This window comes from Curvibacter sp. Hmag1.1 (genome assembly GCF_059769165.1).
In genome coordinates this window covers 3,888,261-3,984,709 of the sequence record NZ_JBMBGX010000002.1, presented here as the reverse complement: position 1 = coordinate 3,984,709, position 96,449 = coordinate 3,888,261, and the positions used below count along the sequence as shown (strand labels likewise).

The 96,449-nt window shown below is 60.1% G+C and carries 88 protein-coding genes, 1 tRNA gene, 2 pseudogenes and 1 riboswitch (1 of these 92 only partly in view); of the genes and pseudogenes, 49 read left to right on the top strand and 42 right to left on the bottom strand.

From position 1 onward, the window contains the following. Positions 1 to 133: 133 nt before the first annotated feature. Both ACOAP0_RS19215 and ACOAP0_RS19210 read left to right on the top strand, forming a co-directional pair. Positions 134 to 562: pseudogene (locus tag ACOAP0_RS19215) on the top strand (PQQ-dependent sugar dehydrogenase); the annotation flags it as partial. 361 nt (positions 563 to 923) lie between these two features. Continuing rightward, a complete protein-coding gene (locus ACOAP0_RS19210; protein WP_498377735.1) occupies positions 924 to 1,211 on the top strand; it encodes a hypothetical protein in 288 nt (95 codons plus the stop codon). A 26-nt stretch (positions 1,212 to 1,237) separates the two neighbouring features. On the opposite strand, the gene hrpA is transcribed toward ACOAP0_RS19210, so the two are convergent. After that, positions 1,238 to 5,389, bottom strand: a complete 4,152-nt coding sequence (gene hrpA, locus ACOAP0_RS19205; protein WP_498377734.1) for an ATP-dependent RNA helicase HrpA — start codon at positions 5,387 to 5,389, stop codon at positions 1,238 to 1,240. Between the two features lie 72 nt (positions 5,390 to 5,461). Between hrpA and argA the strand changes: the two genes are divergently transcribed. After that, on the top strand, positions 5,462 to 6,811 hold the full coding sequence (gene argA / locus ACOAP0_RS19200) for an amino-acid N-acetyltransferase (RefSeq protein ID WP_313866490.1): 1,350 nt from the start codon (positions 5,462 to 5,464) through the stop codon (positions 6,809 to 6,811). Between the two features lie 47 nt (positions 6,812 to 6,858). On the opposite strand, the gene ACOAP0_RS19195 is transcribed toward argA, so the two are convergent. Next, a complete protein-coding gene (locus ACOAP0_RS19195) occupies positions 6,859 to 7,365 on the bottom strand; it encodes a disulfide bond formation protein B (protein ID WP_498377812.1) in 507 nt (168 codons plus the stop codon). Between the two features lie 163 nt (positions 7,366 to 7,528). Between ACOAP0_RS19195 and ACOAP0_RS19190 the strand changes: the two genes are divergently transcribed. Further along, entirely contained in the window at positions 7,529 to 7,801 is a 273-nt protein-coding gene (locus ACOAP0_RS19190) for an oxidative damage protection protein (protein ID WP_087493783.1), read from the top strand. 13 nt (positions 7,802 to 7,814) lie between these two features. Then, positions 7,815 to 9,572, top strand: a complete 1,758-nt coding sequence (locus tag ACOAP0_RS19185; protein WP_498377733.1) for an FAD-dependent oxidoreductase — start codon at positions 7,815 to 7,817, stop codon at positions 9,570 to 9,572. 16 nt (positions 9,573 to 9,588) lie between these two features. On the opposite strand, the gene ACOAP0_RS19180 is transcribed toward ACOAP0_RS19185, so the two are convergent. The 7 genes from ACOAP0_RS19180 to ACOAP0_RS19150 form a co-directional block, all read right to left on the bottom strand. Beyond that, positions 9,589 to 10,329 carry a hypothetical protein gene (locus ACOAP0_RS19180; RefSeq protein ID WP_498377732.1) on the bottom strand — a complete coding sequence of 247 codons (741 nt, stop codon included), beginning with the start codon at positions 10,327 to 10,329 and terminating at the stop codon, positions 9,589 to 9,591. Positions 10,330 to 10,353: 24 nt separating this feature from the next. Continuing rightward, complete coding sequence (locus tag ACOAP0_RS19175) at positions 10,354 to 11,322, bottom strand: ABC transporter permease (protein WP_498391506.1); 969 nt, start codon at positions 11,320 to 11,322, stop codon at positions 10,354 to 10,356. Further along, a complete protein-coding gene (locus ACOAP0_RS19170; protein WP_313866487.1) occupies positions 11,315 to 12,442 on the bottom strand; it encodes an ABC transporter permease in 1,128 nt (375 codons plus the stop codon). Before ACOAP0_RS19170 ends, ACOAP0_RS19175 begins: the two co-directional genes overlap by 8 nt. Continuing rightward, positions 12,439 to 13,941, bottom strand: coding sequence for an ABC transporter ATP-binding protein (locus ACOAP0_RS19165; protein WP_498377730.1), 1,503 nt, complete (start codon positions 13,939 to 13,941; stop codon positions 12,439 to 12,441). The genes ACOAP0_RS19170 and ACOAP0_RS19165 overlap by 4 nt, the downstream gene beginning before the upstream one ends. A gap of 180 nt (positions 13,942 to 14,121) precedes the next feature. Continuing rightward, a complete protein-coding gene (locus tag ACOAP0_RS19160) occupies positions 14,122 to 15,105 on the bottom strand; it encodes a BMP family lipoprotein (RefSeq protein ID WP_498377729.1) in 984 nt (327 codons plus the stop codon). A gap of 210 nt (positions 15,106 to 15,315) precedes the next feature. After that, complete coding sequence (locus tag ACOAP0_RS19155; RefSeq protein WP_498377728.1) at positions 15,316 to 16,251, bottom strand: pseudouridine-5'-phosphate glycosidase; 936 nt, start codon at positions 16,249 to 16,251, stop codon at positions 15,316 to 15,318. Further along, entirely contained in the window at positions 16,248 to 17,189 is a 942-nt protein-coding gene (locus ACOAP0_RS19150; RefSeq protein ID WP_498377727.1) for a carbohydrate kinase family protein, read from the bottom strand. The genes ACOAP0_RS19155 and ACOAP0_RS19150 overlap by 4 nt, the downstream gene beginning before the upstream one ends. 82 nt (positions 17,190 to 17,271) lie before the next feature. On the opposite strand from ACOAP0_RS19150, the gene ACOAP0_RS19145 reads away from it, so the two are divergent. The 17 genes from ACOAP0_RS19145 to ACOAP0_RS19065 all read left to right on the top strand — a co-directional run bounded on the left by ACOAP0_RS19145 (position 17,272) and on the right by ACOAP0_RS19065 (position 33,423). Next, positions 17,272 to 18,204: a ribokinase gene (locus tag ACOAP0_RS19145; protein ID WP_498377810.1), complete on the top strand. Its 933-nt coding sequence runs from the start codon at positions 17,272 to 17,274 to the stop codon at positions 18,202 to 18,204. A 37-nt stretch (positions 18,205 to 18,241) separates the two neighbouring features. Continuing rightward, positions 18,242 to 19,240: a nucleoside hydrolase gene (locus tag ACOAP0_RS19140; protein WP_498377726.1), complete on the top strand. Its 999-nt coding sequence runs from the start codon at positions 18,242 to 18,244 to the stop codon at positions 19,238 to 19,240. A 38-nt stretch (positions 19,241 to 19,278) separates the two neighbouring features. Continuing rightward, entirely contained in the window at positions 19,279 to 20,124 is an 846-nt protein-coding gene (locus ACOAP0_RS19135) for a 2OG-Fe(II) oxygenase family protein (protein WP_498377725.1), read from the top strand. 102 nt (positions 20,125 to 20,226) lie between these two features. Then, positions 20,227 to 21,018: a sulfite exporter TauE/SafE family protein gene (locus tag ACOAP0_RS19130; protein WP_498377724.1), complete on the top strand. Its 792-nt coding sequence runs from the start codon at positions 20,227 to 20,229 to the stop codon at positions 21,016 to 21,018. Between the two features lie 19 nt (positions 21,019 to 21,037). Then, complete coding sequence (locus ACOAP0_RS19125; RefSeq protein ID WP_498377723.1) at positions 21,038 to 22,855, top strand: nitrite/sulfite reductase; 1,818 nt, start codon at positions 21,038 to 21,040, stop codon at positions 22,853 to 22,855. 30 nt (positions 22,856 to 22,885) lie between these two features. Continuing rightward, positions 22,886 to 23,275 (top strand): DUF934 domain-containing protein, encoded by a 390-nt coding sequence (locus tag ACOAP0_RS19120; RefSeq protein WP_498377722.1) that lies wholly within the window; start codon positions 22,886 to 22,888, stop codon positions 23,273 to 23,275. Continuing rightward, entirely contained in the window at positions 23,272 to 24,072 is an 801-nt protein-coding gene (locus ACOAP0_RS19115; RefSeq protein WP_498377721.1) for a phosphoadenylyl-sulfate reductase, read from the top strand. The genes ACOAP0_RS19120 and ACOAP0_RS19115 overlap by 4 nt, the downstream gene beginning before the upstream one ends. Continuing rightward, positions 24,069 to 25,001: a sulfate adenylyltransferase subunit CysD gene (gene cysD, locus ACOAP0_RS19110; RefSeq protein WP_322562303.1), complete on the top strand. Its 933-nt coding sequence runs from the start codon at positions 24,069 to 24,071 to the stop codon at positions 24,999 to 25,001. Before ACOAP0_RS19115 ends, cysD begins: the two co-directional genes overlap by 4 nt. Further along, complete coding sequence (locus ACOAP0_RS19105) at positions 25,001 to 26,374, top strand: sulfate adenylyltransferase subunit 1 (protein ID WP_498391505.1); 1,374 nt, start codon at positions 25,001 to 25,003, stop codon at positions 26,372 to 26,374. The genes cysD and ACOAP0_RS19105 overlap by 1 nt, the downstream gene beginning before the upstream one ends. A 108-nt stretch (positions 26,375 to 26,482) precedes the next feature. After that, positions 26,483 to 26,812, top strand: a complete 330-nt coding sequence (gene fdxA, locus ACOAP0_RS19100) for a ferredoxin FdxA (protein WP_087493766.1) — start codon at positions 26,483 to 26,485, stop codon at positions 26,810 to 26,812. Between the two features lie 13 nt (positions 26,813 to 26,825). Continuing rightward, complete coding sequence (locus tag ACOAP0_RS19095; RefSeq protein ID WP_498377719.1) at positions 26,826 to 27,899, top strand: NAD(P)/FAD-dependent oxidoreductase; 1,074 nt, start codon at positions 26,826 to 26,828, stop codon at positions 27,897 to 27,899. Between the two features lie 68 nt (positions 27,900 to 27,967). Next, positions 27,968 to 28,043: transfer RNA gene (locus ACOAP0_RS19090), tRNA-Asn, on the top strand. 77 nt (positions 28,044 to 28,120) lie between these two features. Further along, positions 28,121 to 28,396 carry a DnaJ domain-containing protein gene (locus tag ACOAP0_RS19085; protein ID WP_498377718.1) on the top strand — a complete coding sequence of 92 codons (276 nt, stop codon included), beginning with the start codon at positions 28,121 to 28,123 and terminating at the stop codon, positions 28,394 to 28,396. A 13-nt stretch (positions 28,397 to 28,409) separates the two neighbouring features. Further along, complete coding sequence (locus ACOAP0_RS19080; RefSeq protein WP_498377716.1) at positions 28,410 to 28,964, top strand: hypothetical protein; 555 nt, start codon at positions 28,410 to 28,412, stop codon at positions 28,962 to 28,964. A gap of 31 nt (positions 28,965 to 28,995) precedes the next feature. After that, positions 28,996 to 29,745, top strand: a complete 750-nt coding sequence (locus ACOAP0_RS19075) for a hypothetical protein (protein WP_498391504.1) — start codon at positions 28,996 to 28,998, stop codon at positions 29,743 to 29,745. 16 nt (positions 29,746 to 29,761) lie between these two features. Then, positions 29,762 to 30,979 carry a hypothetical protein gene (locus tag ACOAP0_RS19070; protein WP_498377714.1) on the top strand — a complete coding sequence of 406 codons (1,218 nt, stop codon included), beginning with the start codon at positions 29,762 to 29,764 and terminating at the stop codon, positions 30,977 to 30,979. Positions 30,980 to 31,075: 96 nt separating this feature from the next. Continuing rightward, positions 31,076 to 31,160: riboswitch (cyclic di-GMP riboswitch) on the top strand. A gap of 67 nt (positions 31,161 to 31,227) precedes the next feature. Then, positions 31,228 to 33,423, top strand: coding sequence for a S53 family peptidase (locus ACOAP0_RS19065; protein ID WP_498377713.1), 2,196 nt, complete (start codon positions 31,228 to 31,230; stop codon positions 33,421 to 33,423). Between the two features lie 36 nt (positions 33,424 to 33,459). On the opposite strand, the gene ACOAP0_RS19060 is transcribed toward ACOAP0_RS19065, so the two are convergent. The 9 genes from ACOAP0_RS19060 to ACOAP0_RS19020 all read right to left on the bottom strand — a co-directional run bounded on the left by ACOAP0_RS19060 (position 33,460) and on the right by ACOAP0_RS19020 (position 42,145). Then, positions 33,460 to 33,807: an L-rhamnose mutarotase gene (locus ACOAP0_RS19060; RefSeq protein ID WP_498377712.1), complete on the bottom strand. Its 348-nt coding sequence runs from the start codon at positions 33,805 to 33,807 to the stop codon at positions 33,460 to 33,462. Further along, complete coding sequence (locus ACOAP0_RS19055) at positions 33,804 to 34,580, bottom strand: L-fucose dehydrogenase (protein ID WP_498377711.1); 777 nt, start codon at positions 34,578 to 34,580, stop codon at positions 33,804 to 33,806. Before ACOAP0_RS19055 ends, ACOAP0_RS19060 begins: the two co-directional genes overlap by 4 nt. Positions 34,581 to 34,605: 25 nt before the next feature. Beyond that, on the bottom strand, positions 34,606 to 35,490 hold the full coding sequence (locus ACOAP0_RS19050; RefSeq protein ID WP_498377710.1) for an L-fucono-1,5-lactonase: 885 nt from the start codon (positions 35,488 to 35,490) through the stop codon (positions 34,606 to 34,608). Next, positions 35,487 to 36,779 (bottom strand): L-fuconate dehydratase, encoded by a 1,293-nt coding sequence (locus ACOAP0_RS19045; RefSeq protein ID WP_498377709.1) that lies wholly within the window; start codon positions 36,777 to 36,779, stop codon positions 35,487 to 35,489. Before ACOAP0_RS19045 ends, ACOAP0_RS19050 begins: the two co-directional genes overlap by 4 nt. A gap of 1 nt (position 36,780) precedes the next feature. After that, a complete protein-coding gene (locus ACOAP0_RS19040) occupies positions 36,781 to 37,635 on the bottom strand; it encodes a fumarylacetoacetate hydrolase family protein (protein ID WP_498377708.1) in 855 nt (284 codons plus the stop codon). 127 nt (positions 37,636 to 37,762) lie between these two features. Beyond that, entirely contained in the window at positions 37,763 to 38,707 is a 945-nt protein-coding gene (locus ACOAP0_RS19035; protein ID WP_498377707.1) for an ABC transporter substrate-binding protein, read from the bottom strand. Between the two features lie 90 nt (positions 38,708 to 38,797). Further along, complete coding sequence (locus ACOAP0_RS19030; RefSeq protein ID WP_498377706.1) at positions 38,798 to 39,796, bottom strand: ABC transporter permease; 999 nt, start codon at positions 39,794 to 39,796, stop codon at positions 38,798 to 38,800. A 47-nt stretch (positions 39,797 to 39,843) separates the two neighbouring features. Beyond that, a complete protein-coding gene (locus ACOAP0_RS19025) occupies positions 39,844 to 41,355 on the bottom strand; it encodes a sugar ABC transporter ATP-binding protein (RefSeq protein ID WP_498377705.1) in 1,512 nt (503 codons plus the stop codon). Between the two features lie 28 nt (positions 41,356 to 41,383). Further along, the gene (locus ACOAP0_RS19020; RefSeq protein WP_498377704.1) at positions 41,384 to 42,145 is read right to left on the bottom strand and encodes an SDR family oxidoreductase; all 762 of its coding nucleotides are present in this window, start codon (positions 42,143 to 42,145) and stop codon (positions 41,384 to 41,386) included. 205 nt (positions 42,146 to 42,350) lie between these two features. On the opposite strand from ACOAP0_RS19020, the gene ACOAP0_RS19015 reads away from it, so the two are divergent. Next, a complete protein-coding gene (locus tag ACOAP0_RS19015; protein WP_087493752.1) occupies positions 42,351 to 43,199 on the top strand; it encodes an IclR family transcriptional regulator in 849 nt (282 codons plus the stop codon). A gap of 38 nt (positions 43,200 to 43,237) precedes the next feature. Beyond that, the gene (locus tag ACOAP0_RS19010; protein ID WP_087493751.1) at positions 43,238 to 44,194 is read left to right on the top strand and encodes a chemotaxis protein; all 957 of its coding nucleotides are present in this window, start codon (positions 43,238 to 43,240) and stop codon (positions 44,192 to 44,194) included. Between the two features lie 12 nt (positions 44,195 to 44,206). On the opposite strand, the gene ACOAP0_RS19005 is transcribed toward ACOAP0_RS19010, so the two are convergent. Then, positions 44,207 to 44,788, bottom strand: coding sequence for an MOSC domain-containing protein (locus ACOAP0_RS19005; RefSeq protein WP_498377703.1), 582 nt, complete (start codon positions 44,786 to 44,788; stop codon positions 44,207 to 44,209). A gap of 11 nt (positions 44,789 to 44,799) precedes the next feature. Further along, positions 44,800 to 45,873 carry a 3'-5' exonuclease gene (locus tag ACOAP0_RS19000; RefSeq protein ID WP_498377702.1) on the bottom strand — a complete coding sequence of 358 codons (1,074 nt, stop codon included), beginning with the start codon at positions 45,871 to 45,873 and terminating at the stop codon, positions 44,800 to 44,802. Between the two features lie 97 nt (positions 45,874 to 45,970). On the opposite strand from ACOAP0_RS19000, the gene ACOAP0_RS18995 reads away from it, so the two are divergent. The 3 genes from ACOAP0_RS18995 (at position 45,971) to ACOAP0_RS18985 (ending at position 48,526) form a co-directional block, all read left to right on the top strand. After that, positions 45,971 to 46,429 carry a flavodoxin domain-containing protein gene (locus ACOAP0_RS18995; RefSeq protein WP_157673003.1) on the top strand — a complete coding sequence of 153 codons (459 nt, stop codon included), beginning with the start codon at positions 45,971 to 45,973 and terminating at the stop codon, positions 46,427 to 46,429. A 61-nt stretch (positions 46,430 to 46,490) separates the two neighbouring features. After that, positions 46,491 to 47,408, top strand: coding sequence for a CoA transferase (locus tag ACOAP0_RS18990; protein WP_498377701.1), 918 nt, complete (start codon positions 46,491 to 46,493; stop codon positions 47,406 to 47,408). A 32-nt stretch (positions 47,409 to 47,440) separates the two neighbouring features. After that, positions 47,441 to 48,526: an acyltransferase family protein gene (locus ACOAP0_RS18985; protein WP_498377700.1), complete on the top strand. Its 1,086-nt coding sequence runs from the start codon at positions 47,441 to 47,443 to the stop codon at positions 48,524 to 48,526. A gap of 9 nt (positions 48,527 to 48,535) precedes the next feature. Here ACOAP0_RS18985 and ACOAP0_RS18980 read toward each other — a convergent pair whose 3' ends face one another. The 3 genes from ACOAP0_RS18980 to ACOAP0_RS18970 form a co-directional block, all read right to left on the bottom strand. Next, positions 48,536 to 50,413 (bottom strand): potassium transporter Kup, encoded by a 1,878-nt coding sequence (locus ACOAP0_RS18980; protein ID WP_498377699.1) that lies wholly within the window; start codon positions 50,411 to 50,413, stop codon positions 48,536 to 48,538. Positions 50,414 to 50,489: 76 nt separating this feature from the next. Next, on the bottom strand, positions 50,490 to 51,176 hold the full coding sequence (locus ACOAP0_RS18975; protein ID WP_498377698.1) for a response regulator: 687 nt from the start codon (positions 51,174 to 51,176) through the stop codon (positions 50,490 to 50,492). Continuing rightward, positions 51,173 to 52,687: an ATP-binding protein gene (locus ACOAP0_RS18970; RefSeq protein WP_498377697.1), complete on the bottom strand. Its 1,515-nt coding sequence runs from the start codon at positions 52,685 to 52,687 to the stop codon at positions 51,173 to 51,175. Before ACOAP0_RS18970 ends, ACOAP0_RS18975 begins: the two co-directional genes overlap by 4 nt. An 85-nt stretch (positions 52,688 to 52,772) precedes the next feature. Here ACOAP0_RS18970 and ACOAP0_RS18965 point away from each other — a divergent pair, with 85 nt between their 5' ends. Together ACOAP0_RS18965 and ACOAP0_RS18960 are read left to right on the top strand one after the other, a co-directional pair. After that, positions 52,773 to 53,486, top strand: coding sequence for a YebC/PmpR family DNA-binding transcriptional regulator (locus ACOAP0_RS18965; RefSeq protein WP_313866446.1), 714 nt, complete (start codon positions 52,773 to 52,775; stop codon positions 53,484 to 53,486). Further along, entirely contained in the window at positions 53,483 to 53,851 is a 369-nt protein-coding gene (locus tag ACOAP0_RS18960; RefSeq protein WP_498377696.1) for a DUF1294 domain-containing protein, read from the top strand. Before ACOAP0_RS18965 ends, ACOAP0_RS18960 begins: the two co-directional genes overlap by 4 nt. Positions 53,852 to 53,915: 64 nt before the next feature. Here the strand turns inward: ACOAP0_RS18960 and ACOAP0_RS18955 are convergent, their stop codons facing one another. The 8 genes from ACOAP0_RS18955 to ACOAP0_RS18920 form a co-directional block, all read right to left on the bottom strand. Next, positions 53,916 to 56,396 (bottom strand): glycogen/starch/alpha-glucan phosphorylase, encoded by a 2,481-nt coding sequence (locus tag ACOAP0_RS18955; RefSeq protein ID WP_498377695.1) that lies wholly within the window; start codon positions 56,394 to 56,396, stop codon positions 53,916 to 53,918. Next, a complete protein-coding gene (glgA, locus tag ACOAP0_RS18950; protein ID WP_498377694.1) occupies positions 56,393 to 57,862 on the bottom strand; it encodes a glycogen synthase GlgA in 1,470 nt (489 codons plus the stop codon). The genes ACOAP0_RS18955 and glgA overlap by 4 nt, the downstream gene beginning before the upstream one ends. 23 nt (positions 57,863 to 57,885) lie before the next feature. Beyond that, positions 57,886 to 59,190, bottom strand: coding sequence for a glucose-1-phosphate adenylyltransferase (gene glgC, locus ACOAP0_RS18945; protein ID WP_087493740.1), 1,305 nt, complete (start codon positions 59,188 to 59,190; stop codon positions 57,886 to 57,888). A 60-nt stretch (positions 59,191 to 59,250) separates the two neighbouring features. Further along, positions 59,251 to 60,882, bottom strand: coding sequence for an alpha-D-glucose phosphate-specific phosphoglucomutase (locus ACOAP0_RS18940; protein ID WP_498377693.1), 1,632 nt, complete (start codon positions 60,880 to 60,882; stop codon positions 59,251 to 59,253). Between the two features lie 28 nt (positions 60,883 to 60,910). After that, positions 60,911 to 63,001 (bottom strand): glycogen debranching protein GlgX, encoded by a 2,091-nt coding sequence (gene glgX / locus ACOAP0_RS18935; protein ID WP_498377692.1) that lies wholly within the window; start codon positions 62,999 to 63,001, stop codon positions 60,911 to 60,913. 8 nt (positions 63,002 to 63,009) lie between these two features. Continuing rightward, a complete protein-coding gene (glgB, locus tag ACOAP0_RS18930) occupies positions 63,010 to 65,196 on the bottom strand; it encodes a 1,4-alpha-glucan branching protein GlgB (protein ID WP_498377691.1) in 2,187 nt (728 codons plus the stop codon). A gap of 190 nt (positions 65,197 to 65,386) precedes the next feature. Next, entirely contained in the window at positions 65,387 to 66,349 is a 963-nt protein-coding gene (locus ACOAP0_RS18925) for a TraB/GumN family protein (RefSeq protein WP_498377690.1), read from the bottom strand. Further along, positions 66,339 to 66,974 carry a hypothetical protein gene (locus ACOAP0_RS18920; RefSeq protein ID WP_498377689.1) on the bottom strand — a complete coding sequence of 212 codons (636 nt, stop codon included), beginning with the start codon at positions 66,972 to 66,974 and terminating at the stop codon, positions 66,339 to 66,341. The genes ACOAP0_RS18925 and ACOAP0_RS18920 overlap by 11 nt, the downstream gene beginning before the upstream one ends. Before the next feature lie 139 nt (positions 66,975 to 67,113). On the opposite strand from ACOAP0_RS18920, the gene yiaA reads away from it, so the two are divergent. Then, positions 67,114 to 67,548 carry an inner membrane protein YiaA gene (yiaA, locus tag ACOAP0_RS18915; RefSeq protein WP_498377688.1) on the top strand — a complete coding sequence of 145 codons (435 nt, stop codon included), beginning with the start codon at positions 67,114 to 67,116 and terminating at the stop codon, positions 67,546 to 67,548. 9 nt (positions 67,549 to 67,557) lie between these two features. Here the strand turns inward: yiaA and ACOAP0_RS18910 are convergent, their stop codons facing one another. Beyond that, entirely contained in the window at positions 67,558 to 70,017 is a 2,460-nt protein-coding gene (locus ACOAP0_RS18910; protein ID WP_498377687.1) for a YgiQ family radical SAM protein, read from the bottom strand. A 297-nt stretch (positions 70,018 to 70,314) separates the two neighbouring features. On the opposite strand from ACOAP0_RS18910, the gene ACOAP0_RS18905 reads away from it, so the two are divergent. From ACOAP0_RS18905 to yihG, 7 genes are all read left to right on the top strand, one after another. Continuing rightward, complete coding sequence (locus ACOAP0_RS18905) at positions 70,315 to 71,160, top strand: ABC transporter substrate-binding protein (protein ID WP_087497127.1); 846 nt, start codon at positions 70,315 to 70,317, stop codon at positions 71,158 to 71,160. Positions 71,161 to 71,229: 69 nt separating this feature from the next. Continuing rightward, positions 71,230 to 71,916 carry an ABC transporter permease gene (locus ACOAP0_RS18900; RefSeq protein ID WP_481874018.1) on the top strand — a complete coding sequence of 229 codons (687 nt, stop codon included), beginning with the start codon at positions 71,230 to 71,232 and terminating at the stop codon, positions 71,914 to 71,916. Next, entirely contained in the window at positions 71,913 to 72,626 is a 714-nt protein-coding gene (locus ACOAP0_RS18895; RefSeq protein ID WP_498377685.1) for an ABC transporter permease, read from the top strand. Before ACOAP0_RS18900 ends, ACOAP0_RS18895 begins: the two co-directional genes overlap by 4 nt. A 5-nt stretch (positions 72,627 to 72,631) precedes the next feature. Beyond that, the gene (locus ACOAP0_RS18890; RefSeq protein ID WP_498377684.1) at positions 72,632 to 73,762 is read left to right on the top strand and encodes a M14 family metallopeptidase; all 1,131 of its coding nucleotides are present in this window, start codon (positions 72,632 to 72,634) and stop codon (positions 73,760 to 73,762) included. Between the two features lie 43 nt (positions 73,763 to 73,805). Next, a complete protein-coding gene (locus ACOAP0_RS18885; protein ID WP_481874020.1) occupies positions 73,806 to 74,585 on the top strand; it encodes an ABC transporter ATP-binding protein in 780 nt (259 codons plus the stop codon). Between the two features lie 16 nt (positions 74,586 to 74,601). Then, entirely contained in the window at positions 74,602 to 76,686 is a 2,085-nt protein-coding gene (locus ACOAP0_RS18880; protein ID WP_498377683.1) for a diguanylate cyclase domain-containing protein, read from the top strand. A gap of 52 nt (positions 76,687 to 76,738) precedes the next feature. Then, positions 76,739 to 77,647, top strand: coding sequence for a 1-acylglycerol-3-phosphate O-acyltransferase, YihG family (gene yihG, locus ACOAP0_RS18875; protein ID WP_498377682.1), 909 nt, complete (start codon positions 76,739 to 76,741; stop codon positions 77,645 to 77,647). A 17-nt stretch (positions 77,648 to 77,664) separates the two neighbouring features. On the opposite strand, the gene ACOAP0_RS18870 is transcribed toward yihG, so the two are convergent. The 4 genes from ACOAP0_RS18870 to ACOAP0_RS18855 form a co-directional block, all read right to left on the bottom strand. Continuing rightward, positions 77,665 to 78,168, bottom strand: coding sequence for a DUF4405 domain-containing protein (locus ACOAP0_RS18870; protein WP_498377681.1), 504 nt, complete (start codon positions 78,166 to 78,168; stop codon positions 77,665 to 77,667). Positions 78,169 to 78,252: 84 nt separating this feature from the next. Beyond that, positions 78,253 to 78,654: a tol-pal system-associated acyl-CoA thioesterase gene (gene ybgC / locus ACOAP0_RS18865; protein ID WP_498377680.1), complete on the bottom strand. Its 402-nt coding sequence runs from the start codon at positions 78,652 to 78,654 to the stop codon at positions 78,253 to 78,255. Continuing rightward, entirely contained in the window at positions 78,651 to 79,115 is a 465-nt protein-coding gene (locus ACOAP0_RS18860) for an SRPBCC family protein (RefSeq protein ID WP_498377679.1), read from the bottom strand. Before ACOAP0_RS18860 ends, ybgC begins: the two co-directional genes overlap by 4 nt. A 107-nt stretch (positions 79,116 to 79,222) precedes the next feature. Continuing rightward, positions 79,223 to 79,408 (bottom strand): hypothetical protein, encoded by a 186-nt coding sequence (locus ACOAP0_RS18855; protein ID WP_498377678.1) that lies wholly within the window; start codon positions 79,406 to 79,408, stop codon positions 79,223 to 79,225. Between the two features lie 125 nt (positions 79,409 to 79,533). On the opposite strand from ACOAP0_RS18855, the gene ACOAP0_RS18850 reads away from it, so the two are divergent. Further along, on the top strand, positions 79,534 to 80,664 hold the full coding sequence (locus ACOAP0_RS18850; protein WP_498377677.1) for a tetratricopeptide repeat protein: 1,131 nt from the start codon (positions 79,534 to 79,536) through the stop codon (positions 80,662 to 80,664). Continuing rightward, a complete protein-coding gene (locus ACOAP0_RS18845) occupies positions 80,661 to 81,785 on the top strand; it encodes a HupE/UreJ family protein (protein WP_498377676.1) in 1,125 nt (374 codons plus the stop codon). The genes ACOAP0_RS18850 and ACOAP0_RS18845 overlap by 4 nt, the downstream gene beginning before the upstream one ends. Before the next feature lies 1 nt (position 81,786). On the opposite strand, the gene ACOAP0_RS18840 is transcribed toward ACOAP0_RS18845, so the two are convergent. After that, the gene (locus ACOAP0_RS18840; RefSeq protein ID WP_498377675.1) at positions 81,787 to 82,536 is read right to left on the bottom strand and encodes a sulfite exporter TauE/SafE family protein; all 750 of its coding nucleotides are present in this window, start codon (positions 82,534 to 82,536) and stop codon (positions 81,787 to 81,789) included. Positions 82,537 to 82,650: 114 nt separating this feature from the next. Continuing rightward, positions 82,651 to 83,649: a Bug family tripartite tricarboxylate transporter substrate binding protein gene (locus ACOAP0_RS18835; protein WP_498377674.1), complete on the bottom strand. Its 999-nt coding sequence runs from the start codon at positions 83,647 to 83,649 to the stop codon at positions 82,651 to 82,653. A gap of 113 nt (positions 83,650 to 83,762) precedes the next feature. Here ACOAP0_RS18835 and ACOAP0_RS18830 point away from each other — a divergent pair, with 113 nt between their 5' ends. From ACOAP0_RS18830 to ACOAP0_RS18820, 3 genes and pseudogenes are all read left to right on the top strand, one after another. Then, complete coding sequence (locus ACOAP0_RS18830; protein WP_498377673.1) at positions 83,763 to 84,443, top strand: response regulator; 681 nt, start codon at positions 83,763 to 83,765, stop codon at positions 84,441 to 84,443. Then, a pseudogene (locus tag ACOAP0_RS18825) lies at positions 84,409 to 85,698 on the top strand (sensor histidine kinase); the annotation flags it as partial. The gene ACOAP0_RS18830 and the pseudogene ACOAP0_RS18825, both read left to right, overlap by 35 nt. Positions 85,699 to 85,794: 96 nt before the next feature. Further along, entirely contained in the window at positions 85,795 to 86,787 is a 993-nt protein-coding gene (locus ACOAP0_RS18820; RefSeq protein ID WP_498377671.1) for a tripartite tricarboxylate transporter substrate binding protein, read from the top strand. Between the two features lie 12 nt (positions 86,788 to 86,799). On the opposite strand, the gene ACOAP0_RS18815 is transcribed toward ACOAP0_RS18820, so the two are convergent. Continuing rightward, on the bottom strand, positions 86,800 to 87,963 hold the full coding sequence (locus tag ACOAP0_RS18815; protein ID WP_498377670.1) for an acyl-CoA dehydrogenase family protein: 1,164 nt from the start codon (positions 87,961 to 87,963) through the stop codon (positions 86,800 to 86,802). A 128-nt stretch (positions 87,964 to 88,091) separates the two neighbouring features. On the opposite strand from ACOAP0_RS18815, the gene ACOAP0_RS18810 reads away from it, so the two are divergent. The 7 genes from ACOAP0_RS18810 (at position 88,092) to ACOAP0_RS18780 (ending at position 94,967) form a co-directional block, all read left to right on the top strand. Further along, a complete protein-coding gene (locus tag ACOAP0_RS18810; RefSeq protein ID WP_498377669.1) occupies positions 88,092 to 89,297 on the top strand; it encodes an acetyl-CoA C-acetyltransferase in 1,206 nt (401 codons plus the stop codon). Positions 89,298 to 89,370: 73 nt separating this feature from the next. Then, positions 89,371 to 91,530 (top strand): 3-hydroxyacyl-CoA dehydrogenase NAD-binding domain-containing protein, encoded by a 2,160-nt coding sequence (locus ACOAP0_RS18805; protein WP_498377668.1) that lies wholly within the window; start codon positions 89,371 to 89,373, stop codon positions 91,528 to 91,530. Between the two features lie 3 nt (positions 91,531 to 91,533). Continuing rightward, positions 91,534 to 92,421 (top strand): esterase/lipase family protein, encoded by an 888-nt coding sequence (locus ACOAP0_RS18800; protein ID WP_498377667.1) that lies wholly within the window; start codon positions 91,534 to 91,536, stop codon positions 92,419 to 92,421. A gap of 19 nt (positions 92,422 to 92,440) precedes the next feature. Then, positions 92,441 to 93,277: a metal-dependent hydrolase gene (locus tag ACOAP0_RS18795; RefSeq protein WP_498377666.1), complete on the top strand. Its 837-nt coding sequence runs from the start codon at positions 92,441 to 92,443 to the stop codon at positions 93,275 to 93,277. Between the two features lie 43 nt (positions 93,278 to 93,320). Then, positions 93,321 to 93,926, top strand: coding sequence for a chromate transporter (locus tag ACOAP0_RS18790; protein ID WP_481874038.1), 606 nt, complete (start codon positions 93,321 to 93,323; stop codon positions 93,924 to 93,926). Then, a complete protein-coding gene (locus tag ACOAP0_RS18785) occupies positions 93,923 to 94,528 on the top strand; it encodes a chromate transporter (RefSeq protein ID WP_498377665.1) in 606 nt (201 codons plus the stop codon). The genes ACOAP0_RS18790 and ACOAP0_RS18785 overlap by 4 nt, the downstream gene beginning before the upstream one ends. A 100-nt stretch (positions 94,529 to 94,628) precedes the next feature. Further along, the gene (locus tag ACOAP0_RS18780; protein WP_498377664.1) at positions 94,629 to 94,967 is read left to right on the top strand and encodes a BON domain-containing protein; all 339 of its coding nucleotides are present in this window, start codon (positions 94,629 to 94,631) and stop codon (positions 94,965 to 94,967) included. Here the strand turns inward: ACOAP0_RS18780 and ACOAP0_RS18775 are convergent. The 3 genes in view from ACOAP0_RS18775 to rlmB are tightly spaced (at most 21 nt apart) and all read right to left on the bottom strand, a layout consistent with a single transcriptional unit that may run on beyond the window. Further along, positions 94,957 to 95,472 carry a hypothetical protein gene (locus tag ACOAP0_RS18775; RefSeq protein ID WP_498377663.1) on the bottom strand — a complete coding sequence of 172 codons (516 nt, stop codon included), beginning with the start codon at positions 95,470 to 95,472 and terminating at the stop codon, positions 94,957 to 94,959. The genes ACOAP0_RS18780 and ACOAP0_RS18775 overlap by 11 nt on opposite strands. Positions 95,473 to 95,481: 9 nt before the next feature. After that, positions 95,482 to 95,841: a hypothetical protein gene (locus ACOAP0_RS18770; RefSeq protein ID WP_157673001.1), complete on the bottom strand. Its 360-nt coding sequence runs from the start codon at positions 95,839 to 95,841 to the stop codon at positions 95,482 to 95,484. A gap of 21 nt (positions 95,842 to 95,862) precedes the next feature. Beyond that, on the bottom strand, positions 95,863 to 96,449 hold the 3' portion of the coding sequence (rlmB, locus tag ACOAP0_RS18765) for a 23S rRNA (guanosine(2251)-2'-O)-methyltransferase RlmB (protein ID WP_498377662.1). The gene runs 193 nt beyond the window's last position; the window shows 587 of its 780 coding nt (coding positions 194-780); the start codon falls outside the window, past its right edge; its stop codon occupies positions 95,863 to 95,865.

Here is a 96,449-nt window from a genome sequence, read left to right as displayed (position 1 = left end):
AGCGGGTCTTCGCATTCGCCAATGGGTTGAAGCCCGGCCCATAGGCGGTGGCTTAGAGCGATCTGCAGAATCAGGGTTTACCCTTGACTTAAACCGCTACAAATAGCACCTAAACCGAGATCACCCCGAGATAGAGCACGGCCCCCAAGGCGGTGACGAAATCAACCTGATAGCACCCGGTCGCAATTACGGTTGGCCGGTGATTACCTATGGCGAAAACTACGGTGGTGGAAAAATCGGCGCCGGCATTACCACCCAAGCGGGCATGGAACAGCCCTTGCACTACTGGACGCCATCTATCGCCCCGTCCGGCATGGCCTTCGTATCCAGCCAGCGCTATGGGAAAGACTGGGTTGGCAACCTGGTCGTGGGCTCCCTCAAGTTCGGGTATCTCGCCCGCCTGGAGCTCAGCGCACCTTTCGCCGGCACTGTGGTCCGGGAAACCCAACACCTGCAGTCGCTGGGCGAACGGGTGCGCGACGTCCGCCAGGGACCGGACAGTTGGCTCTATCTGCTGACTGACCACCCGCAGGGCCGCTTGTTGCGTGTACTCCCCCGCTAAATCAGGTCGCTGCAAAGGCAAGCTTCACCGCCTTGTCATTGAAGTTGGCTGTAATGCGCCCTTCGTTGGAGAAGAACCATGCAACTACTGAAAACCGACAAAGCGCGGACGGAATTGCAAATCGGCAACCGCACCCTGGGTCAGCGCGAACGTGCCCTACTCATTCTTGCGGACGGCCGAAATACCGTGGAGACGGTGAACCACCTCTTTGGTGGCGAGGCCCTGCGGCTGGCCACGCACCTGATGCACAGCGGCTATCTGGTTCCACCGCAGGAACCTGCTGTCCGGACAGCATCCGCCAAACCTGCCAGCAAACCAGCACCCATTCCAGAAACCACGCCTGCTGCGCCCCCCTGCCCCCTTGCTGACCGAAGTTGTCACCCCCGCCGTGTCGGCCGACAACTTCGAGGGCAAGCGCTCGCTGGCAACGACTCGGATGTTTCTGTTCGACATCTGCGAGCGCATGTTTGTGCGGCGTGACCCGCAGCGCGCCGAAGCGTTCCGCGAAGCGCTGCGCAACGCCAAAGACCGCGAATCCATGTTGGCCGCCGCGCGCGACATGATCAGCGCCGTGGAAGACATCGCCGGTCATGAACGCGCGGATTCCATCAGCGAGCGCATTGCCATGTTGCTGCCGCCCGAGGGCTAAACCCAAGGGATCGGGATTGAGCCAAGTCAGCTCTGGATCTGCGCCCAGGCCTTGTCCAGTCGCTTCACGCTCACCGGTTGGGGTGTGCGCAGCTCCTGGGCGAAGAAGCTGACGCGCAGCTCTTCCAACAACCAGCGAAACTCCTGCATGCGCTCATCCACCGCGCCTTTGCGTTCCGCCACCAGCCGCCAGTAGCGTTGCTCCTGCGGGCGCAGTTCGGTCAGGCGGGCTGCGTCACGGGCCGGGTCGGCACGGTACTTGTCCAGCCTCAGCGTGATGGCCTTGAGGTAGCGGGCCAGGTGCTGCAGGCGGTCCCAGGGCGTCACCTGCAAAAACTTCTTGGGGATCAGGCGGTTGATCTGCTGCTGGGCGTCACTGGTGGCATCCGGCGCGTTTTTGGTGTCCTTGATCTTGCGGGCAGCGGTGGCGTACTCCAGCAGGATCACGCTCGCCATACGGGCCACTTCGTTGGCGATCAGGGTAAGGCGGCCGCGCCCTTCGTCGATACGTCGCTTGAAGGCGAATTCGTCGGTGGGCAGCGGGTCCAGCAGGAAGGCTCGGTCCAGCGCCACGGCGATGATCTGCTCGCGCAGCTCTTCCACCGTTCCCCCACCGCTGCCGTTATCGGCCTTCCCCACGTTCATATAGCTCACGGCCATTTTTTGCAGGTCCGGGATGTTTTTTTCCAGGTACTTGAGCGCGTCCTTGATCTGGATGGCAAACAGGCGGCGCAGTCCGGCGCGGTGCTTGGCGGCGGCTACTTCGGGTTCGTCAAACACTTCCACGGTCACCGCATCACTGGCGTCTATGAGTGCGGGGAAGCCGATCAGCGTTTGGCCGCCTTTGCGGATTTCCAGCAGCTCGGGGAGTTCGCCGAAGGTCCAGGCGGTAAAGCGGCCATCCAGGATGCTTTGGGCGCTGTTTTTGTGCGTGTTGGCATTTGCTACGTTTTTTGTAGCTGCTTGCGCATTGTTGGCGGGCGCTGAGGCGCGAAATGACTGAGCGTTCTGCTCCCTCATGTCAATTTGCCCCGCCCGCTTTGCGGGCTCCTCCTTGACCTGCGCAGGACGCCCGGTCAAACCAGCTCCTGGCGTTGCACTGGCTTCTGTGCTCGCGGACTGGTTTTGGGCCAGCTTCAAGCTGGCCAGTGCTTGGAATGCGCCCCGTGCTTGGCTGCCCAGTTCGGCCTTCAACGCGCCCAGGTTGCGGCCATGGCCGAGTTGGCGGCCGTGTTCGTCCACCACGCGGAAGTTCATGAAGAAGTGCGGGCTGAGCATGTCGACCTTGATGTCAGCTTTCACAATGTCCAGCGAGGTTGCTTCCCGCACCAGCTTAAGCGCGGCTTCCACCAAGCCGCCAGTACCAAACTTTTCGGGCGCATTCAGGGCTTCGGCGAACTTGGCGGCGGTGTCGGGCAGCGGCACCAGGCGGCTGCGGGGGCGCTGGTGCAGGGTCTTGAGAAGCGCCTGCACCTTGTCCTTGAGCATGCCGGGCACCAACCATTCGCAGCGCTCTTCGTTCACCTGGTTCAGCACAAACAAGGGCACGGTCACAGTCAAGCCGTCACGGGCATCGCCGGGTTCATGCAGGTAAGTTGCAGCACAGTCCACGCCACCCAAACGGATGGTTTTGGGGAAGGACGCGGTAGTAATGCCTGCCGCCTCGTGACGCATCAGCTCTTCGCGGGTGAGCTTGAGCAGGTTGGGTTGCTTTTTGACTTCCTCGCGGTACCAGCGCTCCAGGCTGTAGCCGCTGCATACATCAGCGGGCAGCTGCTGATCGTAAAAGGCGTAGATCAGCTCGTCATCTACCAGCACGTCCTGGCGGCGGGCTTTGTGCTCGAGTTCTTCGACTTGTTTGATGAGCTTGTGGTTGGCGGCCAAGAAAGGCAGCGTGGTTTCCCATTCTTTGCCCACCAGCGCTTCGCGGATAAAGATTTCCCGCGCACCGGCCATGTCCACACGGCTGTAGTTCACGCGCCGGCCGCTGTAGACCACGATGCCGTAGAGCGTGGCCCGCTCCAGCGCCACGACCTCGGCGGCTTTCTTTTCCCAGTGCGGGTCCAGCAGCTGTTTCTTGAGCAGATGGCCGCCTACTTGCTCCAGCCATTGGGGCTCTATGGCAGCGATGCCCCGGCCGAACAGGCGCGTGGTTTCCACCAGCTCGCTTGCGACGATCCATTTGCCTGGCTTCTTGGTCAGGTGGGCGCCGGGGTGGGCAAAGAACTTGATGCTGCGCGCGCCCAGGTATTCGCCGTTCTGGCCTTCTTCGAGCTTGCAGCCCACATTGCCCAGCAGGCCGGACAGCATGGAGAGGTGCAGCTGCTCATAGCTGGCGGGCTTGGTGTTAAGGCGCCATTTGTGCTCGGCCACCACGGTGTGGAGCTGGGTGTAGATGTCTTTCCACTCGCGCACACGGCGGATGTTGACGAAGTTTTGGCGCAGGAGTTGTTCGTATTGGCGATTGGTGAGTTTGTGGGTTGCTGCCTGCGCAGATCCTTGGGCGCGCGCTGGGAGCTGAGGCGCCCGGACCTTCTGCTCCGTGTCCCCCGCCCGCTTTGCGGGCTCCTCCTTGACCTGCGCAGAATGCCCAGCCGCCTCAACTCCCGGGTGGACTGGCGAACCGCCTCTGGCATCGTGAATCCATTTCCATAGCTTCAGGTAGCCGGTGAACTCGCTTTTTTCATCGTCAAATTTCTGGTGTGCCTGGTCAGCCTGTTGCTGCGCCTCCATGGGCCGATCGCGCACGTCTTGCACGCTCAAGGCGCTGGCAATGACCAGTGCTTCGTCCAAGGATTCGCGGCCACGGGCTTCCAGCAGCATGCGGCCTACGCGCGGGTCCAGCGGCAATCTGCTGAGCTCCTGGCCCAAAGGCGTCAGTTCATTCGCATCATCCACCGCCCCCAACTCATTGAGCAGCTGGTAACCATCGGCAATGGCACGTCCACTGGGACGTTCCAAAAAGGGGAAATCTTCCACGATGCCCAGATGCAGCGACTTCATGCGCAGGATCACTCCTGCCAATGACGATCGCAAAATTTCCGGATCAGTGAACCGTGGCCGGCCGTCAAAGTCTTTCTGGTCGTACAGGCGTATGCAAATGCCGTTGGCCACGCGCCCGCAACGGCCGGCGCGCTGGTTGGCTGCTGCCTGGCTGATGGGCTCTACCAGCAGCTGCTCCACTTTGCTACGGAAACTGTAGCGCTTCACGCGTGCTGTGCCTGCGTCAATGACGTATCGGGTGCCTGGCACCGTGAGCGAAGTTTCAGCTACGTTGGTGGCCAGCACGATGCGACGGCCGGTGTGGCCGTCAAAAATGCGGTCCTGCTCGGCCGGGCTCAGGCGGGCAAACAAGGGCAGCACTTCTGCATTGCGCATGACCGGCTGGTGGCTCAGGTGTTTACGCAGGTGATCCGCCGCCTCGCGGATTTCGCGCTCGCCGGGCAAGAAGACCAGGATGTCGCCTTGGTTGTGCGGGTCGCGCCAAAGCTCATCGACGCCATCGGCAATCGCGTCATTCAGGTCGTACTCGCGGCTTTCTTCAAACGGGCGGTAGCGCTGCTCCACCGGGAACATGCGGCCGGACACAAAAATCACCGGCGCAGGGCCTTTGGATGACTTGAAGTGATCCGCAAAGCGCTGCGCATCGATCGTGGCCGAGGTGACGATGATCTTCAGGTCCGGGCGGCGCGGCAGGATCTGGCGCAAATAGCCCAGCAGGAAGTCGATGTTGAGCGAGCGCTCGTGCGCCTCGTCGATGATGATGGTGTCGTAAGCGTTGAGCAGCGGGTCTGTCTGCGTCTCGGCCAGCAAAATACCGTCCGTCATCAACTTGACCGAGGCGTCCTTGCCCAGCCGGTCGTTGAAACGCACTTTGTAGCCCACCACATCGCCCAGTGGCGTTTTCAACTCTTCGGCGATGCGCTTGGCCACGCTGCTGGCCGCAATGCGGCGGGGCTGGGTGTGGCCGATGAGCTTGCCGCGCTGACCCTCGGGGTAGTTCAGCCTACCGCGCCCCATGGCGAGCGCGATTTTGGGCAGCTGGGTGGTTTTGCCGGAGCCGGTCTCCCCGCAGACGATAACCACTTGGTGCGCCGCAATGGCGTCCATGATTTCGTCGCGTTTGCCCGACACCGGGAGCGACTCTGGGAATTCGATTTGCAAGGGGCTGGCAGTCAAGGCGTGGTCTTCGTAGAGAATTGCGGATTATCCCAGTCCTGACAAACCCTTACCGGCCTCCCCCGCCCCTCAATGACCTCTGTCTTCAACTTCACCTTTGTGCCCTGGTTCCGTTCGGTTGCGCCTTACATCCACAAGTTCCGCAACCAGACCTTTGTGGTGGGCATTGCCGGTGAAGCGATTGCGGCGGGCAAGCTGCCCCACTTGGCCCAGGACCTGGCCATGATCCAGAGCATGGGCGTGAAGATTGTGTTGGTGCACGGCTTCCGGCCGCAGGTCAATGAGCAGCTTTTGGCCAAGGGCCACACCCCCAAATACAGCCACGGTATCCGTATTACTGACGAAGTGGCGCTGGACTGCGCGCAGGAGGCTGCCGGCCAGCTGCGTTACGAAATTGAGGCTGCTTTCAGTCAAGGATTGCCCAATACACCCATGGCGGACTCCACGGTGCGGGTTATTTCTGGCAACTTCATCACCGCGCGCCCGGTGGGCATTGTGGATGGTGTGGACTTCCAGCACAGCGGTCTGGTGCGCAAGGTGGACATTGCCGGCATCACCAAAACGCTGGACATGGGCGCCATGGTGCTGCTGTCCCCTTTTGGTTTTTCCCCCACCGGCGAGGCCTTTAACCTGACCATGGAAGAAGTGGCGACCAGTGTGGCCACCGCCTTGCAGGCGGACAAGCTCATCTTTTTGACCGAGGTGCCCGGCATCCGCATGGACCCGACGCTTCCCGCCAGCGAAGACAACCCGATTGACACCGAGCTGCCGCTGGCCGCCGCAGAAAAGTTGCTCAAAGAGCTGCCTACCGCCAACTTGCCCACGGACACCACCTTCTATTTGCAGCATTGCGTGAAGGCCTGCAAAAACGGCGTGGAGCGCAGCCACATCATCCCGTTCGCGGTGGATGGTGCGATCCTGCTGGAGGTGTATGTACACGACGGTATCGGCACCATGGTGGTCGATGAAAAGCTCGAAGAACTTCGCGAGGCCACCGAGGAAGACGTGGGCGGCATCCTGCAACTGATCGAGCCTTTCGAGAAGGATGGTACGCTGGTCAAGCGCAGCCGCACCGAGATCGAGCGGGACGCCGGCAACTACACCATCATCGAGCACGATGGCGTGATCTTCGCCTGCGCGGCGCTCTACCCCTACCCGGAAGCCAAAACGGCCGAGATGGCGGCGCTCACCGTGTCCCCCGATGTGCAGGGTCAGGGCGATGGGGAGCGCGTGTTGAAGCGCGTGGAGCAGCGCGCCAAGGCAGCCGGGCTGGACAGCATTTTTGTGCTGACCACCCGCACCATGCACTGGTTCATCAAGCGCGGTTTTGTGCAGGTGGACCCGGACTGGCTGCCCGAGGCGCGCAAACGCAAATACAACTGGGACCGCAAGAGCCAAGTGCTGGTCAAGAAGCTGAGCTGAGAGCGTCTGGACTCATTGCCGGCCGCCAGCGCGGCCGGATTCCCGAATCAGCGCTTGCGGGCGCTGCGCCAGACCATCAGACTCCCGAACACGGCAAAGACGCTGAAGCACACGAAGGACCAGTTGGCGATCGTGCCACCCAGGAAGGTCCAATCCACCTTGCTGCAGTCGCCCCCACCCCGGAATATCATGGGCAATGCGCGCTTGAGAGGGAAGGTCTCGATCATGCCGTAGAGGTCGCGCCCGCAGGACACCACCTCGGGTGGGTACCACTGCAGCCAGCTCTGACGAGCCGCCACATAGGCACCAGCCACTGCGAGTACAACCATGAGTGCCCCACCTGTGACATGCAAGCCTTTTCGGTTGCTAGCGCTCGTCAGCGCTGCGCAAACAGCTACCAAAATGAGAGCATATCGCTGCACGATGCACATGGGACAAGGCTCCAGGCCGACCACATGTTGCAGATACAGACCAAACACCAGCATGGCCACACAGGCCAGTACCACCATTCCGAACGCGCGGCGGGGCGCGTTGTCCATCCAGCTGTAAACCAAATTCAAAATTGTGTCCTTGTGGGTTGAGCCCAGCCCGCGGTGGGCGCTGGCTTTATGCATTTTGGTGCCATCTTAGGCGCTGAAGTTCCCGCAATCGCCGTGGGTGAGTTCAAAGCGAATAAGATTCGGCCTTTCGTTTTCACACCATCGATGAGGTTTCCCCATGGCACGCACCGTTAACTGTATCAAGCTGGGCAAAGAGGCTGAAGGCTTGGATTTTGCGCCCTACCCCGGTGAGCTGGGCAAACGCATCTGGGAAAGTGTGAGCAAGGAAGCCTGGGCAGCCTGGCTGAAGCACCAAACCATGCTGGTCAATGAAAACCGTCTGAACCTGGCCGATGCACGCGCACGCCAGTACCTCGCCCGCCAGATGGAAAACCACTTCTTCGGCGACGGTGCAGACGCTGCACAAGGCTACGTTCCCCCCAGCGCCTGACAGGCAGCCCGCGATGCAGATGCACGCCCCAGCGTCTGCGCTGCTTCAGACCAGTGGCCTGCCCGCCGCTTGGGCGGAGCGAAGGGCCTGGTCGGTTCTGGACACCTCTTTTGGAGCCGGACATCGCTTCATGGCCACCTGGCTGGCTTGGCAGGCGGATCCGCAGCGGCCGACCATGCTGCACTACGTGGGTCACATCAGCCTTGAGGACTACGAGCAGTATTTTTCGAAGCCCTCTCTCAGTACATCCGATGACTATCAGGCGCTTCACAAAGCGGCATCAGACCGGGCGCGGGGCATTCACCGGCTGCTCCTTGAAAAAGGTCAGATCTCACTGACTCTGTGCATCGGCGATAGCAAAGCCTTCTTTGCAGACCACCACCTGTTTGCCGACACCCTTTGGGTGGATGCCCTCCATCTGGGGTGGGACAAATGGACCGCCAAGGCACTGGCGCGTCTCTGTAGCCGTGGCGCAACATTGATCGCCGACCTACCCGAGGGGCCGAATACTGCCTGGCTGCAAGAAGCGGGCTTTGTGCAGATCGCGGCAACACCCACATCGAACGCTCTTCGGGCGACTTTTGACCCGCCTTGGAAACTGGGCGCCAAAGAGCCGCCAGTGGCGAAGTTGCGTTCTTCGTCCAGCTCGCACTGTTGCGTGGTCGGTGCCGGCATTTCCGGCTCCAGTGTGGCGTACGCCTTGGCGCGCCGGGGTTGGCGAGTGACGGTACTGGACAAAGCGGCACATCCGGCAGCCGGTGCATCGGGCCTACCCGCAGGTTTGGTTGTGCCTCACATCTCGGCGGATGACAGTCCACGCTCGCGTTTGTCTCGGGTTGGTGCCCGCCTGATGCTTCAACACGCAGAAGAGCTGCTAAGCCACGGTGCAGACTGGGCCATGAGTGGAGTCTTGGAGCACCGGTTCAGTGAAGGGCCTGACCGGTCGCATACCCATGCAGGCTGGATCAAGCCCCGTGCTTTGGTAGATGCGTGGCTCGCCCATCCATGCATCACGGTGCGATATGGCGCCGACGTTCATCATTTGAAACATCAAGACACCAATTGGTCGCTATTGGATGCAGCAGGCGACAAGCTTTTGGATGCGGACATGGTGGTGTTTGCCAATGCCTATGGTGCACGAGCCATGCTCATCGCCTCTGAGATGGCACCCCACAGAGCAGCGACCCTACCCCTCACACTGGGCGATCTGCAAGCCGTGCATGGCACCGCCAGCTTGGGAACGGTGCCGACAGAAGTAGCCCGTGCGTGGGGCACCCTGCCGCACAACGGCAATGGATGCTTTATCTCGATTCAGCAAAGGGGGGATTCATCCTTCTGGCTGGCCGGCTCCAGCTTCGAGCCCGACGCAGAACCCACTGCCGCAACCATGGGCTTGCATCGAATCGCACCATTGTCGGAGCAACATACCAACAACCTGGCCCGGCTGCATGTGCTGTTACCAGACGTAGCCGATGCCTTGGCCCCTCAGTTCCACGGCGGGGGACCCGACAGCTGGTCGGGCACACGCTGTGTCACGCACGATCGCTTGCCGCTGGCCGGTCCCGTGGATGCGCAGGGGCGCAATGGTTTGTGGATGCAGGTGGGCATGGGGGCCCGTGGACTCACCTTCTCCGCATTGGGGGCGGAGCTGATCGCGGCCCGAATCTGCGGCGAGCCTTGGCCTGTCGAATCAAGTTTGGCCCGCTCCATGGACTCTCAGCGTCTACGAAAACGCCGCGCTGTACGCGAAGTGGAGAGTGATAGCACCTAGGGCTGAGCCCGAGACCTCAGACCTTCTGAAACGCAGTGAGAACCTGCTGGGGATTGAAGGGCACTTCCAACAAGGCCGAACACCCCATGCTCTCTGATAACCGCACCGACTTCCAATCAGGGCTAGGCATCACCCCGATGACATTGGGCAACGGCTCAGGGAGATCCTGAAAATATTTTGCATATCGCCAAGGATCTTGGGTGACCGGATCCACGTACACGATGGCGAGGTCATAGCGACGCTTGGACAGGCGGTCCGCGCAGTCCTCAAGGGATTTCACCTCGTCCACGACCAACAGGCCGGCCAAGGCCAAGCGTGTGCGAAGGTAATACGCCCCAACGAGCGGAATGCCTACAAACAAGGCACAACGGATACCCGGCGGTGTAAGGGCTTGCGGGGGTGGCGCCTCCGCAAAAATGTCTATATCGACTTCCTGGGAGCTAGCGAATAATTCGTCCAGCATCTGCACCAGCGCCGCCCAGTCGACAGGTCGTTGCAACGCACGCCACGCACCGAGGGGAGCTGAATCGCCGACGGCAATCATTTTCAGGTGCGGGTTAAATCCCGGAGACACCAAGTCCAGACCGGCTTCATAGCTGTCCACATCAATCACCGCCACATTGGGTGATGCGGCGTCTTCCGGCTTCCAAAGCACGTAATTCGGCCCGTCGGCACGCGACACCCGGAAGATGGTGTTCAGCGAATGCCGCTCGGCATCGCTGAAACCCACCACTTTGACCCAGACTGTGATTGCCATGTCGAATCGGAACCCGCGAAGGCCTCAACGCTCCTTGGAGTAAGGACGGCCCAAGGCTTGAGGTGCCACTGCCTTGCCAATGAAACCTGCCAACAGAATCACTGTCAACAAATAGGGCAAGGCTTGAATCAGCTGCACAGGAACCTCTCCCAAGCCGCTGATCTGAACACCTTGCAGACGGATCGCGGCCGCATCAAGGAATCCAAACAACAAACATGCCCAGAACGCCCCGACCGGATGCCAGCGACCGAAAATCAGCGCCGCCAATGCCATGAATCCACGCCCTGCCGTCATATTGGCTGAGAAGTTGGCGCTTTGAGCCAACACGAGATAACTACCCGCAAGTCCGCAGAGCACACCGTTGATGGTTAATGCCGCATAACGAAGCCCGGTGACCGAGACTCCGGCGGCGTCCACCATTTGCGGGTTCTCGCCGACCGCACGCAGGCGCAAACCGAAGCGAGTGCGGAACAACACCCACCATGACACGGGCACCAGCGCCAGCGCTAGGTACACCAGTGCGTTATGGCTCAGCAAGCCCTCCCCCACTACGCGACCTATAAACGGAACTTGGGCAAGCGCCTCTTGCAAGCCCGGAAACATAGCCTTGATGCGCACCTCGGTACTCACAGGCGGTGTCTGTCCACCTTGTGCAAACCAGGCAATTCCCAATACGACGGTCATCCCGGCCACGATGATGTTGATCGCCACGCCCGAGACCACCTGATCACCCTTGTGGCTGACGCAGGCCAACCCGTGCATCCAGGACAAAACGACAGCCACCATGACGCCCAGCAATAAAGCCAAGGTGGTGGACTGGTACGCTGCACCGGCTGCACCGGCTGCAAATGCTGCGAACAGCATCTTGCCTTCCAGTCCAATGTCCACCACACCGGAGCGCTCAGAGAACATGCCAGCCAAAGCGCACAAGATCAGCGGCGTGGACACCCGCAGGGTAGAGGCCAACATGGCCGCAAACAATGCCTCATCCATGTTGCACCCCCGACTTCACGCCTTTCACCGAGATCTTGCCCAAAACCCAAGCCAGAACCGGTGCGATGACGTACACCATGGCGCCCGAGAACAACACAATAAAGCCCTGCAACATGACCACCATCTCCCGGCTGAAGCCCGGTACTTCGAACGCCACTTCCGCGCCGCCCTGGAACAAGGCCCCGAACAGCACGCTGGCAAAAATTATCCCTACCGGATGGTTACGCCCCATCAAGGCCACTGCGATGCCGGTAAAGCCTGCGCCGCTGACGAACTCCAACAGCAGCTTGCCGTTGACACCCGCAATCTCGTTCATACCCACCATGCCTGCCAGCGCCCCGGAAATCGCCATGGCAATGACGATCTGGTGCCGTACGTTGATGCCGGCATACTCGGCAGCGCTTTGGCTGGAACCGACGGCCCGCAAGCGGTAACCAGCGCGCGTACGCCAGAGGAACAGATAGACCGCCAGTGAGGCCAGCAGAGCCAGAATCAGGCTGGTGTTGAGAGGGGAAGCGTCCCACTCAATACCCATAGCAGCGAGAGCATCCTGCATGCTGGGCAATTTGGCGGAAGCAGCAAAAGCCGCTGTCTCCACCGCCATGGAACCGGCGGGCCGCAACACATTCACCAACAAATAAACCAGCAAGCTGCTGGCGATAAAGTTGAACATGATGGTCGTGATCACCACGTGACTGCCGCGATAGGCTTGCAGATAAGCGGGTACCGCAGCCCACGCCGCACCGAATAACGCACCGCTCACCAGCATCAAAGGCAACATGGCCCAAGCCGGAAGGCTATTTGATAGCCACAGGGCAACCAAACCGGTGCCCAGGCCTCCCAGAATGGCCTGCCCCTCCCCACCAATGTTGAACAAGCCACCGTGGAAAGCCACTGCGACCGCGAGGCCGGTGAAAATGAATGTCGTGGCGTAGTACAAGGTATAGCTGATACCCCGCTGGCTGCCGAAAGCGCCGTTGACCAGCACCGAGAGTACTTCCGCAGGATCCTGTCCCACCAAAGCGACCACGCCTGCCGCAGCCAACAAAGCCACGGCAAGACACACCGCAGGCAAAAGCACCAGATCCGCCCAACGCGGCAAGGTGTAATTGGCGTTCATTGCGGGCCTCCCGTCATCAAGAGGCCGATACCTGCCTCGGTGCAATCTTCAATGGCCAACTCACCCGTCACCCGACCTTGGTTCATCACAATCACTCTGTCTGATAGCGCCAGGATTTCGTCCAGTTCGCTCGAAACCACCAGCACTGCGCAGCCGGCATCGCGCATGGCCCGCAGCTGGGAATATATGAATTCAATCGCACCGATGTCCACCCCACGCGTGGGTTGACCGACCAACAAGACTTTCGGCGCCTGCCCCAGTTCGCGCGCAAGCACCAGCTTCTGCTGATTGCCACCGGAGAATTTGCTGCTCTTGAGCTCAGGGTCGCGTGGACGCACATCAAAGCGCTCCATCAACGCCGCAGTGGCTTTGCGCATGCCGGCATGCGACATCCAGCCGCCGCTGGAGTACTCCGGCAGGCCATCGTAGCCCAGCACTGCAGATTCCCAGGCCACGAAGTCCATCACCATGGCACGCGCGTGGCGGTCTTCCGGCACATGGGCCAGGCCCAGCTCACGTGCCTTTTGGGGATCCAGCCATCGGGGCGCCTCAAACTGGGCCGCACCCAGCGCCAAACTGCCGGAATCTGGCGTCAGCAACCCTGAAAGCACATCCAGTAACTCGCTCTGCCCATTGCCGGACACCCCAGCAACACCCACAATTTCGCCGGCACGCAAGTCCAGGTTCAGACCATGAAGGCGCACGACCTGCAGAGCGTCTTTCACCACCACATTGCGCACGGACAGCAACGTATCGCCAGCCTTGCGGGCTTCGCCCTCCATCCGCCCCATGTGTACCTTACGGCCCACCATGGCTTCAGCCAAACTTTCAACCGAGGCATGCGCAATCGGCAATTCCTGAACTACCCGTCCACCGCGCATGACGGTCACGTTGTCACACAAACCCATCACTTCCTTAAGCTTGTGGGTGATCAGCAAAATGGTGGTTCCCTGGCTGCGGAGCACCCGCAACACCTTGAACAAATGCTCGGTTTCCTGCGGAGTCAGCACCGCAGTGGGCTCATCCAGAATCAGAATTTTGGCGCCGCGGTACAAGGCCTTGAGAATCTCCAGTCGCTGCCGGTCACCCACTGGCAGGTCAGCAACCAGACTATCCAGCTGCACTTGCAAACCCGTGGCCTGCATCAAGGTATCCAGCTTGCTGCGCACTGAGGCATCCGCCTTTTGGAGCAGCCAATGAGGCTCGGCACCGAGCATGACGTTTTCCAAGGCCGTCAAAGTGTCTACGAGCATGAAGTGCTGGTGGACCATGCCGATTCCCTGCGCAATGGCGTCATCCGCATTGCGAATGATCACGCGCTGTCCTTGCACCTCAATTATGCCGCTATCGGCCTGATAAAAGCCGTACAAAATGGACATCAGGGTGCTCTTGCCCGCGCCGTTCTCGCCCACGATCCCGTGCACCGTACCGGCGGCCACACGCAAATCCACATCTGCATTGGCAGCAACTGCGCCGAAACGCTTGTTGATTCCCTGCATATGTATCGCCGGTGGCGTCGATGCCGTTGGCGTTGTGCTCTCTACACTCAAATCCTGCTCCTCAAGAGGCGCTTGCATTGAAGCGAAAAGCCCACGGCACGTGCAAGCACCGCGGGCTTTGAAATCGAACCCGGACTGGCACCTGCGAGCATGACAGCTGCAGGCCCACAGTCCGTCAGATCACAGTTTGCAGGCGTTGTCTGCCATGAAGTCTGCAACCTTGATCTTGCCGCTGATGATGTCAGCCTTGGCAGCTTCCACCTTCTTTTTGATTTCGGGTGTGATCAACTTGGCGTTGTTGGCATCCACAGCGTATCCGACGCCATCTTCTTTCAGACCAAGCACCGTTACACCGGGCTTATGACCCTTTGCAACGTTGTACACGGCAGTGTCTACACGCTTGAGCATGGATGTCAGCATGGTGCCGGGCTGGATGTGGTTCTGGTTGCTGTCCACGCCGATCGCCAGCTTGCCGCTGTCTTTGGCCGCTTGATACACACCAATACCGGTACCGCCGGCAGCCGCAAACACCACGTCCACGCCTTGTGAGAACTGGGCTTTGGCCAATTCACCGCCGCGTGCCGGGTCGTTCCATGCTGCACCTGTGGTGCCAGTCATGTTGCCAATCATCTCAGCTTTCGGGTTGGCCCAAAGAGCACCTTGTTTGTAGCCGCACTCAAACTTGCGGATCAAGGGAATGTCCATGCCGCCAACGAAACCGACCTTGCCGGTCTTGCTGGCCATGGCAGCAATAGCTCCGACCAAGAAGCTTCCTTCTTGTTCTTTGAACACCACCGACTGCACGTTGGGTTGATCCACCTTGTCGTCAATGATGGCGAATTGCAGCTTGGGGAATTCCTTGGCCACTTTTTCAATGCTGGAAGCCTGGCCGAAACCAATGCCGATGATGGGGCTGGCGCCACGCTCTGCCATGCGGCGGATGGCCTGCTCGCGCTGGGACTCGTTGGTGATTTCGAAAGACAGGTACTTCTTGCCTGTTTCCTTTTTCCACTTTTCGATACCGTTGTAAGCCGCTTCGTTGAAAGACTTGTCGAACTTGCCGCCCATGTCGAACACAACGGCAGGGTCTGCCGCGATAGCCTGGAAACTGGCGGCCAAGGTAGCGGCCAACAGTGTCATGCGTACAGGAGATTTAACGTTCATAGCTTCTCTCAGTTCTCAATCAAGTTAAAAAATCAGTTTTACCAACCATTCAACGGCAGGAATGCCGTCTTTTCCACCCATTTGTCGCTTACCGCAGACAACGCCACACTGTAGTTCAAGAATCACAGCGGACTCCAGTGTCTGCATCAGGGCTTCTCCGTATATAACTCAATTGTTATACACCTCTTAACCGGTTTCCATGCAGGCGGTTTACAAAGTTTTGCGCTCCGCCTCCAACAACGATGTCCCGATCGCGCTCGCCAATCGGGCATTGTTCAGCACCAACTGGATGTTGGACGCCAGACTGTCCCCGCCGGTCAACTCGCAGACCCGTGCCAACAAAAACGGAGTGGACTCTTTGCCACCCACGCCTTGTGCCTTGGCTTCCGCAAGCGCCTGCTCAATAGCTGCGTCAATCGCATCCCGCGGCATGGCAAATTCAGGAGGGATGGGGTTCGCAATTACCATGCCACCGTCCAGACCCATACTCCACTTGGCGTGCAGTACATGGGCAATTGCGGAGGGAGTATCCAAGCGGTAATCCACTTGGAACGCGCTATCGCGTGTGAAGAAGGCTGGCAGCGACGAGGTTTGGTAGCCCACGACGGGCACACCATGGGTCTCCAGATATTCCAGAGTCAAGCGCAAATCCAGGATGGACTTGGCACCGGCACATACCACGGCGACCGGCGTGCGAGCCAGTTCCTGCAAGTCTGCAGACACGTCAAAACTTTCTTGAGCGCCACGGTGTACACCGCCGATGCCACCTGTGGCGAACACGCGAATGCCGGCCATCGCCGCGATGATCATGGTGGATGCCACAGTGGTCGCTCCCGTGGCGCCGGCAGCCACAATAAACGGCACATCACGGCGGCTTACCTTCACCACCTCGCGCCCGCTACGGCCCAGTTGCTCGATATCTGCTTCAGACAGGCCTGCTTTAAGCCGGCCATTCACGATAGCAATAGTGGCCGGGATCGCGCCATGCGAACGAACCTCGGCCTCCACCATCAATGCGGTCTTTACGTTTTGCGGGTACGGCATGCCGTGAGAAATGATGGTCGACTCCAACGCCACCACGGGAGTCCCGTTGTCAAGGGCGTGGCGCACTTCGGGTGCGATGTCTAAATAGGGATTCAAAGTCATGCTGGTAGGCCCATTTGCTGCCGCACGGCGGCATGTGTCAATTCCGGAGAGTTGGCGAATGTACTTGATAGTGTGAGCTCTGCGCAGGCCACACCGTAATCCACCGCATCTTTCATCGGTGACCCACGCACCAGGGAAGCCACTAACCCGGATAACAATGCGTCCCCTGCTCCCGTACTGCTTACCACTGGAACGCGGCGTGATGGCCGGAATACTGGCCCCTCCCCACGCTGCCCCCAAGCCGAGCCGGATGCACCAAAACTGACAAGCACCCGCTCAACGCCCGAATCGAGGAAATGTTGAACCGCCGCGATGCATTGCTCAGGGGTACCCACAGGGAGACCGCTCAGGGCTGCTGCTTCCATGTGATTGAGTTTGAGCAAGTGAATGGATGGCAGCGCCTGGGCAATGCGCCTGCACTTGGCGACAGATACCCCATCCACTGCCACCTTGCGGCCAAGGCGCAGAAGGTGAGCGATCGTCGCCTCCGGCAAATTGCAATCGAGGAGCAGCCAAGCCCCGGTGTTTTCCAGCGCCGGCGCAAGGGCGCACGCTGACGGTGTCAGGCTTTCCAGAATGCCCATGTCATTCACGGCCATGGCCACCTCGCCGTCTGGCTGGTGCATGGCCAGGTAGGTTGCAGTGCGTTGGCCTGGCACCGTTACCACGGATGAAACCCCTACTCCCGCCGCGACGGTGCTGGCGAGCAGTTGTTTGCCGAAGGCGTCATGACCGACTACTGACACCAGGTCGACGGAAATACCCAAGCGCGCAAGATTCTCGGCCATATTGCGGCCAACGCCCCCAGGTGAGTAATGAATGGCGCCAGGCGTAGAGTCACCCGCGCTCATGACGCTGCCCGCTTTGGCACTGATATCCATGTTGGCGCCCCCGACGACGGTGACAGGGCAAAGAACATCAGGCGCAGCAGAAGTCATTAGGGTCTATATCAAAGAACTTATCCGGGGCTTGCAAATTCAGCGTCAAAATAGACGGTTTCGCAATCAGAGAGTGCTGTTGATGATACTTGTGGCTGGCTCTGCCAATCTGGACTTTGTGGTCCGCGCCCATCACATTCCCGCCCCGGGCGAAACCGTACTCGGAAGAGATTTCCAAACCTTCCCCGGAGGCAAAGGCGCCAACCAAGCAGTGGCCAGCGCTCGGGCGGGCGGGGCCATCACCCACATGCTGCTCGGCTTGGGGCAAGACGCGTTTGCGACCCCGCTTGAAAACTCCCTCCAGTCTGCTGGCGTACAGATGCACATCGTGCGCACCCCCGATCACCCTACCGGGACCGCCTTTATCTGCGTCTCGGACGATGCGGAAAACGCCATTACGGTGGCTCCCGGCGCGAACGTGGAGTTACGCCCGGACCATTTGCCATCTTTGGCGGGCTTCACTCACCTTTTGCTGCAGCTCGAAACCCCTTTAGACACGGTCACGGCATTCGCCCGTGCCGCGCGCGCCCAAGGGGTGCAGGTCGTTTTGAACGCAGCACCCGCCCGCGCTTTGCCCCCAGAGCTGTTGGCCCATGTAGATGTACTGGTAGTCAACGAAGGTGAACTGGCCGTGGTGTCGGGTCATGAAGGCAGTATTGCCGACTGCCTGGCCCGTGTGGCGGTGCCTAACGTAGTGGTCACTTTGGGGCACCGCGGCAGTTGCGCGCGCCACAACGGTGCATTCGCAGTCCAAAGCGCATTCCCCATTTCACCGGTGGACACTACGGGTGCCGGAGACACCTTCTGTGGCAGCCTGGTCGCCGCGCTCAGCCAAGGTCAGCCACTGGCCGACGCCCTGCGCTTTGCCAGCGCCGCCAGCGCCATTGCGTGCACCCGCTGGGGCGCCCAATCCAGCATTCCTGAAACCACGGAGGTCGAAGCCCTCTTGGCATCCACGCCCCCGACCAGCGCAGAAGAGGCACAGGCATTGCGCACCTTCTGCGGACTGAACTGAATCTCTAACATTTTTGCTTTTTGTAAAGAGTCACCCCATGAGCACCAACTCCTCCGCATTCGCAGCCCGCAAAGTCATCTATGACACCGACCCCGGTGTCGATGACGCCATGGCGCTTTACTACGCACTGGCTCACCCCGGCATCGATGTCGTGGGTATCACTACCACCTTCGGCAACGTCACCGTGGAGCAAGCAGCCACCAACGGGCTGTACCTGACAGAGATTGCCGGCAGAAAAATCCCCGTCACCCTCGGCGTCAAGACCCCTTGGCTCAAGGCGCCCGGCACACCTCCTGACTTCATCCATGGTGGCGATGGCTTGGGCAACCTGCCCTCCCGCGTGGCAACTACCAGTGTGCTGGACCCCCGCCCGTCCGCGCAATTCATTGTGGACATGGCCCGCGCCCACCCCGGTGAAATCACCCTGGTCGCTGTTGGCCCCTTGGGCAATCTGGCCACCGCGCTGAAGCTGGAGCCCAAGCTGCCCCAGTTGCTGCAAGAAGTCATCATCATGGGCGGCACCATCGTGGAGCCGGGCAACGTGTCCCCAGTGGCGGAAGCCAATATCTGGAACGACCCGCACTCCGCCGACTTTGTTTTCACCGCCGGATGGAAGCTCACCATGGTGGGTTTGGATGTGACCCACCAGCTGATCGTGCCCTTGGCCCTGTTCAAAAAAGTGGCAGACCACCACAAGCACGTCGCGACCGACACCCTGCACCATGCTGTGAGCTTCTACGCGGACTTCTACAGCGGCATTTACCCGCATGTGGCCAAAATCCACGGCTGTTTCGGTCATGACGTGCTGGCCTTTGTGGCGCTCACCAACCCCGAACTGTTTGAAATCCAGACCGGCCGCATCCGCGTGGCGCTTGACGGCCCCGCCAACGGCCAGACCATGATGCGCCGCAAGGACATCTTCTACCCCCAACCCGGTTGGGGCGATGAGGTGCCCGACACCCACGCCTGCTTGCAGCTCAGGGCTGACGAAGCCCTGCAACTCATCGAATCCACCCTGATGTCCAACTGGCTGTAAACGCCTGCTCAACCGATCTGATTGCGCGAGAAACTGTCATGCACTTACCCGTCGTTGACTTCACCAGCCCCACCGCTCCTCAGGAGTTTTGCAAAAGCCTGCACGAGACCGGCTTCGGCGTCCTGAAGAACCACCCCCTGAGCCAGGAACTGGTGGAAAGCATCTATGCCGAATGGCTGGGCTTTTTCAAAACCGAGGCCAAGGCGAAGTACCCCAACGACCCGGTCAAGCATGACGGTTATTTCTCGCCCAGCGTGTCAGAAACGGCCAAGAACTTCACCAAAAAGGATTTGAAAGAGTTCTTTCACATCTACCCCTGGGGCCGTTACCCCGCTGAAGTGAGTGATGCTGCCCAACGCTACTACGCTGAAGGCGCCAGCCTGGCCGCCACCCTACTCAACTGGGTGGAAGAAAACTCCCCCGCAGATGTGAAGGCGCGCTATTCGATGCCCCTGCCGGCCATGATTGAGGGCAGCGACCACACCCTGCTCCGCGTGCTGCATTACCCGCCCCTGCGTGGCGACGAAGAGCCCGGTGCAGTGCGCGCTGCAGCCCATGGTGACATTAACCTGTTGACCATCCTGCCGGCGGCTACCGAGCCCGGCCTGCAGGTCTTGGGCAAGGACCAGGCTTGGCACGATGTGCCCTGTGACTTTGGTCTGCTGATCGTCAACATCGGCGACATGCTGGCCGAAGCCTCCGGCGGCTACTACCCCAGCACCGTGCACCGGGTGCTCAACCCCACCGGCGAAGGTGCAACCAAATCCCGCATTTCTCTGCCGCTGTTTTTGCACCCCCGCCGCGAAGTGGTGCTCTCCGAGCGCTACACCGTAGAAAAGTACTTCAACGAACGCATGGAAGAGTTGCGCGGCAAAAAATACTGAGGCAAGGTGCAGCGGCGTTCGCAGCTCTATATTCCCAGATCGCATACCCCTATAGCCAAAAAGTAGTTTTCAATCTAAGCCGGCCCGCCTACATTCGCCTCCATGCAAGATTTGGCGTATGTACTGGCGGGCTTTTTTGTGGGCTCCATCGTGGGACTCACCGGTGTGGGGGGCGGCTCGTTGATGACGCCCATCCTGATCTTCTTTTTCGGGGTCAAGCCCTACATGGCGGTCGGCACCGATCTGCTGTTTGCGGCCTTCACAAAAATGGGAGGTACCGTCAAGCTGGCGCGCTCCCGCCACATCGACTGGCCGGTGGTCTTGAATCTGTCCGCCGGCAGCATTCCCGCCGCGCTCATCACCTTGTATGTGTTGCACGAGCTGGGAGCCACCAGCACTGCGGTCCAACACATCATGACCACCACCCTGGGCTTTGCGCTCCTGCTGACAGCGGCAGCCACCCTCTACAAGGCCATTCGTGGCAAAACCGGCCCCAAAACTATTGCCGCAGGCCATGAAGCCGCAGCGGCACGCCCCCGCCATTGGAGCCTTCCGCTGTTGTTCGGCGCCCTCATCGGCACGCTGGTTACACTCACGTCCGTTGGCGCGGGGGCCATCGGCGTCACGGTGTTGATGCTGCTTTACCCCTTGCTGCCCTTGCCGCGCATTGTGGCGGCGGACATAGCGTATGCGGTGCCCCTCACCTTGGTGGCTGGCATGGGCCACGCGTCCCTCGGTTCGGTGGACTGGCCCATGTTGGCCAAGCTGCTGGCAGGCTCGCTCCCAGGTATCTGGGTGGGCTCGCACCTGATGTTCAAAACCCCGGAGCGGGTGATCCGCTCCCTGTTGTCCCTGCTGCTGGCTTATGCCGGTTTGAAACTCATCGCTCTCTGATCTTTGCTGCACCACGTCTATGTACCAATACACCGAATTTGACCGCCAGTTCATCCGCGCCCGCGCGGCCCAGCACCGCGACCAACTGGAGCGCAACCAGGCCGGCACCTTGAGCGACGACGAATTCCGCCCCCTGCGCTTGCAAAACGGTTGGTACATCCAGCGCTACGCCCCCATGCTGCGCGTGGCCGTGCCTTACGGCGAGCTGTCCAGCGCCCAGCTCCGCGTGTTGGCCCGCATTGCCCGAGAGTACGACCACCCGAGCAAAGAGGTGTTTGACAAGGCCATCGGCACCCAAGCCACTTGGGGCACCACCCACCTGCCCGTGGGCTACGGCCACTTCACCACCCGCCAAAACGTGCAGTTCAACTGGATTCCCTTAGCCAAGAGCGCTGATGTGATGGACCTGCTGGCCACCGTAAACATGCACGGCATCCAGACCAGCGGCAACTGCATCCGCAACATCACCAGCGACGAGCTGGCCGGTGTGGCGGTGGATGAGATTGCCGACCCCCGCCCGTTTGCCGAAATCATGCGTCAGTGGAGCACGCTGCACCCTGAGTTCGCCTTTCTGCCCCGCAAATTCAAGATCGCCATTACCGGCGCCACCAACGACCGCGCTGCGGTGCGTTGGCACGACGTGGGCCTGCACCTGATCAAGAACGACGCGGGCGAGCTGGGCTTCCGCGTGTTTGTGGGCGGCGGCATGGGCCGCACTCCGGTCATCAGCACCGAGATCCGCGCCTTCCTGCCCTGGAACCAGATCATGAATTACTTGGAAGCGGTGGTGCGCGTGTACAACCGTTGGGGCCGCCGGGACAACCTGTACAAGGCACGCATCAAGATTCTGGTGAAGGCCGAAGGCCAGCGCTACATCGACGAGGTGGAGGCCGAGTACGAGCAAATCATCACCCGTGACGGCGCGCCGCACACCATCAGCCAGGCTGAGCTGGACCGCGTTACAGCATGTTTTGTGCCTCCAGCCCTCACAGAACGTGCGCCAGCAGCTACTAAAACTGTAGCAATTCCCGCGGAGCGCCAGAAAGACTACGACCGCTGGCTGCAGCAAAACGTGGCCCCGCACAAGAACCCCGCGCTGCGCGCCGTCACCTTGTCGTACAAGCGCCTGGGTCAAGCCCCCGGCGATGCGGATGCCGACCAGCTCGACACCGCGGCCGCTTTGGCCGACGAGTTCTCTGCCGGTGAAACCCGCGTCACCCACGACCAGAACCTGCTGCTGCCTTGGGTGCGTGCCGAAGACCTGCCCGCCCTGTGGGTGGCTGCCAGCCACGCCGGTTTGGCCCGCAGCAATGTGCGCCTGCTGACCGACATGATTGCCTGCCCCGGCGGCGACTTTTGTGCGCTAGCCAATGCCCGCTCCATCCCGATTGCTGCCCAAATCACCGAGCGCTACCAGGACATGGACGAGCTGCACGACCTGGGCGAGATCGACCTGCACATCAGCGGCTGCATCAACTCCTGCGGCCACCACCACAGCGGCCACATCGGCATTCTGGGCGTGGATAAAGACGGCAAGGAGTGGTATCAGGTGTCCCTGGGCGGCTCCGACGGCTCGGCACTGAGCGGCGAAGCCGTCCCCGGCAAGGTCGTGGGCCCATCGTTTGGCGCCCTCGAAGTGCCCGGCGTGATTGAGGCCGTGCTGGATACCTTCCGTCAGCTGCGCGTGGGCAGCGAGACCTTTATCGACTGCTTCAAGCGCGTGGGCATGGACCCCTTCAAGGCGGCTGCCAACAGTGCCCGCCTGGCCGACAAGCACGAAGACCTCCACGCCCTGCCCAAAAAAGATGGCTACGCCAAAGACGCTCAAGAAGCCTGAAGCTCCGGACGCCGAAAGAAAGACAACACTATGAAATTAATAGCTGCTTCCGCACACTTCACGGGCGCTACAGACGGAAAAGTCATTGAACTGGCGAACACCGAAGACCCCCGCGCGCTGGACCTTACAGGCGTCGCCCGCATCGACCTGAACTTCCCCAAGTTCACCGACGGCCGCGCCTACAGCCAAGCCTTCCTGCTTCGCCGCCGCTTGGGCTTCACCGGTGAACTGCGCGCTACCGGTGACGTGCTGATCGACCAACTGGTGCAAATGGAACGCACAGGTTTTGACGTGGCCGTGCTGCGCGCCGACCAGAACATCGACTTCGCACAGCGCCAGTTCGACCGTTATCGCGGCTTCTACCAAGGCGACGCGGTGACCGTGAAGCCCCACTTTGCCCGTGAAGGCGAAGCGGTATGAGCGCGGAAACTTCCTCCTTAGGCAACCGTTTTGCGGTGCAAGTGCAGCCTGCAGGCAGCGCCATGGCCCGCAATGCCGAAGCCAGCGGCGAATACATCATCAAGCTGGCCGAAGCCCAAGGTGTGCTCTCCCAAGCCGCAGCCCAATACGCTGGCGTCGATGGTGACGCAGCTACCGTCACCCAAGCCTCCAGCCTTGGCGCTGAAGACGTGGTCATCAGCCACCTGATCAACAGCTTGAAGCTGGACATCGGCATCTTCGTGCTGGAAACCGGTGCCTTGCACAAGGAAACCCTGGACCTGCTGGAGCGCTTCAAGGCGTCCAGCCGTGCTGCGGTCACGGTGTACCAGCCAGTGAATGAATCGGTGGTGCAGTTTGTGGACCGCGAAGGCAAGGACGCGATGTACAAGAGCATCGCCCTGCGCAAAGCCTGCTGCGGCATCCGCAAGATGGAGCCGCTGGAGCGCGCGCTCAAGGGCAAAGACGCCTGGATCACCGGCCTGCGCCGCGAACAGTCCGGCGCCCGCGCCGATGTGCCTTTGGTGGACAGCTCTGAGCCCCGAATCAAGATCAACCCCCTGGCCAACTGGACCTGGGGCGATGTGTGGCACTACATCCAGACCAACAAGCTGGACTACAACCCCCTGCACGACCAGTTCTACCCCAGCATTGGCTGCGAGCCCTGCACCCGCGCCATCAGCCTGGGTGAAGACTTCCGCTCCGGCCGCTGGTGGTGGGAAGACGAAGCCGCCAAAGAATGCGGCCTGCACGTGAAACATGAAGAAGCCAAAGCATGAACGCCATGACTGAACCCACCCATTTCGACCGCCTCTCCAACCAGCACCTGGATGCGCTGGAAGAAGAAACCATCTTCATCCTGCGCGAGGTGGCGGCTGCGTTTGAGCGGCCCGCCCTGCTGTTCTCGGGCGGCAAGGATTCGCTGGTGATGCTCAAGTGCGCAGAGAAGGCATTCGGCGTCGGCCGCATTCCCTACCCCCTGCTGATGATCGACACCGGCCACAACTTCCATGAAGTGACCGACTTCCGCGATTTCCGCGCCAAGGAACTGGGCGCCGAGTTGATCGTTCGCAGCGTGGAAGACTCCATGGCCCGCGGCACTGTGCGCCTGGCCCACCCCGGCGAGAGCCGCAATGTGCACCAGTCGGTCACGCTGCTGGAAGCCATCGACGAGTTCCGCTTTGACGCACTGATCGGCGGCGCCCGCCGCGACGAAGAAAAGGCCCGCGCCAAGGAACGCATCTTTTCTCACCGCGACAGCTTCGGCCAATGGCAGCCCAAGGCCCAGCGCCCAGAGTTGTGGACGCTGTTCAATACCCGCTTGCAGCCCGGCGAACACTTCCGCGTGTTCCCCATCAGCAACTGGACCGAGCTGGACGTGTGGCAATACATCGAGCGTGAAAAGATTGCCTTGCCAAGCCTCTACTACACGCACAAACGCGATGTGGTCGAGCGCAAGGGCCTGCTGGTACCGGTGACCGATCTGACACCGGCCAAGGAAGGCGAAACCATCGAGAGCCGCGACGTGCGTTTCCGCACTGTGGGCGACATCACCTGCACCTGCCCGGTGGAGAGCCTGGCCGCCACCGCCGCCGACATCGTGATCGAAACGCTGGCGGCAGACGTGAGCGAGCGCGGCGCCACCCGCATGGACGACAAGACTTCTGAGGCTTCCATGGAGAAGCGCAAAAAGGACGGATATTTCTGATGACCGCTATGAATACGATAGCTGCTCCCGCAAATTCCACGGGCGCTAGCAGCCAAAACGACACTTCATCCGCCTTGCGCTTCATCACCTGCGGCAGCGTGGACGATGGCAAAAGCACGCTGATCGGCCGCCTCTTGGTGGACAGCAAAGCGGTACTGCAAGACCAGTTGGCCAACGTCTCCAAGAGCGGCGAAGCTGACTTGGCGTTGTTCACCGATGGCCTCTCCGCTGAGCGCGAGCAAGGCATCACCATTGATGTGGCGTACCGCTACTTCGCCACGCCCACCCGCAAGTTCATCATTGGTGATGCGCCCGGCCACGAGCAGTACACCCGCAACATGGTCACTGCCGCCAGCAGCGCCCACGCCGCCGTGGTGCTGGTGGACGCCACCAAGCTCAAGTGGAATGTGGACGGCTTGGTGGACCTGCTGCCCCAGACCCGTCGCCATAGCCTGCTGGTCAACCTGTTGCGCGTGCCCGGCATCATCTTTGCCGTCAACAAGCTCGACGCGCTGGGCGATGACGCTACCGCGGCGTTTGCCAAGATCAGCCAGGCGCTGCAGGCGTTTGCAAAGCAAGCCGGCATTGCCGTGACGGCGACCATCCCCATGTCTGCGCTCAAGGGCCACAACGTGGTGGAAGCCACGCCGGGCTGGTGCGGCTACCAAGGCCCCAGCCTGTTGGCCTTGCTGGAGACGCTGCCTGTTACCGCCGCCGAGACCGATGTGCCCTTCGCCTTCCCGGTGCAGTGGGTAGAAAAGTTCCACAACTCTGCCGACACCTCGCAGGGACGCCGCGTGTTCTGGGGCCGTGTGGCCACTGGCACCGTGCAGGTGGGCGACACCATCAGCATCCATCCCAGCGGCCAAACTGCCGTGGTGGCCCAAGTGGTGAACCACGCCCGTGTGCCCGGCAGCATTGCCGCTGGCCATGGCGCCGGCATCACGCTGGACCGCGAAGTGGATGTGTCCCGTGGCGACTGGCTGTTGGCACAAGTCACACCCGCAGCAGACCCGGACGACGAATTTGCCGACACACCCAAGCCCTGCGCTTTTGCCGAAGCCACCCGCGAAATCAAGGCCACTGTGGCCTGGATGGACGATGAGCCTCTGGTTGCCGGCCGCGTATACCTGGCTCTGCATGGCCACCGCTGGATCAAGGCCAAGGTCAAGCGCATCGTGCACAGCCTGGATATCAACACCTTGCAAGAGCACGATGCGACCGAAATTGCGCCCAACGCCATCGGCCATATCGAGCTCGCGCTGCAAGAGGCAATTACCGCCGTTCCGTACGCGCAAAGTCGCGTGCTGGGATCACTGATTTTGGTGGACACCGCCACGCATAAGACCTCCGGCGCCCTGCTGCTGAGTTGATGCAACGCAAAGGAGATGCCCCTGTGACAAGGGGCGTCTGCAAAACCCAATAAAATCAAGGGCTTGGCATTTATGTGCCCGCCCTCTTATTTACTGCTCTCAAACAACATGACACACATCGTCACCGAAGCCTGTATCAAGTGCAAATACACCGACTGCGTGGACGTGTGCCCCGTGGATTGCTTCCGCGAAGGCCCCAATTTCCTGACGATCGACCCCGATGAATGCATCGACTGCGCCGTCTGCATTCCCGAGTGCCCTGCCAACGCGATCTACGCCGAAGAAGACGCACCCAAAGACCAGCAGCACATGATTGCCCTGAACGCAGAACTCGCCCGCCTGCCCGGCTGGAAGAGCATCACCAAGCGCAAGGCACCTCTGCCGGATGCCGATGACTGGAAAGACAAAACCGGCAAGCTGTCGCAGCTGATCCGCTGATCACTGAGTCGGCATGGCTGCCCCTGTGATTGAAGCCGATGCCGTCGTCATCGGAGCGGGCCCGGTAGGCCTGTTCCAAGTGTTCCAACTGGGCCTGCACGAAGTGCAGGCCCATGTCATTGATGCTTTGCCCTACGCAGGCGGCCAATGCATGGAGCTCTATGCCGACAAGCCGATCTATGACATCCCCGGCACACCGGTCACCACCGGTCGCGGCCTCACGCACAGTCTGCTGCAGCAGATCGCGCCATTTCAGGCGCAGATGCATTTCTCCCAGTTGGTGGAGGCTGTCACCCGTTTGGACGATGGTCGCTTGCAACTCGTCACGGATGCCGGTAATACCTTCATCACGAAGACGCTTTTTGTAGCCGCCGGCGTTGGCGCATTTGTTGCCCGCAAACCTACCGTACCCGCGCTGGAAGCCTTTGAGCGTCGGCAGGTGCACTACCCTCATGACGCAGCACTGCCGGATGGCACCATGGCAGATGCCCATGTCGTCGTACTGGGAGGCGATGAGTCCGCCGTCGTGGCGGCACTGCGTGCAGCACAGCCTTCAGGAAACGCGCGTGGCCCCGCTAGCGTGACCCTGATTCACCGGCGCGATGTATTTGCCGGAGAACCCGACACTTTGAAATTGCTGGAATCCGCCCGCGCTGCCGGGAAGATTCAGGTGCTCGCTGCACAAGTCACCGGCTGTGAGGCGGATGTCGCACGACTCAAAACTTTGCAGGTACTGACTGCTGACGGAACGGAAACCTCTGTCCCGGTGGACCATGTGCTCGTGCGCTTGGGCGTGTCACCGAAGATGGGCCCCATTGCAGACTGGGGATGGACCCTGGAACGCAAGCAGGTTCCGGTCAACACCGAGAACTTTCAAAGTGAGCTCCCAAGAATTTTTGCAGTGGGTGATATAAATTTTTATCCCGGAAAGCGAAAATTGATTTTGAGCGGCTTTCATGAGGCTACACTAGCGGCCTTCGGCGCGATGGCCTTTATTTCTCCCGAGAAAAAAGTGCACTTGCAGTACACCACCACAAGCCCGCGTTTGCATCAGCTCCTAGGTGTTGGACCTCAAGAAAAAAGTTAGCGTCAGATTCAAAAAATTAGCGTGTTTCCAAAATCACCGAAAAAACACGCTATAATTTGAGGCTTCATTCCTCAATAGCTCAGTCGGTAGAGCGCCGGACTGTTAATCCGTAGGTCCCTGGTTCGAGCCCAGGTTGAGGAGCCAAAACAACCCGCAAGGGTATTTAAAACCCCGCTGCGAATGCAGTGGGGTTTTTTCTTTTACGGCAGGATACTTGCTGCATGAAAGACCATTACGCCAGTCTCGGATTGAACAGCGCGGCCACCCTGGCTGATGTCAAAAAAGCCTTCCGTCAAAAGGCTGCGCAGTTTCACCCCGACCGCAATCCCGACCCGAACGCTGCGCTGTACTTCCGTGAAGTGCAGGAAGCCTACGATGTGCTGTCGGACACCGACAAGCGCCAGGCCTATGACGACAATCGCAGGCGTGGCCTGCTCGATAGTCCGATCGATACCGCCCGCGACATCTGGTCCACTTATTTCTCCCGCATTCTTTGAATGGGCAACCCCGATGAGCCTCTCTCCTTTCTTTCACCATCTGCGTAGCGCCTACCAAGCCGAGCTGGACGATCTGGCCTCAGATTCCGAGGGCACCAACGTTCTTGCCAAGAAACTGGCGGAACGTCGCAAAGAGCTCAGCTTCCTGATGAGCATGCTGGAGCTCAGCCCGGAAATGGTGGCCGTGGTGTTCCACCAGGGCTTCCGCTTCAAGCGCACCACCGTGATGGAAGACTTGGTGCGCCAGGAGTCTGAGGACCTGCCTGAATGGGACACCTTGACCGATTCGGTGGACTTGCTGCCCTGGGCCCAAAACCTCGCGCAACATGTCTTGCAACAGCCTGCAGGCCCTTGGTTCATGAGCGTAGCCGCAGCCTTGGAGTATTTGCTGACCAAGCCGGACGCCCGATTCGCCCAGGCTGATGATGCGGACGACGACGAAGAGAGCGACCGTGACGACATCGAACGCGACCCCGAGGGCATGGACGAAGACGAGCGCCAGAGCCGCGTGAGCGAGGAAGAAGGCGCCGCCTGGATGGTTGAGCAAGGCTTCGACCACAAAGACTGATCACACACCTGTCACCCGGAGAGAACACCCCATGAGCCAACTAGCCCTGATTGAAAAAACCCAGGCACTGATTGCTGCAGGCGATATCGTCGGTGCGGAATCGGTGTTGACCGAACTGGCCGACGCCGAGGGGGATGGTGCCTTGATGGTGGTCTTGGAGCAATTGCCGCCCAAAGACATTTTGGCTGTAATCCGCGAATACGACGACTCCAAGGAATCCATCGTCAATCTGTTGATCACTCCACAGCAGTTCGCCCATGCGGTAGTAATTGAAAAGCAATACAAAGACCTGACCCGGACTCACCTGCGCGGCATGATGAATTCGGTGATCTTCCGGGAAGACGCAGACCCCATTGAGTTCCTGACCGCCATTGGCGATCTGGAAGGCGGCAGCGAGGCACTGGCCGACTACTTCACTGAAAAGTGGAGCCGGGTAGAAGCCTTTGCCCGTAGCGGCACCTTCGAAACAGTAGAAGACGACGGCGAAATCTTGTCGGAGCAAGCCCTGTACCAATCTGCCTATGTACGCCCCAGGGTGGATCTGGACGAAGTGGCCGACCAGGACTGGATGCAAATGGCGTGGTTGCTGCGCCATGAACTACCCGACTTGTTCATCGAGATGCTGATCGTGCTGCGCGCCAAAGCCCGGGCATTTGATCTCGGCCTGGACGAGGAGGAAATGCCCGAAGAGGAAGACGACGGCAAAGTCGAAACTGGCGATACCGACCGCGGCAAGGCCGCACCTGCCGCCCGGGAAGACGACGAAGAATCTGCCATCTAACCTAAAGTTTCCCGCCATGTCTGCCGTACAGCAAGCCGTTTCGCTTTTTGACGATCGCCCATTTTTCGAAAAGGCACTGGCCCACGGTGTGCGCCACGGGCTGATCGGTCAAGACAAACTCGATGCCATTTGTGCCGATGCGCCCAAAGGCATGGTGCAGATCGCCCGATATTTCGGCACCGAGTTTTTGCGGCCTGAGCTGGAACTGGCCAAAGACCGCATTGTCAATCTGGTGAGCCTGCACCTCGCACACACCTCACAGGGCGACCTTCAAAAAGCGGCGGAGCTCCTGCGCGACAACAGCTTCCTGTCCCGCTCCAAAGCGGGCTCGGACATGTTAAAAGCGCTCATCACCATGCCGCAGACCACCCACTTCGGTATGAATGAACGCAGTGGCTTTCGCGACGAACACATTCCCCTGTTGGCCAAATGGAGCCTGCGCCCGCTGGCCGACTACCAGGCAGAGCTGGCCAGCCGCAGCCACGCGACGGCTGTGGTCGAAGCCGCCATCTGGATTGCAGGCCGATTGGGAATGGATGCAGACGAACTGGAGGAAGCCGGTAAAGACGCTGAGGCCGTGATCCGGACCGCATTGCTTGCTATAGCCTGCAAACGCAGCACATTGCCGGACTGGGTTACCTTTGAAAAGATGATTCTTGCGCTGCGCAAGCGCTACCTGACCAAACCCGGCAAGCTGCCCTTGACGCTGCCTGCAGACCTGCCCTCCGAATGGCTTCCAGTGGTGGAGTCCGTGCGTGATTCCGTCTGGGAAGACTCCGCAAAATGGTTGGAGTCGGCCGTCCCTGCCCGCAAACTGTTTGACCAGACTCCAGCCTTTATGGGCCGCTATTTCTGGGTGGAAGATGCTATCAGCGAAGTGGAGCAATTCGATAGATCAGTCTCCAAAGCCTGGGCCAAAGCCACCGGTGGGAATGACGACGAGAGCTCGCTACTCACCCTTTTCCTGTGCATGGCCGCCGGCAGTGCAGCGAAAACCGTACTGACCGAAAAAGCGGCCTCCAACTTGGTGAAGAAGATTCGCAAATCAGGTCTGCAAACCGCCCTTCCCCTGCAATTCATCCAGGACCATGCACCTGCAGAACATCTGGAAGACTATGCGAGCCTGTGGACCAACTTCATCGAAGAAGCCTCCGGCACTTTGACCAGCGACCACGATTACACCTTCAATGACGCGGTAGCCTTGTTGCGCCGTGAATGCAACATCCAAAGCTGATCGCGTCAAGGCGGAGTTGAGGGATAAACACCCGCCAATATTTGCCAACTCCGCAAAAAAAGGTAAAATCACCAGATCGAGTGCTGCCTGCCCGGCAGTGCTTATGGGTAAACCCGTTGAAAGACGGGGACACAAAGCCACCGACCTACAGCATCAATGCCATGGTAGCGGGGCCGCCAATGAGAACATGTCTACGCACGCATTCCATTGAACGTTGTGGCCCTCCCTTGTTTACCGGAGCAGTTGCCATGACGAGATTCGAAACCCAACGCAATTATCAAAACCAAGGCGTCCACATCAAGTGGTCATTGGCTGCAGTTTGCCTTTCTGCAATTGCAATGCTCAGCGCCTGTGGGGGCGGCTCCAATGCGGCCGATCAGGTGGCTTCAGGCACCGTCACCATGCAAATGGACGTGCCAACGCTGCCCAGCGCAGTTGCGGAGCAGGTAGCAACGCCTTTTTCTCAATCGGTGTCCAGCCAGGACTCAGAGCCCGTTTTCACGCCTATGGCGGCCGGAACGACTACCGCGACCTACACACCAGCGCAGATACGCGCTGCCTACAGCCTTCCTGATCTCCCTGCCAGTGGCACACCCGTGACCGCTGCAAAGGCCGCACAAATGGGTGCCGGACAGACCATCTACATCGTTAATGCGTACCACAACCCCAATGCGATTGCGGAGTTAGCTGCGTTCAACCAGAAATTCGCGCTACCCACATGCGCTACCAAAGTCATAGCACCCACCGCAGCATTACCGCTGGCTACAGCATCAACTACTGCCTGTGAATTCTCTGTGGTGTACAACACCGCCGCCGGTGGCATGACTGCGACAGCGCCCGCTTACAACTCCGGCTGGGCCACTGAAATTGCACTTGATGTGCAATGGGCTCATGCCACCGCCCCGCTCGCGCGCATTGTCTTGATCGAAGCGCCGGACGCCTCCCTCAACAGCTTACTAGGCGCCATCAAACTGGCCAACTCCATGGGGCCCGGGATTGTTTCCATGAGTTTCGGCGCAGCGGAAGGCAATTGGACTGCGTCTGTGGACTCGGTATTCACCGCGCCCAAAATGACCTACCTCGCCGCGACGGGTGACTCCGGCATGGCTGTCTCCTGGCCTTCCGTGTCCCCAAACGTATTGGCCGTAGGCGGGACCACATTGAGCTACAGCGGCACAGGCACACGGTCAGAAGTGAGCTGGTCCGGCACCGGGGGCGGCATCAGCGCATATTCCGCCACGCCGAGCTATCAATCGAATGCAGTTCCGGGCATGGGCTTTACCAGCCGCCGCGTGGTAGCGGACGTGGCCTTCAACGCCGACCCAGCCACTGGCCAATACACCGCCGTGATGACGCCTGGTAGCTCCACGGTGAACTGGATGAGCGTGGGGGGCACCAGCCTGTCCACGCCCCAGTGGGCCGGACTGATTGCCATTGCTAACGCAAGCCGCGCGCAAGCATCCAAAGCGGCACTGGGGCTACCCCACACTGCCCTCTACAGCCAACTGGCCACCGTACCCGGCACTTACGCGAGCACTTTCGCCGACATTACCCGGGGCAGCCATGGGACCTGCAGCACATGTACATCCAAAGTGGGATATGACCAGCTTACCGGCCTTGGGACACCGAATGCCACCAGCTTGGTGAACAGCCTCACTGGGACCAACGCCAGCGCTGCGCCTGTCGTACCTTCGGCAGCCGTTAGCGGAACGGTAGGTACTGCGCTTTCGTTCACCGTATCGGTGAATGCATCCAACCCCGTAAGCTGGACCCTGAGTGGCGGACCAGCGGGCATGACCATCAGCAACGCGGGTGTTGTCACCTGGCCTACGCCATTGGCAGGCACATACAGCCCGGTCATCACAGCGAAGGACACTGCGACTGGTTTGACCGGCCAAGGGACCTACAGCGTAACGATTGCAAGCGCCAAACCGCCTGCCCTGACAGCAACGAGCGTGATCGGGCGCCCAGGCGTTGCCCTCTCCTTTGCAGCAACTGCCGTGTCCAGCAACCCGGTGACCTACGCCATTAGCGGCAACCCTGCGGGTATGACCATCAACACCGCAGGCGTGGTGACCTGGGCGTCGCCCGCGCTGGGGACTTACTCCGTCACGGTATCAGCCAAAGACACCAAAACCGGCCTGACCGGCACAGCCGTCTACTCCGTCAAGATTGCCAATGCAGGGCCGGTAATCACCGCATCGGCCATCAATGGCACGGTGGGTAAGGCCCTTAGCAGCAGCATCAACATCAGCGACTCAAGTGCTACATCCTTCCGGATCTCCATTTCGGGTGTTCCACTGGGTATGACATTCTCATTGAGTGGCATGAACGTCATCGCGAGCTGGGCCAAGCCTGTTGCGGGAACCTACAGCCTCAAAGTAGTGGTCACCAACAACAACGGTCTGAGCAGCCAAGCGACGATTCCGGTCACGATCAAATAAGGAATGCCGCTCTGTGACTACCCAGTCGCGGAGTCGTTATCGAAGCTGAAAGATCCGGCGCATGGGTACCCACTTCTGGCCCGCGGGGGTCCAAGGGGTGGGCGCCTGGAATGTCCACATCAGCGTTTCCCACCGGACAATGGCTTCATCGTTCAGCGAGGCCTGAGCCATTCCAGCCTCTGAATACACATTGGGGTCGACTTCCATGATCATGAACATGCGTGTTCCGAGCCGGTAGATTTCCATAGCCAGAACGCCTTGCGCCAACAAGTGCTCGCGTACTTCGGGCCAAATGGATTCATGGGCTTTTTCGTACGCCGCAATCTTGGCTTCATCGTCCACCAAATCCAAAGCCAAGGCGTAGCGCTGGGTGTTCACGTTCATGACAATGCCCGATCCAGGTGGGTATAGCCGCCATCCACAAACACCCATTGCCCGGTCGTGTGTGAGGATGCATCCGACAACAGGAACACGCACATGCGCGCCATTTCCTCGGATGTGGTCATGCGTTGACCCAAAGGAATTTTTGCCGTGATGCCGGCAAGCTTCTCCCCAGGATTCTCAAAACTGTTGATCCAACGTTCGTAGAGGGGGGTCATCACCTCCGCGGGGATCAATGCATTGACGCGCACCCCATCGTTCAACAAAGCTGCCGCCCACTCTCGCGTCAAGGACAGTTGCCCACCTTTGGAAGCACAGTAACCGCTGGTATTTCCCTGCCCTGTCAAGGCTGTTTTGGATGACACATTCACGATGGCGCCCTTGCTTGCCTTCAGGTGCGGTACGCAGTAATGCGCCATCACGTAGTAGTGAATCAGATTCCGTTCGAGCGACGCAACGAATTCGTCACGGCCGGCTTCCAGCCCAACACTGTCGTTGATGCCCGCATTGTTGACCAAGCCATCCAGTCGTCCAAAGCGCTGCATGACCTGCTCCACGCTCCGGCCACAGGCCGCCTCGTCGGATAGCTCCAGCTGAACAAACATATAGCTGCTAGCACTCGCTTTCAGTTGTGCCTCGAACTCCAGAGAGAGTGCACTTTTGCCGAAGACGACCGGAATCGCGCCTTCTTGCGCCAGTGTCAGGGATATGGCTGCACCGATGCCACTGCCTCCACCGGTCACGATGAATACTTTGTCTTTCAGATGCAGGTCCATGTTCTTCCTTCAAATTCGAAGCGGTTCACGCTTCCGAATGCACATTCAATCCGTAGCAGCGAATCGCATTGCCCGACCAGAATGCTTCCTGCTCGGCCATAGTGAGCCGGGTTTTGGCCCACTTCTGCACCAAACCGTGCACGACGTCATAAGGTGCAGCGAGTTGACACACCGGCCAGTCAGAACCGAACATCAAACGATGGGGCCCGAAAGCCTCCAGCGCTTGATCAAAACAGTTCCACATGATCTTGCTGTCGGTCGGGCTGATGCCCTTACCGGACTTCCAATCAGTTTCCGTGACGAGCCCTGATAACTTGCAGACCACATGCGGCAGGGTAGCGAGACTGCGCATGCTGCTCAACCATCGTGAAGGGACTTCGGGGTTGGCTATCCAGTCCCTGATAGCCGGCTTTCCAAGGTGATCCAACACCAGCCAATGACCATCGTGTTTCGCACAAAAGGATGCAACACCGGGCATCTGATGATCGAAAACCAGCACGTCATAGACCAGGCCTGCATGTTGCACAGCCCGCAGACCCTTCGAATTTGCCGGATTGTTGAGCCAGGCATTGACGTCGGCCTCGTCCTGCAAGATGTGGCGGATGCCACGCATCGCGGGATGCGCGGTCCAGCGTTCCAAATGTGCCTCAAGATCCGGCGCCGCCAGATCTGCCCAACCCACCACACCCAAAACTTCAGGGTGGTTATCAGCGACCTTAAGCAAAAAGTCGGTCTCATCCACCAGGGTGCGTGCTTGGACGGCCACCACACCGTCGACACCTGCGACGCGCATTGCATCCTCGCAATCAACAGGCATGCAGTCCTTCTGCAAATCCGGCATGGCGTCGTTGATCCAAGGGAACTCCGCAGGCCGGTAACGCCAATAGTGCTGATGCGTGTCGATCTTCATGCTGCCGCCAGGCGGGGCTTGAAGGTGTAATGAAGGAGTGACTCCGCCTTCATCTCGATGGAGAAACCAGGCGCCTTGGGTGGCATGTAGGCCGCGTTCTCGATCACACAGGGTTCGAGGAAATGCTCATGCAAATGGTCCACAAACTCGATCACCCGCCCTTCCCGTGTACCGGCAATGCACAGGTAATCAATCATGGACAGGTGCTGCACATACTCACACAACCCGACTCCGCCGGCGTGCGGGCAGACGGGCAAGTTGTACTTGGCAGCCATCAACATGACCGCCAGAATTTCATTCACGCCACCCAATCGGCAGGAATCAATCTGCACCACATCGATGGCACCTCGCATGATCAGCTGCTTGAAGATGATGCGGTTCTGACACATCTCGCCGGTTGCCACTTTCACGGGGTGTACACCCTCACGAATGACGCGGTGACCCTCAATGTCGTCCGGGCTGGTGGGCTCCTCAATGAACCATGGCTTGGCAAAGGCCAGCTCACGTACCCATTCCACCGCCTGATTCACCTCCCACACCTGGTTGGCGTCAATCATTAGATGCCGCTCCGGCCCCAGCACCTCGCGAGCGATGCGCAAGCGACGGATATCGTCCGCCTTGTCGCGACCGACTTTGAGCTTGATATGGTTGAAGCCCGCATCGGTAGCCTCTTTGCACAAGCGGCGCAGCTTGTCGTCGTCGTAACCCAGCCAGCCTGCCGAGGTGGTGTAACAGGGATAGCCCTCACGTCGCAATGTATCCATGCGCTCTGCTTTCCCCACAGCACGCTCTCTCAACAAGGCCAGCGCCTCCTTTGGCGTAACGCAGTCAGTGATGTAGCGGAAGTCAATCAGCTTGACAAGTTCTTCAGGGCTCATGCGCGCCACCAGTTCCCACACCGGCACACCTTCGAGCTTGGCCCACAAGTCCCACACCGCATTCACGACTGCACCAGTCGCCAGGTGAATGGCCCCCTTGTCCGGGCCAATCCAGCGCAGCTGGCTGTCAGAGGTGATGTAGCGCCAGAAGCGCCCCATGTCGGCAGCTACCCAATCCATGTCCAGTCCAACCACCAGATGCCGCATGGCCTCGATCGCAGCACAGCAGATCTCATTGCCGCGCCCGATGGTGAACGTCAAGCCGTGACCCTCCACGCCCGGACGGTCGGTTTCAAGGATCACGTAGGCTGCGGAATAGTCCGGATCCGGGTTCATCGCATCCGAGCCATCCAAATGTTGGGACGTAGGAAAGCGCACGTCCACGACGCGCATGCCGGTGACTTGGGTCATATCAGGCCTGTTTGGTTATCTGTGTTTGGCTTCCCAGGCCCTCGATGCCTAGGTGAATGGTTTGACCTGCACGCAGGTAAACCGGAGGTTTCTGCCCCATGCCGACGCCGGGTGGGGTACCTGTAGAAATCACGTCGCCGGGTTGCAAGCTCATGAATCGACTGAGGTACGAGATGAGGAACTTCACGCCGTACACCATCGTGGACGTGCTTCCGTTTTGGTAACGCTTGCCATCCACGTCCAGCCACATGGACAAAGCCTGTGGATCGGGTACTTCATCTGCGGTAACCAGCCAGGGGCCCGTGGGACCGAAGGTATCGCAACCCTTGCCCTTGTCCCAGGTACCACTGCGGTCGAGCTGGTACTCGCGCTCAGACACATCGTTCACTACGCAATAGCCAGCAACATGGGACATTGCATCGGATTCGTCAATGTACCGGCCGCCTTTGCCGATGACCACGCCGAGCTCCACTTCCCAGTCGGTCTTCACGGATCCACGGGGAATCTCCACCGCATCATCCGGCCCGACGATGGCGCTCGTCCATTTGTTGAACACTACAGGCTCCGGTGGAACCTGCATGCCACTCTCCGCCGCGTGATCGGAATAGTTCAACCCGATGCAAATGAACTTGCCTACGTTACCCACACAGGCACCGAGGCGCAAATCTTTCTGGGGGATTCCATCTACCAAAGGCAGACTTTCAACGACTACGCCACGCAGACGGGCAAGGCTTTCAGGCAGCAAGGCAGCACCGCCGACATCGGTAATGTGTGCGGACAGATCGCGCACCCGGCCTTGGGCATCCAACACACCGGGCTTTTCTTGGCCTGGCAATCCGTAGCGTACTAATTTCACAGTTCTTCCTTTTCAGTCAACAAAATTCAGGGCACCCGCGGAAGTGGCTCTGCCAGACCGCCGGGTACGCCCCCTTCCCGCTGCTTGCGAGAGAGGGGGGAGCGGCAAAGCCGCTCAGGGGGTGATTTCAGTCGTAAAGAACGGCCGCGATCTTGGCGTCCTTCATGTTGGTTTTGTCGTAGTAGTAGAAACCGGTGTCGATGATCTTGGGCAACTTCTCACCCTTGAGCGCCTTCACAGCTGCTTCTACCGTCTTGTAGCCGATACCCACGGGGTTCTGGGTGATCGCGCCGGCAATGGTGCCGTCGTTGATCATGTCCTTCTGGGCTTTGCCGGAATCAAAACCAATAATGACTAAACCAGTTTTCTTGGCTTCTTTCAGGCCCTTGCCGGCACCGATCGCGGAGCCTTCATTGGTGCCAAAAATGCCCTTGAGCTTGGGATAGGCTTGGGTCAGCGTCTTGGCAATTTCAGCCGATTTCAAGTGGTCACCACCGCCATACTGGATATCCACCACCTTGATCCTGGGGTACTTGGCCTTGATCTGGTCCACAAAACCGTCGCGGCGACCGGTACCGGTGGTGCTGGTCTGGTCGTGCCCGATTACTGCCACTTCACCTTCGCCACCGATTTTTTCAGCCATCTTGTCAGCCGCCAAAGCCGCTGCAGCCTTGCTGTCAGTTTGCGCAGTCGTCACCACAATGTCGCTGTCCACACCGGAGTCAAAAGCAATGACCGGAATCTTGGCAGCCTGGGCCTTTTTCAGCAGGGGAATGGCGGCCTTGCTATCCAGTGCAGCAAAGCCGATAGCCTTGGGATTTTTGGCCAATGCAGCAGAGAGCATGTCGATCTGCTTGTCCACTTGCTGCTCGGTTTCTGGGCCCTCAAAAGTGACCTTGACTTTGTAGTCTTTGGCAGCTTGGTCAGCACCTTGCTTCACGGCTTGCCAGAACTGGTGCTGGAAGCCTTTGGAGATCAAGGGAATATAGATTTCCTGTGCGGTAGCGAAGCTGGAAAAGCCAGCCAGTGCGAGGCCGGCGGTCAGTGCCAGCAATTGACGTTTTGCATTCATGGTTTGTCTCCTGATGGATAGGTTTATTGCTTTCAACGGAATCACGAAAAACTCAAACAGGGTGGTGGCGTAATCGGCGGCCTGGTCTCCTTATTTCTTGTTGCGGCGCAGGTTGTCGGTGTAGACCGCGAGAATGATGATGAGACCTGTCAACACCATCTGCCACTCCTGGGCGACCGACATGATGCGCAGACCATTGATAAGAACACTCATGATGAAGGCGCCGATGATGGTGCCCAGAATCGTGCCCACCCCGCCGCTCAGCGACGTGCCGCCGATCACCACCGCGGCAATCGCGTCCAGCTCATAACCCTGGCCCAAAGCGGGCTGCGCAGAGTTCAGGCGCGAGGCAATCAACAAACCGGAAATGCCGCAGATGCCGCCTGCAAAGGTGTAGATGATGACCTTCCAGCGGTCCACATTCACCCCGGACAAGCGCACAGCCTCTTCGTTGCTGCCCAGTGCAAAGGTGTAGCGCCCCAAGGCAGTTTTGTTCAGAACAATGGCGCACACCACCGCCACGATGAACATGATCAACACACCGTTGGGAATGGGCAGTGAGGGAATCAGCTCGCCGATCAGTGAGCCCAGGGCGATCTGGTCAAAGCCTTCCACATCACTGAAATAGATCGGACGGGTATTCGTGATGATCAGTGAAACGCCTTTGAGCAACATCATCATGCCCAGGGTCGCAATAAAGGGAGGTACTTTCAGTTTGGTAATGGCAAGTCCCGACACGGCGCCGCAAACACACCCCATACCAATTGCCAGCGCAATGCCCAGCGGCATCGGCAAGCCCAGGTTCACCATAAATACCCCCGCCATCACAGCGCAGAAGGTCATCAGCACGCCGACTGACAGGTCGATCCCTGAGGTGATGATGATGAAGGTACTTGCGATCGCCAGAACTCCGATCACGGTGGTCGATTGCAAAATACCGATGATGTTGTCCTGCGTCATGAAGGCGTCGGGCTTGAGCACGGTGAATACCAGAATCAGTGCAATCAGGCTGGCGAAGGCCAGCAGTTTCTGCTTGGCCTGCCCTCCTCCCGCGCGAACCGGTTCTGTAGAGTCTTTTTTGGCATTCATATCGCTGTTCTGTCCCATTCGAAATAAGTCTGATCCATGGTTGACGCTCAAGCCGCCATGGTTTCCCTGCGCGTGGCGAGTTCCATCAGGTTTTCCTGAGTAGCTTCATCGCCGCGCACTTCACCGGTAATCCGACCCTCGCACATCACCAGGATGCGGTGGCTCAGTAGCAGCACCTCCGGCAACTCGCTGGAAATCACCACAATCGCCCGCCCTTGTGCGGCCAAATCATTCAGTAATTTGTAGATTTCACTTTTGGCCCCCACATCGATACCGCGTGTGGGCTCATCAAAAATCAGCACTTCACAGTCCTGCACCAGCCACTTCGCGATCACCACTTTCTGCTGGTTACCACCGGATAGCAACTTGGACATCTGGTGAATGGAGGGAGTCTTGATGCGCAGCTTGTCCACCATCGTGCGGGAAACATCAGCGATGGCACTCTTGTTCAAGAAAACGCCCCAACGCAACCACCGTGACAGACTGGGCAGAGTAATGTTGGCCGCTACGTCCATGCCGGTAGCCAAACCGAAATGCTTGCGGTCCTCCGACAAGTAACCAATCCCTGCTTTCACAGCATCTTGCGGAGAACGCAATGGCACCGGCTTGCCGGCGACACGCACTTCCCCCGAATCCACGGGGTCCGCACCGAATACGGCACGTGCCACTTCGGTACGACCCGCACCCATCAAACCGGCAAAGCCCAGAATCTCGCCACGGCGTACGCGAAAACTCACATCCCGGATGGCGCGACCGCGGTTGAGCCCCAGCACCTCCAACAGAACCTCATTGGCAGAGGTATCGGGTATGTACTTGTCTGATTGCTCCAGCTGGCGCCCCACCATCATCGCAATCACTTGCGACATGGGTGTGTGTGCAGGTACGGTGTCGATGTAACTTCCGTCCCGCATCACGGTGATGCGGTCTGCAATGCGTTGAATCTCGTCCATCTTGTGCGAGATGTAGACGATGCCAACACCTTCACTCTTGAGCTGCCGGATGATGCGAAACAGCTCTTCAATCTCTGCATTGTTCAAGGCTGCGGTCGGCTCATCCATGATGAGCACACGCGATTTGAAGGAGAGTGCTTTCGCAATTTCCACCAACTGCTGTTTGGCCACCGTGAGGTCTGCAATCCGGTTCGATGGCTCCATGCGCAGATTCAGGCGCGTAAACAATGCATGCGTATCCTCGTTGAGTTTGGCCTCGTCCAGCAACCAACCTCCCGCCTTGCGCGGCTCACGCCCGAGAAAGATGTTTTGTGCCGCTGTCAAATGCGGCATCAGATGCAGCTCCTGGTGAATGATGCCGATGGCCAGCGACTGCGCGTGGGCCGGACTGTGAATATCCACCGCTTTTCCATCCACCAGCACTTCGCCATCATCTTTCTGGTAAACGCCCGCCAGAATCTTCATCAGGGTCGATTTACCCGCACCGTTCTCGCCCATCAGGGCATGCACCTCACCGCCAAGCAAATCAAAGCGCACACGGTCTAGTGCCTTCACTCCAGGGAATGACTTGCTGAGTTGACGAACCTCGATCAGTGGACCCGTCGACATGGTGGAGTTGCTCATCATGTGCCCGGCGTCAGATCGTGACACCACCATCGACCAGCATCGTCTGCCCCGTCACGAAACGCGATTCGTCACTTGCAAGGTAGACCACCATGGGCGCGATATCTTCCACCAGCGCCAGACGCCCCATGGGTTGGCGGGCGATGAAATCTTTTTCCGCCTGCACAGGGTCTGCTGCAGAGGCGATGCGTCCCCGCAAAGAAGGTGTGTCTACCGTGCCGGGGCACAAGGCATTGGCGCGCAAGCCGGCCTTCACGTAGTCTGCCGCCAAAGATTTGGTCAAACCGATCACTGCGGCCTTGGTGGCTCCATAAGCACAACGATTGGCAAAGCCTTTGATGCTGGACGCCATGGATGCCATGTTGATGATGGACACACTGCCCTGCTCTGCAGCGGCCTTGCCCAGCATGCCCGGCAAGAATGCCCGGGTCATCCGGAACATGCTTTTCACATTCAAGTCAAAGCTCAAGTCCCAGTCCGCCTCAGTGCAGTCCAACACCGATCCGTTGGCCACCATTCCGGCGCAATTGAACAAGGCATCCAATGCAGGCATGCTTGCTGCCAGTGCAGAAACGGCTTCGTTACTCCGCACATCCAACACCGAAGTACGAATGGATGGATGCTCAGCAGCCAGCGTCTCCAGAAAAGCTGCATTGATATCGGTAGCGATGACATGGGCACCTTCCCGCGCACAGGCCAGCGCACTGGCACGACCTATGCCTTGTGCCGCCGCCGTGATCAACACCGTTTTACCTTCCAACCTGCCTGCACCCATGGATGACACCCCGTTTGCTTAAATTCAAATATGAATAAATAATTCACCGATGAAGAAACTGTAATTCGAAAGTAAAAACCTGCGCTCAGTACTTTCCCTAGATTTATGAAGACAGTTGACACGTGCACCCTGCATTGAAAATACAGCGGCGAGTTGACATGCAATTGGTGCGATAACGACAAGACCACGAAAACAGAGACAAGCGATGACCGACAAAGAATTAAAGCCCCGTGGCAGACGCCCCAAAACCGAAGAGATTGATGAGTCCGGCCTCCCCCCAGAGGACCGTTACCGGGCCCCTGCCCTGGACAAAGGCTTGGACATACTGGAGCTGCTGGCGAGTCAAGCCCACGGCCTGACCCGCGCGGAAATCGTGAAAGAGATGGACCGGAGCGCCAGCGAGATCTACCGCATGCTGGAGCGCCTGGTGGCGCGACAGTATGTGATGCGCAACCCGTCCGGTGACCGCTATGCCCTCAGCCTCAAACTGTTTGCATTGGCGAACATGCACCCCCCCCTCAGCCGCCTGATTAACCAGGCATTGCCGGTCATGGACGAGTTCACCCGCAAGGCCGAACAAAGCTGCCATATGGGTGTGTATGACCGCGGCAATGTGCTCATCAGCGCCCAAATCAGCAGCCCCAGCGGATGGAGCTTTTCGGTACAACGCGGTGCACGCGTGGGTTTGCTCGACACGGCGTCCGGCCATTTGCTGCTGGCGTATGCCAACCCCGACAGTTATCAGCGCATGCTGGCCGAGCACACCCCTCTGGATGGCGAGGTACCGATATCGCACGAAAAACTTGCTGCCACCCTGCAGTCCATCCGCGATCAAGGTTACCTGGAGCGGGACAGTGCGCAGACTTTCGGCGTGACGGATGTTTCGTTCCCCATCCTGGGACCGGACAACACAGCGCTGGCGACCTTGACCTGCCCCTACATCCGGCGGATAGACCGTCACGTGGGGCCCGATATCGCCCAAGTGCGCCAGTTCCTGAGAGAAGCTGCAAAAACCCTGTCTTTTAGCCAAAGCGCTGTCCACGGAAAGGGTTAAAGTGAAGGTGCCCATCCCCAGTTACCAAAGGCACGACCATGAGCACGCCACTCAACACCAAAACAGCGCCTAGCAGCAGCCACACCGCCGACAGCAAGTTCCAGCTGCTGCTTTTCCGACTCGGTGACTCTGCCGGCAGCGGGCGCAGCGAGCTCTTCGGCATCAATGTGTTCAAGGTGCGTGAAATTGTGGTCGCCCCCGAAATCACCAGCATCGTCAATGCTCCGGCCCATGCCATGGGCTTGGCCAATGTGCGGGGGCAATTGATTCCAGTCATTGACCTGCCCGCCTTGTCCGGTTGCGTGCCCAAAACCAACTCCAAGATCGTGCTGGTTACAGAGTTCGCACGCACAACCCAAGCCTTCCTGGTGGATGAAGTGGTAGAGATCATCCAGCTAGACTGGAAACACCTTCTGGCCGCAGACAACAACAGCTCAGGTCTGCTCTCCGGCGTGGCCCGGATTGATGGCGATGTCGCTGATTCGCGTCTCGCACAGGTGCTCGATGTAGAGCAGATCATCCGCAACGTATTCCCCAATTCACAAACGGACTCTGCCAACAGCAACATCCAGAAAATCAAGCTGCCCGAGGGCACCAGCATCCTGTTTGCGGACGACTCTGCCATTGCCCGTATGCTGGTCGAAGAAAGCCTCAAGACCATGGGTGTGGCTTATTCAGCGGTGAAGAATGGCAAAGAAGCCTGGGAGCGCTTGGGTCAAATCCACAGCGATGCCGTCAACCATGGCAAGCGCGCCAAAGACAAGGTGGCCCTGGTGCTGACCGACCTGGAAATGCCGGAGATGGATGGCTTCACCCTCACCCGCAGCATCAAGAATGACAGCCGCTTTGCGGGCATTCCGGTCATCGTGTATTCGTCGCTCACCGGGAGCGCCAGTGAAGGCCACGCCAGTGGTGTGGGGGCTGACGCTTATGTTGCCAAGTTCGAACCCAACGAACTGGCCAACGCGATCAGCACCACCCTGACCCGGGGTTGAGCATCCTGCGCACTAGCGCAGGTGCTTGAACAACTTGGCCTTGAACAGCTCGGGGATGCCCATCTGCCGGGGCCCGGGCTGCAAGGTAAAAGACTCGCCCGCTTCCAAAGTGCCGGGCACATCCACCGCAAGATAGAAGCCGCAGCGCCCGCTCAGGGCCATGGCTTTCACCGCCGAGCTGAAGCCCATTGCCGCATTGAACTTGAAGCACGGCTCCCGCGGCTGCACCACCCGCAAGGCACAGTGTTGAAACCGCAGCACATCGCCCACCCACACATCCTGCTCCAGCAGACCGGACAACGTGAGGTTCTCCCCCATGGCACCGAAGGGCAGTTGATCATCGATGTCGGCCACGCCCGCCTCCCGACGCGCCTGGCGCCAGAACTCGTAGTGTTCTGAGGGATAGGCGTAGACCGCCTTGTCCAAGCCCCCGTGAACCGACGGGTCGGCCTGCTCGTCGCCCAACAGCCCCAGAGGCATCACCGGCACCGGGCCGGTCACCGCGGTTTTGCGGATCGCCGTCAGAATGCTGCGCCCCTGGATCTGCACCTTGCGGGCAGTGCCGGTTTGCACACTGAGCAGTTGGCAGTTCATGCGCTGACGCCTTACAGCTGTTGATGGGTCGTCTGACCGCTGCGGCTGGAGTACTTCGTCAATGCATCCATCTTCTCGACCTGCACCGCAGCGTGCCGGCCGTGATAGACCTGCTGACGCAGCCAATCAAACTCTGCATGTAACGCAGCGTCGTCACTCAAACGGGCGGCCCACACACGCTGATCCGCATTCCAACGGTAGCCCCGTGCTTTGAGCAGGTCCTTGGCTTCAAACGGTGCGTTCGTCGCGCTTAAGCGATAGCTCGGGTTGCGCGCGGACTGCAGCAAATGGGCCAAGCCTGTACGGTTTGCGCCCGGGGACGTTGACTGGGTTTGCGGCAAAGGGGCGGCCAATACAGCCAGCAGTGCGTGGCAATCCATCTCAGCGCGGTGTGCGTCGTAAAACAAGCCCAGCTCTTGCGCCAGGCTCTCCAGTTTGGCGGAGCTGCGGCCCAGGGACTTCCAATCGAGGTCAGCAAACGAACAGGCCCAGGGCAGCGCCGCAAAGGCCGGCAGGCGGCTCTCCACAAACGGACGGTCAAACCCTGCGTTGTGGGCGATGACCACGTCCACCCCTTGCATGAGCTCAGCTACGCGCGCCTCATCCAGTGCTTGGCCCTGCACATCTGCGTCCTGAATCCCGGTGATGGCCACCACCTCGGGGGGAATGGCTTTGCCCGGGTCCTCCAAGCCGTCATACACCTGCACTGGGCCTACGGGCAAGCCCGTGGCGGTGTCGATATCCACCCTCAATAGTGCGAGTTCGATGATTTTTTCTTTGGCCTGATCCAAGCCTGTGGTTTCCGTGTCCAGCACCAGAATGGTTTTCACCTCGCCCGGCGCTGCACCGGGCCAATTCAGGCAGGGCTTCAACCTGCGCTGCAGCTTGTAGTCCGGGTGCGCCTCGAGCGTTCGGGCCATGGCTTCCACATCCATGGGCGTCGTCACAGTGGCTGCAGGTGTCACGGGTTTGGCGACTTTGGCTGCCTTGGAATTGCGAGTGGCACGCTTGGGCGGCTCCAGATCGAGCGTGGGCAATTCAGCCAAAAAAGAGAAGCCGAGTTGGGGATGGGGGGCTTGGGTCACGGGGCACCTGCAAATGACGGGAATCCCGTTGCCGGGAGAGGCCGCCATTATTGCCCCTATCATCCCTGCCAACTGCCCTTCACCCCCAACTACTGCCATGCAAATCACGATTCTTGTCGGCACCGTCAATGGCAATGCCAGCAGCGTCGCCCAAGCCCTGCAATTCTGTGCGGACGACATAGACGCCACCATCGACATCCTGCCCATGGACGGGCTCACCATCAGTGCGTTCGATGCCCCTGGCGTCTTTATCGTTTGCACGTCCACCACCGGGGTGGGCGATGTGCCTCCCAACGCCGCCGGACTGCTCAACAGCCTGGACACTGAGGCCAAGTTCCTGGGCCATGTCCGCTACGGTCTGGTCGCCTTGGGTGACAGCAGCTATGGCGACAGCTTTCTTGGCGGCGGCAAACAGTTTGACGCCAAGCTGCAAGACTTGGGTGCCCGCCGAGTGGGCGACATCTGCGAGATTGACGCGATGGAGACGATGCAGCCCGAGGAAGACGCAGTGGAGTGGCTCAAGACCTGGGCCGTCCAGTTGGCGACACTTACATAACAAATAAGCCACCAGCGCAGGCAGAATATGCGCGAGCAGCTTCTTTTTTGATAGCAAAACCATGCCCGAACCTATTGCCGCCACACCCGCCAAAATCATCCGCCCGCTCAAGGGCACCCGCATACTGAGCCTGGCACTCAACCTGCCGGGGCCTGCTGCGCTGATGCGCTGCCGCGATATGGGAGCGACCTGCGTCAAGCTGGAGCCCCCCGCCCCCGCAGGCGCACCGGCAGGATCCTCCGGCGACCCCATGGGCCTGTACAACCGCAAAGCCTATGACCAGATGCACCGCGGCATGCGGGTGCTGGCCGCCGACCTCAAAACCGACAAAGGCCAGCAGGCACTGCACAAAGAACTGGCCAAGGCCGACGTTCTGCTCACCTCCTTCCGGCCCAGTGCGCTCAAAAAACTCGGGCTGGAATGGAAAGCCCTGCGTAAGCGGTACCCCCGGCTCTCCATGGTCGCCATCGTGGGAGCTCCGGGCGAACGTGCTGAAGAACCCGGCCACGACCTGACCTACCTGGCTGAAAACGGCCTGGTAACCGGCCTCGACTTACCCCCCACCCTATACGCCGACATGGGCGGCTCGCTCATGACCAGCGAAGCCGTGCTGCAAACCCGGTTGCACCAGCACCAAAAAGGTAAGGGAGTGTATCTGGAAGTCGCCCTCTCCGAGGCGGCCGCTTACCTCGCCCTGCCCCGCAGCTGGGGCCTGACATTGCCGGGTTCTGCAGTGGGCGGAAGCCATGCAGGCTACCGCGTCTACCCTTGCAAGGACGGGCGCGTGGCACTTGCAGCGCTGGAGCCGCATTTTTCCAAGGCGCTGGCTGAGGCCGCGGGTCTGCGACAATCGCACCCCTTGACCATGTTCTCCCCGGAGACCCATGCCGCCGTTGCCGCTTTTGTGGCCGGCAAAACCTGCAAGCAGCTTGATGCGCTTGCCACATCCAAAGACATACCCTTGTTCACGCTGGCTTGAAGAGGCCGGCGGGGCCCTTTTTGCTTGCATTGATGACCGCCGTTCGCCTGCCCGCCCGCCACCAGTTCCGCCTGATCGATATCCTCAAAGTCGTTGCAGCCCAGTGCATCGTGCTGCATCACTTTTCCGCCTACGGGCCTTTGTCTGAAGCCGCGTCGGACTCCCTGCCCGATATCATGACCTGGCTGTATGAAAATGCCCGTATGGCCGTACAAGTCTTTCTGGTGGTCGCCGGTTACCTTGCCGCACGCAGCTTCGCCCTGACCAAACGACCCGCCACCGCCATGCTGATGGGCCTGTGGCAGCGTTACGTGCGGCTGGCGTTCCCCTTTGTGGCTGCATTGCTGCTCACCGTGCTGTGCTCGGCGCTGGCACGTCCATTTCTGGACACGGCAGTGGTACCCGCCGCGCCCACTTTCACCCAGTTTTTGGCCCACGCCAGCTTGCTGCACAGCGTGCTGGATGTGGAGTCGCTCTCGGCGGGCGTGTGGTACGTGGCCATTGACTTCCAGCTGTACGCGGCTCTGGCATTGCTGCTCTGGGTGAGCCGGGGAAAACGCTGGCTCAGCATGGGCCTGGTGGCGCTGCTGTGTATCGCTTCGGTAACCTGGTTCAACACCGATGCCAGCTGGGATGCGTGGGCCTTGTACTTCTTCGGTGCTTATGGCCTGGGTGCCTTGGCCTGGTGGGCCGGGCTGCGGGCTCGCCACGGGCTCTATGCCATCGTGCTCTATGCCACGGCCTTGAGCGCGGGCTTGGCCTCGCTCACCGTGAACTTCCGCGAGCGCATGGCCCTGGCCATCAGCGTGTCAGCCGTGCTGGCCAGCTTCGGCAGTTGGCAGCTGCGGCTGCCCCGGTGGCTGGACTACATAGTGGGTCAACTCAGCCGCACTTCGTATGCACTCTTTCTGGTGCACTACTCGGTGCTGCTGTTGGCCAATGCCGCTTGGGCCGAGTTGGGCTGGGAAGACGGCGATGCCGCCCTGTTCTTCATCGCCGGCAGCTGGTTTGTGGCGCTGGGCGTGAGCTACCTGTTTCACACCCAGGTGGAGCAGCGTATCGAGCAGTGGCGTAGCGCGCCCAAGCCCGTGCTGCAAGGCCCCACGGCCCGCCCCTAGCCCCCGCCCTTAAATCTGCACCCGGGTTCCGAGCTCCACCACACAGTTGTCGGGCAGGCGGAAGAAGTCCGCTGCATTGCCGGCATTGCGTGACATGAGGGCAAACATGCGCTCGCGCCACAATGCCATGCCGTGCCCCTTGGTAGGCACCACAATTTCCCGGCTCAAGAAGTACGAAGTTTCAAACAGGTTGATGGCAATGCCATGCGTCTTGCACAGCTCAAGCGCCTGCGGGATGTCCGGGTTGTTTTTGAAACCGTAGTGCACCTCGACCCGCCAGAAGCCACTGACCAGCGGCTGCACCTTGACGCGCTCTTCAAATGGAATCCAGGGCACGTCATGGAAGACTACCGTCAGGATGATGTTGCGCTCATGCAGCACCTGGTTGTGCTTGAGGTTATGCATCAAGGCTTGGGGTACCGTGTCCGGGTTGGCTACGGCGTACACGGCGGTGCGGGGCACCAGATGCATGCTGTCCTGGCTCAGCGACTGCACAAAAGGCAAGAGTTCAGGATCGTCCTGGCGCAAGGAACTCAACAAGAGTTCGCGTCCGCGACGCCATGTGGCCATCACCATGAAGATAGCCGCGCCCATGACCAAGGGGAACCAACCACCCTGAAAGAACTTGAGCGAACAAGCCACCACCAGCATGCCGTCCACGATGATGAAAAAGGCAGTCGACGCGATCGCCAGCGGCAAGGGTAGACGCCAGCCCTGGCGCACCACAAAGAAGGTCAGCACCGTCGTAATCAACATGGTGACAGTGACTGCGATGCCATAGGCAGCGGCCATGGCCGACGAGCTGCCGAACCCGAACACTGACAGCAATACGGCCACCAGCAGCAACCAGTTCACCCCGGGCATGTAGATTTGGCCAGCCTCTTTGGCAGAAGTGTTGATGACCTGCATGCGTGGCAAAAGCCCCAGCTGCATGGCCTGGCGGGTCATGGAATAGCAACCGGAAATGACGGCTTGCGAAGCAATCACCGTTGCGAGCGTCGCCAGAACCACGGCAGGAATCAGCCAGGCTTCAGGAAACATGCGGAAAAACGGACTTTCCAGGGCCGAAGGGTCACGCATCAGCAAAGCGCCCTGACCCATGTAATGGATGGCCAGCGCCGGCAGCACTAAGCCGGTCCACGCCCATTGGATAGGACGCTTGCCGAAATGCCCCATATCGGCGTACAGCGCCTCGGCGCCGGTGAAGGCAAGAACAATGGCGCCCAAAGCCACAAAGAGGTGCCAACCCTGTGACGCGAGAAACGAGAATGCGTTTAGAGGATTCAGCGCCGCAAGTATGGCTGGCTCCTGCGCAATCTGGGCCACCCCCGTCGCTGCCAACACGCCGAACCACACCACGATCACCGGTCCGAAAAATTTGCCTACTGCCGAGGTGCCGAATCGCTGGAATGCGAACAGCGCGATCAACACACCGGTGCAGATAGGCAGCACATAAGGCTTGAACGCAGGGGTAATCACCTCCAAGCCCTCCACCGCACTCAACACCGACACGGCGGGCGTCAGCACACTGTCACCATAGAAAAGGGCTGCCCCCATGACTCCGATGAGCAGCAGCGTGATGCGCCGGCGCGGCGTGGTACCGGCCGCTTTGGCCGCCAGGGCGGTGAGCGCCATGATGCCGCCCTCCCCGTTGTTGTCCGCACGCAGTATGAGTAGCACGTACTTGAGAGTGACCACCAGCATGAGGCCCCAGAACACCACCGACACCGCGCCTATGAGGTGCTGTGCATCCAGCGGGATGCCCGTGGCGGGTCCGAAGATTTCCTTGACGGTGTAGAGCGGGCTGGTGCCTATGTCGCCGTACACCACACCCAGTGCGCCCAGTGTCAGCGCGGCAGTGCCGCCATGATGTTCTGCATTCCGCATACATTTTTTGAGAGTTGTGAGGACACTCACTGTGCGCCTGAACGCATCAGGATCGCATAAGGAATAGGTGCGAGGGCTACACCGTGGCCAGCCGGTAGCCCACGCCCACTTCCGTCAGCAGGTGGCGGGGCTCCGCGGGGGTGCGCTCCAGCTTGGCGCGCAACTGACCCATATACAGCCGCAGGTAGTGGGTGTGGTCCACAAATTCAGCGCCCCACACGTCCAGCAGCAGTTGCCGGTGGGTCACCACTTTGCCCGCACTGCGCACCAGACGGGCCAGAAGATTGAATTCGGTGGGAGTGAGGTGCAGTTCCGCACCGGCCAAGTGCACCGAACGGGCTTCAAGGTCGATCTCCAGCCCATCCAAAGTGTGGCGCGTGACCGCCGCAGCCACGGTGGTGCCCCGATGTCGCAGCGCCACGCGGATACGGGCTAACAGCTCTGCCACGCTGAAGGGTTTAACCAGATAGTCGTCTGCCCCGGCATCCAGCAGCTGCACTTTTTGCGCCTCCTGGTGCCGGGCTGATACCACTAACACCGGGAAGTTGTGCGTCAGCCGGACGCGCTGCAACAGCGCCGCGCCATCGCCATCCGGCAGGCCCAAGTCCAGCAACATCAGGTCAGGCGTGGCGTGTTCCACCATGGAGCCGGCTTCGCTCAGCGACACCGCCGTGCGCACCGTGAAACCCTCCAGGCTCAGGGCCTGGCGCATCATCTCGCGGATGCTGCGATCGTCTTCCACCACCAGCACTTGCAAGCTCATGCGGCATCTCCCGTGGGTGCCATGGGTGGCTCAATAGCCAAGGGTAAGCACACCCGGAAGCTGTTGCCGCCTGCTTGGCGGGCCCGCAGGCTTATGCGGCCGCCGTGGGCTAGCACGATAGCGCGGCACAGCGCCAAACCCAAACCCGCGCCCTGTTTTCCTGACCGATCGCCGCGGGAATAAGGTTCAAAGATTTGCGTCTGCAATTCTTTGGGAATTACAGGGCCACGGTCCTGCACCAGGATCTTCATGTGGCCGTTACACACGCGCACTTTGAGGTCCACCGCGTCTTCGCTGTATTTCAAGGCGTTATCCAACAGGTTGTCCAGAAGCTGCGCTATCAACACGGCATTCACCCGCACCAGCGGGAGACCCGCAGCCAAATGCAAGCGCAAGCGTGTTCCTCCACCCGCCTGCCGCTGACGTGCCACACAAGCACCGGCAATCTCTTCCAACGATTCCCAATCCAGCGCCAGACTCTGGTCGCTGTTGGCCAGTTGCACGAGCTGCAAGGTGTTTTCGGTGAGGCGCGACAAATGGGTGGCCGAGAGCACGATACCGTCCAGCAAGGTGGCTTGCTCATCCGTCGTCATCTTGTCGCGCTGGGTGAGCAGTGAACTGGCATTGCCTACCATGGCTGCGAGCGGTGTACGCAAGTCGTGCGATACGGCCGCCAGGAAGGTGTTTTGCAGCTGCTGACGGGTGCTTCGCTCGTCGGCCATGGCCATCTCACGACCCAAGCGCAAACGCTCCAAGGCTTGGGCGATCAAAGCACAGAGGGCTTGGGCATGTTCCCGTCCTGCATCATCCGACGCCTCGATGTTTTGCACACAAACCGCTCCATGCATCTGCTGCCCGCTTCCCAAGGGCAGATACCAGGCATTCAAGCCGGGCCAACGACCGGTGCCGGGTCCCAACACTGCCGCTTCGCGCATGGATGCGCGAAGACCGTCTTGCATCGAGGGCGTGATCTCTGTAGCGGCATCGACTCCCGACAGTTGCCCGTCAGATTGCAGAGCCAGCACGGTAGGTCCGTCAAAGGCCTGCGCCACATGCCGTGCGCCTGCGCGGGCTGCGGCAGCGGCGTCAGTGCAAAGCGAAAGCTGCGAGGCCAGGGTTTGCAACTGCTCGGCACGCCTGGCATGCAAACGGGCTAGTGTCGTGTTGCGGCGCAGGCGCTGGCTGAGCTGGCTGATGACCAGTGCCACCACCATCATGACGACCAGCGCCACCAAGTGTTCCTGGCTGTCCACAGCAAATGTCCATCGCGGTGGCACGAAAAAGAAATTCAAGCCCACCACCGCCAGCACCGCGCAGGCCATGGAGGCAGCGGCTGGCAATACGTAGGCGCCGACCACCACGGCCAGAACATACAACATGGACTGCGTCATGACCGTGATGTGCGTGTCCAGCAACAGCCCCACGCCCGTGGGCGCAGCCAGCAGCGCAAGGAGCCACGCTGCGTGTCGGCCGGTGCGGTTGTCGGGAGTAATCGTGGGGCTGTTTGTCATGGTGAGGCAGCGTATCACCGCGGGTATCAGGATGGCATAAGTGCCCAAGTAAAATCGCGCCTTACAACTCAAGGAAAGACTCGCTATGGGCGCGCAATGGAAAGCAAAGGGCAAAGCCCTGGTGGCCGATGCCAAGGGCCGGCTGTTTACCAAGCTGGTGAAAGAAATTACAGTGGCCGCCCGTGGCGGCGCGGACCCCGCTGCCAACGCCAAGCTGCGCTTGGTGGTCGAGCAGGCCCGCAAGGTCTCCATGCCCAAAGAAACGCTGGAGCGTGCCATCAAAAAAGGTGCCGGACTGACAGGCGAAGTCATCAATTACGAGCACGTTATCTACGAAGGCTTTGCGCCTCACCAAGTGGCAGTGATGGTGGAGTGCCTGACCGACAACGTGAAGCGCACTGCCCCTGAAATGCGCGTGCTGTTCCGCAAAGGCCAGCTGGGCACCAGCGGCTCGGTGGCGTGGGATTTCAACCACCTGGGCATGATCGAAGCGGCCCCCACCGCCGCCGACTCCGACGCTGAAGTGGCCGCGATTGAAGCCGGTGCGCAAGACTTTGAAGCCGGTGATGAAGAAGGCAACACCGTGTTCTACACCGACCCCGCCGACCTGGACCTGGTCGCCCGCGCCCTGCCCAACTTCGGCTTCAACGTGCTGTCGATGAAGCTAGGCTACAAGGCCAAAAACCCTGTCGACCCCACCAGCCTGAGCGCCGAAGCGCTGGAAGAAGTGGAAGCCTTCCTGGCCGCCATCGACGAAAACGACGACGTGCAAAACGTGTACGTGGCGCTGGCGGGTTGAAGCAGTTTCTCGCCGCCACCCTGGCGGCACTCTGGGCGGCAGTGTTGGGTTGGGGCATCTACCAACACCGGCTGCCGCCCTTGGTTTTGGGGCTTGGAGTTGCGCTAAACCTAGCCACCTTTTTTGCTTACTGGCTGGACAAGCGCGCTGCCCGCGCCCGCCAATGGCGCATACAAGAAAAAACTCTGCACCTGTTCGGCTTGTCCGGTGGCTGGCCCGCTGCGAGACTGGCGCAGCAAGTGTTGCGACACAAAACCGTCAAGCCCGGTTTTCAGGCGATGTATTGGCTGACGGTGTGGTCGCACCTCGCTGCACTGGGCGCCTACGTTTTCTGGGACCGGATCAAACCGCTCCTGAATTCATAGCTGCCCGCGCATATTGCACGGGCGCCAGAGGCAGATTTGGCTCAAATCCGCCTCTGCACACCTATCAGGAAGCCAGTTCCAGCGGTTTGCTCTTCCAGATCTTGTCAGCGTATTCGCCGATCGTGCGGTCCGCAGAGAACGGCCCCATGGCGGCCACGTTACGCAGGGCCATGACAGACCAAGCCTCTTTGCTCTGGTAGGCCACGTCCACCTGCTCTTGTGCAACGATGTAGGCAGCATAGTCTGCCAACAGCAGGTAGTGGTCACCCCAGTTCACCAGCAGGTCGTAGATGCTCTGGAAGCGGCCGGGCTCGTCCGGGCTGAAGGCGCCATCGCGAATGGCTTCCAGCACCGCAGACAACTCGGCGTTGCCCTCGGCGATGGCGCGTGGCTGGTAGCCGGCGGCGCGGGTGGCGGCCACTTGTGGCGTGGTCAGGCCGAAGATGAAGATGTTGTCGGCACCCACGTTCTCCAGGATTTCAACGTTGGCGCCATCCAGCGTGCCAATGGTGAGCGCACCGTTCAGGGCGAACTTCATGTTGCCCGTGCCGGACGCCTCGGTGCCGGCGGTGGAGATTTGCTCCGACAAATCGGCCGCAGGGATGATGCGCTCGGCCAGGCTCACGCTGTAGTTGGGGATGAACACCACTTTGAGCAGATTGCCCACGCGAGGGTCGTTGTTGACGACCTTGGCCACGCTGTTGATCAGGTGAATGATTTGCTTGGCCATATGGTAGGCCGATGCCGCCTTGCCGGCAAACACCACGACACGGGGCACCGTCACCGAGCCGGGGTTGTTGATGATGCGCAGATAGCGGGTGATGACGTGCAGCACATTGAGTAGCTGGCGCTTGTATTCGTGAATGCGCTTGACCTGCACGTCGTAGAGCGCATCGGTCGGGATGGTCAGGCCCATGTTGGCCTGCACCCAGGAAGCCAGGCGCTGCTTGTTGGCCAGCTTGGCGCCCTGGAAGGCCTCGATCACCTTGGGACTGGTCAGCACCGCATTCAGGCCGCTCAGCTGGGTCAGGTCTCGGCGCCAACCGGTGCCGACCTGCTTGTCCAGCACGGCCGACAAAGCCGGGTTGGCCTGCGCCAGCCAGCGGCGCGGGGTAATGCCGTTGGTTTTGTTGTTGAAGCGCTCGGGCCAGAGGTTGGCAAAGTCGAAGAAGATGCTTTCCTTCATCAGCTCGGAGTGCAAGGCCGACACGCCGTTGACCGAGTGACTGGTCACCACCGCGAGGTAGGCCATGCGCACACGGCGCTCGCCGGCTTCATCCACCAAACTGACCTTGCGCAACAGCTCGGGGCTGCCGCCGCGCAGCGATATCTGGTGCAAGAACTGGGCGTTGATGTCGTAAATGATTTGCAGGTGGCGCGGCAGAATGCGGCCCATCATCTCGACCGGCCAGGTCTCCAGTGCCTCGTGCATGAGGGTGTGGTTGGTGTAGCTGAACACGCCCTGGCAAAGGCGCCAAGCGTCTGCCCAGGGCAGGTGGTGCTCATCGAGCAGCAGGCGCATCAGCTCGGGGATGGCCAGCACCGGGTGGGTATCGTTCAGGTGGATGCTGACCTTGTCGGGCAAGCTCTCAAAGTTGTCGTGGGTGCGCAAGTAGCGGCGCAGCAGGTCTTGCACGCTGGCGCTGCAGAAGAAGTATTCCTGGTGCAAGCGCAGCTCGCGGCCGGAGGGCGTGGAGTCGTCCGGGTAGAGCACGCGGGACACGTTCTCGGAGTGGTTCTTCGTCTCCACAGCGGCCATGTAGTTGCCGCGGTTGAAGGCGCCCAAATCAATCTCTTGGGTAGCCTTGGCGGACCACAGACGCAAGGTATTGGTGGCCTTGGTGGCATAGCCGGGAATGATGGTGTCGTAAGCCATGGCCTGCACGTCGTGGCTGTCCACCCATTGGTAGGCGTCGCCCACTTTCACCACATGGCCACCGAACTGCACGCGGTAGTTCACCTCGGGGCGCGGAAACTCCCAAGGGTTGCCGTGGGTGAGCCAGTAGTCCGGCACTTCCACCTGGCGGCCATCCACGATCGTTTGCTTGAACATGCCGTAGTCATAGCGGATGCCGTAGCCAAAGCCGGGAATATTCAACGTGGCCATGGAGTCCAGGAAGCATGCGGCCAAGCGGCCCAAGCCACCATTGCCCAAAGCAGCGTCGGGCTCCAGCTCGGTCACAGCGTCGATATCCACACCAAAATCCGCCAGGGCTTGCTTGACCCGCTCGCGCAGGCCCACGGCGAGCATGGCGTTGCTGAAGGTGCGGCCGATCAAGAACTCCATGCTGAGGTAGTACACGCGCTTGGCGTCCTGGGCGTACTGGGCGCGGGTGGTGGTCATCCAGCGCTCGACCAGCTGGTCGCGCACGGCGTAGGCTGCGGCGTGCAGCCAGTCTTCAGGGCGCGCGGCTTCAGGGTCTTTGCCCACCACAAACATGAGTTTGTTGGCTATGGAGCGTTTCAGGGATTCGAGGTCGCGCCCGGGCGCATCAAATTCAAAAGTCACAGGGGCACTCGCAGTAGGGGAAGAGGTGTTGGTCATTCTTGAATCAACCTTTGGTAAAGGTGGGTGTAGTGCCCGGCGGCGGTAGCCCAGTCGAAGGCAAGCTTCATGCCGGTTTGGCGTACGCGGTTCCATTCCGCCTTGCGGTGGTAAAGGGCAAAAGCGCGGCGCACCGCTTTGCGGTAGGCGGTTTCGTCAAACGCATCAAATACAAAGCCGGTGGCGGTGCGGTCTTCCAGGGTTTCGAGATCGCTGTCCACCACCGTGTCTGCCAAGCCGCCTACACGACGCACCAAAGGCAGGCTGCCGTATTTGAGGCCATACATCTGGGTCAGGCCACAGGGCTCAAAGCGCGAGGGCACCAGGGTCACGTCACTTCCGGCGAATACCCGGTGGGCAAAGGATTCGTCGTAGCCCAGTTTCACGGCCACGCGGCCTGCGTGGGTTTTGGCGCGCTCGGTAAAGGCCTGTTCCAGCCAGGTGTCGCCACTGCCCAGCACCAGCAATTGGCCACCACGGGACACAATTTCATCCAGCCCGGCCAGCACCAGCGGAAGGCCTTTTTGTTCAGTGAGGCGGCTCACCACAGCGAAGAGCGGCGCATCCGGCTCAATGGCAAGGCCCATGGCGCCTTGCAGCATGGCCTTGTTGATCGCTTTGCCTGCCATGTGGCGGGCGTCAAAATTTTGTTCCAGCAAGGCGTCGCTGGTCGGATTCCAGACTGTGTCATCCACTGCATTCAGGATGCCGCTCAAGGCATCACGCCTTGCCATCAGCAAGCCGTCCAGCCCGCAGCCCTGCTCCGGCGTCTGGATTTCGCGGGCATAGGTGGGGCTCACGGTAGTGATGTGGCTGGCATAAAACAAGCCGGCTTTCATGAAGGAGAGCTGGCCATGGAACTCCATGCCCTGCACGTGAAAAGCTTCGCCCGGCAGGCCCAGATCGCCAAAGTATTGAGGGCCAAATACGCCTTGGTAGGCCAGGTTGTGCACGGTAAATACCGAAGGTACCCGCGTGGCGCCGCGGTCGGCCCAGAGCTTGAGGTAGGCGCTGGCCAAACCTGCGTGCCAGTCGTGGCTGTGCACCAGTTGGGCGCGCCACAGGCTGTCCATGCCATGTGCGAGATGGGCCGCCGCTTGGCCTAGCGCCGCGAAACGGCGGTGGTTGTCGCCATAAGGCTGCTTGTTGGCATCTTCATACGGATTGCCCGGACGCTCATACAGGCCCGGCGCTATCAGCACATAAGCGCCCTGCTGCATGTCGCCGCGGGCGAGCGCCGGCAAGTCGCCATAGACAACTTCCAACATTTCGCCCCACGGCATCACAAAAGCGCCCACCGGGCTGGGGTTGCGCAAACCCGCCACGATGGCCGGAAAACCCGGCAGCAGCACCCGCACATCGCAGCCGGCTTCATGTAAAGCCGCCGGGAGCGCACCGGCAATGTCCGCCAACCCTCCGGTTTTGAGCAGAGGAAAAATTTCGGCACTGACTTGCAGGATGCGCATGGGCAGTCTTTCGTTGAACTAATTTATTGGGCTTCCAGCCGCTTGAGCATGTCTTTGGTCACCAGGACCACGCCGTTGTCGGTGCGCTCAAAGCGTGCCGCATCCGCCACCGGGTCTTCACCGATGACCAAGCCATCCGGCACTTCCACACCCCGGTCAATGACCACACGGCTCAAGCGGCAGCCACGGCCGATGGTGACTTCGGGCAGCAGCACTGCCTGGTCAATCACGCAGAACGAATGGATGCGAACGCTGCTGAACAACACCGAGTTGCTGACGATGGAGCCCGACACAATGCAGCCGCCCGACACCATGGTATTGATAGCTTGGCCGTGCTTGCCATCGGCGTCCTGCACAAACTTGGCAGGTGGCAACTGGCGCTGGCTGGTCCAGATGGGCCAGTTGGTGTCGTAAATATCCAGCTCAGGGGTGACTGAGGCGAGGTCGAGGTTGGCTTCCCAAAAGGCGTCGATGGTGCCCACATCGCGCCAGTAGGGCACGGCGTCCGGGGTGGACGACACACAGGACATGGAGAAGGGATGGGCCACCGCCCTGCCCTCGCGCACCACGCGAGGAATCACGTCTTTGCCGAAATCGTGGCTGGACTCAGGGTTGGCCAAATCGTCTTCCAGCAGGTCGTACAGATACTTGGAGTCGAAGATGTAAATACCCATGCTGGCCAGAGACACAGCATCATTGCCCGGCATGGCGGGTGGATTTGCGGGTTTCTCGACAAACTCGGTGATCTTTCGGGTGCCATCAACGGCCATCACACCAAAGGCAGTGGCCTCTTCGCGTGGCACCTCAATGCAGCCCACGGTGCAGCCAGCGCCACTCTCCACGTGGTCTTTGAGCATCAGCGAGTAATCCATCTTGTAGATGTGGTCGCCGGCCAGCACCACCACGTACTCAGGCTTGCTGCTTTGGATGATGTCCAGGTTCTGGTAAATCGCATCAGCCGTGCCGCGGTACCAGTGCTCCTCGTCCACCCGCTGCTGGGCCGGCAACAGGTCGACCATCTCATTCAGCTCAGCACGCAAGAAGCTCCAGCCACGCTGCAAGTGGCGCAACAGTGAGTGCGACTTGTACTGGGTGATAACGCCGATGCGGCGGATACCGGAGTTCACGCAGTTGGAGAGCGCAAAGTCAACGATACGGAACTTGCCACCAAAGTACACCGCAGGCTTGGCGCGCCGGTCGGTCAGCTGCTTGAGGCGGGAACCGCGGCCACCGGCCAGCACCAGCGCGATGGTGCGGCGCACCAGCATATGGGGCTGCATGTGGCGCTCCTGGAGCGCGAGGTTGCGGGCGTTGTCTGTAGTACTCATGGTTTTGTCTCCTGTCGCTTGGTTTTGATGAGATGAAAGTGAGGCCTGCGCTTCTGCGGCTCAGGTCGTCACAGTGGGTCGATTCATGCCGGTGAAATGGCGGATACGGGCTACCGCCTCCGCGAGCGCGATCAACGGCTGCAAGGCTTCTTGGGCTGGGATGTCCTGACGGGTGGCATCGGGCTCATGGCGCTCCAGATAAACGCGCAAAGTCGCGCCTTCGGTGCCTGTGCCGGAAAGGCGGAACACCACGCGCGAACCATCGGTCAGCACGATGCGCACACCCTGCTTCTGGCTCACGCTGCCATCCACCGGGTCGGTATAGGCAAAGTCGTCCGCAAAGGCTACCGGCAATCCGGCGATGGAGGTGCCACCCAAGGTGGGTAAAGACGCACGTAAGTCGCGCATAAGCGCATCGGCCTGCTCGGTAGGAATGCCTTCGTAGTCGTGGCGGGAATACACACAACGGCCGTATTGCGCCCAGAGCTCGCGCACCAGCACCTCCACCGATTTGCCGCTGGCGGCAATCAGGTTGAGCCAGAACAGCACGGCCCACAAGCCGTCTTTCTCGCGGACATGGCTGGAGCCGGTTCCGTAGCTTTCTTCGCCACACAAGGTGACTTTGCCGGCATCCATCAAATTGCCGAAAAACTTCCAACCGGTGGGGGTCTCGAAACACGGAATTCCCAGCGCCTTGGCAACGCGGTCCACAGCAGTGGAAGTCGGCATAGAACGGGCCACACCCGCAATGCCAGACTGGTAGCCCGGCACCAAGGTCGCATGGGCTGCGATCACGGCCAGGCTGTCGCTGGGCGACACCACAAACTTGCGGCCCACAATCATGTTGCGGTCAGCGTCACCATCGCTCGCAGCACCCATGTCAGGCGCATCGGCGGCGAACAAATGGGCGATCAGGTCTTCGGCATTCACCGGATTCGGGTCCGGGTGCAAACCACCGAAATCTTCGAGTGGTGTGCCATTGACCACTGTTCCTGCTGGAGCACCCAGCTCGCCCTCCAGCAAGGCTTTGGCATAGGGGCCGCCCACAGCGCACATGGCGTCATAGCGCAGGGTGAAGCCGCCCGCAAACAACTTGCGGATGGCGTCAAAGTCAAACAAGCCGCGCATCACTTCGGCATAGTCCGACACGGAGTCAATCACCACCACCTCGGTGCTGCCGATGTGCTGGCTGCCCAAAGTGTCCAGGCTGATGTCGGCCGTATCCATGGTGCGTATCTCGCGAACGACCTTGGTGCGTTCGAAAATCGCCTCGGTGACCTTCTCAGGTGCGGGGCCGCCGTTGGCCACGTTGTATTTGATGCCGAAGTCGCCCTCCGGACCACCGGGGTTGTGACTGGCGGACAGCACGATACCGCCACTGGCGCCATGGCGGCGGATCACAGCACTGACTGCAGGGGTCGACAAAATGCCGCCCTGCCCGACGAGTACCCGGGCATAGCCCTTGGCTGCTGCCATACGCAAGATGGTTTGAATGGCCACGCGGTTGTAAAAGCGGCCATCGCCCCCCACCACCAGCGTCAAGCCGGCAGCATCCGGCAGCACATCGAATAGGGCTTGAACAAAGTTTTCCAGGTAACGGGGCTGCTGGAACACGGTGACTTTTTTGCGCAGGCCCGAAGTACCGGGGCGCTGGCCTTCAAAAGGCGAGGTAGGTATGGTGATGCGTGACATGGTGGTGTGACAGTGGTTGAGTTTGAAACTAGAAAACAGGCTGCACAGCGCTGAGCAAGACCAGACTATCTGCTTGTACTGTGAATAGGGGACTGACCGTTGAGGCGGGTTCGGTACCAACACTTTCCGAGCCTGTATCCAGGCAAAGATGCCATTCGCCGTCCGGCAAGGTGAATGCTTGTGCCGAGGCAGATGGGTTGAGCAGCAGCAGCACCGCACCAGAACTGCCGAGCTGCAAATGAACCGCCAATGGTCCACCCTGAGGTGCTTCCCAATCGCCGGCTTCCACGGTGCGACCGTCGGGCAATGCCCACATTGCCACCGGGCCGGACCCGGCTTCACCGGTATGGCTGCGCCACCATCCGGTGGCCTGCAAGGCCGGCAGCGCACGGCGTAACGCAATGGCACGAGCGACAAAAGAGCTCAGGTCGTGGCGGGCGGCTTCCCAATTCAGCCAAGTGGTGGCGTTGTCCTGGCAATAGGCGTTGTTATTGCCGCACTGGCTGTGGCCCAGCTCGTCACCGGCGAGCAGCATGGGCGTGCCCAGCGAAAACAGCGTGACGGCCAATAAAGTGCGGCGATGGCGTGCACGGGCTTGCACTACCTGCTCATCTTCACTACCCCCCTCCACTCCATGGTTCACACTAAGGTTATGGCCATGGCCGTCGCGGTTGTGTTCTCCGTTGGCTTCGTTATGACGATGGCAGTAGCTCACTACGTCCATCAGGTTAAAGCCGTCATGCGCCGTCACAAAGTTCACGCCGCTGTGCGCTGCGCGACGCAATGGGCTGAAAGCGTCCGCGGAACCCGCCAGGCGATTGGCCAATGCACCGCGGTGGGTGCTGTGTTGCAGCCAAGCGCTGCGCTGCGTATCGCGAAAACGGTCGTTCCATTCCAGCCAGCCCGCCGGAAAAGCGCCCAGCTGATAGCCGCCGGGGCCGATGTCCCAAGGCTCAGCCACCATCACGCAATTGCGCAGCGTCGGGTCCTGCGCGATCGCCATCAACAAAGGGGCATGGGGGTTGAAGCGGTAGTCTGTCTCCGCAGTTCCACGGGCCAAGACGGGCGCGAGGTCAAAACGAAAGCCATCCACCCCATAGTCCGTGACCCATGCGCGCAAGCTGTCCATCACGGTGCGCAAGACCACCGGATGGTTCAGATTGACGCAGTTGCCGCAACCCGTCCAGTTGAGGTAACGGGATGCATCGCCAGGCTCCAAGTGGTAGTAAGTGCCGTTATCGATGCCACGCAGACTGAGCAGGGGGCCGAATTCATCGGTCTCACCGGTGTGGTTGTAAACCACATCGAGAATCACCTCTATTCCTGCTGCGTGCACAGCATCGACCATGGCCCGGAACTCGGTGCGCGGAGTGCTGCCGGCAGTGCCGCTCCAATAACGGCTTTCCGGCGCGCTCCAGGCGATGGGGCTGTAACCCCAGTAGTTGGACAAGCCCAGGCGCTGCAAACGCTCTTCATCGGCACGGAAGGCCACGGGCATCAGGCTCAAAGTGGTGACGCCCATTGCCTTCAGGTGTGCAATGGCTGCAGGATGCGCAAGGCCCGCATAGCTGCCCCGCAGCGTCTCAGGCACGCCCGGATGCAGCCGGGTGAAGCCTTTGACGTGCAGCTCATACATCACACGTTGCTTCGGCAGCACCACCGGCCCGGGATTCGCCGCTGGCAGAGGTGCACAAACGCGTGCTTTCAATGCGGTGGCGGCATTGTCCCGGCTATCGGGCAGCTGCCGGCCGCGCGCGGAATCCGGCGCATGTGCCCAGTGAAGGTCCGAACCGTCATAGCGCCCCAGCACCTCGCGGGCGTAGGGGTCCAGCAGCAACTTGGCAGGATTGAACCGGTGGCCACGCTCGGGCGCCCATGGCCCATGGACACGAAACCCGTACACCTGCCCTGCACGACCCGCGGGCAGAAGGCCATGCCACACATCGCCTGTTTTGGCGGGCAAGGGCAAGCGCTGCAACTCGGTCACGCCTGCCTCATCAAAGAGACACAGGTCCACCGAAGTAGCGTTAGGCGCAGCCAAGGTGAAATTCACTCCCTCCGGCGTGAGGGTGGCCCCCCACTCGGCGGCATTTCCCGGCAGCATGCTCAACAAAGACATGGAACGACTCATTCTTCTCCGGGAATGAGCACAAGGCATGCCAGCGGCGGCAAAGTAATGACCAGCGACTGACCCAAGTGATGCGCTGCGACCGGCTCGGTGCTTCGCGCGCCCGAACTCAGGCTGCTGCCGCCATACACACCGTTGTCGGTGTTGATGACTTCGCGCCAGGCCCCTGCCACTGGTACGCCGATGCGGTACCCGGGTCGAGGCACGGGTGTGAAGTTACAGACCACCACCACCGCCCGGCCGTCTTTCGCCCGCCGTTGAAAGGCGATAACGGACTGTGCGGAATCGTCATGGGCAATCCACTCAAAGCCTTCTGACTGCACATCCTGCTCATGCAACGCAGGGAACGCACGGTACACGCGGTTCAGATCACGCACCAAACGCTGCACCCCCTGATGCGGCGCTTGTTGCTCCAGATGCCAGGGCAGCTGGGAGCCGTCGGCCCACTCTGTGGGCTGGGCCAACTCGCATCCCATAAACAGCAATTTCTTGCCGGGGTAGGCCCACATGAAACCGTACAGCGCACGCAAATTCGCAAACTTTTGCCATTCGTCCCCGGACATCTTGCCAAGCAACGACGCCTTGCCATGCACCACTTCGTCGTGTGACAGGGGGAGCACGAAGTTCTCGGTGAACGCGTACATCAACCCGAAGGTGAGTTGGTTCTGGTGGTACTTGCGGTGTACCCCGTCCATGGAGGCGTACTCCAGGGTGTCGTGCATCCAGCCCATGTTCCATTTGTAATGAAAGCCCAGGCCACCGCTCTGCAAGTCCGGAGACGGCGGGCGGCTCACACCGGGGAACGCTGTGGATTCTTCTGCGAGTGTGATCGCTCCAGGACGCTCGGTACCCACCACATGGTTCATGCCGCGCAGAAACTCAATCGCCTCCAGGTTCTCTCGACCACCGTATTTATTGGGAATCCACTGTCCTGCGGCCCGGCTGTAGTCCCGGTACAGCATGGATGCCACCGCGTCCACCCGCAAGCCATCAATACCAAAGCGCTCCAGCCAGTACAGTGCATTGCTCACCAGAAAGTTGCGCACTTCGGTGCGACCGAAGTTGTAAATCAGCGTATTCCAGTCCTGGTGAAAGCCTTCCTTGGGGTCAGCGTATTCATACAAGTGGGTGCCGTCAAACTCGGCCAAGCCATGTGCATCACTCGGAAAATGGGCAGGCACCCAATCCAAAATCACACCCAGCCCTGCAGCGTGGGCAGCATCCACAAAATACTTGAAATCCTCGGGCGTCCCAAAACGCGAAGTGGGCGCAAAAAGCCCCAAGGGCTGGTAGCCCCACGATCCGTCAAAGGGGTGCTCACTCACCGGCAAGAGTTCCAAGTGCGTGAAACCCATCTCACGCGCATAGGGCACCAAGGAGTCGGCCAACTCGCGGTAATTCAGCCAGCGCCATCCATCGGCCTTACGCCAAGAGCCCAAGTGCACTTCGTAAATGCTGAGTGGCTGCTGCAGGCCATTCGCGCAGACGCGGTCACTGCCCATGGGCAGGCGGGGCAACAAGCCGCAAACCACGCTGGCAGTATCAGGCCGAAGCTGCGCTGAAAACGCAAAAGGGTCTGCCTTGGTAGTGATGGCATCGCGGGCGTTCCATATCTCGAACTTGTAGAGATCACCCTTGCTCACATGCGGAAGGAATATTTCCCAGACACCGCACTCCCGTCGCAGCCGCATGGGATGCCTGCGTCCATCCCACCCGTTGAAGGAACCCACCACCGACACCCGTTTGGCGTTCGGGGCCCACACGGCAAAGCTGGTGCCGTCGATTCCGCACATTTGGGTGGGATGCGCGCCAAGGCACTCATAGGGGCGCAAATGGGTGCCTTCAGCCAGCAGCCACAAATCCATTTCCTGAAGAACAACCGGGAAGCGATAAGGATCTTCCATCACGGAGACACCCGCATCAGCATCCTGCCAATGGACCTCCAGCCTGTAGTCAGGGACGGGCGTTGCGCCGGGTAGCACCAATGTGAAGACGTCCGTGCCCTCGTGGCGAAGCAACTCGCCGATCACCTCGCCGGTATCACGGTCCGTCGCTCGAACAGTTTGAGCAGCAGGAAACAGTGCACTGATTCGCACGCCGCCGGCATCAACGTGGGGCCCGAGAATGCTGAAAGGATCTGCATGTTGGGCCCGCATCAAGGCACCCAGGTCGTGGTCTGTCAGCATATGTCTCTCACATTCACCTGTGCTCATGGGCAACAGGTTTGTCATTGGTTTAAATCACAGCTTATTCCATAAGTCTGCGAAAAAGCGTGCCGGACCCCACGCGATTCATGAAAACCGGAATTTTGTAACCGTTACCACGCAAAGTTACCAACATTGTGACTACACGAGGAGGCGCTAGGCACCATGCACATCAGGGTAAACGCTCGATCTCATAGCCCATTCGGGCTAACACGGCTGGCAAGCCCCGTGGACCAGACATGTGGAGACTACCAACCGCGGCCAAAACTCGCGAACCACTTCGGTGCATTGCATCAATTTGGCGCGCCATGGCCGGGTTTCGCTCGTCCAACAAACGCTGCATCTGTAACTTTTCCATGGGAGTTACCACGCACTCGCACCATTGCTCGTAGGTATCCAAGCGGCGGACATCGCCGGTCTCCCACATGCTCACCAAATCCAGCAAGCTCTCTCTGGCATGCCCGGATTCCAGCTCATTGAGCCCGTCAATCAGTATCTGGCGGGCTTCCGCATCATCTGCTGCCAGAAGCGCGCGCAGCTGTAACTCGACAGTTTCCAGTGACACCACCGGCATGCCACGTGCACGTGCGGTCATGGCCAGAAAAATTTCGGAACCGAACTGCCCGTCCAGCCCGTCCCGGCGGGCAAGGTTCAAGGACAAACCGGCCAGCAACAATTCCGCAGGAACTTGGTCAGCGGACTCGACCGGCATGCACTGCACCTGCAACTGGCGCCCCAGTCGTGCCCGCGCACCCTCCTCCAATTTGCGTTTGGGCGTCTTGGCCAGAGCTTGCCCCATTTGCACAGCCACATCAGGATCCAGCGGGTCCAACTCCAGGGCCAATGTGTTGGTGCTTCTCAGCGCCTGCTCCAATGCAGGCCCAGCGGCTAGCCATGCCTCACGGCCCACATGCAAAGTGCCATAAAGATAGGAGCTGTGCCCGTCCTTGCTTACTCGCCATAGAAAACCCCGGTCGCGGGCCTGCCGCTGGGCCGCAGAGAACATTTCGGGAGACAAAGGCTTGGGCTCGGGCGGGCACTCGTTTTCAGCGGCCGCAGCCCACGCCGACAAACCCAGCAGACAGGCACCAAGAACCCGATGCTTGAATGATTGCCAAAAGGTACTAGCGTTCATGGACTTTGCGAACCGTTTTGCGCAAGCGCTCAACCATGGCTGCTGTGGCTTCATGGCACATATTCAGACTGACGCGGTTGCCGGCATCCCAAAACTGAATATCCTGCATCCCGGCTGCAGCGGAACATGCTGCGGGTTGCGGCACAGCTGCCGCGCTCAATTCCAGCAGCTCTTTGCTGAGCTTTTGCATGCGCTGCACGTCAGACACGTAGTTGCGCTCTGTGTGCACGACCTCCAGCATCTCCGCACCCTGCGGCGTGCGGACCAGGCGGCAACGTCCGTAATCCCTGGGTAGCACTAACCTGAGAGAAAGTTTCTTGTCGCGGGAAAGCGCCTGCCCATCCACCAGAATGAAGCTGCGCTTGTCCTGATCAAAAACGAAAACTGAATACAGACCGGTTTGCGGATTTTGCGTGACCACATCTACGAATCCGTTTCGCAGGGAGCGCACCTCATCAGGGGCCTTGTAACTCTCCGCTTTCACGACAGGACAGCGCTCGACCAGGCTTTCGAGCGTGCTCGATTCGTATTGCTGGATGGCCTTCGGACTGTTGCTGAACTGAATGGGCGCCTGGGCCCAGGCAAAGGCGGGCAGCAGCAACGCTATCGTGATTACCCTGATCATTTTTTGGAAAAAGTCCGAAATTTATTGAGAGAATGGCGCCGGCATTGCACTGGCAACCAAAAACAATAGCTTAGCGCCATCGGGCAGCAGCACTCCGGTTCGTCAACGCCAATCCTTTTATTTCGTCACACATCTACCCATGAAAACATCTATCCAGTTTCCACAGTCTTCTTCCGGCGCCTATGTGGGTGCAACTTTCGCGTGCCTGGGCTTGGGCACCGGTGGTTTTCTGCTCGGCCTGTGGAATGCTGAAATGCAGCTGAACGAAAAAGGCTACTACTTCACCTTGCTGGCCTTTGGATTGTTCGCCGCCGTATCGCTGCAAAAATGTGTACGCGACAAGCTGGAAGGAATTCCGGTCTCAGGCGCCTACTACGGCATCTGTTATCTGGCGGTAGGTCTGTCGCTGCTCTTGTTGGGCACCGGTTTGTGGAATGCAACCCTGCTGCTATCCGAGAAGGGCTACTACGCCATGTCCTTCGTGCTCGCCTTGTACAGCGCCGTTACCGTGCAAAAGAATGTGCGAGACAAAAAGGCCATCTCCACTGGCGACGACGGCGACACCCTGCAGTAACTAGCGAAATCAGCGCGGTTTACGGGCCGCCTTGAATGAGGGTTTGGGTGCTCCGGTCTCACGGGGCGGCAAACCGGTGTGCTGGGTCAGGATGCGCCCCTTGACCGGCGCTGCGGCTTTTCCAAGTGGCTGCACCCGGGCGGCGGCAGACTTCACCGGAGCCACCGTCGAATTCTTTTTGCGGGCGCTCTGATATCCACCGTCCACCAGGGGCTGGAAGGTCGGAATCAGGTGGTGCTTGCCATTGCCGATCAGGTCAGCGCGGCCCATGGTCTTGAGCGCCTCGCGCAAGAGTGGCCAGTTGTTGGCGTCGTGGTAGCGCAAAAACGCCTTGTGCAAGCGTCGACGCTTTTCACCCCGAACGATGTCCACCGTTTCCTCTTCGCTCTGGGCCGTGCGATGCACGCGTTTCAGGGTGTTGCGACCTGAGTGGTACATGGCGGTGGCGGTAGCCATGGGGCTCGGGTAAAAGGTTTGCACCTGGTCGGCGCGGAATCCGTTTTTCTTGAGCCAGATGGCCAAGTTCATCATGTCCTCATCGCTGGTGCCGGGGTGGGCTGCGATGAAATACGGAATCAGGTACTGCTTTTTGCCTGCTTCGGCGCTGAACTTTTCGAACAGCTGCTTGAACTTGTCGTAGCTGCCGATGCCGGGCTTCATCATCTTGGTGAGCGGACCCTGTTCGGTGTGCTCTGGCGCAATCTTCAGATAGCCGCCCACGTGGTGCTGCACCAGCTCTTTCACGTACTCCGGGCTCTTCACCGCAAGGTCGTACCGCAGGCCGGAACCGATCAGGATCTTTTTGATGCCCTTGAGCGCACGGGCGCGGCGGTAGATCTTGATCAGCGGATCGTGGTTGGTCGTCAGGTTCTGGCAGATACCGGGGTACACGCAGCTGGGCTTGCGGCAGGCCGCTTCAATCTCGGGGCTCTTGCAACCCAGGCGGTACATATTGGCCGTGGGTCCACCGAGGTCGGAAATCGTGCCAGTGAAGCCTTTGACCTTGTCGCGGATATCTTCCACCTCTTTGATGATGGACTCTTCCGAACGGCTCTGGATGATGCGGCCCTCGTGCTCCGTGATGGAGCAGAAGGTGCAGCCGCCGAAGCAGCCACGCATGATGTTCACGCTGAAGCGGATCATCTCCCACGCCGGGATTTTGGTGGCGCCATCATGGCTCCCGTTTTCATCGGCGTAGGTCGGGTGGGGGCTGCGGGCGTAAGGCAGATCAAACACAAAGTCCATTTCCGCCGTGGTCAGCGGAATGGGCGGCGGGTTGATCCATACATCGCGGGCGGTCGCGCCCTCGCCATGCGCCTGCACCAGCGCGCGGGCGTTACCGGGGTTGGTCTCAAGGTGCAGAACCCGGTTGGCGTGTGCGTACAGAATGGGATCGCTCTTGACCTGCTCATAGCTGGGCAGTCGGATCACCGACTTTTCACGCGGCGGCACCTTGAGCTTCGCTTTACCGGACAACGCGGGGTTTGCGAAAAAGGTCAGAGGCGCAATGGCTGCATTGCCGTCCGCCTTGGGGTCTTTTTGGGCGCTAGCGCCCATGGAATCTGCGCGAGCAGCTCCTGAATTCATAGCGCCCGCAGCCTCAGCGGCAGCCGCCGTGGCTTTCGCTTCATCTTCCTTGGCGCAGGTGGCGCCATTTTCAGCAGCCAGCTCGCTGGTGGTCATGTAGGGGTTCACATGGGCTTCGACCCGGCCCGGCTCATCTACCGTGGTGGAGGTGATTTCGAACCACCCTTTGCCAGTTTCGTCCTCGGGCCGGCGCACAAAAGCGGTGCCACGAACGTCTGTGATGTTCTCGACCGGCTCCTTCGCAGCTAAGCGGTGGGCAATTTCCACAATCGCGCGCTCGGCATTTCCGTAAAGCAGCAAATCGCACTTGGCATCCACCACGATGCTGCGGCGAACCTTGTCACTCCAGTAATCGTAGTGCGCGATGCGGCGCAGACTGCCTTCGATGCCACCCAACACAATGGGCGTGTCTTTGAAGGCCTCGCGGCAACGCTGGCTATACACAATGGCCGCCCGGTCCGGGCGCTTGCCGCCCACATCACCTGGCGTGTAGGCATCATCACTGCGTATCTTGCGGTCCGCGGTATAGCGGTTGATCATGGAATCCATGTTGCCGCTGGTCACGCCCCAGAACAGGTTGGGTTTGCCCAGCGCCTTGAATGCTTCGGCACTGGTCCAGTCCGGCTGGGCGATGATGCCCACGCGGAAGCCCTGTGCCTCCAACATGCGACCAATGACCGCCATACCGAAACTCGGGTGGTCCACATAGGCATCACCCGTAACGATGATGATGTCGCAGCTGTCCCAGCCGAGCTTGTCCATTTCCGCGCGGCTCATGGGCAGGAAAGGGGCGGTGCCAAAGCGGGAAGCCCAGTACTTGCGGTAACTGGAAATCGGCTTGGCGGCGCGCGCGAAGAAGGAGACGTCGACTAGGGCGTTCATAGGAGTTCGGGGGATAACCCGCGAGTGTAAGGTTTTACGTCCGTCAACGCACTTTTAGGGGCTTACCAACGGGTACCGTAATTCCGAAATCGCAGGGCCAGTCGCCTCAGAGACTTTTCGCATTCGGAACTTTTCATTACTTTCGACTTCCGAAAACGCCAAAAGCGCTTTTTCCACCGGTACAAACCCCCATGCCCTGAGTTGGGGCGGCACTAAATTTGCTGTGGTTAGCCCGTAGAATGATTTTTCTTGTTTTCTCAACCGCCGGCAATGTCCGGCAAATCTAAGGACTTTTCCATGAAGAAACTCCTGCTGGCACTGGCAGTCACCTCCGTTTTGGCTGCTTGCGGCAAAAAAGAAGAAGCGGCACCTGCAGCGCCTGCTGCGCCCGCATCGGCTCCTGCCGCTGCTGCACCCGCTCCTGAAGCCGGTCCCCTGAAGGTCGCGATCGACCCCACCTACGAACCCTTCACCTTCAAGTCCGCAGACGGTCAGCCCACCGGCTTTGACGTGGACATCGCCAACGCTCTGTGCGAACAGATCAAGCGCAAGTGCGAATTCGTGGAACAAGTCTGGGACAGCATGATCCCCGGCCTGAACGCCAAGAAGTACGACGTCATCATTTCCTCCATGTCCATCACGGATGACCGCCTGAAGGAAGTCGACTTCACCGACAAGTACTACAACACCCCCAGCCGCATCGTGCTGAAGAAGGGCACCAAGTTCACTGACGCGGCCTCCATCAAAGGCAAGAAGATCGGTGTCCTGAAGGGCTCCACCCAGGAGAAATACGCGCTGGGCGACCTGAAACCTGCCGGCGTGATCGTAAACTCCTACGAAGCCCAAGACCAGGTATACCTGGACATCAAGTCCGGCCGTCTGGACGGTACTGTGGCCGACTACATGGAAGTCACCGGTGGTTTCCTCTCCAAGCCTGAAGGCGCCAAGTACGAGTTGGTGGGCCCGGACCTGAAGATGCCCCAGTACTTCGGCTACGGCGCGGGCATTGCTTTGCGTAAAGGCGAAGACAAGCTCAAGGGCGAGTTGAACGAAGCCATCAAGGCCATCCGTACCAACGGCACTTACAAGACCCTGAACGACAAGTACTTTGCCAAGTACAACATCGACGTTTACGGCGAATAAATCTTGTAAAACCGCATCCAACGGGGCGCATCACTGCGCCCCGTTGCGTTGATTGCCTCCTCTGCTCCCATGAACTCCTACTACGTCGCCATATTGCAAGGCTCGGTACTGACCATCGGCGTTTCGCTGTGTGCCTTGCTGGTGTCTATCGTCCTCGGTCTGCTGGGAGCAGCAGCCAAACTGTCAGGACGACCAGTGCTGGTTGCCCTGTCCACGACCTACACCACTGTCATCCGGGGCGTCCCGGACCTGGTGGTCATGTTGCTGGTGTTTTACGGCGGCACCATCGGACTGAACCATCTGCTTGAGCTCTCAGGCAGCAAAAAAACCGTCGATATCAACCCCTTTCTGGCCGGAGTGCTCACGATCGGCTTCATCTACGGCGCCTACATGACCGAGACGTTCCGCGGCGCCATTCTCTCCATACCCAAGGGCCAAATGGAAGCTGCTTGGGCCTTCGGCATGGGACGCATCCGTGCCTTCATGCGCATTACTGCCCCGCAAATGGTGCGCTACGCCCTGCCAGGCTTTACCAACAATTGGCTGGTATTGATCAAATCCACAGCGCTGGTGAGCTTGATCGGCTTAAAAGAAATGACCTATCTCTCCAAGCAGGCGAGCGCGGCCACCCGCTCACCGTTTGAGTTTTTCTTGTTCAGTGCAGCCCTTTTCTTGATCTACACCAGTGTCTCCCTGTTCGTGCTCCGCAAAGTGAATGCGCGTTACAGCCTGGGAACCAAGCGGGGTGAGCTATGAAGTGGCACGTTATTTTCGAGCCGCAAAACCTGCAGCTCTACATCACCGGCATTTACACCACGCTCGGCCTGCTGGCTTCATCGCTGGCGATCGGGGCCGTATTGGCACTGATCTTCGCCCTTGCACTAACCAGCCGGTGGGCCATTCTGCGTTGGGTGGTGGGCAGCTACACCTATGTCATCCGCGGCACGCCGCTGTTGATTCAGGTTTACCTGATCTATTACGGACTCGGCCAATTGGAATGGATCCAGGCGCGCTGGGACGATGTCTGGCCCTGGACGCACTTCAAGGAGCCCTTCTTTTGCGCCTTGCTGGCCTTTAGCCTGAACACGGCAGGCTATACCGCTGAAATGTTGGCCGGCGCGATCCGCGAGACAGCAGCCGGCGAATTGGAAGCTGCGCAAGCTTACGGCATGAGCCGTTTCCAGGCCATGCGCCGCATCGTGCTACCCAGCGCCCTGCGCCGCACCTTGCCCGCTTACAGCAATGAGGTCGTGATGATGCTGCAAAGCACCAGCCTGGCGAGCGCCGTGCCCAGCATGCTGGACGTGACTGCTGCTGCAAGCCGCGTTTACTCAGACTATTACCTTCCCTTCGAGGCCTACATTGCGGCGGCAGCTATCTATTTGGTAGCGTCCTTCTGCCTGATCGGTGTTTTCCGCATGGCAGAAAAGCACTTTCTAGCCTACCTCGCGCCCCGCAAACACTGACCATCATGCAACGCAAAGACCACACGCTGCTTTCCAACAGCTTGGGCAGCCATCGCAGCCTGAGCAGTTTTCATTACGGCCAAGCGGGTGCCCGCCCGAAGGTCTACGTCCAGGCCAGCTTGCATGCGGAAGAACTGCCGGGCATGCTGGCGGCCTTTCATTTGCGGGCTCTGCTGGACCAAGCAGAGGCCGAAGGCCGGATCAGGGGCGAAGTGATTCTGGTGCCAGTCGCCAACCCTATCGGGCTGGCGCAACGCATAGACCACAAGCCCATGGGGCGGTTTGAGCTCGACAGCTCGGAGAACTTCAACCGCCATTACCCGGACCTTGCCAAGGCCGTGTACGACACCATTAAGCCCCTGATGGGCCCGGACGCGACCACCAACGTGACTACCGTTCGCAAAGCCATGGGCCAGTATCTTGATCAATGGAAACCTGATACTGAATTGCAAAGCTTGCGCCGCGCGCTTCTCATGCTGTCCCATGACGCCGACCACGTTATCGACCTGCACTGCGATTGCGAAGGGGTAATGCACTTTTACACCGAGGAACCTTGCTGGCCCCAACTGGAGCCCCTGGCGCATCTGCTACAGGCCCGAGCTATCTTGTTGGCCCGCAACTCAGGCAGCGGTCCGTTTGACGAATGCCTCTCCGGCGCCTGGTGGCAGCTGGCAGAGCGTCTGGCCAACGATGGCATCCAAGCACCTCTGCCTCAGGGCTGCAACAGCACCACGGTGGAGTTGCGCGGCGAGTCCGATGTGACGCATGCATGGGCCCAATCGGACGCCCAGGCTGTGTTGGACTTCATGGCCCATTGCGGGACCATCTCCGTGACCAGCCCTGTGCAGATTCCTGCGCCTGCGGCCCAACCCACACCATTGGCGGGCTCTGAGACTCTGCACACGCCAATGCCGGGTGTCGTCGCCTATATCGCGGAAGTCGGACAGACACTGTCGGCCGGTGACCTGGTGGCTGAAGTCATCAATCCGATCGAGAACACCCGCCACCCGATTCGTGCCGGGGTGCCGGGCGTGTTTTATGCGCGCGTCCGCGACCGCTACGCCCATTCCGGAGCCGAAATCGGCAAGATTGCCGGCGCCACAGCCTTCCGAACCGGCGAGTTGCTCGGCGCCTGAGAATCAGCCGTCGCTCCCCTGCCCCAGACAAGCTATACCCACCATGACCGATACCAAGCCCCTCAAACTCCAGGTCGAGAACATCCACAAACGCTTCGGAAGCAACGAAGTGTTGAAAGGGGTGTCCCTGTCTGCCCATGCCGGCGACGTGATCAGCATCATCGGCAGCTCCGGCTCCGGGAAAAGCACCTTCCTGCGTTGCATCAACATGTTGGAAAAGCCCCACCAGGGCCGCATCAATGTGGCAGGCGAAGAATTGGCGCTGGTCGCTGGCCCCACTGGTGAACTGGTAGCCAAAGACCCCAAACAGTTACAGCGCCTGCGCACCAAGCTGGCCATGGTGTTCCAGCATTTCAACCTCTGGGCGCACATGACGGTGCTGGAGAACATCATTGAAGTCCCTGTGCACGTGCTGGGTGTGCCCAAAGACGAAGCCGTTGCAACAGCCCGCAAATACCTGGCCAAGGTAGGCCTTTCCGGTGTGGAAGACCGCTACCCTGCACATATGAGCGGTGGCCAGCAACAGCGTGTGGCGATTGCGCGCGCCCTGGCGGTGGAGCCGGAGGTGATGCTGTTCGATGAACCCACCAGCGCGCTGGACCCGGAGCTGGTGTCCGAAGTACTGCGGGTCATGAAGAGCCTGGCCGAAGAAGGCCGCACCATGGTCGTCGTCACGCACGAAATGGGCTTCGCCCGCGAGGTGTCGAATCACCTCATCTTCCTGCACAAGGGCCTGATCGAAGAGCAAGGTCATCCCGCCCAGGTTCTGAGCGCTCCCAAGAGCGAACGCCTCGCCCAGTTTTTGTCAGGCAGCCTGAAGTAACCCAGGCTGTGATGCCATGGTGAGCCCCGAGCGCGACACCTCGACACTGTTCGAGCACCTACCCATCGGGGCTTACCGGGTGGCCGTGGACGGGCAGATACTCCAGGTCAACGCGGCTTTTTTGCGGTTGCACCATTGTCAGGACTTTGCACAGCTCCACCGGTTCTTGAAAGAGCGCGGATTCAACACCTACGTGCAGCCCCAGCGGCGCAAGGACTTCGAGTCCGAGATGCGCCAGCACGGGAAAGTGACGGACTTTGTGTCCGAAGTCTTCCGGCTCAGTGATGGCAAGCCGATCTGGGTGCGGGAGCATGCCCATGCGTTGACCGACAAGGTAGGCAAGGTGCTGGGCTTTGAAGGGACGATCGAAGACATCACGCGCGAACGCAAAGCCCGCTCAGCCTTGCGCAAGAGCGAAGCCATGCTGCGCAATGTGATGCAGACCATCCCGGACCAGATTTGGGTGAAAGACCTCGACGGCGTCTACCTGACTTGTAATGACGCATTCGCGGCAGCGCTGGGCATCCAGGTCGAAGACATCATTGGCACACGGGATGCGCATTGGGTTGAAGAATCGATCGCTGCGCGATTCCTGCTGTCTGACCAGTGGGCTTTGCAAACCGGGCGCACAGTCACTTTCGAAGAAAACAACGCCTCCCAAATCAACCCGGACGAGCAATTGTTTGAAGTGCACAAAACGCCCATGCGGGATGCCCAGGGCAAAGTCATCGGCGTGCTGGGAGTCTCACGCAATATCCAGGCGCGCAAAGATGCCGAAGCCCTGCTGCGCGACACCACCGAACAGTTGGAGCTCGCCATCATGGGCGCCGAACTGGGCCGTTGGGACCATGACCTGAGCATGGAACCGGGCTACCGCATGGATGCCAGAGCCTTCAGCATGTTGGGCCGGGCGTCAGACGATGCCACGCTACCGCGCGCTTGGAGCCAATTCGTCCACCCCGACGATCTTGCCCATGTGGCTCAAGCCGTGCACGGACACCTGAGTGGCCACAGCAGCGCTTACCAGGCCGAATACCGAGCCCTGCATGCCAACGGCAGTTGGATCTGGCTCAGTAGCAGAGGCAAGGTCGTCCAGACCAGCAAAGAGGGAACACCCTTGCGCATGGTGGGCACCTTGATGGATATCACCGCCCGCAAACAGGCGGAGGAGTCTCTGCTGGCCACGCGCGCCGAGTTACAAGCGACGCTGGATGCCCTGCCTGATCTGTTGTTTGAGTTCAGTGCCCAAGGACATTACCGGGCAGTGCACAGCCAATTCAAAGGTGCCCTGCGCATGGCTCCGGACAAGCTTATTGGCCGGACCATTCACGATGTGCTTCCGCGTGATGCGGCAGACGCCTGCATGGTGGCCCTCCGGCAAGCGGCCGAAGATGGCCGCTCCAACGGCGTGCAGTACTGCCTAGACGTAGGCAGCAACCAAAAATGGTTTGAGCTGTCTGTAGTACGCAAACCCCGAGTGGGTGACGAGGAACTGCGCTTTATTGCCATTGCGCGTGACATCACAGAACGCAAGGAAGCCGAAGAAGCCATCCGCCACTTGGCCTTCCACGACGCGCTGACGGGCTTGCCCAACCGCAGGCTGCTCACTGACCGACTGCAAACCGCCATCGCCCAGAACCAACGAAGCCGCGAGCACGGAGCGCTCATGTTCCTGGACCTGGACCGCTTCAAGCAGCTCAACGACAGCCGTGGTCACGAAGTCGGCGACCAGCTGTTACAAGAGGTGGCCAGACGCCTTCAGCATTGCATTCGCCAGGTAGACACCGTCGCCCGACTGGGCGGAGACGAATTCGTGGTCCTGCTTCACAACCTCGGTGTGGACACAGAGGCAGCTCGCTTGCACGCCTCCATGATCGGCTACAAGATTCTCGCGAGCCTGAATGAGCCCTATGTTCTGGGCAATGCACAGCACTCCACGACCCCCAGCATCGGCATTACCTTGTTTGCCGAGAGCCCGACTGGGCCGTCCGAGGTCCTGAAAAAAGCGGACACTGCCATGTATGCTGCCAAGCAACGGGGGCGCAACAATGTCTGCTTTTTTGAAGACATTCCACCGATTGCGCCCGCCAAATCTGCGTAAGAAGCTCCTTTTTTCATAGCAATCGTCATAGGCGCAACCCTTAGAGGTCTGTATGCTGAACTTCCTCCCCCATCTCCTGATCGGCGTCATTGCCAGTGCATTGCTGGTACTCAACATCTTCTTCTGGGTGCCCATCCTGCTGGTGATGGCAGCGATCAAGCTGGTGTTGCCGTTCAAATGGGTACGTCTGCGTTTGGACCCGGTGATTCTTTCGATCGCAGAGGGCTGGATCAGTTGCAATAGCGGCTGGATGGCGCTGACGCAACGCACAGAGTGGAATGCAAAAGGTCTTGAGGGACTCCAGCCCGACAGCTGGTACATGGTGAGCAGCAATCACCAAAGCTGGGTAGACATTTTTGTTTTGCAACACCTGCTGAACCGGCGTATTCCCTTGCTGAAATTCTTTCTCAAACAGCAGCTCATCTGGGTGCCGGTCATGGGCTTGGCCTGGTGGGCTCTGGAGTTTCCCTTCATGCGCAGGCACAGCGAGGCCTATCTGAAGAAGCATCCGGAGATGCGGGGCAAAGACCAGGAAACCACGCGCAAAGCCTGCGAAAAATTTGCACTCGTTCCGACCAGTGTCATGAACTTTTTGGAGGGAACCCGTTTTACTTCGGCCAAACACGCCAAACAGCAATCGCCCTACTCTCACTTGCTCAAGCCCAAAGCAGGTGGCCTGGCCCTGGCGCTGCAAGCCATGGGCGACAAGTTTCACAGCATTCTGGATGTGACGATCTACTACCCGGACGGAGTGCCCACCTTCTGGGATTTTTTGTGCGGCCGATTACGACGAGTGGTGGTGCGCGCCCGCTCCATCGAAGTTCCGGGTGAGCTCATGCAGGGAGACTACGGCCAGGACGCCGCTTTCCGCGCGGCCTTTTCCACCTGGGTCAGCGCACTGTGGCAAGAAAAAGAAAACGCCCTCGCACAACTGCAAAGTGAGTTCCCACCCAGGCCCTGAGGTGGACGATGGGCCGCTTATCTGGCGGGAGCTTCGGCAATAGCAGCCAGGGCCCTCATCTGGGCGCCCAGATCCGGGCCTACCAAATCTTTGACTGACTGAGCAGGGTTTTGCGCCGCAATGCCTTTGGCGGCAAGTCGGGCTGTGACCTCGGACACGTCCAGCTTTGCCAACTGCGCCACGGCACTCAATGGGGCTGCGGCCATCATCTGCACCGGAGCCACAAAAGGTGGCTTGGAGTCACCTCCGCCCAACCGGAGAAAACTCAAACCCAGCACAGCTACAAATCCAAAGATGACGGCCTTACCGGCCACTGTCTTGAAGTAACGTTTGAACGCCATGTTGTTGAGCAGGATGTGCAACACCACAACGATCACAAAAATCCAACTCAACCACTCGTGCGCGAGCTTGTTCAAACCGGAATCGAGGTGAAAAAACATCAAAATGCCCGTGACAGACAGCAGCGTGAAGCTGCCGATCACTGCAGGTGTGATCCATGGGCGTTGGGTACCGATCTTCATTATTGAAATTCCTCCTTGTTACAGGAGGATTCTCAAAGCCACGGGTAAAAACGCAGTGGCTGCTTCGTAAACCCGCCGTAAACCTCAGGCGCCGGAAATCGCCTGTAGCACCGGTTTAGGAATGCGGCTGGGCTTCAATGTCGCTGCCTGCACGCAGCCGATACGGATGCGGCCCTCTGCGAGCAAGGTTTCGCCGCGCCAGGCCTGTTGGGCAATCACCATGGTGGCAGCGCCCTGCTCTTCGATGCGAACCGTAATGTGCAGCAGGTCATCCAAACGCGCAGAACTCAGATACCGGGTGTGCACGTCGGCTACCACGAACATGGCGCCCGTTTCATCGCGCAAGCGCTGCTGCTCTACACCGGCAGCCCGCAACCACTCGGTGCGGGCGCGTTCAAAAAACTTGAGGTAGTTGGCATAGAAGACGATGCCACCCGCATCGGTGTCTTCCCAATACACACGTATCGCAAACCGGAAATCCGTCATAGAGTCGCGGCCAGTTCTTCGAGTTGCCGGGTTGCGGCGGCCCAACCCTCATGGAAGCCCATGGCCTCGTGCTGTTGCATATCGGCTTCGGACCAATGCAGGGCGCGGGCCAGGTAGTGCGTGCCTCCACCCGGAGCATCTGCCAGCGTGATCTCACCCACCATGAAGGCCTTGCCGCTGGGCACCCATGCGCTGACAAAAGCATCGGTAAACACCAATTTGCAGCCGGGCTCTACCTGCAAAAATACACCCGCGTTCGGCATTTGCTCGCCGTTGGGTCCCACCATATGGGTGAAGAAACGCCCCCCTGCATGGAGCTCCATATCGGCATGGCTTACCCCCCAAGGCTTGGGGCAAAACCATTGGCACAGCAGCGCAGGCTCGGTCCAGCACCGCCACACGGCTGCACGCGGCACATTCAAAACACGTTCCAGAGTCAAAGGAAATAAAGGTGACGACATGGTTGCCAAGCCCTCCAAGATGTACAGGAAGTGTAGCCACCCTGTTAAGGACGGAGCCTCAAAGAAAACGGGCCCAAGGGCCCGTTAAAAAGTGGCTTCGGACTGCCTTACTTTTTTTCCATCATCTTTTTGCATTCCATCTTCATTTTGTCGTCCGCTTTGCTTTCGTCCATCTTTTTGCACTCTTCCATCTTCTTGTCGTCCTTCATGGCTCCCCCATGGGAGGCCGCGAAAGCGCCGAACGAGGCGGTTGCAAGGGTAGACGCGATCACGATGCTGAAAAACTTATTCATGGTTAGACTCCAATGACAGGGTTAACGCCCACCGGGATAGGTGGCAAGGTCAATGTACGTCAATTATGAAACCAGCCTCGCCGCCATCTTCAATTCGCACTAGGGTATACACCAGTATTGTGTGCTTGGCGGGTCTGTTAGCCGCTCCAGTCTCATTCGCCACCCCCTATCTCCCCTCGTCAGACCGTCAGGTGCTGGAAAAGCTGCCTGGCCGTGCGGGTGACACCAGCACCAAGGAGTTGGCTGCACTGCGTGCAAGCGCGCAGCAGGCGCCTTCAGATGCATCAGCACAAGCCGCATTGGCGCAGCGCTATATCGATCTGGCGGCCGCACGGGGTGATCCGCGCTACATCGGCTACGCAGACGCCCTGCTGCAACGCTTCTCAAAACCCTTTACTGCTGAGCTCTTCACGATCCGGGGGGTGTTGCACCAATACCGGCATGATTTTCAGGGTGGCCTGCAGGACTTCGCACAAGCACTCAAACTGGACCCGGAGTACGCAGCGGCCCATGCCTGGCGGGGTGCCATTTACCTGGTGCAAGCCGATTACCCGGCCGCAAACAAAGAGTGCATGGCCCTGAAGAGGCTGGAGCGCGAAGCGCTGCACGGCGCCTGCCTCGGTTTGGCCCAAGCCTATGCCGGCGATCTTCAAAATGGCTACCAAACACTGCTGAACGCGTTGAACATCGCCCGGTCGGACGCGAGCCGGCTATGGCTGCTCACCCGCCTGGGCGAACTGGCTGCGTGGCAAGGACGGGCTGATGTAGCCCGACAGCACTACACACAAGCCATGGCTTTGGGTAAGGATGATGTGTACCTGCTCGCCGCTTGGTCCGACTTTCTGTTGGACAACGGCCAGGCGCAGGAGGTTGCAAAGCTTCTGTCGGCATGGGAATCAGCAGACAGCCTGCTGGTACGTCTTGCCATTGCGGAAGGTCTTATTGGCAGCCCTTCCGCACAACGGCACCGCGACATGCTGCGGGACCGCTTTGCCGCCGCGCGTGCGCGGGGTGACACGACCCACCTCGCGGAAGAAGCTCGTTTTGAACTGCAGGTGCGCAAGGACCCGGCGACGGCCGTGCGCCTCGCGCAAGAAAACTATGCCTACCAGCGTGAGCCTAGGGATGCACGGGTGCTCCTAGAGACGGCCATTGCTGCCAAACAGGCGCAGGCCGCAAAACCCGTGCTTGATTGGCTGCAGTCCAGCAAGTTTGAAGATCCCCGCATGCGGCAACTCGCCAAGGAGCTGCAATGAACTGGCGTATTGTTTGCCTGTGGCTGCTGAGCCTGTGCTGGCTTCCTGCGCAGGCCCACAAGGCCAGTGACAGCTATCTGGTTCTGGAGATCCAGGGAGAACATGTCAGCGGCCAATGGGACATTGCGCTGCGGGACATTGACTTCGCCATCGGGCTGGATGCCAATGGTGACGGCCAGATCACCTGGGGAGAGGTACGGAGCAAACATGCAGAAATAGACGCCTGGGGCACCAATGCCTTGACGCTCGCGCGCGGCGGGACCTGCCAGATCGCCGTCACGGAACACCTGATCGACGAACACACCGATGGGGCCTATGCCGTGATGCGCCTGCAGGGGAAATGCCCTTCAGGCAACGCCGCATTCAGTGTGAACTACCGTCTGCTTTTCGGTATCGATGCGCTTCACCGCGGTCTCCTGCGCCTGAACCTGGACGGACAAACGGTGTCCGCCATCTTCTCCCCGGATTCACCCGAGCAGAAGTTCGCATCGAACGAGCTATCGGGCCTGCGCCAGTTCGGCGCGTTTCTGGTTCAGGGCGTGTGGCACATCTGGATCGGGTTTGACCACATTCTTTTCCTGTTGGCCTTGCTCCTGCCCGTGGTGTTGGTACGCCTGCGCGGCCGGTGGATTCCGGTCTCCAGCTTCAAGGCGGCGAGCCGGGAAGTGCTGTGGGTAGTCACTGCATTCACGGCTGCACATTCCATCACGCTCACCTTGGCGGCATTGCAGGTGGTTGAACTCCCCTCGCGTTGGGTGGAGTCGGTCATTGCGCTGTCGGTCGTGTTAGCGGCCGCCAACAACCTCTACCCGGTCATAGGCGAAAAACGCTGGGTCGTCGCCTTTCTATTCGGCCTGATCCACGGCTTCGGATTTGCAGGCGTCCTCACAGAACTGGGGCTTCCCAGCAAAGCGCTGGTGATCAGTCTGGTGGGCTTCAATGTGGGGGTGGAGTTGGGGCAGCTCGCGATCGTCGCAGTCTTCCTGCCCATTGCCTTTGGCTTGAGAAAAACACGCTTTTATCAACAAGGCGTGTTTGCCGGAGGCTCCGCACTCACCATGGCTCTGGCCCTTGTCTGGCTGATTGAACGCGCGTTCGATCTGAAGTGGATCACCGCCTGAATCAACCGGTCATTCGAAGCGCATCCCAGATCAACTTGATCGACACGGCAAACAAACTCACCTGCACGATGCGGTAGAACCATTGGTCTGCCAAGCGACGTGTCAGGTAGGCTCCTGCGACCGCCCCCACCAGCGCAAACGGCACCAGCCAAGCGGCGTAATGTAAGGATGCCGTTGAGTAGGGCCGCAAGTTCTGGTACGGAATGATCTTGGCGGCATTGATCACTGCAAACACAATGGTGGACGTGCCGGCAAACGCCGCCTTGGGCAGTTTTTGCGGCAACATGTAGACCTGATAGGGCGGCGCCCCCGCGTGTGAAATAAAGCTGGTAAATCCCGCCAGAGTCCCCCAGAACCAGCCTTTGGCCAGATGCGGTGGCTGCGCAACGCTTGCGTTCTGGTCCCGCAACCAGAGGTTGAGACAGAACCCCACGCCTACCAAGCCAATCATCAGCATGATCGCGCGGTCCGACACCATGGACGCCGTCGCCCAACCGACTCCTACCCCCACGATGCCGGCGGGAATCAAAATCCTCAAATTCGGCCGGCTGTATTCGCGGCGGTACAGCCATACACCAGCCACATCAGAGATCACAAAAATGGGGAGTAACAGCACTGCCGCTTGGACTGGCGACATCGCCATGGACAGGATAGGCACCGCCAACATGCCGACCGCCGGCAAGCCCCCTTTGGACGACCCGACCAGAAAAGCAGCCAGACCCGCCAGCAGAAACAGTGCATCAAACGTCATGCGGAGATCATAGTGGCGCGGCCAGCGGACTACGCGCCCCCTCAAAAACAAATAAAAAGAGCTGCCAGCGCCCGTGGGATATGCGCGAACAGCTACTTAATTCATAGCGCCTACTCAGCTCAACCCGTCCGGCTTGATCTGGGCCCGCTCGATCACGGCTTTCCACCGGACCTTCTCCGCCTTGATGAAAGTATCAAACTCTTTGCCGGTGTTGCCCACTGCCAGCGCAGTCTCTTGCGACAGCTTGTCTTTCACGGCAGATCCTCGTGCAGCCTTGATGGCCTCCAACTCCAGCTTGTCGATCGATGGCTTGGACCACTTTTTGGGAGCCAGCAAGCCGTACCACTGCGTCATCTCAAAGCCCTTGTAGCCCTGCTTGGCCACGGTGGGCACATCAGGCAACTGCGGCAAGCGCTCGGCAGTGCCGGTGGCGATGCAGCGCAGCTTGCCCGCCTTGATGAAGGCCAGCAACGCAGGCGCACCGACAGAGGCCGCTTGCAAACGCCCTGCCATCAAGTCTGTGAGCATGGGGCCCGTACCACGGTAAGGCACATGCAGCATGAAGGTGCCACTCACCATCTTGAGGTACTCAAACGCCAGATGCCCTGCACTGCCGTTGCCCGCTGATCCGTAGTTCAACTGTCCGGGGCGAGCCTTGGCATAGGCTACAAATTCCTTGAGGTTCTGCACCGGCAAATCCGGATGCACCACGTACAAGCTGGGCACCTTGGAGATCAGGGTGATGGGCGCGAAATCGCGGTCAGCGTCATAAGGCAGCTTGGGGAAGATGAACGGATTCACCGCCAAAGTGCCGATGTGCCCCAGGATGAACGAGTGTTCATCGCTGTTGTTGGCCACCTCTTGCATGGCGATGTTGCCGGCTGCGCCGGGCTTGTTCTCAACAAATACGTTCTGGCCAATGGTTTTAGCCATCTCACCCGCGATGGCTCGCGCCACAATTTCCGAGCTGCCACCGGGTGCAAACGGCACTACCAGGCGCAAAGGTTTGTTGGGCCAGGTGCCCTGAGCAAATGCAGGCGGCAGCCAGACGCTGCTGGCCGCGGCTGCTCCGGTGGTCAGCCATTGGCGGCGATTCATGGAAATTTCGTTCATCGGGTCTCCTCGTTATGGTGTCTTGGTATTCAAAATCCGTTGCGGATGATGCAAGGCCCAACCTAACAAGTTCCTATCAATCGGGCTGGGTGAACGGACCCATAATCCGCGCCATGCATATTCTGTTGGCCGAAGACGAACACAGTTTGGGCGAGTGGCTCAGCAAGGCCTTGGAACAATCGGGCCACAAGGTGGACTGGCGCAACGACGGGCGCTTGGTGGAGCTTGCCTTGGGCGACACGGATTACGACGCACTGGTGCTGGACCTGGGCCTCCCGGGCAAGAGCGGCACAGACATCCTGCGCAGCATTCGCAGCCGGGACAACCGCCTGCCGGTGCTGGTGCTCACCGCAAGAGACTCGCTGACCGAACGGGTGAATACCCTGAATCAGGGCGCTGACGATTTCCTGCCCAAACCCTTCGCCCTGGCGGAGCTCGAGGCCCGTCTGACGGCTTTGGTGCGCCGTGCCCGCGGCAGCGAGCACCCCCGGTTTGCAGCCGGCCCGCTCAACTTCGATACCGTCACCCGCCAATTTACCTTGCACGGAGCGATGCTGGCGCTCTCCCCGCGCGAGCACGCGCTGCTCAAGGCGCTCATCATGCGCAGTGGCGAACCGCTCTCACGGCAGCAAGTGATGGATCGGATCTTCAGTGACGAATCCGACGTACAACCCAGTGCCATCGACATGCTGCTGCATCGCCTGCGCAAACGGTTGGAGCATAGCGGCGTCCACATTCACACCTACCGGGGACTGGGCTATGTTCTGGAATCGGATACGCCAAGCCAGTCTTAAGGTCCGCCTGCTCGTGCTCCTGTTGCCGGTGATGGCACTGGTCACGGCGGGGAGCCTGTGGGTAACCCGCAGCGAGTCTGTGGCAGCCGCCAATGCCGCCTATGACCGCTCGTTGTTGGGTGCCCTCAAGGCGCTGGACTTGAACATTTCCACCACGTCCGGCGGGCTGGCGGTGGAACTGCCCTACCGCCTGTTTGAGTTTTTCCAGCTCACAGCCACGGGCAGCGTGTACTTCCGGGTCGCCACTGCCGATGGGCTGGTGGAAATCGGCAACCCCGATCTTCCTGCCCCACCACGGCCACTTCTGGCCGGACAACCCCAGTTTTATGACGCCCGCTATTTCGATGAAACCGTCCGTGTGGGCGCCTTCATGCGGCCACTCTCGCAGGCGGTAGAGAACTCGGGGAGTGCATTTGTCGTCATCCAGGTAGCGGAAAGCACATCGTCACGGGAGCAATTCACCCGCAGCTTTCTGCGCCGCAGTCTGTTGCGTGACGCCGTGTTTCTAGCGGCCATGGTGCTCGCGGTCATCGTCGGTTTGACGCTGGCACTGCGTCCGCTCTCGCGTCTGGCGCGCCAAACTACGGACCGCAGTGCGGACGATTTGCGCCCCCTGCCAGTGCAGGACCTGCCCGGCGACATCCGCCCGCTGGTTGACGCCATCAACCAGCAACTGCACCGCACTGAACAGCTGATGGCGGAACAACGCGGTTTTCTGGACGATGCCTCGCACCAGCTGCGCACACCACTGACCGTGCTCCGTGCCCAGCTCGACTACATCCTGCGCGAGAAAGACTCGGCCTCCAAAGCGCTGGCCCTGAATGCGCTCTCGGAGGCGCTGGAGCTCGCCATTCGCGCGACCAACCAACTGCTGGCGCTGGCCCGTAGCGACACCGGCCTCACCCAACGCGAAGTCTTCGACCTGTCTGCCCTGGTGCGCGAGGTGGCTATGGAGCTGATGCCATTGGCACGCGAACGGGGCGTGGATTTCGGTGTCGATGTACCGGAACAGGGCTTGGAGGCCAAGGGGGACCGCAACCTCCTGCGCCACGCCCTGCTCAACCTGGCGCACAACGGCCTGGAACACGGCCGCGCCAGGGGCACCGTCACCCTGATGGCCAACAGCACGGAAACAGGCTATGAGATCCAGGTTATTGACGACGGCAACGGTCTGGAGGCGGACGTGTTGGCGCGCGCGGGCGAACGCTTTGTCAAAGGACGGCACAGCAAGGGTTCCGGTTTGGGCATGGCCATTGCGCGGTCTGTGATTGAGGCCCACGGCGGGAAGTTACAGATACCCCCCCCCGGTGGAGCCCGGCCCCGGTCTGCGCGTCGTGCTAGGGTGGCCACGATGAAACTGCTTTTCAAATCAATGTGCAGCGTGCTGATGATGGTGTGCGCCGCGGCACTTGCAGGCCCCGAAGGCGGGCGCTGCATTGCGCCTGCCAAAGCGGGCGGTGGATTCGACCTCACCTGCCAACTCACAAGAGACATGTTGGCCCAGCCCCCAAAAAACCGCCCGCCTTTGGCGGTGGTGTACCAGCCAGGCGGCATAGGCGCGCTGGCATTCAAAAACACGGTAACTCAACAACCGCCAGACGGGAAAACGGTCGTTGCCTTCTCATCAGGCTCTTTGCTGAACTTGGCACAAAATCGCTTCGGCCCCTACAACACCCGCAGCGTGCGTTGGTTGGCGGCCGTGGGCATGGACTATGGCGTGGTGGCGGTGCCGCGCGAGTCGCCTTACAAAAACCTGCCGCAGCTGCTGGAAGCCTTGCGTGACAAACCCGGCAGCATCGTCTTCGGCGCAGGCGGCTCCATCGGCAGCCAGGACTGGATGAAAGCCGCCCTACTCGCCCGTGCGGCGGGCGTAGGACACAAAGAAATGCGCTTTGTCGCTTTTGAAGGCGGCGGCGAAGCTCTGTCCGCATTGGGCGACAACCATGTTCAGGTGCTCGCAGGCGATGCTGCAGAGGTCGGCCGCCAGTTGGAACAAGGCGTTGCGGTACGGGTGCTGGCCGTGCTCTCAGAGAAGCGGCTGGCGGGCCGATGGGCCCATGTGCCCACTGCCAGGGAACAAGGCTTTGACATCGTGTGGCCCATTCTGCGGGGCCTGTACATGGCACCCGGCGTGTCAGACCGCGACTTCAAGGAATGGACCGACGCCTTGGCCAAGGCCGCCGGTCAACCGGCCACGGCGCGAGCGCTCACCAAAGCCGGAATGAACCCCGTATGGATTACCGGCCGGGCGCTGGACCAACTGGTGGACCAGCAGGTGGAAAGCTACCGCAAACTGGCTGCGGACTTCGGTCTGGCGCCACGCACCGGCTCTGTCCAGCCTTAGGCGCCCACCCGCCTACTTGCCGCCCAGCCCCATGGACCGGGTGATTACTTCTTTCATGATCTCATTGGTGCCACCGTAGATGCGCTGCACCCGGGCATCGGCGTAGGCGCGGGTGATGGGGTATTCCCACATGTAGCCGTAGCCGCCGAAGAGCTGCACACATTCGTCCATCACCTTGCACTGCAGGTCGGTCGTCCAGTACTTGGCCATGCTGGCAGTGGCTGTGTCGAGCTGGTCTTTACCGATCAGCTCACAGCACTTGTCCACAAACACGCGAGCCACTTGCACTTGCGTTTGCAGCTCGGCCAGCACATAGCGCGTGTTCTGGAAGCTGGCGACCGGCTGGCCGAACACCTTGCGCTCTTTCACATAATCCACCGTCCAGTCGATGGCCGCCTGCGAGGCCGACACCGCCCCGATAGCAATCTGCAAACGCTCCCAGGGCAACTGCTCCATCAGGCAAATGAAGCCTTTGTTTTCATAGGCCGCACCGCCCAGCAGGTTCTCGGCGGGTACGCGCACATTGTCAAAAAACAGCTCGGAAGTGTCCTGGGCTTTCATGCCCATTTTCTTGAGGCGTTGGCCCACACTGAAGCCGGGCATGCCGCGCTCCACCAGCAGCAGGCTGGTACCTTTGCCGCCGGCCGCCGGATTGGTTTTAGCCACCACCACCACGAGGTCGGCATGCCAGCCATTGGTAATAAAGGTCTTGCTGCCGTTGAGCAGGTAGCTGCCGTCGGGCTGCTGGATGGCGGTGGACTTGATGCCCTGCAGGTCCGAGCCGGCTGCCGGCTCGCTCATGGCAATCGCGCCCACCATCTCGCCACTGGCCAACTTGGGCAGGTACCTGGCCTTTTGCTCGGGCGTACCGTAGTGCAGGATGTAAGGCGCCACGATTTCGCTGTGCAGCCCGAAGCCGATACCAGTGAAGCCACCGCGGGCCAACTCCTCCATCTGGATCACCGAGTACAGCTTGTCCGCCTCGGAGCCGCCGTATTCCTCCGGCATGGTCATGCACAAAAAGCCGTTCTCGCCGGCCTTGTTCCACACCTCGCGGGCGACATAGCCCTGCTCTTCCCAGTCTGCATGGAAGGGGGCGATTTCCTTTTCCATGAAGCGGCGGAAGCTGTCGCGAAAAGATTCGTGGTCCGGGGTGAACAGGGTGCGTTCGATCATGGTGTCTCCTAAGGGAAAGTCATTAGTTATTTTTACAAAGCGTTTGCTTGGTAAAAACAATATACTGCAAAACAGCTTGCAGGCGCCAGCGTGCGCACCCGCATTCCCAAGACAACACCGGAGACCCCATGACTGAAGCCTATGTGTTTGACGCCATCCGCACGCCCCGTGGCAAGGGCAAGAAAGACGGCAGCCTGTACGAAGTCAAACCCGTCACCCTGCTCGCAGGACTGCTGACCGACCTGCAACAGCGCCACCAGTTCGACACCGCGCAGGTGGACGATGTGGTGATGGGCGTGGTGTCCCCCGTGGGTGACCAGGGCGCTGTGCTTCCCAAAGTGGCTGCGCTGAAAGCCGGCTGGGACTTCCAGTGCGCGGGTGTGCAGATCAACCGCTTCTGTGCCTCCGGCCTGGAGGCGGTGAACATGGCCGCGCAAAAAGTGCGCTCCGGCTGGGAAGACCTGGTGGTGGCCGGCGGCGTGGAAAGCATGAGCCGCGTACCTATTGGCTCCGACGGCGGTGCCTGGGCCATGGACCCCGAAACCAACAGCCAGACCTGCTTCGTACCCCAAGGCATAGGCGCTGACCTGATTGCCACACTGGAAGGCTTTACCCGCGCTGATGTGGATGCCTATGCACTCGAATCGCAACGCCGCGCCACCAAGGCACAGGCTGCCGGCTATTTCGACCGCTCAGTCATGCCGGTCAAAGACAGCCTGGGCCAGACCATTCTGACCCGCGATGAGTTCATCAAACCCGGCACCACGCTCGAAGGTCTCGCGGGTCTCAAGCCTGCGTTTGGCGACATGGGCGGCATGGGCTTTGACGCCGTGGCCCTCACGCGCTACCCGCAGGTGGAGCGCATTCACCATGTGCACCACGCCGGCAACTCTTCGGGCATTGTGGATGGTGCTGCCGCGGTACTGATCGGCAATGAAGCCGCTGCCAAGGCGCATAGCTTGACCCCGCGCGCCCGCATTGTGGCCACGGCCTTGAGCGGCGCGGACCCGACCATCATGCTCACCGGCCCCATGCCCGCCACGCGCAAGGCTCTGGCCAAAGCCGGTCTCACGGTGGACGACATCGACCTGTTTGAGGTGAACGAAGCCTTTGCCGCGGTAGTGATGCGCTTCATGAAAGAGATGAAGGTGCCGCACGACAAGGTCAACGTGAATGGCGGCGCCATCGCCATGGGCCACCCGCTGGGGGCTACGGGCGCCATGATTCTGGGCACGCTGATTGACGAGCTGCACCGGCGCAAATTGCGCTACGGGCTGGCCACCCTGTGTGTGGGTGGCGGCATGGGCATTGCCACCATCGTCGAGAGACTTTGAAGCCTTTTCAGCCTCTAGCGCACGTTGATATTGCGCGAGCAGCTCCTAATTCCATAGCATTCTGACCCACATCATGAAAACCATCCGCTACTCCCTGGACCACGGTATTGCGACCATCACCTTTGATGAGCCGGATTCCCCCGTCAACACCATGTGCCTGCAATGGCAGCAGGACATGGATGCCGTGGCCGCACAGGTGCTGCAGGACAAAGACAGCATCACCGGCATCCTGCTGGCGTCTGCCAAAAGCACTTTCTTCGCCGGCGCGGACCTCAAAGCGGCCATGCGCCTGACCCCGGCGGACGCACCGCGCATCTTTGAAGAAATCGAGCGGGTGAAGCGCAACTTCCGCACCATTGAGACCCTGGGCAAACCGGTGGTCAGCCTGCTCAATGGCACGGCCTTGGGTGGCGGCTGGGAGGTTGCGCTGGTGGGCCACTACCGCATCGCAGTGGACGACCGCAAAACCCAGTTCGGCCTGCCCGAAGTCACCCTGGGCCTACTGCCGGGTGCCAGTGGCGTGACCAAGATGACGCGCCACCTGGGGCTGATGGGCGCCCAGCCTTATCTGGTGGAAGGCAAAACCTTCAACCCCTCCGAGGCCAAAGGCCTGGGGCTGGTGCACGAGCTGGTAGCGCCCGGCCCCGACGCCGCAGCCGAGATGCGCGCCAAGGCGTTGGCATGGGTTGCCGCCCACCCGACAACCCAACACCCGTGGGAAGCCAAAGGCTACAAAGTGCCCGGCGGCTTGCCCAGCAGCCCGGCGGTGGCAGGCATGTTGCCGATTGCGCCCGCTGTCATCAAGAAAAACACCCGGGGCTTGTACCCCGCACCCGAAGCCATCATGGCCTGCATGGTCGAAGGCTTGCAGGTGGACCTCGACACCGCGCTGCGCATTGAAAGCCGGTACCTGGCCAAGCTCATGTCCGGCCCTCAGGCCAAGGCCATGATCAACACCTTCTTCTTCAACCTGAACGCCATCAAGAGCGGCCAGAGCCGCCCGGATGGCGTGCCGCGCTTCAAACCCACCAAGGTGGGCCTGCTGGGCGCCGGCATGATGGGTGCGGGCATTGCCTACAGCCAGGCCAGCAAAGGCATCACCACCGTGCTCAAAGACGTGAGCCAGGAAAAAGCGGACCTCGGCAAGAGCTACAGCGCCAAGATCACCCAAGGCCGTGTCGACAAAGGCCGCATGAAGCCCGAGGCCCAGCAACAGATCCTCGACCTGATCCACCCCACCGGCAACGTGGCAGACCTGCAAGGCTGCGACTTGATCATCGAGGCCGTATTTGAGAACCGCGAACTCAAAGCCAAGGTCACCCAAGAGGCCGAGCCGCTTTTGGCACCGGGTGGATTTTTTGCATCCAATACGTCTACCCTGCCGATTACCGGTCTGGCCAAAGCGAGTACCAAACGCGAGAAATTCATCGGCATCCACTTCTTCAGCCCCGTCGACAAGATGAAGCTGGTCGAAATCATCAAAGGCAAAGCCACGGACGATGAGACCGTGGCCCGCGCTTTTGACTATGTGCAGGCACTGGGCAAGTTCCCCATTGTGGTGAACGACTCGCGTGGCTTCTTCACCAGCCGGGTGTTCGGTACCTTTGTGATGGAAGGTGCGGCCATGCTGGGGGAAGGCATTCCCGCTGCGGCGATCGAGAACGCGGGCATCCAGGCCGGCATGCCGGTGGGCCCCTTGGCCGTGCTGGACGAAACCGCCCTCACCTTGAGCCTGCACGTGATGGACCAAACCAAAAAAGACTTTGAGGCCGAGGGCAAGAGCTATATCGCCACGCCCGGTGAACTCGTGGTCGAGAAAATGGTGAAGCAGCACAACCGCCCCGGCCGCGCTGGTGGTGCGGGCTTTTACGAATACCCCTCTGAGAAAGGTGCCAAGAAGTTCCTCTGGCCCGAACTTAAAGGCCTGTTCGAAAAGCCCGATGTCGCTTGGAACATCACCGACCTCAAAGATCGCCTGCTTTACCGCCAAGCGGTGGAGACAGCGCGCTGCCTGGCCGAGGGCGTGCTCACCAGCGTGCACGATGCCAACATCGGCTCGATCTTCGGCATCGGCTTCCCGGCGTGGACCGGTGGCGCCATGCAGTTCATCTACGGCATGGGCATCGACACGTTTGAGGCGCGGGCTGCCGCTTTGGCCACACAATTCGGAGGCGGTTTTGCCTTGAGCGATGATGTGAAATCCGCCATACGGCGCTTTCAACCCATCTACTGATCCATGCTCGCCAGACTCCTGCAACGCTTTTTGTTGGCCCTTGCCCTTGCGGGCGCCGGTTTGGCCGTGCTATGGCATGGCGCCACAGGAGACGTGATGCTGGGCGCGCTCTTGATGCCATGGCTGGCGGTGGTGCTCAGCACCTCTTACACCATGCTCAAGAGTCGTGCCCCTGGGGAGCCCTCAAGCATGTTCTACCGTGCCTGGTGGGGCGAAACCGTGGCCAACTTCCGCACCTTTGTACTGCGCCAGCCGTGGGCAGAGCCCCAACCCGCTGTGCTGCCTGCTACGGATGGGGTGAAACGCGTGCCGGTGCTGCTGGTGCATGGTTATGTGTGCAACCACCGCCTGTGGGACGACGTCACTTTGCGCCTGCGTGCTGAGGGACATGATGTGCTGGCGATCAACCTGGAGCCTTTGTTCACCTCCATTGACCAGTACGCGGAACACATCGAAGTTTCGGTACAAGCTCTGATGAAACACAGCGGGCAATCTCAAGTGGCATTGGTCGGTCACAGCATGGGAGGTCTGGCCATCCGGGCATGGATGCGGCAATGTGGCAGCGCGCACGTGGCCCGCATTCTGACCCTGGGCACACCCCATGCCGGCACCAAAGCCGCCAAACAGAACCGCACACCCAATGGCCGCCAGATGCTGTGGGACAGCGCCTGGCTCCAAGGCCTGGCGGAATCCGAGACCCCCGAGCGGCGCGCGCTGATGCGCATCGCACTCACCCCGCAAGACAACATCGTTTTTCCCCAACGGGCTCAGACCTTGCCGGGCGTGAACCCGGTGGTGTTTGAAGGCTTGGGGCATGTGCAAATGTGCAGTGCGCCTGTGGTGATCGATTGGGTCGCCAACGAGCTGAATAGCCCGCCCCTTGCCGCCTGACACTGATCCGGAACACTCCATGAGCCAACTCACCGTACGCAAACTCTTGATCGACCTGCAGACTCCATTCGCGGTGCGCTGGTGTTCCGGCGACGCTTTCAAGTCCGCGTTTTTCAATGCACTGTCCATGAGCTTCCCGCTGGGAGAGCAGTACTTCATGGACTCGGTGCGTGCAGGCCTCAAAACCTTGCCGCCTGACGCGCAGCAACCGTTTGCCGCCGAGGTACAAGGCTTCGTGGGGCAGGAAGCCACCCACCGTCGCATCCACAGCCTGTTTAACGAGCAGCTGGCACGGCAAGGCTTTGACAACGTCATGGAGCGCCGGATTGCCCGCCGGCTGAAGGCCCATGCCCATCTCGATGTGCGCATGCATGTGGGCGCCACCGCAGCCACCGAACACCTGACCGCCCTGTTTGCCGACTGGATGCTCGCCCACCCCGAGGCCATGGCGGGCACCGAAGACCGCTTGCGCACCTTGTGGCTCTGGCACAGCGCCGAAGAGAGCGAGCACCGCAGCACCGCCTTCGACGTGTACCACGCCATCGGGGGCAACCATGCGTGGCGCGTGCGCCTGTTCCGCTACATCACCTGGACCTTCTTCACCGACGTAGCACGGCAGACGGTGCGCAACCTGTGGCGCGACAAGGCCTTGCTCCGCTGGAGCACCTGGCGCAGCGCCTGGCCTTTTTTGTTCGGCCGCGAGGGCATCATCCGAAGCAACTGGCCGCTGTGGCGCGACTACTTGCGTGAAGACTTTCACCCCAGCCAACACCCGGCAGAGCGCTCTGCGCAGTGGCTGCGCGACAATAAGCACCAGTTCACACCGGTAGGCCCGTTGAACGCCCCGGCAAGCTGATCCCGCGGGGCGGCAGCACCGGGCCGGAATCACCTCGCAGACCATGCCCGACACTCCAGACATCCGCCCGGCCCCTCAGTCCAAAACAGAGCTTTTTTACGCCTTTTCCATCCTTGCACTGCAGGGCTTCGGGGGCGTGCTGGCGGTCGTGCAACGCGAACTGGTGGACAAGCGAAAATGGCTCACGGCCGAAGAGTTTGTCGAAGACTGGGCCGTCGCCCAGATCCTGCCGGGCCCCAATGTGGTGAACCTGTCGCTCATGCTGGGCGACCGCTACTTCGGCTGGCGGGGCGCACTCACCGGCGTGGCCGGCATGCTGTGTTTTCCGACCATCGTGGTGTTGTTACTGGCGGCCCTGTTCGCCGGCGTAGCCGACGTGCCTGAGGTACAAGGTGCCCTGCGCGGCATGGGCGCTGTGGCTGCCGGCCTGATTGCGGCGGCCGGTTTGCGGCTGGTGGGAGCGCTACGCAGCAACGCGATGGGCATTCTGACTTGCTGGGCCCTGGTGGTAGCCACCTTTGTAGCCGTCGCCCTGGTGCGCCTGCCTCTGGCTTGGCTGCTGCTGGCGATAGGCCTGCCCGCCTGCCTCTGGGCCTATCACTGTCTGGGCCGGATATCCGCTGCCAGCACCGGAAAGGAGCGCGCATGAACGCCCTGCCCGCGGTTCAGTGGCTGGACCTGTTTCTGCATTTCGCGGCCCTTTCGCTGTTGGCGATTGGCGGTGCCATCACCACCGCGCCGGACATGCAGCGTTACCTGGTAGTCGAACGTGGATGGATTGACAACGAACAGTTCACCTCCAGCATCGCCTTGTCGCAAGCCGCACCGGGGCCCAACATCCTGTTTGTGGCCCTGCTGGGCTGGAACATCGGGCTGAGTGCTGCCGGCGTGCCACCCGGCACCGCAGCCACCACATGGCAAGCCTATGCCTTGGCGCTGGGCGGTGTGGCGGTCACCATGACCGGCATCATGCTGCCCAGCACCACCCTCACTTTCATGGCAGCGCGCTGGGGCCACCGCAATCGCGAGCTGCGCGCGGTACGGGCATTCAAGCAAGGCATGGCCCCCATCGTGATTGCGCTGTTGGCCGCCACCGGCTGGATACTGGCCGCCAACCACAAAGGCGACGAACACCACCTAGGTTTGTGGGCCGTCAGCCTGGTGACCTGCGCATTGGTCTGGAAGACGCGACTTCATATGCTGTGGATGCTGGGAGGCGGTGCCATCGCAGGGTGGATGGGGTGGATTTAGGCGTACGCCCGGCCGTCTCGTAACGCACGGACGAGCCGCACTTGGAAGGCCATAGTGCGTGTGCGGTCACGCCTTTGTGACCACGCACTGAAGGCCACCCATGCAAAAGTCTGCACGCCCCCTGCTCTTTGTCGGCCTGCTGGCGCTAGCCACCGCGCAAGCCGGCTGCGGCAAAACCAACGATATCGATAACGCAGTACCTAACGCAAACAGCGACGCAGTTAACGTCTCAGATATGGATGTGACGGAGCATGTGAAAACGGCACTGCACCAGAACGCCACGCTTCAGGCTTTTGACATTACCGTCCTCACCATCAAGGGAGATGTGCGGCTGATGGGCACTTTGGACACCCAGGCCCAAATCACCGAGGCGCTTCAGGTGGCCCGGGCAGCCCAGGGCGTGCACAGCATTCACGACGAGCTGACGCTCAAACCCTGAATACCGTTTTGGCGCTGAAGGCGCCTATTGCAAAGCTAGCTATGCCCAACCACTTGATGGATGCGCACACGCCGGCGGCCAGATAGGTGATAGATGGCAGTGTGACACTGCCTTGGAGAACCTCCGCCCCGGTCAGCCACCAGTGCAACAGGTTTTCTCCCGCGTCAAACGCGGCAGCCAGAGGTAGCAACAAAGCCCAAAATGCCAATGGAACATGGTGGGACAGCGATGCGAAAAGCCGGGTGCTACCGGCAGCCAGATACCCGGCTGCCCCGTAGCTCAGGAGCAAGAGGCCATCCACCATCAAATGCTGGCGGAAACGCTCCACTCCCTCAGGGCCCCAAGTCTGAAGCACCGCCGCAAACGCTTGCGGGGAATACGTGAATTGCAGAGCCACCACGCTGGGATGCAAGGGAGCCAAAAACACACCCAAGCCTGCAAATAGCACTGCGCAAGCCACCACAGCCCACTTCAAAAGCAAGGTGCTGGAGTGCTGCGCAGCCATGCGATGGGCTTAGCGCGGGTTTTCGAAGAAGAGATAATTCGAGCCGTAATCGCTGATTTCGAAATACACCTTCTTTTCGCCACTATCTGCCACGAAGTTGAAGTTCTCGTCGAGCACACCATAGCCGAAGCGGTAGGGACGGGGCTTGCCGTCATCCGTGCCCATAGCAGTGGAGAGTTTGTCGATCTTGATGAAGCGGCGCACCAGCTTGTCGCCGGCATAAAACTCCAGCACGCCATTGGTTCCGGTCCAATTCTGGATTTCACGACCGAGCTTGTTTTGCTGCTCCTGGGTACAACCCATCAATAGAAAAACAGATGCAGCGCCCGTCGCTATTGCGCGGGCAGCTATTGACTTTATAGCAATCATGAACTCTCCGGAAGGGTTGATTTACTTGCTGGCGGCTGTGCGCTGACGCAGGGCTTCGTACAAACACAGGCCACTGGCCACCGATACATTCAGGCTTTCCACAGCACCCTGCATGGGAATGCTCACCAGCTGGTCGCAGGTTTTGGCAGTGAGCTGGCGCATGCCGTCACCCTCGGCGCCCAACACCAACGCCACCGGTCCCTTCAGGTCGGCCTGGTACAGATGGCTGGTGGCCTGGTCGCTGGTGCCGATGATCCAGATATTGCGCTCCTTAAGCTCGTTGAGCGTGCGGGCCAGATTGGTCACCATGAAGTACGGCACGGTTTCGGCCGCTCCACTGGCCACTTTGGCCACCGTGGCGTTGATGCCGGCCGCGTGGTCTTTGGGGGCAATCACGCAATGCGCACCGGCGCCATCAGCTACCCGCAAGCAGGCGCCGAGGTTGTGCGGGTCAGTCACGCCGTCCAGCACCAAAATCAGCGGGTTGGTGCGCTCAGCCACGGGCAATTCGGCATTGGCGGCTTCGAGGTTTTCGAGCAATTCATCCAAGGAATGGACCTGCTTGATCTCTTGCACCCGGGCGGCCACTCCCTGGTGGCCGTGGCTAC

Bases quoted from the DNA above. Each gene is read 5' to 3' on its own strand.
- ACOAP0_RS19080 (WP_498377716.1), top strand. From the start codon at position 28,410: ATGAGCCTCTCTCCTTTCTTTCACCATCTGCGTAGCGCCTACCAAGCC.
- ACOAP0_RS18900 (WP_481874018.1), top strand. From the start codon at position 71,230: ATGAACTCCTACTACGTCGCCATATTGCAAGGCTCGGTACTGACCATC.
- ACOAP0_RS18955 (WP_498377695.1), bottom strand. From the start codon at position 56,396: ATGACCAACACCTCTTCCCCTACTGCGAGTGCCCCTGTGACTTTTGAA.
- ACOAP0_RS19020 (WP_498377704.1), bottom strand. From the start codon at position 42,145: ATGGGTGCAGGCAGGTTGGAAGGTAAAACGGTGTTGATCACGGCGGCG.
- ACOAP0_RS18820 (WP_498377671.1), top strand. From the start codon at position 85,795: ATGAAACTGCTTTTCAAATCAATGTGCAGCGTGCTGATGATGGTGTGC.
- ACOAP0_RS18860 (WP_498377679.1), bottom strand. From the start codon at position 79,115: ATGTCGTCACCTTTATTTCCTTTGACTCTGGAACGTGTTTTGAATGTG.
- ACOAP0_RS18910 (WP_498377687.1), bottom strand. From the start codon at position 70,017: ATGAACGCCCTAGTCGACGTCTCCTTCTTCGCGCGCGCCGCCAAGCCG.
- ACOAP0_RS19025 (WP_498377705.1), bottom strand. From the start codon at position 41,355: ATGTCGACGGGTCCACTGATCGAGGTTCGTCAACTCAGCAAGTCATTC.
- ACOAP0_RS19005 (WP_498377703.1), bottom strand. From the start codon at position 44,788: ATGAACTGCCAACTGCTCAGTGTGCAAACCGGCACTGCCCGCAAGGTG.
- glgB (WP_498377691.1), bottom strand. From the start codon at position 65,196: ATGCTGACAGACCACGACCTGGGTGCCTTGATGCGGGCCCAACATGCA.
- ACOAP0_RS18855 (WP_498377678.1), bottom strand. From the start codon at position 79,408: ATGAATAAGTTTTTCAGCATCGTGATCGCGTCTACCCTTGCAACCGCC.
- ACOAP0_RS19170 (WP_313866487.1), bottom strand. From the start codon at position 12,442: ATGAACGCCAATTACACCTTGCCGCGTTGGGCGGATCTGGTGCTTTTG.
- ACOAP0_RS18890 (WP_498377684.1), top strand. From the start codon at position 72,632: ATGCAACGCAAAGACCACACGCTGCTTTCCAACAGCTTGGGCAGCCAT.
- ACOAP0_RS19150 (WP_498377727.1), bottom strand. From the start codon at position 17,189: ATGACTTCTGCTGCGCCTGATGTTCTTTGCCCTGTCACCGTCGTCGGG.
- ACOAP0_RS18870 (WP_498377681.1), bottom strand. From the start codon at position 78,168: ATGAAGATCGGTACCCAACGCCCATGGATCACACCTGCAGTGATCGGC.
- glgX (WP_498377692.1), bottom strand. From the start codon at position 63,001: ATGTCTTTGTTGAGCATGCTGCCGGGAAATGCCGCCGAGTGGGGGGCC.
- ACOAP0_RS18940 (WP_498377693.1), bottom strand. From the start codon at position 60,882: ATGTCACGCATCACCATACCTACCTCGCCTTTTGAAGGCCAGCGCCCC.
- ACOAP0_RS19145 (WP_498377810.1), top strand. From the start codon at position 17,272: ATGATACTTGTGGCTGGCTCTGCCAATCTGGACTTTGTGGTCCGCGCC.
- ACOAP0_RS18920 (WP_498377689.1), bottom strand. From the start codon at position 66,974: ATGATCAGGGTAATCACGATAGCGTTGCTGCTGCCCGCCTTTGCCTGG.
- ACOAP0_RS18965 (WP_313866446.1), top strand. From the start codon at position 52,773: ATGGGCGCGCAATGGAAAGCAAAGGGCAAAGCCCTGGTGGCCGATGCC.
- cysD (WP_322562303.1), top strand. From the start codon at position 24,069: ATGAACGCCATGACTGAACCCACCCATTTCGACCGCCTCTCCAACCAG.
- ACOAP0_RS19030 (WP_498377706.1), bottom strand. From the start codon at position 39,796: ATGAATGCCAAAAAAGACTCTACAGAACCGGTTCGCGCGGGAGGAGGG.
- ACOAP0_RS18980 (WP_498377699.1), bottom strand. From the start codon at position 50,413: ATGCGGAATGCAGAACATCATGGCGGCACTGCCGCGCTGACACTGGGC.
- ACOAP0_RS19125 (WP_498377723.1), top strand. From the start codon at position 21,038: ATGTACCAATACACCGAATTTGACCGCCAGTTCATCCGCGCCCGCGCG.
- ACOAP0_RS19130 (WP_498377724.1), top strand. From the start codon at position 20,227: ATGCAAGATTTGGCGTATGTACTGGCGGGCTTTTTTGTGGGCTCCATC.
- ACOAP0_RS19115 (WP_498377721.1), top strand. From the start codon at position 23,272: ATGAGCGCGGAAACTTCCTCCTTAGGCAACCGTTTTGCGGTGCAAGTG.
- ACOAP0_RS19135 (WP_498377725.1), top strand. From the start codon at position 19,279: ATGCACTTACCCGTCGTTGACTTCACCAGCCCCACCGCTCCTCAGGAG.
- yihG (WP_498377682.1), top strand. From the start codon at position 76,739: ATGCTGAACTTCCTCCCCCATCTCCTGATCGGCGTCATTGCCAGTGCA.
- ACOAP0_RS18770 (WP_157673001.1), bottom strand. From the start codon at position 95,841: ATGATTGCTATAAAGTCAATAGCTGCCCGCGCAATAGCGACGGGCGCT.
- ACOAP0_RS18895 (WP_498377685.1), top strand. From the start codon at position 71,913: ATGAAGTGGCACGTTATTTTCGAGCCGCAAAACCTGCAGCTCTACATC.
- ACOAP0_RS18840 (WP_498377675.1), bottom strand. From the start codon at position 82,536: ATGACGTTTGATGCACTGTTTCTGCTGGCGGGTCTGGCTGCTTTTCTG.
- ACOAP0_RS18905 (WP_087497127.1), top strand. From the start codon at position 70,315: ATGAAGAAACTCCTGCTGGCACTGGCAGTCACCTCCGTTTTGGCTGCT.
- glgC (WP_087493740.1), bottom strand. From the start codon at position 59,190: ATGAGTACTACAGACAACGCCCGCAACCTCGCGCTCCAGGAGCGCCAC.
- ACOAP0_RS18785 (WP_498377665.1), top strand. From the start codon at position 93,923: ATGAACGCCCTGCCCGCGGTTCAGTGGCTGGACCTGTTTCTGCATTTC.
- ACOAP0_RS19140 (WP_498377726.1), top strand. From the start codon at position 18,242: ATGAGCACCAACTCCTCCGCATTCGCAGCCCGCAAAGTCATCTATGAC.
- ACOAP0_RS18995 (WP_157673003.1), top strand. From the start codon at position 45,971: ATGCAAATCACGATTCTTGTCGGCACCGTCAATGGCAATGCCAGCAGC.
- ACOAP0_RS18810 (WP_498377669.1), top strand. From the start codon at position 88,092: ATGACTGAAGCCTATGTGTTTGACGCCATCCGCACGCCCCGTGGCAAG.
- ACOAP0_RS19175 (WP_498391506.1), bottom strand. From the start codon at position 11,322: ATGGATGAGGCATTGTTTGCGGCCATGTTGGCCTCTACCCTGCGGGTG.
- ACOAP0_RS19185 (WP_498377733.1), top strand. From the start codon at position 7,815: ATGCAGATGCACGCCCCAGCGTCTGCGCTGCTTCAGACCAGTGGCCTG.
- ACOAP0_RS18790 (WP_481874038.1), top strand. From the start codon at position 93,321: ATGCCCGACACTCCAGACATCCGCCCGGCCCCTCAGTCCAAAACAGAG.
- ACOAP0_RS18835 (WP_498377674.1), bottom strand. From the start codon at position 83,649: ATGAACGAAATTTCCATGAATCGCCGCCAATGGCTGACCACCGGAGCA.
- ACOAP0_RS19075 (WP_498391504.1), top strand. From the start codon at position 28,996: ATGAGCCAACTAGCCCTGATTGAAAAAACCCAGGCACTGATTGCTGCA.
- ACOAP0_RS19120 (WP_498377722.1), top strand. From the start codon at position 22,886: ATGAAATTAATAGCTGCTTCCGCACACTTCACGGGCGCTACAGACGGA.
- ACOAP0_RS18885 (WP_481874020.1), top strand. From the start codon at position 73,806: ATGACCGATACCAAGCCCCTCAAACTCCAGGTCGAGAACATCCACAAA.
- ACOAP0_RS19160 (WP_498377729.1), bottom strand. From the start codon at position 15,105: ATGAACGTTAAATCTCCTGTACGCATGACACTGTTGGCCGCTACCTTG.
- ACOAP0_RS19095 (WP_498377719.1), top strand. From the start codon at position 26,826: ATGGCTGCCCCTGTGATTGAAGCCGATGCCGTCGTCATCGGAGCGGGC.
- ACOAP0_RS18815 (WP_498377670.1), bottom strand. From the start codon at position 87,963: ATGATCGAACGCACCCTGTTCACCCCGGACCACGAATCTTTTCGCGAC.
- ACOAP0_RS18925 (WP_498377690.1), bottom strand. From the start codon at position 66,349: ATGAACGCTAGTACCTTTTGGCAATCATTCAAGCATCGGGTTCTTGGT.
- ACOAP0_RS19070 (WP_498377714.1), top strand. From the start codon at position 29,762: ATGTCTGCCGTACAGCAAGCCGTTTCGCTTTTTGACGATCGCCCATTT.
- ACOAP0_RS18975 (WP_498377698.1), bottom strand. From the start codon at position 51,176: ATGAGCTTGCAAGTGCTGGTGGTGGAAGACGATCGCAGCATCCGCGAG.
- ACOAP0_RS19055 (WP_498377711.1), bottom strand. From the start codon at position 34,580: ATGGACCTGCATCTGAAAGACAAAGTATTCATCGTGACCGGTGGAGGC.
- ACOAP0_RS19050 (WP_498377710.1), bottom strand. From the start codon at position 35,490: ATGAAGATCGACACGCATCAGCACTATTGGCGTTACCGGCCTGCGGAG.
- ACOAP0_RS19060 (WP_498377712.1), bottom strand. From the start codon at position 33,807: ATGAACGTGAACACCCAGCGCTACGCCTTGGCTTTGGATTTGGTGGAC.
- ACOAP0_RS18800 (WP_498377667.1), top strand. From the start codon at position 91,534: ATGCTCGCCAGACTCCTGCAACGCTTTTTGTTGGCCCTTGCCCTTGCG.
- ACOAP0_RS18780 (WP_498377664.1), top strand. From the start codon at position 94,629: ATGCAAAAGTCTGCACGCCCCCTGCTCTTTGTCGGCCTGCTGGCGCTA.
- ACOAP0_RS19180 (WP_498377732.1), bottom strand. From the start codon at position 10,329: ATGGCAATCACAGTCTGGGTCAAAGTGGTGGGTTTCAGCGATGCCGAG.
- ACOAP0_RS18805 (WP_498377668.1), top strand. From the start codon at position 89,371: ATGAAAACCATCCGCTACTCCCTGGACCACGGTATTGCGACCATCACC.
- ACOAP0_RS19155 (WP_498377728.1), bottom strand. From the start codon at position 16,251: ATGACTTTGAATCCCTATTTAGACATCGCACCCGAAGTGCGCCACGCC.
- fdxA (WP_087493766.1), top strand. From the start codon at position 26,483: ATGACACACATCGTCACCGAAGCCTGTATCAAGTGCAAATACACCGAC.
- ACOAP0_RS19105 (WP_498391505.1), top strand. From the start codon at position 25,001: ATGACCGCTATGAATACGATAGCTGCTCCCGCAAATTCCACGGGCGCT.
- ACOAP0_RS19015 (WP_087493752.1), top strand. From the start codon at position 42,351: ATGACCGACAAAGAATTAAAGCCCCGTGGCAGACGCCCCAAAACCGAA.
- ACOAP0_RS18795 (WP_498377666.1), top strand. From the start codon at position 92,441: ATGAGCCAACTCACCGTACGCAAACTCTTGATCGACCTGCAGACTCCA.
- ACOAP0_RS19065 (WP_498377713.1), top strand. From the start codon at position 31,228: ATGACGAGATTCGAAACCCAACGCAATTATCAAAACCAAGGCGTCCAC.
- yiaA (WP_498377688.1), top strand. From the start codon at position 67,114: ATGAAAACATCTATCCAGTTTCCACAGTCTTCTTCCGGCGCCTATGTG.
- ACOAP0_RS18985 (WP_498377700.1), top strand. From the start codon at position 47,441: ATGACCGCCGTTCGCCTGCCCGCCCGCCACCAGTTCCGCCTGATCGAT.
- ACOAP0_RS19045 (WP_498377709.1), bottom strand. From the start codon at position 36,779: ATGACCCAAGTCACCGGCATGCGCGTCGTGGACGTGCGCTTTCCTACG.
- glgA (WP_498377694.1), bottom strand. From the start codon at position 57,862: ATGCGCATCCTGCAAGTCAGTGCCGAAATTTTTCCTCTGCTCAAAACC.
- ybgC (WP_498377680.1), bottom strand. From the start codon at position 78,654: ATGACGGATTTCCGGTTTGCGATACGTGTGTATTGGGAAGACACCGAT.
- ACOAP0_RS18845 (WP_498377676.1), top strand. From the start codon at position 80,661: ATGAACTGGCGTATTGTTTGCCTGTGGCTGCTGAGCCTGTGCTGGCTT.
- ACOAP0_RS18990 (WP_498377701.1), top strand. From the start codon at position 46,491: ATGCCCGAACCTATTGCCGCCACACCCGCCAAAATCATCCGCCCGCTC.
- ACOAP0_RS19010 (WP_087493751.1), top strand. From the start codon at position 43,238: ATGAGCACGCCACTCAACACCAAAACAGCGCCTAGCAGCAGCCACACC.
- ACOAP0_RS19035 (WP_498377707.1), bottom strand. From the start codon at position 38,707: ATGAATGCAAAACGTCAATTGCTGGCACTGACCGCCGGCCTCGCACTG.
- ACOAP0_RS18775 (WP_498377663.1), bottom strand. From the start codon at position 95,472: ATGGCTGCGCAGCACTCCAGCACCTTGCTTTTGAAGTGGGCTGTGGTG.
- ACOAP0_RS19085 (WP_498377718.1), top strand. From the start codon at position 28,121: ATGAAAGACCATTACGCCAGTCTCGGATTGAACAGCGCGGCCACCCTG.
- ACOAP0_RS19165 (WP_498377730.1), bottom strand. From the start codon at position 13,941: ATGCAGGGAATCAACAAGCGTTTCGGCGCAGTTGCTGCCAATGCAGAT.
- ACOAP0_RS19190 (WP_087493783.1), top strand. From the start codon at position 7,529: ATGGCACGCACCGTTAACTGTATCAAGCTGGGCAAAGAGGCTGAAGGC.
- ACOAP0_RS18880 (WP_498377683.1), top strand. From the start codon at position 74,602: ATGGTGAGCCCCGAGCGCGACACCTCGACACTGTTCGAGCACCTACCC.
- argA (WP_313866490.1), top strand. From the start codon at position 5,462: ATGACCTCTGTCTTCAACTTCACCTTTGTGCCCTGGTTCCGTTCGGTT.
- ACOAP0_RS18970 (WP_498377697.1), bottom strand. From the start codon at position 52,687: ATGACAAACAGCCCCACGATTACTCCCGACAACCGCACCGGCCGACAC.
- ACOAP0_RS18830 (WP_498377673.1), top strand. From the start codon at position 83,763: ATGCATATTCTGTTGGCCGAAGACGAACACAGTTTGGGCGAGTGGCTC.